Source organism: Delftia sp. (genome assembly GCF_059499305.1).
Genome location: NZ_JCABYI010000040.1, coordinates 1 through 113,971 on the forward strand (window position 1 = coordinate 1; position 113,971 = coordinate 113,971).

At 65.3% G+C, this 113,971-nt stretch carries 100 protein-coding genes; 32 read left to right on the forward strand and 68 right to left on the reverse strand.

From position 1 onward, the window contains the following. From pcaF to AC5I49_RS27795, 3 genes are all read left to right on the forward strand, one after another. The coding region (pcaF, locus tag AC5I49_RS27785; protein WP_495790182.1) for a 3-oxoadipyl-CoA thiolase at positions 1-1,055 on the forward strand (1,055 nt) is incomplete at its 5' end. A 7-nt stretch (positions 1,056-1,062) separates the two neighbouring features. Beyond that, positions 1,063-1,803 carry an SDR family NAD(P)-dependent oxidoreductase gene (locus AC5I49_RS27790; protein WP_016450985.1) on the forward strand — a complete coding sequence of 247 codons (741 nt, stop codon included), beginning with the start codon at positions 1,063-1,065 and terminating at the stop codon, positions 1,801-1,803. Positions 1,804-1,978: 175 nt separating this feature from the next. Continuing rightward, positions 1,979-2,986: a Bug family tripartite tricarboxylate transporter substrate binding protein gene (locus tag AC5I49_RS27795; RefSeq protein WP_017407531.1), complete on the forward strand. Its 1,008-nt coding sequence runs from the start codon at positions 1,979-1,981 to the stop codon at positions 2,984-2,986. 196 nt (positions 2,987-3,182) lie between these two features. Here AC5I49_RS27795 and AC5I49_RS27800 read toward each other — a convergent pair whose 3' ends face one another. The 3 genes from AC5I49_RS27800 to AC5I49_RS27810 form a co-directional block, all read right to left on the reverse strand. Continuing rightward, positions 3,183-3,980 carry a hypothetical protein gene (locus AC5I49_RS27800; protein WP_495790183.1) on the reverse strand — a complete coding sequence of 266 codons (798 nt, stop codon included), beginning with the start codon at positions 3,978-3,980 and terminating at the stop codon, positions 3,183-3,185. Between the two features lie 95 nt (positions 3,981-4,075). After that, on the reverse strand, positions 4,076-5,593 hold the full coding sequence (locus tag AC5I49_RS27805) for an alkaline phosphatase (RefSeq protein WP_016445550.1): 1,518 nt from the start codon (positions 5,591-5,593) through the stop codon (positions 4,076-4,078). 191 nt (positions 5,594-5,784) lie between these two features. Next, positions 5,785-7,200, reverse strand: coding sequence for an alkaline phosphatase (locus AC5I49_RS27810; protein ID WP_043789997.1), 1,416 nt, complete (start codon positions 7,198-7,200; stop codon positions 5,785-5,787). A 194-nt stretch (positions 7,201-7,394) separates the two neighbouring features. On the opposite strand from AC5I49_RS27810, the gene AC5I49_RS27815 reads away from it, so the two are divergent. Continuing rightward, entirely contained in the window at positions 7,395-8,507 is a 1,113-nt protein-coding gene (locus AC5I49_RS27815; RefSeq protein WP_495790184.1) for an MBL fold metallo-hydrolase, read from the forward strand. Positions 8,508-8,561: 54 nt separating this feature from the next. On the opposite strand, the gene AC5I49_RS27820 is transcribed toward AC5I49_RS27815, so the two are convergent. The 12 genes from AC5I49_RS27820 to AC5I49_RS27875 all read right to left on the reverse strand — a co-directional run bounded on the left by AC5I49_RS27820 (position 8,562) and on the right by AC5I49_RS27875 (position 21,506). After that, entirely contained in the window at positions 8,562-10,115 is a 1,554-nt protein-coding gene (locus AC5I49_RS27820) for an outer membrane protein assembly factor BamB family protein (RefSeq protein WP_080945260.1), read from the reverse strand. Positions 10,116-10,268: 153 nt separating this feature from the next. Further along, positions 10,269-11,150, reverse strand: coding sequence for a class I SAM-dependent methyltransferase (locus AC5I49_RS27825; protein ID WP_392406293.1), 882 nt, complete (start codon positions 11,148-11,150; stop codon positions 10,269-10,271). Continuing rightward, positions 11,147-11,767, reverse strand: coding sequence for a DUF1415 domain-containing protein (locus tag AC5I49_RS27830; protein WP_016445546.1), 621 nt, complete (start codon positions 11,765-11,767; stop codon positions 11,147-11,149). Before AC5I49_RS27830 ends, AC5I49_RS27825 begins: the two co-directional genes overlap by 4 nt. A 138-nt stretch (positions 11,768-11,905) precedes the next feature. Continuing rightward, the gene (locus tag AC5I49_RS27835) at positions 11,906-13,084 is read right to left on the reverse strand and encodes a deoxyguanosinetriphosphate triphosphohydrolase (protein WP_495790185.1); all 1,179 of its coding nucleotides are present in this window, start codon (positions 13,082-13,084) and stop codon (positions 11,906-11,908) included. A 64-nt stretch (positions 13,085-13,148) separates the two neighbouring features. Further along, positions 13,149-14,267 carry a 3-dehydroquinate synthase gene (gene aroB / locus AC5I49_RS27840; protein WP_495790186.1) on the reverse strand — a complete coding sequence of 373 codons (1,119 nt, stop codon included), beginning with the start codon at positions 14,265-14,267 and terminating at the stop codon, positions 13,149-13,151. A 129-nt stretch (positions 14,268-14,396) separates the two neighbouring features. Further along, positions 14,397-14,927: a shikimate kinase gene (locus AC5I49_RS27845; RefSeq protein WP_016445543.1), complete on the reverse strand. Its 531-nt coding sequence runs from the start codon at positions 14,925-14,927 to the stop codon at positions 14,397-14,399. A 63-nt stretch (positions 14,928-14,990) separates the two neighbouring features. Further along, complete coding sequence (locus AC5I49_RS27850) at positions 14,991-16,424, reverse strand: Ig domain-containing protein (RefSeq protein WP_495790187.1); 1,434 nt, start codon at positions 16,422-16,424, stop codon at positions 14,991-14,993. Between the two features lie 22 nt (positions 16,425-16,446). Then, complete coding sequence (locus AC5I49_RS27855) at positions 16,447-18,597, reverse strand: type IV pilus secretin PilQ family protein (RefSeq protein WP_209670968.1); 2,151 nt, start codon at positions 18,595-18,597, stop codon at positions 16,447-16,449. Beyond that, positions 18,594-19,142, reverse strand: coding sequence for a pilus assembly protein PilP (locus tag AC5I49_RS27860; RefSeq protein ID WP_209670970.1), 549 nt, complete (start codon positions 19,140-19,142; stop codon positions 18,594-18,596). Before AC5I49_RS27860 ends, AC5I49_RS27855 begins: the two co-directional genes overlap by 4 nt. Beyond that, complete coding sequence (locus AC5I49_RS27865) at positions 19,139-19,819, reverse strand: type IV pilus inner membrane component PilO (protein WP_209670972.1); 681 nt, start codon at positions 19,817-19,819, stop codon at positions 19,139-19,141. The genes AC5I49_RS27860 and AC5I49_RS27865 overlap by 4 nt, the downstream gene beginning before the upstream one ends. Next, positions 19,819-20,430 (reverse strand): PilN domain-containing protein, encoded by a 612-nt coding sequence (locus AC5I49_RS27870; RefSeq protein WP_043789993.1) that lies wholly within the window; start codon positions 20,428-20,430, stop codon positions 19,819-19,821. The genes AC5I49_RS27865 and AC5I49_RS27870 overlap by 1 nt, the downstream gene beginning before the upstream one ends. Further along, the gene (locus tag AC5I49_RS27875) at positions 20,427-21,506 is read right to left on the reverse strand and encodes a pilus assembly protein PilM (RefSeq protein WP_026062715.1); all 1,080 of its coding nucleotides are present in this window, start codon (positions 21,504-21,506) and stop codon (positions 20,427-20,429) included. Before AC5I49_RS27875 ends, AC5I49_RS27870 begins: the two co-directional genes overlap by 4 nt. A 371-nt stretch (positions 21,507-21,877) precedes the next feature. On the opposite strand from AC5I49_RS27875, the gene AC5I49_RS27880 reads away from it, so the two are divergent. Then, on the forward strand, positions 21,878-24,202 hold the full coding sequence (locus AC5I49_RS27880) for a penicillin-binding protein 1A (RefSeq protein ID WP_017406662.1): 2,325 nt from the start codon (positions 21,878-21,880) through the stop codon (positions 24,200-24,202). 70 nt (positions 24,203-24,272) lie between these two features. On the opposite strand, the gene cyaY is transcribed toward AC5I49_RS27880, so the two are convergent. After that, positions 24,273-24,611: an iron donor protein CyaY gene (gene cyaY / locus AC5I49_RS27885; protein WP_017406663.1), complete on the reverse strand. Its 339-nt coding sequence runs from the start codon at positions 24,609-24,611 to the stop codon at positions 24,273-24,275. Between the two features lie 12 nt (positions 24,612-24,623). Between cyaY and lptM the strand changes: the two genes are divergently transcribed. Next, positions 24,624-24,905 (forward strand): LPS translocon maturation chaperone LptM, encoded by a 282-nt coding sequence (gene lptM / locus AC5I49_RS27890; RefSeq protein ID WP_082254145.1) that lies wholly within the window; start codon positions 24,624-24,626, stop codon positions 24,903-24,905. Positions 24,906-24,996: 91 nt separating this feature from the next. Then, positions 24,997-25,824 carry an oxygen-binding di-iron domain-containing protein gene (locus AC5I49_RS27895; RefSeq protein ID WP_495790188.1) on the forward strand — a complete coding sequence of 276 codons (828 nt, stop codon included), beginning with the start codon at positions 24,997-24,999 and terminating at the stop codon, positions 25,822-25,824. Here the strand turns inward: AC5I49_RS27895 and msrQ are convergent. From msrQ to AC5I49_RS27955, 12 genes are all read right to left on the reverse strand, one after another. After that, a complete protein-coding gene (msrQ, locus tag AC5I49_RS27900) occupies positions 25,821-26,441 on the reverse strand; it encodes a protein-methionine-sulfoxide reductase heme-binding subunit MsrQ (protein ID WP_026062808.1) in 621 nt (206 codons plus the stop codon). The genes AC5I49_RS27895 and msrQ overlap by 4 nt on opposite strands. Before the next feature lie 13 nt (positions 26,442-26,454). Continuing rightward, positions 26,455-27,435 (reverse strand): protein-methionine-sulfoxide reductase catalytic subunit MsrP, encoded by a 981-nt coding sequence (gene msrP / locus AC5I49_RS27905; RefSeq protein ID WP_016445533.1) that lies wholly within the window; start codon positions 27,433-27,435, stop codon positions 26,455-26,457. Positions 27,436-27,627: 192 nt separating this feature from the next. Then, the gene (gene ccsB, locus AC5I49_RS27910; protein WP_126310923.1) at positions 27,628-28,965 is read right to left on the reverse strand and encodes a c-type cytochrome biogenesis protein CcsB; all 1,338 of its coding nucleotides are present in this window, start codon (positions 28,963-28,965) and stop codon (positions 27,628-27,630) included. Next, positions 28,962-31,145, reverse strand: a complete 2,184-nt coding sequence (locus AC5I49_RS27915) for a cytochrome c biogenesis protein ResB (RefSeq protein ID WP_074921489.1) — start codon at positions 31,143-31,145, stop codon at positions 28,962-28,964. The genes ccsB and AC5I49_RS27915 overlap by 4 nt, the downstream gene beginning before the upstream one ends. Positions 31,146-31,284: 139 nt before the next feature. Next, a complete protein-coding gene (locus AC5I49_RS27920) occupies positions 31,285-31,935 on the reverse strand; it encodes a c-type cytochrome (RefSeq protein ID WP_016445530.1) in 651 nt (216 codons plus the stop codon). Positions 31,936-32,214: 279 nt separating this feature from the next. Next, entirely contained in the window at positions 32,215-33,147 is a 933-nt protein-coding gene (locus AC5I49_RS27925) for an AraC family transcriptional regulator (protein WP_016445529.1), read from the reverse strand. 62 nt (positions 33,148-33,209) lie between these two features. Further along, positions 33,210-34,178 carry a carbohydrate kinase family protein gene (locus tag AC5I49_RS27930; RefSeq protein WP_374006811.1) on the reverse strand — a complete coding sequence of 323 codons (969 nt, stop codon included), beginning with the start codon at positions 34,176-34,178 and terminating at the stop codon, positions 33,210-33,212. A gap of 1 nt (position 34,179) precedes the next feature. Next, positions 34,180-35,619 (reverse strand): D-arabinitol 4-dehydrogenase, encoded by a 1,440-nt coding sequence (dalD, locus tag AC5I49_RS27935; RefSeq protein WP_495790189.1) that lies wholly within the window; start codon positions 35,617-35,619, stop codon positions 34,180-34,182. A 62-nt stretch (positions 35,620-35,681) separates the two neighbouring features. Further along, positions 35,682-36,734, reverse strand: a complete 1,053-nt coding sequence (locus AC5I49_RS27940; protein WP_495790190.1) for an ABC transporter ATP-binding protein — start codon at positions 36,732-36,734, stop codon at positions 35,682-35,684. Positions 36,735-36,757: 23 nt separating this feature from the next. Next, positions 36,758-37,579 (reverse strand): carbohydrate ABC transporter permease, encoded by an 822-nt coding sequence (locus AC5I49_RS27945; protein WP_047217121.1) that lies wholly within the window; start codon positions 37,577-37,579, stop codon positions 36,758-36,760. Positions 37,580-37,583: 4 nt separating this feature from the next. After that, complete coding sequence (locus tag AC5I49_RS27950; protein ID WP_016445524.1) at positions 37,584-38,441, reverse strand: carbohydrate ABC transporter permease; 858 nt, start codon at positions 38,439-38,441, stop codon at positions 37,584-37,586. A 35-nt stretch (positions 38,442-38,476) separates the two neighbouring features. Next, positions 38,477-39,787, reverse strand: a complete 1,311-nt coding sequence (locus AC5I49_RS27955) for an ABC transporter substrate-binding protein (protein ID WP_046238830.1) — start codon at positions 39,785-39,787, stop codon at positions 38,477-38,479. Between the two features lie 231 nt (positions 39,788-40,018). Between AC5I49_RS27955 and AC5I49_RS27960 the strand changes: the two genes are divergently transcribed. Further along, positions 40,019-40,921, forward strand: coding sequence for an SMP-30/gluconolactonase/LRE family protein (locus AC5I49_RS27960; RefSeq protein ID WP_495790235.1), 903 nt, complete (start codon positions 40,019-40,021; stop codon positions 40,919-40,921). 31 nt (positions 40,922-40,952) lie between these two features. Here the strand turns inward: AC5I49_RS27960 and pgi are convergent, their stop codons facing one another. Beyond that, positions 40,953-42,497 (reverse strand): glucose-6-phosphate isomerase, encoded by a 1,545-nt coding sequence (gene pgi / locus AC5I49_RS27965; protein WP_034364876.1) that lies wholly within the window; start codon positions 42,495-42,497, stop codon positions 40,953-40,955. A gap of 154 nt (positions 42,498-42,651) precedes the next feature. On the opposite strand from pgi, the gene zwf reads away from it, so the two are divergent. The 3 genes from zwf to AC5I49_RS27980 all read left to right on the forward strand — a co-directional run bounded on the left by zwf (position 42,652) and on the right by AC5I49_RS27980 (position 46,042). Next, positions 42,652-44,106: a glucose-6-phosphate dehydrogenase gene (gene zwf, locus AC5I49_RS27970; protein WP_016445520.1), complete on the forward strand. Its 1,455-nt coding sequence runs from the start codon at positions 42,652-42,654 to the stop codon at positions 44,104-44,106. 217 nt (positions 44,107-44,323) lie between these two features. Beyond that, entirely contained in the window at positions 44,324-45,085 is a 762-nt protein-coding gene (gene yihA, locus AC5I49_RS27975; protein ID WP_017403957.1) for a ribosome biogenesis GTP-binding protein YihA/YsxC, read from the forward strand. A 45-nt stretch (positions 45,086-45,130) separates the two neighbouring features. Further along, a complete protein-coding gene (locus tag AC5I49_RS27980; RefSeq protein WP_074921495.1) occupies positions 45,131-46,042 on the forward strand; it encodes an alpha/beta fold hydrolase in 912 nt (303 codons plus the stop codon). Here the strand turns inward: AC5I49_RS27980 and AC5I49_RS27985 are convergent. Both AC5I49_RS27985 and AC5I49_RS27990 read right to left on the reverse strand, forming a co-directional pair. Beyond that, positions 46,036-46,902 (reverse strand): lysophospholipid acyltransferase family protein, encoded by an 867-nt coding sequence (locus AC5I49_RS27985; RefSeq protein ID WP_017403955.1) that lies wholly within the window; start codon positions 46,900-46,902, stop codon positions 46,036-46,038. The genes AC5I49_RS27980 and AC5I49_RS27985 overlap by 7 nt on opposite strands. Next, positions 46,899-47,750, reverse strand: coding sequence for a lysophospholipid acyltransferase family protein (locus tag AC5I49_RS27990; RefSeq protein WP_495790191.1), 852 nt, complete (start codon positions 47,748-47,750; stop codon positions 46,899-46,901). Before AC5I49_RS27990 ends, AC5I49_RS27985 begins: the two co-directional genes overlap by 4 nt. 135 nt (positions 47,751-47,885) lie before the next feature. On the opposite strand from AC5I49_RS27990, the gene metK reads away from it, so the two are divergent. From metK to AC5I49_RS28005, 3 genes are all read left to right on the forward strand, one after another. Beyond that, the gene (gene metK / locus AC5I49_RS27995) at positions 47,886-49,067 is read left to right on the forward strand and encodes a methionine adenosyltransferase (protein WP_017403953.1); all 1,182 of its coding nucleotides are present in this window, start codon (positions 47,886-47,888) and stop codon (positions 49,065-49,067) included. A gap of 235 nt (positions 49,068-49,302) precedes the next feature. Next, complete coding sequence (locus tag AC5I49_RS28000) at positions 49,303-51,297, forward strand: tetratricopeptide repeat protein (RefSeq protein WP_495790192.1); 1,995 nt, start codon at positions 49,303-49,305, stop codon at positions 51,295-51,297. A gap of 66 nt (positions 51,298-51,363) precedes the next feature. Continuing rightward, positions 51,364-53,163: a glycosyltransferase gene (locus AC5I49_RS28005; RefSeq protein ID WP_392406311.1), complete on the forward strand. Its 1,800-nt coding sequence runs from the start codon at positions 51,364-51,366 to the stop codon at positions 53,161-53,163. Positions 53,164-53,166: 3 nt separating this feature from the next. On the opposite strand, the gene AC5I49_RS28010 is transcribed toward AC5I49_RS28005, so the two are convergent. From AC5I49_RS28010 to AC5I49_RS28060, 11 genes are all read right to left on the reverse strand, one after another. Beyond that, a complete protein-coding gene (locus AC5I49_RS28010; protein ID WP_047326748.1) occupies positions 53,167-54,342 on the reverse strand; it encodes a glycosyltransferase family 4 protein in 1,176 nt (391 codons plus the stop codon). Between the two features lie 87 nt (positions 54,343-54,429). Continuing rightward, the gene (locus tag AC5I49_RS28015) at positions 54,430-55,686 is read right to left on the reverse strand and encodes a glycosyltransferase (protein WP_495790193.1); all 1,257 of its coding nucleotides are present in this window, start codon (positions 55,684-55,686) and stop codon (positions 54,430-54,432) included. After that, on the reverse strand, positions 55,683-56,732 hold the full coding sequence (gene wecB / locus AC5I49_RS28020; RefSeq protein ID WP_310044579.1) for a non-hydrolyzing UDP-N-acetylglucosamine 2-epimerase: 1,050 nt from the start codon (positions 56,730-56,732) through the stop codon (positions 55,683-55,685). The genes AC5I49_RS28015 and wecB overlap by 4 nt, the downstream gene beginning before the upstream one ends. Further along, entirely contained in the window at positions 56,701-57,633 is a 933-nt protein-coding gene (locus AC5I49_RS28025; protein ID WP_495790194.1) for a methyltransferase domain-containing protein, read from the reverse strand. Before AC5I49_RS28025 ends, wecB begins: the two co-directional genes overlap by 32 nt. 38 nt (positions 57,634-57,671) lie before the next feature. Further along, the gene (locus tag AC5I49_RS28030) at positions 57,672-58,757 is read right to left on the reverse strand and encodes a glycosyltransferase family protein (RefSeq protein WP_152683531.1); all 1,086 of its coding nucleotides are present in this window, start codon (positions 58,755-58,757) and stop codon (positions 57,672-57,674) included. Further along, positions 58,744-60,225, reverse strand: coding sequence for a glycosyltransferase family 4 protein (locus AC5I49_RS28035; protein WP_495790195.1), 1,482 nt, complete (start codon positions 60,223-60,225; stop codon positions 58,744-58,746). The genes AC5I49_RS28030 and AC5I49_RS28035 overlap by 14 nt, the downstream gene beginning before the upstream one ends. Next, entirely contained in the window at positions 60,222-62,324 is a 2,103-nt protein-coding gene (locus AC5I49_RS28040; RefSeq protein WP_495790196.1) for a methyltransferase domain-containing protein, read from the reverse strand. The genes AC5I49_RS28035 and AC5I49_RS28040 overlap by 4 nt, the downstream gene beginning before the upstream one ends. Beyond that, entirely contained in the window at positions 62,305-63,714 is a 1,410-nt protein-coding gene (locus tag AC5I49_RS28045; protein WP_310044572.1) for an ABC transporter ATP-binding protein, read from the reverse strand. The genes AC5I49_RS28040 and AC5I49_RS28045 overlap by 20 nt, the downstream gene beginning before the upstream one ends. Next, the gene (locus tag AC5I49_RS28050) at positions 63,704-64,531 is read right to left on the reverse strand and encodes an ABC transporter permease (RefSeq protein ID WP_047326495.1); all 828 of its coding nucleotides are present in this window, start codon (positions 64,529-64,531) and stop codon (positions 63,704-63,706) included. Before AC5I49_RS28050 ends, AC5I49_RS28045 begins: the two co-directional genes overlap by 11 nt. A gap of 55 nt (positions 64,532-64,586) precedes the next feature. After that, a complete protein-coding gene (locus tag AC5I49_RS28055) occupies positions 64,587-66,032 on the reverse strand; it encodes a mannose-1-phosphate guanylyltransferase/mannose-6-phosphate isomerase (RefSeq protein WP_047326494.1) in 1,446 nt (481 codons plus the stop codon). Continuing rightward, entirely contained in the window at positions 66,029-66,397 is a 369-nt protein-coding gene (locus AC5I49_RS28060) for a DUF2304 domain-containing protein (protein WP_047326747.1), read from the reverse strand. Before AC5I49_RS28060 ends, AC5I49_RS28055 begins: the two co-directional genes overlap by 4 nt. Before the next feature lie 319 nt (positions 66,398-66,716). Between AC5I49_RS28060 and AC5I49_RS28065 the strand changes: the two genes are divergently transcribed. The 5 genes from AC5I49_RS28065 (at position 66,717) to AC5I49_RS28085 (ending at position 72,274) form a co-directional block, all read left to right on the forward strand. Beyond that, entirely contained in the window at positions 66,717-67,550 is an 834-nt protein-coding gene (locus AC5I49_RS28065; protein ID WP_495790197.1) for a cysteine hydrolase family protein, read from the forward strand. A gap of 55 nt (positions 67,551-67,605) precedes the next feature. Further along, the gene (pncB, locus tag AC5I49_RS28070; RefSeq protein ID WP_012207404.1) at positions 67,606-68,805 is read left to right on the forward strand and encodes a nicotinate phosphoribosyltransferase; all 1,200 of its coding nucleotides are present in this window, start codon (positions 67,606-67,608) and stop codon (positions 68,803-68,805) included. Between the two features lie 39 nt (positions 68,806-68,844). Next, positions 68,845-70,545, forward strand: coding sequence for an NAD+ synthase (locus AC5I49_RS28075; protein WP_209799752.1), 1,701 nt, complete (start codon positions 68,845-68,847; stop codon positions 70,543-70,545). A 46-nt stretch (positions 70,546-70,591) separates the two neighbouring features. After that, on the forward strand, positions 70,592-71,710 hold the full coding sequence (locus AC5I49_RS28080) for a bifunctional nicotinamide-nucleotide adenylyltransferase/Nudix hydroxylase (RefSeq protein WP_495790198.1): 1,119 nt from the start codon (positions 70,592-70,594) through the stop codon (positions 71,708-71,710). Between the two features lie 72 nt (positions 71,711-71,782). Beyond that, a complete protein-coding gene (locus tag AC5I49_RS28085) occupies positions 71,783-72,274 on the forward strand; it encodes a GNAT family N-acetyltransferase (protein ID WP_012207407.1) in 492 nt (163 codons plus the stop codon). 20 nt (positions 72,275-72,294) lie between these two features. Here AC5I49_RS28085 and AC5I49_RS28090 read toward each other — a convergent pair whose 3' ends face one another. The 7 genes from AC5I49_RS28090 to AC5I49_RS28120 form a co-directional block, all read right to left on the reverse strand. After that, entirely contained in the window at positions 72,295-73,233 is a 939-nt protein-coding gene (locus AC5I49_RS28090; RefSeq protein WP_013800726.1) for a CysB family HTH-type transcriptional regulator, read from the reverse strand. Positions 73,234-73,320: 87 nt separating this feature from the next. Beyond that, positions 73,321-73,809, reverse strand: a complete 489-nt coding sequence (locus AC5I49_RS28095; protein ID WP_012207409.1) for a VOC family protein — start codon at positions 73,807-73,809, stop codon at positions 73,321-73,323. Positions 73,810-73,920: 111 nt separating this feature from the next. Continuing rightward, the gene (locus AC5I49_RS28100) at positions 73,921-74,586 is read right to left on the reverse strand and encodes a methionine ABC transporter permease (RefSeq protein WP_013800725.1); all 666 of its coding nucleotides are present in this window, start codon (positions 74,584-74,586) and stop codon (positions 73,921-73,923) included. Continuing rightward, positions 74,564-75,730 carry a methionine ABC transporter ATP-binding protein gene (locus AC5I49_RS28105; protein ID WP_133073912.1) on the reverse strand — a complete coding sequence of 389 codons (1,167 nt, stop codon included), beginning with the start codon at positions 75,728-75,730 and terminating at the stop codon, positions 74,564-74,566. Before AC5I49_RS28105 ends, AC5I49_RS28100 begins: the two co-directional genes overlap by 23 nt. 13 nt (positions 75,731-75,743) lie before the next feature. Then, positions 75,744-76,556 carry a MetQ/NlpA family ABC transporter substrate-binding protein gene (locus tag AC5I49_RS28110; RefSeq protein ID WP_279993029.1) on the reverse strand — a complete coding sequence of 271 codons (813 nt, stop codon included), beginning with the start codon at positions 76,554-76,556 and terminating at the stop codon, positions 75,744-75,746. A gap of 19 nt (positions 76,557-76,575) precedes the next feature. Beyond that, positions 76,576-77,679, reverse strand: coding sequence for an isopenicillin N synthase family dioxygenase (locus AC5I49_RS28115; protein WP_495790199.1), 1,104 nt, complete (start codon positions 77,677-77,679; stop codon positions 76,576-76,578). 35 nt (positions 77,680-77,714) lie between these two features. Further along, positions 77,715-79,154 (reverse strand): O-acetylhomoserine aminocarboxypropyltransferase/cysteine synthase family protein, encoded by a 1,440-nt coding sequence (locus AC5I49_RS28120; RefSeq protein WP_495790200.1) that lies wholly within the window; start codon positions 79,152-79,154, stop codon positions 77,715-77,717. Between the two features lie 218 nt (positions 79,155-79,372). On the opposite strand from AC5I49_RS28120, the gene AC5I49_RS28125 reads away from it, so the two are divergent. Genes AC5I49_RS28125 through AC5I49_RS28140 form a run of 4 tightly spaced genes read left to right on the forward strand, consistent with a single transcriptional unit; the run spans position 79,373 to position 83,564 of the window. Further along, the gene (locus AC5I49_RS28125) at positions 79,373-80,479 is read left to right on the forward strand and encodes an ABC transporter substrate-binding protein (RefSeq protein ID WP_016450925.1); all 1,107 of its coding nucleotides are present in this window, start codon (positions 79,373-79,375) and stop codon (positions 80,477-80,479) included. After that, entirely contained in the window at positions 80,476-81,531 is a 1,056-nt protein-coding gene (locus AC5I49_RS28130; protein WP_495790201.1) for an ABC transporter permease, read from the forward strand. The genes AC5I49_RS28125 and AC5I49_RS28130 overlap by 4 nt, the downstream gene beginning before the upstream one ends. Further along, positions 81,525-82,361 (forward strand): ABC transporter ATP-binding protein, encoded by an 837-nt coding sequence (locus tag AC5I49_RS28135; protein WP_012207417.1) that lies wholly within the window; start codon positions 81,525-81,527, stop codon positions 82,359-82,361. Before AC5I49_RS28130 ends, AC5I49_RS28135 begins: the two co-directional genes overlap by 7 nt. 12 nt (positions 82,362-82,373) lie before the next feature. Next, a complete protein-coding gene (locus tag AC5I49_RS28140) occupies positions 82,374-83,564 on the forward strand; it encodes a c-type cytochrome (protein WP_495790202.1) in 1,191 nt (396 codons plus the stop codon). Positions 83,565-83,625: 61 nt separating this feature from the next. Here the strand turns inward: AC5I49_RS28140 and AC5I49_RS28145 are convergent, their stop codons facing one another. Then, positions 83,626-83,832 (reverse strand): hypothetical protein, encoded by a 207-nt coding sequence (locus tag AC5I49_RS28145; RefSeq protein WP_343739327.1) that lies wholly within the window; start codon positions 83,830-83,832, stop codon positions 83,626-83,628. Between the two features lie 207 nt (positions 83,833-84,039). Between AC5I49_RS28145 and AC5I49_RS28150 the strand changes: the two genes are divergently transcribed. Both AC5I49_RS28150 and AC5I49_RS28155 read left to right on the forward strand, forming a co-directional pair. Further along, positions 84,040-84,513 carry a (2Fe-2S)-binding protein gene (locus AC5I49_RS28150; protein ID WP_016450919.1) on the forward strand — a complete coding sequence of 158 codons (474 nt, stop codon included), beginning with the start codon at positions 84,040-84,042 and terminating at the stop codon, positions 84,511-84,513. Between the two features lie 14 nt (positions 84,514-84,527). Then, entirely contained in the window at positions 84,528-86,795 is a 2,268-nt protein-coding gene (locus AC5I49_RS28155) for a xanthine dehydrogenase family protein molybdopterin-binding subunit (RefSeq protein ID WP_288897159.1), read from the forward strand. Between the two features lie 48 nt (positions 86,796-86,843). On the opposite strand, the gene AC5I49_RS28160 is transcribed toward AC5I49_RS28155, so the two are convergent. The 11 genes from AC5I49_RS28160 to AC5I49_RS28210 form a co-directional block, all read right to left on the reverse strand. Then, positions 86,844-87,812 carry a LysR family transcriptional regulator gene (locus AC5I49_RS28160; RefSeq protein WP_374006785.1) on the reverse strand — a complete coding sequence of 323 codons (969 nt, stop codon included), beginning with the start codon at positions 87,810-87,812 and terminating at the stop codon, positions 86,844-86,846. Positions 87,813-87,896: 84 nt separating this feature from the next. Beyond that, positions 87,897-88,787 (reverse strand): DMT family transporter, encoded by an 891-nt coding sequence (locus AC5I49_RS28165; RefSeq protein ID WP_061287332.1) that lies wholly within the window; start codon positions 88,785-88,787, stop codon positions 87,897-87,899. After that, a complete protein-coding gene (locus tag AC5I49_RS28170) occupies positions 88,784-89,779 on the reverse strand; it encodes a LysR family transcriptional regulator (RefSeq protein ID WP_495790203.1) in 996 nt (331 codons plus the stop codon). The genes AC5I49_RS28165 and AC5I49_RS28170 overlap by 4 nt, the downstream gene beginning before the upstream one ends. Next, positions 89,776-90,756: a quinone oxidoreductase family protein gene (locus AC5I49_RS28175; protein WP_495790204.1), complete on the reverse strand. Its 981-nt coding sequence runs from the start codon at positions 90,754-90,756 to the stop codon at positions 89,776-89,778. Before AC5I49_RS28175 ends, AC5I49_RS28170 begins: the two co-directional genes overlap by 4 nt. A 131-nt stretch (positions 90,757-90,887) precedes the next feature. Beyond that, complete coding sequence (locus AC5I49_RS28180; protein WP_250438832.1) at positions 90,888-92,006, reverse strand: porin; 1,119 nt, start codon at positions 92,004-92,006, stop codon at positions 90,888-90,890. Positions 92,007-92,085: 79 nt separating this feature from the next. Further along, entirely contained in the window at positions 92,086-93,084 is a 999-nt protein-coding gene (locus AC5I49_RS28185; RefSeq protein ID WP_088163726.1) for a tripartite tricarboxylate transporter substrate binding protein, read from the reverse strand. 46 nt (positions 93,085-93,130) lie between these two features. Then, on the reverse strand, positions 93,131-94,216 hold the full coding sequence (locus AC5I49_RS28190) for a CobW family GTP-binding protein (RefSeq protein WP_495790205.1): 1,086 nt from the start codon (positions 94,214-94,216) through the stop codon (positions 93,131-93,133). Further along, a complete protein-coding gene (locus tag AC5I49_RS28195) occupies positions 94,213-94,578 on the reverse strand; it encodes a hypothetical protein (protein WP_495790206.1) in 366 nt (121 codons plus the stop codon). Before AC5I49_RS28195 ends, AC5I49_RS28190 begins: the two co-directional genes overlap by 4 nt. A gap of 8 nt (positions 94,579-94,586) precedes the next feature. After that, complete coding sequence (locus AC5I49_RS28200) at positions 94,587-96,377, reverse strand: hydantoinase B/oxoprolinase family protein (protein WP_043790064.1); 1,791 nt, start codon at positions 96,375-96,377, stop codon at positions 94,587-94,589. Continuing rightward, a complete protein-coding gene (locus AC5I49_RS28205) occupies positions 96,374-98,470 on the reverse strand; it encodes a hydantoinase/oxoprolinase family protein (protein WP_099732820.1) in 2,097 nt (698 codons plus the stop codon). The genes AC5I49_RS28200 and AC5I49_RS28205 overlap by 4 nt, the downstream gene beginning before the upstream one ends. Positions 98,471-98,484: 14 nt before the next feature. Continuing rightward, positions 98,485-99,345, reverse strand: a complete 861-nt coding sequence (locus AC5I49_RS28210; RefSeq protein ID WP_267178076.1) for a fumarylacetoacetate hydrolase family protein — start codon at positions 99,343-99,345, stop codon at positions 98,485-98,487. 155 nt (positions 99,346-99,500) lie between these two features. Here AC5I49_RS28210 and AC5I49_RS28215 point away from each other — a divergent pair, with 155 nt between their 5' ends. Continuing rightward, positions 99,501-100,445 (forward strand): LysR family transcriptional regulator, encoded by a 945-nt coding sequence (locus tag AC5I49_RS28215; RefSeq protein ID WP_013800697.1) that lies wholly within the window; start codon positions 99,501-99,503, stop codon positions 100,443-100,445. An 86-nt stretch (positions 100,446-100,531) separates the two neighbouring features. Here AC5I49_RS28215 and AC5I49_RS28220 read toward each other — a convergent pair whose 3' ends face one another. After that, complete coding sequence (locus tag AC5I49_RS28220) at positions 100,532-100,927, reverse strand: RidA family protein (protein WP_016445482.1); 396 nt, start codon at positions 100,925-100,927, stop codon at positions 100,532-100,534. A gap of 156 nt (positions 100,928-101,083) precedes the next feature. Between AC5I49_RS28220 and AC5I49_RS28225 the strand changes: the two genes are divergently transcribed. Then, positions 101,084-101,974 (forward strand): LysR substrate-binding domain-containing protein, encoded by an 891-nt coding sequence (locus tag AC5I49_RS28225; RefSeq protein WP_071956806.1) that lies wholly within the window; start codon positions 101,084-101,086, stop codon positions 101,972-101,974. Positions 101,975-101,991: 17 nt separating this feature from the next. On the opposite strand, the gene AC5I49_RS28230 is transcribed toward AC5I49_RS28225, so the two are convergent. Next, positions 101,992-102,963 (reverse strand): 2-hydroxyacid dehydrogenase, encoded by a 972-nt coding sequence (locus AC5I49_RS28230; protein ID WP_133073707.1) that lies wholly within the window; start codon positions 102,961-102,963, stop codon positions 101,992-101,994. After that, positions 102,960-103,373 (reverse strand): VOC family protein, encoded by a 414-nt coding sequence (locus tag AC5I49_RS28235; protein ID WP_012207434.1) that lies wholly within the window; start codon positions 103,371-103,373, stop codon positions 102,960-102,962. The genes AC5I49_RS28230 and AC5I49_RS28235 overlap by 4 nt, the downstream gene beginning before the upstream one ends. Before the next feature lie 131 nt (positions 103,374-103,504). Here AC5I49_RS28235 and AC5I49_RS28240 point away from each other — a divergent pair, with 131 nt between their 5' ends. Next, positions 103,505-104,359 carry a LysR substrate-binding domain-containing protein gene (locus AC5I49_RS28240; RefSeq protein ID WP_043790060.1) on the forward strand — a complete coding sequence of 285 codons (855 nt, stop codon included), beginning with the start codon at positions 103,505-103,507 and terminating at the stop codon, positions 104,357-104,359. 16 nt (positions 104,360-104,375) lie between these two features. Here AC5I49_RS28240 and AC5I49_RS28245 read toward each other — a convergent pair whose 3' ends face one another. Beyond that, entirely contained in the window at positions 104,376-105,380 is a 1,005-nt protein-coding gene (locus AC5I49_RS28245; RefSeq protein ID WP_016445478.1) for a tripartite tricarboxylate transporter substrate binding protein, read from the reverse strand. Positions 105,381-105,430: 50 nt separating this feature from the next. Next, a complete protein-coding gene (locus AC5I49_RS28250) occupies positions 105,431-106,618 on the reverse strand; it encodes a M20 family metallopeptidase (RefSeq protein WP_495790207.1) in 1,188 nt (395 codons plus the stop codon). 70 nt (positions 106,619-106,688) lie between these two features. On the opposite strand from AC5I49_RS28250, the gene AC5I49_RS28255 reads away from it, so the two are divergent. Then, on the forward strand, positions 106,689-107,453 hold the full coding sequence (locus AC5I49_RS28255) for an IclR family transcriptional regulator (RefSeq protein ID WP_495790208.1): 765 nt from the start codon (positions 106,689-106,691) through the stop codon (positions 107,451-107,453). 163 nt (positions 107,454-107,616) lie between these two features. Further along, entirely contained in the window at positions 107,617-109,035 is a 1,419-nt protein-coding gene (locus AC5I49_RS28260) for an RtcB family protein (RefSeq protein ID WP_495790209.1), read from the forward strand. 15 nt (positions 109,036-109,050) lie between these two features. On the opposite strand, the gene AC5I49_RS28265 is transcribed toward AC5I49_RS28260, so the two are convergent. Next, positions 109,051-111,021, reverse strand: coding sequence for a sigma-54-dependent Fis family transcriptional regulator (locus AC5I49_RS28265; RefSeq protein WP_244387833.1), 1,971 nt, complete (start codon positions 111,019-111,021; stop codon positions 109,051-109,053). Positions 111,022-111,343: 322 nt separating this feature from the next. Here AC5I49_RS28265 and exaC point away from each other — a divergent pair, with 322 nt between their 5' ends. Beyond that, positions 111,344-112,867, forward strand: a complete 1,524-nt coding sequence (gene exaC, locus AC5I49_RS28270; RefSeq protein WP_012207447.1) for an acetaldehyde dehydrogenase ExaC — start codon at positions 111,344-111,346, stop codon at positions 112,865-112,867. Positions 112,868-112,934: 67 nt separating this feature from the next. After that, on the forward strand, positions 112,935-113,309 hold the full coding sequence (locus AC5I49_RS28275; RefSeq protein ID WP_047326464.1) for a DUF779 domain-containing protein: 375 nt from the start codon (positions 112,935-112,937) through the stop codon (positions 113,307-113,309). Between the two features lie 18 nt (positions 113,310-113,327). On the opposite strand, the gene AC5I49_RS28280 is transcribed toward AC5I49_RS28275, so the two are convergent. Beyond that, the gene (locus AC5I49_RS28280) at positions 113,328-113,915 is read right to left on the reverse strand and encodes a peroxiredoxin (RefSeq protein ID WP_016445472.1); all 588 of its coding nucleotides are present in this window, start codon (positions 113,913-113,915) and stop codon (positions 113,328-113,330) included. Positions 113,916-113,971: the final 56 nt, after the last annotated feature.

Below are 113,971 nucleotides of genomic sequence, written 5' to 3' on the forward strand. Positions count from 1 at the left end.
CCGACGTGCTCTACGGCTGCGCCAACCAGGCCGGCGAAGACAACCGCAACGTGGCACGCATGTCCGCCCTGCTGGCCGGCCTGCCCATCGATGTGCCGGGCGCCACCATCAACCGCCTGTGCGGTTCGGGCCTGGACGCCGTGGGCACGGCCGCGCGCGCCATCAAGGCGGGTGAGGCCCGCCTGATGATCGCGGGCGGCGTGGAAAGCATGAGCCGTGCGCCCTTCGTCATGCCCAAGGCCGAAAGCGCCTTCAGCCGCAGCAACGCCGTCTATGACACCACCATCGGCTGGCGCTTCGTCAACAAGCTGATGAAGCAGCAGTACGGCGTGGACTCCATGCCCGAGACGGCCGAGAACGTGGCCGACGACTTCAAGATCGAGCGCGAAGCCCAGGACCGCATGGCCCTGGCCAGCCAGCAAAAGGCGGCCGCCGCCATCGCGGCCGGCTACCTGGCCAAGGAAATCGTGTCCGTGTCCATTGCCCAGAAAAAGGGCGACGCCATCGTGGTGAGCCAGGACGAACATCCGCGCGCCACCACCATCGAGGCGCTGGCCAAGCTCAAGGGCGTGGTGCGCCCGGATGGCACGGTGACGGCCGGCAATGCCAGCGGCGTGAACGACGGCGCCTGCGCCCTGCTGCTGGCCAACGAGGAAGCCGCCAGGCAATACAACCTGGTGCCGCGCGCCCGCGTGGTCGGCATGGCCGTGGCCGGCGTGGCACCGCGCATCATGGGCTTCGGCCCCGCGCCCGCCGTGCGCAAGGTGCTGGCCCTGACCGGCCTGACGCTGGAGCAGATGGACGTGATCGAGCTGAACGAAGCCTTCGCCGCGCAGGGCCTGGCCGTGCTGCGCGATCTGGGCATTGCCGACGACGACCGCCGCGTCAACCAATGGGGCGGCGCCATTGCGCTGGGCCATCCGCTGGGCGCCTCCGGTGCCCGCCTGGCTACCACGGCCTTGAACCAGCTGCACACGCTGGGCGGCCGCTACGCGCTGTGCACCATGTGCATCGGCGTGGGCCAGGGCATTGCCGTGATCCTGGAAAAGGTCTGAGACAGCGATGAGCACCGTGGACAACAAGACACCCGTCACCGTGGTCAGCGGCGCCAGCAACGGCATCGGCCGCGCCATCGCCGAGGCCCTGCTGGCCCAGGGCCGCGCCGTGGTCAACCTCGACTATGTGCTGCCCGACTGGAGCCATCCGCTGCTGGTGAGCTACCAGGCCGACCTGACCAGCGAGCAGGCCACCGCCGAGGCGGCGGCCCGCATTGCCGCCGCGCACAACGTGGTGGCCCTGGTCAACAACGCGGGCGCCACGCGTCCCGGCACCATCGACAACGCCAGCACCCAGCATCTGGACGATGTGGTGGGACTGCACCTGCGCGCGCCCATGCTGCTGGTGCAGGCTTTCCTGCCCACGCTGCGTGCCTGCGGCGAGGGCCGCATCGTGAACATGTCCTCGCGCGCCGCGCTGGGCAAGCCCGACCGCATCGTCTACTCGGCGACCAAGGCCGGCCTGATCGGCCTGACGCGCACCCTGGCGATGGAGCTGGGCCGCGATCGCATCACGGTCAATGCCCTGGGCCCCGGCCCCATCGCCACCGAGCTGTTCACCAAGAGCAACCCCGAAGGCGCGCCGCAGACCCAGCGCATCCTCAACAGCATTGCCGTGGGCCGCATGGGCACACCGGAAGACGTGGCGCGCGCCGCGCTGTTCTTCCTGTCGCCCGACAACGGCTTCGTCACCGGCCAGGTGCTCTACATCTGCGGCGGCACCACGCTGGGCGTGGCGCCCGTCTGACCGACCGTTTAACCGAACGCCTGACCGAACGCCTTCCCAGGCACAACCCCCTTCAAGAAGAACCACTGGAAGCGCCCGCCTGCACAGGCGGGCGCCACACAGGGCATTGCCCTGGCCCAGCCCGGCGTTGCCGGGCCCGGCCATCCACCTTATTGCCGAATCAGGAGACCTCTCGATGTTTGATCAAACCACCCGTTTCACCCGCCGCCGTGGCCTGCAGGCGCTGGCCGCCGCATCCCTGACCGCGCTCGGCGCCCTGTCCGGCACCGCCGCCCTGGCCCAGGACGGCTTCCCCAGCAAGCCCATCACCATCCTCGTGCCCTTCGCCGCTGGCGGCACCACCGACATCCTGGCGCGCATCGTCGCCCAGGCGCTGCAGCAGGAGCTGGGCCAGACCGTGATCGTGGACAACAAGCCCGGCGCGGGCGGCAACATCGGCGCCGTGGCCGCCGCACGTGCGCCGGCCGACGGCTACACGCTGTTCATGGGCACCGTGGGCACGCATGCCATCAATGCCGCGCTCTACGCCAAGCCCGGCTTCGACCCCATCAAGGACTTCTCGCCCCTGACGCGCGTGGCCAACGTGCCCAACCTGCTGGTAGCCCACCCCAGCCAGCCGTTCAAGACCGTCAAGGAAATGATCGCCTATGCGCGTGCCAACCCCGGCAAGCTGAACTACGGCTCCTCGGGCAGCGGCAGCTCCATCCACCTGTCGGGCGAGCTGTTCCGCTCCATGACGGGCCTGGACATGGTGCACGTGCCCTACAAGGGCAGCGCCCCGGCCATCACCGACCTGCTGGGCAACCAGATCGCCATCATGTTCGACAACATGCCCTCGGCCATCCAGCATGTGCGCTCGGGCAAGCTGCGTCCCATCGCCGTGACCACGGCCAAGCGCTCGCCCGAACTGCCCGATGTGCCCACCGTGGCCGAAGCTGGCGTGCCCGGCTACGAGGCCACCTCCTGGTTCGGCCTGTGGACCCAGGCCAAGACGCCCGCCGCCGTGCAGCAGCGCCTGTACACGGCCATTGCCAAGGTGCTCAAGGACCCGGCCGTGGTCAAGAAGATCAACGACCAAGGCGGTGATGTCGTGATCGACACGCCGGCCGAATTCCTCGCCTACATCAAGGCCGAATCGACGAAGTGGAGCAAGGTCGTAAAAGACTCCGGAGCACAGGTGTAACTGGCCTCCCCCTGAGCCGCTGCGCGGCTTCCCCCTGAGGGGGACGACACCCTCGGTGCGGGGCGGCGCGGCCGGCCCAGGCCCTTCCTCGGTGTCTCCCGCTTTAGGCTGCGCCGGTTTCCTGCGCCGTGCGCTTGAGCGTTGGAATGAAAAAAGAGCTGCCTTCGGGCAGCTCTTTTGCGTTGGGGGCTGGGGTTCAATCCAGCAAGTCGGAGTAGTCACCCTTGTCGTAGCCTTCGATGGCCTTCCAGGGCTGGGCCAGCGGTGCGGGCAGCTTGGTGGCGGTGACGACGATGCGCTCGGTGCCGTGGGAGTCGCTGCGCTCCACGCGGCGGGCGAACTGGTTGGCCACGTCCCAGTCGATGACAGTGGTCTGCTCGCCTGCCTTGCCGCGGTAGCGCTGCACGCCGTTGTGCGGCTTGCCCACGCGCTCCATGCCCTGCAGCGCGGTGGGAGGCACGATCCAGTACACGTTGTCGAAGGAGCCGCCGTAGCCCACGTTGCCGTGGTGGGCCAGGTCCACGCTGATGACGCGGCGCAGCTTGGCCAGGATGACTTCCACGCCCACCTTGCCGTCATCGGCGCGGCGGATGGACAGGGGTGCGGCGCGGGCTTCGTCATGGGCGTGGCCGGCGTGCGGGCCGTGGGCCTGGTCATGGCCGTGCTCCTGGCTCTGGCGCAGGGCGGCGGGCATTTCCCGCTCTATCCACAGCTGGGCCTTGCGGCGGTAGACGCGGTTGGTATAGACGCTGCTGCGCTGCACGCCGTCGCTGCCCACGCTCATGGCTTCATAGGTGATGCGCAGGTCGGCTTCAGGCGTGGCCTGCACGGCGGCCGTGGTGCGCGCCACGGAATCCGCAGGGACTGCGGCCGTGGGTGCGGATGCCGCCGCCTTGGCCGGCTCGGCGGCCCATGCTGCGGAGACGGAACAGGCCAGCAGCACGGCCGCGTAGATGTGGCGCGCCGCGCGCGGCGCCGGAAGGGAGAGCGTCATGGAATCCAGCCAATGCGAAAAAACCGGGGCCGGGCACACGCATGCGCCACGGCTCCGGCCAGGGGTTGGCAAGCAGCCAACGAAGGAGAAAACAATTACAGGCCAGCGGCTTCGCGGACCTTGGAGAACACCTTGGTGTTGTCCATCGTGCCCTTGAAGATCCTGGCGCCCGCGCCGCCGGCGAACAGCATCACGTCGCCGCCGCCATGGGTCTCGGAGCCCGGCGTGCCCAGGTTCAGGCCCACCTCCTGCAGGTAGTTGTCGTCCGTGGTGTCCACGCCGCTGAGGTCCTGGCGCTCCGCGCCGCGAGTGGGCGCGATCCAGGGCTTGTTGCCATCTTCGGCATTGACCTGGCTGGAGGCCGTGGCGTTGGGACGTCCGCCATTGCCGAAGGCCAGCGTGGTGTAGGGCTTGCCGTCCTGGGCCTTGGCCATCTGGCCGCTCTGGTAGTCCTGCACCTTGCCCAGGATGGGGTTGCCGATCCTGGAGTAGCCGTTGAACACCATGTTGTGGTCGTGATCGGCGGTGACGACGATCAGCGTGTTCTTCAGGCCCGGATCCTTCTTTTCCATGTAGGCCATGGCGGTCTCGATGGCGCGGTCGAAGGCCAGCGTGTCTTCCAGCGCGCGCTTGGCATTGGTGCCGTGCAGTGCGTGGTCGATGCGGCCGCCTTCCACCATCAGGAAGAAGCCCTTGTCATTGCGGCTGAGCACATCCAGCGCCTTGCCGGTCATGTCGGACAGGCTGGGCTCGTCCAGCCTTTGCTTGACGCGATCCAGCTCGTAGGCCATTTCGCTTTGCGTGAACAGGCCCAGCAGCTTGGGCGCCTTGGTCGCGTCCAGGGCCGCCAGCTCGCTGCCCTTGGCGACATAGGCGTAGCCCTTGGCCTTCATCATGTCCACGAGGTTGGCCGTGTCCGTGCGCTTGCTGCTGGGGTTGACCGACTTGGGCAGGTAGTTGCGCTGGCCGCCACCCATGAGCACGTCGATGCCGTCGCCCAGCCTGGCGTTGTAGTTGGCATGCCCGGGCACGGACTGCTCGGCAATGCTGTTGTAGCCATTGCGGTTGCAGATATGGGCATAGGTGGCCGCAGGCGTGGCATGGCCCACGCGCGTGGTGGAGATGGCGCCCACGGCGCGGCCCTTGGCCTTGGACAGCTCCAGCAGGGTCTGCGCGGGCTGGCCGTTGCCGGCCGGGCAGGTGGTGTCCTCGCCGTTGATGTACTGCTGGCCGTTGGCCGCGTAGGCCATGGTCTCGGCCGACATGGAGATGACTTCGTTGTTCATCTTCACGCCGGTCATGTAGGCGGCCATCGAGGGCGCGCTGTCCGTGGTCTGGCCATCGCGCGAGAAGGTCTTGATGCGGCTGGCGTAGGGCAGGGACTGCATGGTCAGCGTGGCGCGTTCGCTGCTGGCCAGGGAGCCGGCCTTTTCGGCCAGCTGCTTTTCACCCTTGTAGATGCGCGCGGCGGTCACGGTGACCGGGCCCATGCCGTCGCCGAGGAAGAAGATGACGTTCTTGGCCTCGCCAGCCGCATGGGCTGCAGGCGCCAGCAGCGCCAGCGCGCCGGCCGCCGCCAGGGCGAGGGAGGTCTTTTGGAGGATCGGATGCATGTGGAATTCCTTGAATACTTTGAATGCCTTGATTGCGGTACAAGACCCCGGTCGTACAGCGTGCTAGGACCGCATGAAACCGGCGTGGCCCAGGCGGCGGACGCCGAGCAAGGGCCGCCCCGCAGCGAGGGCGTCGTCCCCCTCCCGCGAAGCGAGAGAGGGGGAAGCGACGCAGTCGCTCAGGGGGTGTTTCATTGCAAGCCGATGCTCTTCTTGATCAGGTTGAACACGGCCGTGTTGTCGATCACGCCCGAGAACGTATCGGCACCCATGCCTTGAGCCCCCAGGAACACGTCGCCGCCGCCGTGGGTTTCGGAGGCCAGGGGCACCACGGCCTCCTGCAGGTAGTCGGGGCTCTCCAGCGTGGCCGCGTCGATGGGACCCCGCGTGGCCAGGCGCTTGGGACCGTTGCCGAAGCCCAGGATGGTGTAGGGATTGCCGTCCACATCGGTGGAGGCCTTGCCGTCCACGTAGTTCTTGACCAGGCCCAGCACGCCGGGCTTGCCGGCCTCGGTCTTGCCGGTGCGCGCGGCATAGCCGTTCAGGTGCAGCGTGTGGTCATGGTCGGCTGTGACGACGATCAGCGTGTTCTTCAGGCCCGGATCGAGCTTGGCCATCTTGTCCAGCGCGGTCTGGATGGCGTTGTCGAAGGCCACGGTATCCTGCAGCGCGCGGCGCGCGTTGGTGGCGTGCAGCGCATGGTCGATGCGGCCGCCTTCCACCATCAGGAAGAAGCCCTTCTTCTTGGCCGACAGCGCGTCGATGGCCTTGCCCGTCATCTCGGCCAGGCTCGGTTCCTTGGTCGCGTCGCGGTCCAGGTCATAGGCCATGTGGTCCTTGGTGAACAGGCCGGCGATCTTGCTGCCGTCCACGGGCAGCTTGTCGAACTCGCTCTTGTTGGCGGCGTAGCTGTACTTTTGCGTCTTGAACTCGGCGATCAGGTTGCGGCTGTCGTTGCGGCGGCCGCCGTCGGCCTTGGGCGTGAAGTAGTACGAGCCACCGCCCAGGATCACGTCCACGCCGTCGCCGAGCTTGCTGTTGTAGCCGGATCCGCCAGGCACCAGGGCCGCGGCAATGGTGTTCTCCGCATCGCGGTGGCAGACGTGCGAATAGGTGGCTGCTGGCGTGGCATGCGTGATGCGCGCGGTGGAGACCACGCCCGTGCCGTAGCCGGCGGACTTCATCTGCTCGAGCAGCGTGGGAACGGCCTGGCCGTTGCCGCTGGGGCAGGTGCTGTCGTAGTTGGTGTGATAGGCCTTGCCGCTGGCATCCGTGGCCTTGGTGTCGGGCGTCATGGAGATGACTTCGTTGTTCATCTTCACGCCGGTCATGTAGGCGGCCATCGAGGGTGCGCTGTCCGTCACCTGGGCGTCGTTCGAGAAGGTGTGGACGAAGGCCGTCTCGGGCAGCTTGTCCATGGTCAGCTCACCGTCTTCGCCCACGCTGTAGATGCGCGCGGCGGTCATGGTGGTGATGCCCATGCCGTCACCCAGGAAGAACAGCACGTTCTTGGTCGGGGTGGCAGCGGACGATCCATCGCTGCCGCCACAGGCGCTCAACAGCAGCGACGCACCGGCCAGCGCGCTGCACAACATCTTCAGTTTCATGCGGATATCCCTCTGTAGGCAGGGGACCCCGCGGCAAGGCCGCGCCCTCCCCCTGTTGATTGATTTGTGCACTGTAGGAACAGCCCGTGACGAGCCAGTGACAGTCAGCCCAGGCCGGCAGGCGTATCGTTGCAGGCAAGGCGCTGAGGGCCGGATAGCATTGCGGCCAGCCCAGCGACGGAACAAGGAACCCCATGAACCAGACAGCCCAAGACCCGATCGCCTCGCAGGCCCCGGAAGCGCCGCCCAGGCCGGTGCTCGACTACCCGTTCGAGGCGCCGCCGCAGCACGGGCAGACGCTGGAGGTGGCGCCCGGCGTGCTCTGGCTGCGCATGCCCCTGCCCTATGCGCTGGACCACATCAATCTCTGGGCCATCGATGACGGCCAGGGCTGGGCCCTCGTCGATACGGGTGCGCGCACCGACGAAGGCGTGGCCACCTGGCGCGCGCTGTTCTCCCAATCCACCGATGGCCGCTCGCTGACGCGCGTCTTCGTCACCCACATGCACCCCGACCATGTGGGCCTGGCCGGATGGCTGACGCGCAAGTTCCATGTGCCCCTGTACATGACGCGCCTGGAGTACCTCAACTGCCGCGTCGTGGTCTCGGACTGCAGCCGCGAGGCCCCGCCCGACGCCATCGCCTTCTACCGCCGCGCAGGCTGGAGCGACAGCGCACTGGAGTCCTACCGCGCCCGCTTCGGCAACTTCGGCAAGCACATCCATGCCCTGCCCGACAGCTACCGCCGCCTGCACGATGGAGAGGAACTGCGCATAGGAAAACACCTGTGGCGCGTGGTGGTCGGCAGCGGCCACTCGCCCGAGCACGCCAGCCTGTACTGCCCCGATCTCAAGCTGCTGATCTCGGGCGACCAGGTGCTGCCGCGCATCTCGTCCAACGTCTCGGTCCACCCCATGGAACCCGACGCCAACCCCATGGCCGACTGGATGGAGTCTCTGGAAAAGGTCAGGCGCGAAGTGCCCGACGATGTGCTCGTCCTGCCCGCGCACGGCGATTGCTTTCGCGGCCTGCATGCGCGCATCGATTCGCTGGTGGCAGGCCAGGAGCGTGCCAGCGACCGGCTGCTGGCCGCCCTGGCCGAGCCGCGTCGCGCCGTCGATGTCTTCGGCGCCCTCTTCTCACGCCCGATCAGCGAATCCAGCCCCGCCCTGCTGGGCATGGCCACGGGCGAAAGCCTGGCCTGCCTGAATCATTTGATGCATGCGGGGCAGGTGCAGCGCAGCATCGACGGGGAGGGAATTGCCTGGTATCAGGCAGTGAAGACTGCCGGTCAACCCGCGCAGTGACCCCAGACGAAGTGGAGCTAGCAAAGAGGGACGACGCGCCCCTCTTTGAGGATTTCATTGAAGATTGACAGCAAACAAGCCGCCGTCCGCGGGACGACCGATATACAGGATGCCCTTGTCGGACGCCATGAGATTTCCATTGACGGGGAAGCGCCAGTTGATCGCATGACTCGTACGGCTGATTGCGTAGGTTGCCGAACCACTCTGGCGATTGGATGACACGAAAACCAAGTCACCGACGACGATAACCTCATAGACCGGCTCGGCTGTTGGAAAAAATGGCGCATCTGGCAGAGGTGTTGACCACAACAGTTCGCCGGTCACAGAAGACCTGGCTTCCAAGGCTGCCGTCCCATAGTCATTCCGAGGCGCGTTGACAACATAGACCGTTGCATCAGCGAGCGCAGGAGTGCTGCGAAAGCCGGAGAGAACCGACCAGAGTTTCTTTCCCTGCGTAACCGAGAAGCTGCTCAGCGATGAACCTGCATAGTTGAAATGCGATGCCAGAACCCTTTCAGAGCCATCTGCAACAGTGGTGAATGGCCGGCTGGCTCCCTTGCTTTCCTGCGTGGCAAGGCTCACCAACTTGCTGCCGTCTACCGTACTCACAATATGCAAGTTCTCGCCATCCAAAACATGGATGCGACCCGCAGCCATGGACGGGGTGAAGAACTCGACCGATGCAATAGCAGGCGCAGCCCATTGCTGCACCCCGGTTGCCATCGCGAATTTGCGACGGCTGCCCTGGTAGATGAACGCATCGTCACTCAGCAGTTGGTCACTCAAGGGGCGCGCACCCGGCTCACCAAGGCGAGCGAGCAAATCCCCATTCTCCGCATCAAATGCACTCAACGTGCTGCCTCCGTTGCCATCCTGAACATGGGCAAACACTTTGCCTTGGCTGATTACAGGAGTATCCGCTGTGGCAGGCCCCTGCCACAGCAACGCGCCATCGTTCTCGTCCAGTACTCTGAGCTTGCTATACAGCCTGCCGCGAGCGGCAATCAGTGGCTCCTGATATTGCCCTTGCTGGCGCCAACGCAGAGAAAACTTCGCAGGATCCATCACAGAGGTGGTCGCCAAATATGCGGTGCGCTGAGCATTCGCACGCAGACCGGACCAAGCAACAGCCCCTGGGAGGTCCGCCAGCGGCTTCAAATTCGGCGTATTTGAAACAACTTCGATCTGGTAGGACAGCGCCCACGGAGACCCCGGATAAGGAGATTTGCAAGAACGGGGCTCGTCCTTGCACAGCGAGATTTTCAGCACGCCCTCATGCTTGCCCGCTGGCAACCCCCGTGACGTCTCCAGATGGAGCTGAAACTCAGCCGTGCCGCCGATTTGTGCCACCGCATCCTCAGCGAAGGCCGAGGTGGACTGCACCAAAACGTTCAGAGGATCTGCAATGATTTTGGAAGACTTGGCCTTGACCACCACCTGCGTCGACTCCCCTTCAAGCACAGCAATGTCAGGCTGCTCGAAAGAGAATGCAATCTCGCCGCTGCCCGGATCAGGAGTCGGGTCCGTGGGCGTAGTTGGAGCAGGAGAGCCCGACCCACCACCACAGGCGGAGAGCAATAGCGCGAGACAAACAGAATACTTCAGCATGTTTTCTTGAGATTGAATGGAATAACGAAACGCTGGGTCATAGGCCCAGCCTCCTCCCCCGCCATTATTCTCAAGAACAATCAACCAAACAAATCGAAAGCAGCTCGCTACCCTAAAAATTCTGACGACCAACCGCCAATAAGTTGGACAGGCTCACACGATTTCCAGCCTCGGATAGCGGTGCGCCAGCGTCTGCTCCAGCCCGAACTGCGCCAGCAGGGCACGGAGCCGCTCGACCGCACTGCGCTTTTTCTGCCCCGTGTAGCGCGCAATGATCAGTTCGTTTTTCATGCTGTGCTCCCAGCCCACCAGCTCTGTCACGGTGACCTGGTAGCCGCAGGCCTCCAGGTACAGGCAGCGCAGCACGTTGGTGAGCTGGCTGCCCATTTCGCGGGTGTGTATGGGATGGCGCCACAGTTCGGCCAGCGGCGTGCGCGTCAGGCTCAGCGCCTTGGTCTGGCGCAGGCAGGCTGCGACCTCGGCCTGGCAGCAGGGCACCAGCACCATGGCCTTGGCCTTCTTCTCCAGGCCGAAGGCGATGGCGTCGTCGGTGGCGGTGTCGCAGGCGTGCAGGGCCGTGACCACGTCGAATTGCGCAGGCATGAAGTCGGCATGCGTGGACTCGGCCACCGACATGTTCAGAAAGCCCATGCGCTCGAAGCCCAGCTCGGCAGCCAGCTTCTGCGAAGCCTCCACCAGCGGCGCGCGCGTTTCTATGCCGTAGATATGGCCGCGCCCCAGCGGCTTGAAATACAGGTCGTAGAGGATGAATCCCAGGTAGGACTTGCCGGCGCCGTGGTCGGCCAGGGTGACCGCATGGCCGTCGGCCGACAGTTCTTCGAGGATGGGCGCGATGAACTGGTAGAGGTGGTAGACCTGCTTGAGCTTGCGGCGCGAATCCTGGTTGATCTTGCCTTCGCGCGTGAGGATGTGCAGTGCCTTGAGCAGTTCAATGGACTGGCCGGGCTTGAGGCCCAGCTGCGCGGTCACATCCTGCTCGGGCTTTGCGGCAGGCTTGCCCTGGCGCGCCTTCATTCGGCAGCGCCCGGCTTGGCTGCGTGCGCCATAGGGCAGCGCGCGCCCACACCCAGGTCCAGCCAGCCTTCGATGCCGATCTTCTCCAGCGTCTCCATGTTGCGCTCGTAGATGGATTCGGCTTCGGGGAACACCTCGACCGCCTTGTCTATGCTGTCCTCGCGCAGCAGGTGCAGCGTGGGATAGGGAGAGCGGTTGGTGCAGTTGGTGACGTCGTCGGCTTCGGTGCCCTCGAACTGGAACTGCGGGTGGAACGAGGCCACCTGCAGTATGCCGCCCAGGTCCAGCTCCTCGACCATGGCGTCGGCCACTTCGAGAAAGTCGTTGAAGTCCAGGAAGTCCTGCAATGCGTGCGGCAGGATCAGCAGCGTGGTGTCGCGCTTGTCCGGGGAGGCCTCGGCCAGGGCTTCCAGCTCGCGGTGCAGGTCTGCCGCCACGCCTTCGGCGTCGGTGGCCTGGCTGACCGTGTAGTGGATCTGGCCCTTGATGTGCACGCCCTTGGCGAAGGGGCACAGGTTCAGGCCGATCACGGCCTTTTCGAGCCAGTGCACCGTATCCTCGATCACGGTGACAGGCGGAAACTCGGCCGCGCGAATCTCGTGGTTGGTATCGGTCATGGCTGTGCCCTTCAAAAATGCGAACGGGGGCACTGCGCCCCCAGACATTGCGAAACCGTCCAGGAACCCTTCCCTGCCCTGTCACGCAGGGTCCGCATTCTAGCCGCGCCGCCCCGGCGACGCCGTTGCTCGGATTTCTCAGCCCAGCAGGCGCAGGCCCGTCAGCAGCTCATGCTCACGGGCCGCGTAGCGGTCCGTCATCCCGGCGATGAAGTCGGCCACCACCCGCGCACGCGCCGATACGTCCTCGGCCAGTGTGGCCCGCTGCACGAAGCGCGGCTTCATGCGATCGGGCTCGACCATGTAGGCCGCAAACAGCTCGGCCACCACCTGCTGCGCGCCTTCCATGGTCTTCACCACCTGCTCATGGCGGTAGAGATTGCGGAACAGGAACTGCTTGAGCTGCTGCGACTGCTGCCTCATGGTATCGCTGAAGCCCACCAGAGGGCCAGGCTGGGCGCGCACCTCGTCCACCGAACAGGGCCGCGCCTGCGAAATGCGCTGCTGCGTGGCGGCGATCACGTCATAGACCTGATCGCTGAGCATGCGGCGGATGCTTTCGTACAGCAGGCGCCGCTCGGCCAAAGGCATGCCCAGCTGGGGATGCTCGGCCAGCGTTGCATCGTGATAGCGCGCGAACAAAGGAACGGCCTCGCGCAGCTGGGCCATGGTGATCAGGCCGGAGCGCACGCCATCGTCCACGTCATGGGCGTTGTAGGCAATGGCATCGGCCAGATTGCACAGCTGGGCCTCCAGCGAAGGCTGCCGGCCCAGCAGAAAACGCTGCGCCACCCCGCCGGGCTCGCGCGCCTCCAGGTGCTCGGCATTGGTGCGCGAGCAATGCTTGAGAACGCCCTCGCGCGTCTCGAAGCTCAGGTTCAGGCCGTCAAAGGCTGGATAGCGCTCTTCCAGCCGGTCCACCACGCGCAGGCTTTGCAGGTTGTGCTCGAAGCCGCCATGCGGCTGCATGCAGGCATTGAGCGCATCCTGGCCCGCATGGCCGAAGGGGGTGTGGCCCAGGTCGTGGGCCAGGCAGATGGCTTCGACCAGATCCTCGTCGAGCTGCAGGGACCGGGCGACCGAGCGGCCCAGCTGGGCCACTTCCAGCGAGTGCGTCAGGCGGGTGCGGAACAGGTCGCCCTCATGGTTGACGAAGACCTGAGTCTTGTAGACCAGGCGCCGGAAGGCCGAGGAATGGACGATGCGGTCCCGGTCGCGCTGGAAGTCGCTGCGCGTGGGCGCAGGCGCCTCCGGGAAACGCCGCCCCCGGCTGAACGCCGGGTTGCAGGCATAGGGGGCCAGGGCCTGTTTCTGCATTCGATCGCCTCATCATGCTGACGAGGCCACTCTAGCAGTTCCTGCTTGCCCCCTGCGCTGCGGATCAGGCGCAGCAGGCGTTGATGACCTCGCGCACCATTGCGTCGGGGGCCGAACGCATGATGGCCTTGCCGGGCCCGTCAATGAGAACGAAGCGGATCTCGCCCGCCTCGGACTTCTTGTCCACGCGCATCAGTTCCAGATAGCGGCCAGCGTTGTCACGCGCATCCAGCACGGCGCCGCGCACCGGCAGGCCCGCACGTTCGATCAGCACGCGCAGCCTTTGCACAAAGGCGGCATCCACCAGGCCAAGGCGCTGCGACAGCTCGGCCGCCATGACCATGCCTGCGCCCACGCCTTCGCCGTGCAGCCAGTTGCCGTAGCCCATGCCGGCTTCGATCGCATGCCCGAAGGTGTGGCCGAAATTGAGAATGGCGCGCAATCCGGCCTCTTTCTCGTCCTGCCCCACCACCCAGGCCTTGATCTCCACGCTGCGCTTGATCGCGTGCGCCAGTGCAGTGCGGTCGCGGCCAAGCAAGGCGTCCATGTTCTCCTCCAGCCAGGCCAGGAAGTCCATGTCGGCGATGGGCCCGTACTTGATGACCTCGGCCAGGCCGGCGCTCAGCTCGCGCACGGGCAGCGTGTCCAGCGAAGCCAGATCGCAAACCACCAGCTGCGGCTGGTAGAAGGCGCCGATCATGTTCTTGCCCAGCGGATGGTTGATGGCGGTCTTGCCGCCCACCGACGAGTCCACCTGCGACAACAGCGTGGTGGGCACTTGCACGAAGGGCACGCCGCGCATGTAGCTGGCGGCAGCAAAGCCCGTCATGTCGCCGATGACGCCGCCGCCCAGCGCGAACAGCACGGTCTTGCGGTCGCAACCACCGGACAGCAGGTCATCGAAGATCAGATTCAGCGTCTGCCAGTCCTTGTGGGCCTCGCCATCGGGCAGCACCACGGTCCGCACGCTGCGGTAGCGCTGCTCCAGCACGCGGCGCAGTGCGGGCTCATAGAGCGGTGCGACCACATCGTTGCTGACGATGACGGCCTGTGCCGCAGAAGGCAGCGCGGCATAGGTGGCTGCCTGGTCCAGCAGGCCGGTGCCGATGGCAATCGGATAGGAGCGCTCACCCAGGTCAATGGTCACGACCTGGGCAGCAGGCGAGGAGGAGGCGTGGGGCAAGATGATGTCGCTCCAGGGGAGAAAGAATGAAAAGGTTTCCGCGACACGGCAGCGCGCCCGGCAACTGCCGATCTTAAAGAAAAAGGCCCCGGCAAGTGCCGAGGCCTTTGGTGTTCCAGCGGGCAGCGTTCAGGCCAGTTCCGCCTGCATGCGTATGCGCTGGGCGGCCTGCGCCACAGACAGGCCGGATGTCTGGATCACGAAGTGCGCCGTCTCCAGATACAGGGGCTCGCGCTGCAGCAGCAACTCGCGCAGGCGCAACGCCGGATCCTCCACCTGCAGCAAGGGCCGCGTCACATCGTTGCGCAGCCGCGCGGCGATGTCCTCTGGCGTGCAATCCAGGTAGAAGACCTGGGTGCGCTCATGCAGATGGCGGCGGTTTTGCTCGCGCAGCACCACGCCGCCGCCCGTGGACAACAGCAGGCTGGATGTGGAGGCCGACAGCTCATCAATGACCTGCGACTCCATGTCGCGAAAAGCCTGCTCGCCCTCACGCTCGAAAAACTCCCGGATGCTGCAGCCCAGGCGCTGCTCGATCACATGGTCCGAATCCACAAAACGCATCGACCACAGGCGCGCCAACTGGCGCCCTATGGTCGATTTGCCGGAGCCGGGCAGGCCGATCAGGGCCACCCGGGTTACCAAGCCTGAAACATCCATTTGCTGTTACCGCACGGGCCATGGGAAACCGAAATTATCTCCCATGCCGCACGGCAATGGCGTCTACGGCGTCGTGGGCGTCGTTGCTGGCTTGGCGATGGTGATGGTCAAGTTCCTCGTGATTTCAGTGCTATCGGAATCTGTGACGCGCACGATCATGTTGAACGTGCCATCCGCCGTAGGCGTGCCAGACAGGATGCCGTCGCTGGACAACGACAGCCCCTCGGGAGTGCCGCCCAGGCTTGCCCACTTGTAGGGGGCCGTGCCGCCGGTTGCCGACAGCGCGTAGGCCAGCGCCACATCGCGGACGCCAGAGATGCTAGGGGCGGTGAACGCCAGCGCTGCCTTAGCTGCGATGGTCACTGTCACGGTCTTGTCGACCACGGTGCCCTGTGCGTCCTGCACACGCACCAGCATGTTGAAGGTTCCGACCACCGTCGGTGTACCGGAAAGCACGCCATCGCTGTTCAAACGCATTCCGTCAGGAACACCACCCAGTGTCGACCAACGATAAGGGGGGATACCACCTGTCGCGGCAAAGCCATACACCAGAGGCTGGTCCTTGACACCCGTGATGCTCAAGCCATCAGGCAGGGCGAGAGGCGTCTTGGCGATCTCATGGTAGACACCCACAACGGTATAGGCCCTGATGGGATCCTGAATGCCATTGCTGACATCATTGTCCCGGCGGTCCACGGTCGTTTCCAGCACGATGGCGCCGCTATCGGGGCCACTGGAAAGCGACAGCTGTGCGATGCCGTTGAGCGAATTGACTTGCAACGAAGAGCCAGCCTTGGATCCAGAGATCAGGCGCGCACCTTCATAAGCCGAGCTGGGCAAAATCCGAACCTGCACATTGGGGCTGGTACCAGTGACCGGTTGATTGCGGTCGTCGACCACCTTCACTTCCAGTGCTACGTTATTTCGCAGATTGGAGAGGTTGTCGCGGGATCCCAGATAGCCAGGCGTCTGGGTCACGGCCAGCGTGCTGGCAGGAATGCCCTGCGCAGCGCCACCGACATTAACACTGGTCACAGCACTCACCTGGCGCTTATCGCGGGGATCGGTCACCGTGCAAGTCACGCTTGCTACACCAGCCTTGTCGATTGCGTGCAAGTGGAAAGTGGCACTACCAGAGTTGGAGCCCAGCACAATGGAACGACTGGCTGAGATATTTCCTTTATCGTCTTTTTTATCCGTCCCATCCAGATAATACAGAACCGCCGAATCAAGACCTGCAGTCACGGCGCATTGAAAAATGCCATCCCCCCCAGGAATAGGCATATTTCCTTGACGAGCCTCGACATACATTGTTGTCGTATACGCCGCATCAGCACCAATATCAGGGCCGGCATTTCCAAGATTCACCGGAAGCTGCGTCTTATCTGCGCGCAGCGAAATGGTATACGGCTGATTTGTCTCACCAGCACTCCCACCACCACCACCACACCCGGCCAGACCGAGTGCCAGCATGGCACCGAACATGATTTTTTGCATGATTATCTATCTCCAACTACATTCAACGAGCACTTCTGATGTCAGCCAACATCTTCGGTGTAATAAATACCAGCATTTCCCGCTTCTGGGACTCTCTCACGCGACTTTTGAAAAGATGCCCCAGAACAGGGACATCGCCCAATAGCGGAATCTTGTTTTCCGTATTGGTCTCCTCCATCTCGAAGATACCGCCGATCACTACAGTTCCACCATTCTGGACGAGAACCTGGGTACGCACATGCTTGGTATCGATGGCAACGCCTTGCAACGTGCTCTCACCACGTGAATCCTTGTTGACATCGAGGTCCAGAATGATATCGCCTTCGGGAGTGATTTGAGGCGTCACCTCCAGTTTCAGAACAGCCTTTTTGAAAGCAATGGTCGTCGCACCGTTAGGCGCAGTCACAGAGTAGGGGTACTCAGTACCCTGCTCAATCAATGCCTTGGTTTGATCAGCCGTTACCAACCTCGGGCTGGAAATGATCTTTCCCTGGCCATCGGACTCCATGGCAGAAAGCTCAAGGGTCAGGAATCGATTTGCAGCCGCATTGAAAATAGACATGGCAAACGTCCCGGAGTTCGCCACGTTTGACAGCTTCCCAGGCAGATTGACAAAACTTCCCGAGGTATTCACAGCCTGCCCGCTTGCGCCAGCGGAAGCATTGGCATTGTCAAATCCAGTACCGATGGCCACGCGGTTATCCCCACCAATGCTGTACCCTCCATCGCCACCGCGCTGAGCCCGCAAATCCCCGCCGCCTAGACGGACGCCCAATGCACGGCCAAATGTGTCACGTGCTTCAACGATGCGAGCTTCGATCAGCACTTGGCGAACAGGTACGTCCAGTGTCGCCAGCAACACCTTCATCTCTTCCAGTTTCGTGGCTGTGTCGGTCACGAACAACTGGTTGGTTCGGGGCTCCGAAATCGCAGATCCGCGCTCGGACAGAAATCTGGTGGAGGTTCCGCCAGCCCCACCGCCCCCCCTACTTGCGCTGATCTGCTGAAGAATATCGGCCGCCTTCGCATAGTTCAGCTGAAAGCCCTGGGTACGCAGCGGCTCCAGTTTCTGGATTTCCATCGCGGCTTCATAGTCACGCTTGGTGCGCGCATCGATCTCATCCTTGGGCGCAATCCAGAGCACCGAGCCCGACTTGCGCATGCCCAGGCCCTTGGCATCCATGATGATCTGCAGCGCCTGGTCCCAGGGAACATCCTTCAGACGCAGGGTCAACGCCCCGGAAACCGTGTCCGAGGTCACGATGTTGAAGTTCGTGAAGTCGGCAATCACCTGCAGCAGGGACCGCACTTCGATGTTCTGGAAATTCAGGGACAGCTTTTCACCGCTGTAGCCGGGGCCCTGCGTGAGCTTGCTCACATCCACCTTTTTCTGGCGGACCTCGATCACAAACTGGCTGTCGCTTTGGTAGGCGCTGTGCTCCCAGTCGCCGACGGGAGCGATACGCATGCGCACCGATTCCCCCTGCTGCACCGAGGAGATTGTCTGCACCGGTGTTCCGAAATCCGCAACATCCAGCTTGCGGCGCAAGCCTTCAGGCAGGGAGGAACGCAGAAAATCGACGACCAGTTCCTTGCCTTCGCGGCGCAGGTCCACGCCGACCTGGCTATTGCTCAATCCCACGACGATGCGGCCCGAGCCATCGCTGCCGCGACGGAAATCAACATCCCGAATGGGTTGGACATCGCTACCGATGGCTGCCTTGGCTTCAAACACACCTTGCTGCGCAGAAGGCTTCACCGCAGCAGACACGGACACAGGATCCAGCAGGATCAGCAACGCCTTGCCTTGGCGTTCAGTGCGGTAGGAAGTCGCCGATTTCAAATTCAGCACCAGCCGGGAACGGCCCGAGGCTTCCACGATATTGATGGAACGCAGGTTGCCCTGGTTGAGCTCGACCATCGATTTGCCTGTCGCATTGGTTGCGCCTGGAAAATCCAGCGCGATCCTTGCAGGGGACTGGATCGCAAATCCGGTCGGGTCCGCAGCCAGCGCTTCGGAAAGCTCGATGCGCACCACCTCCGTGCCCCCCTGGATGGAACCGGAGACCGACTCTATCGCGGACTGCGCCCATGCAAAGGAGCCCAGCAACCAACCGCCCAAGGCGATTCCCCAGCGAGCTTTGTGAGACATGCTGCGATGTGTACCCATCATTTCCTTCCCTCCTGCAACTCCAGTGTGCTATTTCTTTCTATCCAGTCGCCGCTGCCATCCTGGACGATTTCCCGCAACTGGATGGAAGTCTCCGTGATCCGGGTGATCTTTCCGTAGTTCTGGCCCAGGTAATTTCCTGCACGGACCTGATACAGCAATGTTCCGACTCTGATCAAGGCCGTGGGCACACCCTTCTTGTCCAGGCTGCCCACCATGGTCATTGCATCCAGGGGTTCTGCTTCCAGCGGCTCCTTGCGGCGGTTGAGTTCTGCGGCAATCAGGCTGGTATTCGCATTGGTCTGGGCCGATTCCTTGCGCAGCACCTGCATCAGTTTCAAGGGATTGAAGGGGTCCATGCCATCAGCCCCCAGGTAGGCTTGGGGCGTAAACGCTTTGGGCTCTTCCAAAGGCTTGACCCGAGGCTTTGCATTGGCTTTCTCCTGAGCCATCCAGGTTTGCAGCTCCTCTTGATCAGAAGAAGTGCAGCCCGAGACGGCCAAACAGGCAGACAACATAAGCAAGACGCTGCAGCGCATGTGTCTCATTTCTTCTTGCCCTTCCCGGCAGCCGCGCGCTGCGCCTGCACTTCATCGGCATCCAGATAGCGGAAGGTTCGCGCCGTCGCCTCCATGCTCAGGACCTCGCTTCCGTCCTTGCCCACAGGGACAATCGACAAGTTGTTCAAGGTCACGATGCGCGACAGGTAGGCCACGTCGGAAGCGAATGAACCGATGTCATGAAAGCGTCCTGTGACCTTCAAAGCAATGGGCAGCTCGGCGTAGTACTCCTTGACCACCATCGCCCCGGGGCGGAACGTTTCAAACTGCAGGCTGCGCCCCAGTCCGGCCTGGTTGATGTCCGAGAGCAGCGCAGCCATTTCCGCCTTGCTGGGCAACTGCTTTTCCAGCTGTGTCACATATTGCTGGACCTGTTCACGCTGCTTCTTCAGGCCATCCAGGCTGACCGCCTTGGACAGCTTCTGGCTGAAGTCCTGGCGCAGCGTGACTTCGGTGTTGCGCTCCTGCTCCAGCGTGTCCTCATAGTCCTTGATCAGTACGTACCAGAGCAAGGCGGCGACGCCCAACGCAATGGCAACGCACAACAGAAAACGCGGCAGCAAGGGCCACCGCGAAGGATCATTGGGATCAAGACCACGGAATTGGCGCTGGATGTTCTCCTGCAGTGCGGAGAAGTCGATGTCGTTCTTTTTCTTCTTGGCCATCACTGGGACTTTCCTGGGTTGGCCGCCGTCGGAAGGCCTTTCTCCGCAACGCTGGCGCGCGTGAGCTGGAAGCGCAGATTGAACGCTGCAGCACGGCGCTGGTCCTTGGGCGTGACGTTGACCGTCTTGGCCACGATCTCCACCAGTTCCGGCTTGGAGATCCAGGGCGTTCCCTCGGATAGATTGCGCAGCATCTCGGACACCCGCTCATTGGACTGCGCCGTGCCCTGCATGGTCACGGCCAGACCTTCCTGCTTGATGCTGGTGATGTAGACGCCATCGGGCAGCTGGGACACCAGCTCATTGAGCATGTGCACCGGCAGATTGCGATCGGACTGCAGGTCTTCCACGGCCTTCTGACGTGCACGCAGGGCAGTGATCTCATCCTCCAGCCCGGCGATTTCCTTGATCTGGGACTCCAGCACCGTGATCTCGGCGCGCAGCATGCTGTTCTTTGCCTGCTGGGCTTCGATCATCATCTGGTACCACCAGTAGACAGCACCAATGATCAAAAGCCCTATCAGGGCCGAAAGGACCATGGTGGCCTGGAATGCTTCCTTGCGTCGCTTGCGTGTGGCTTCTCTGTGAGGAAGCAGATTGATCAGGATCACGACACAAACCTCCGCATGGCCAGACCGCAGGCGGTCAGGTAGGCGGGGGCCTCGCGCGACATGCGCTTGAGGCGCACGCCGCTGCCGACTTCCATGCCATCGAAGGGATTGGCAAGGCTGCAGGCGAATCCGGTCTGCTGCGTGATGGCCTCGGACAGGCCGGAAAGCGGTGCCGAGCCGCCAGCCAGCAGGATGTGGTCTATGCGGTTGTGGGGCGTGCTGGTGAAAAAGAACTGCAGTGCGCGCGACACTTCCTGCGTCATGCTCTGCACGAAGGGCTTGAGCACGGCGGAAGCGTAGTCCTCCGGCAGTTCGCCGTTGCGCTTCTTGGACTCGGCCTCTTCGAGGGAAAAACCATATTGGCGCGCGATCAGCTGCGTCAGCTGGGCGCCGCCAAAGGCCTGGTCACGGTCGTACAGCACCTCGTCGTCACGCAGGATCTGCATGCTGGTCGTCATGGCGCCTACCTCGAACAGCGCCACCAAAGCGTTGTTGCCCTGATTGGGCAGGCGCTCGATCAACCGTCCGGCGGCCATGCGGGAGGCATGGGGCTCGATGTCGATGACCATCGGCTTGAGGCCGGCCGCCTCGGCCAGGCCCTGGCGGTCCTGCACCTTCTCGCGGCGGGAGGCGGCAATGAGCACATCCACGTCGCCAGGCGAATTCGATGACGGGCCTATGACACAGAAGTCTAGACTCACTTCGTCGAGCGAAAAAGGAATGTACTGATTGGCCTCGGATTCGACCTGGACCTCCAGTTCCTGCTCGCTCATGCCGTCGGGCAGCGAAATCTTCTTGGTGATCACGGCCGAAGCAGGCAATGCCATGGCCACGTTCTTGGTCCGCGTGCCGCTTTTTTTGACCAGCCGCCGTACAGCCTCTGCCACTTCGTCGAACTTTTCGATGTTGCCATCCGTAATCCATCCCCGCTCCAGCGGCTCGATGGCACAGCGCTCCAGCAACAGTTCGCCCGACCTGGCACGAGACAGCTCAACGAGCTTGGCGCTCGAAGAACTGATGTCGATGCCTAGCAAAGGTGCGGGCTGGCGACTGAATAAGGATCCCATAGCAATCAACTTGCCCTCCCTCTTCTTGTGTATGTAAAGAACGCAACAAACCTTCACATATAGGTTGAATGCTATCAGCAAGACTGCGCGCAACTCACCATGCCTGCCGGAGCATGGTTGACGGTAGTGGCCAAAAACAGACATTGTTGCGGGCCATCAAATGCGACAGGAATGCACCCCTGCTTGCATGTCGGCCTGTACGCCTGGCTTAGGATGCGAGGCTTGCGGCCATGCTGGCAACCGTGTGCAGCCGCCTCCTACCGACCCCCTGGGGAACGCATTTTTATAATGCGGCACTCCTCAGCACTCCCTGCGACATGCCGTCCTCAGACTCCCGAGAACCCCAGGCTGGAAAGCCTCGCTCCGCTCCGTCCAAGCCCATGCATTGGTTTCCCAAGGCCTTGCTATGGCTGGCGGGCATCGCCGTCGCCGGCGCGCTGGCCCTGATGCTGACCGTGGCCGTGGCCCTGGCCATGGCCTACCCCAACCTGCCCGACGTGTCCGAGCTGGCCGACTACCGGCCCAAGCTGCCGCTGCGCGTGTACTCCAGCGAAGGCGCCCTGCTGGGCGAGTTCGGCGAGGAGCGGCGCACGCTGACGCCCATCCAAGACATCCCCAAAGTGATGACCGACGCGGTGCTGGCCATTGAAGACACCCGCTTTTTCGAGCACGGTGGCGTCGACTACAAGGGCATGGCCCGCGCCGCGCTGGCCAATCTGGGCCGCGTGAAAAGCCAGGGCGCATCGACCATCACCATGCAGGTGGCACGCAATGTCTATCTGTCTTCCGAGAAAACTTTTACACGCAAAATTTACGAAGTCTTACTGACTTTCAAGCTAGAGCATCTGCTGAGCAAAAACCAGATTCTCGAGATCTACATGAACCAGATTTATCTGGGAAATCGGGCCTATGGCTTTGCCGCCGCCTGTGAAGCCTATTTCGGCAAGCCACTGAAGGACATCACCGTCGCCGAAGCGGCCATGCTGGCCGGCCTGCCCAAGGCGCCCTCGGCCTACAACCCGATCAGCAACCCCAAGCGGGCCCGCTCGCGCCAGCTCTACATCATCGAGCGCATGGAGGAAAACGGCTTCATCACGGCGGCCCAGGCCACTGAAGCCAAGGCCGAGCCGCTGAAGATCCGCACAGGCTCCTTCAACACCCGGGTGCATGCCGAGTACGTGGCCGAAATGGCGCGCCAGCTGATCTTTGCCCAGTACGGCAACGAGGCCTACACGCGCGGCCTGAACGTCTACACCACCATCAATGCCGGCGAACAGGAAGCCGCCTACGCCGCGCTGCGCCGCGGCATCATGGACTACGAGCGCCGCCAGAAGTACCGCGGCCCCGAGAAGTTCGTGGCCCTGCCCGCCGACGCCGAGGACCGTGAAGACGCCATTGACGACACCCTGGCCAACCACCCCGACAACGGAGACGTGCTCGCCGCCGTGGTGCTGGATGCCAACCCGCGCAAGATCCTGGCGGCCCGTGCCGACGGCGAGCAGATCGAGATCACGGGCGAAGGCCTCAAGCCTGCCGAATCGGGCCTGAACCCCAAGGCACCGCCCAACATCAAGATACGTCCCGGCGCCGTGATCCGCGTGGTCAAGACGCCCAAGAACACCTGGGAAATCACGCAGCTGCCCGAGGTGGAAGGCGCCTTCGTGGCCCTGGTTCCCCAGACGGGCGCCTTGCGCGCCCTGATCGGCGGCTTCGACTTCCAGAAGAACAAGTTCAATCATGTGACCCAGGCTTGGCGCCAGCCCGGCTCGGCCTTCAAGCCCTTCATCTACTCCGCGGCGCTGGAAAAGGGCTTCTCGCCCTCCACCATGATCAATGACGCGCCGCTGTTCTTCAGTGCGGGCGTGACGGGGGGGCAGCCCTGGGAGCCCAAGAACTACGACAGCCGCTACGACGGGCCGATGACCATGCGCACGGGCCTGAACAAGTCCAAGAACATGATCTCCATCCGGCTGCTGCAGGCCGTGGGACCCAAGCAGGGCCAGGAGTGGGTCACGCGCTTCGGCTTTGACGCCGCCAAGCACCCGGCCTACCTGACCATGGCTTTGGGCGCAGGTGCCGTCACGCCGCTGCAGCTGGCGGCAGGCTACTCCGTGTTCGCCAACGGCGGCCACCGCGTCAATCCCTGGCTGATTTCCCGCGTCACCGATCACAAGGGCCGCATCCTGTCCGAATTCACACCGCCCCCGGTGCAGGAACTGCCCCAGGCCATCGACGCGCGCAACGCCTTCATCATGGACAGCCTGCTGCAGGACGTGGCGCGCGTGGGCACTGCAGCGCGCGCGCAGTCCACGCTCAAGCGCCCCGACCTGTATGGCAAGACCGGCACGACCAACGATTCGGTGGATGCCTGGTTTGCGGGCTTCCAGCCCACGCTGGCCGCCGTATCCTGGATCGGCTACGACACGCCGCGCAACCTGGGCAGCCGCGAGACCGGCGGCGGCCTGAGCCTGCCGATCTGGATCAGCTTCATGCAGCACGCGCTCAAGGGCGTTCCCGTGGCCGAGATGCCCGTGCCGCCCGGCGTCGTGAACATGGGCGGCGAGTGGTACTACGAGGAAAACGCGCGCAACGGCGGCGTCAGCAGCCTGGGCATGGACAGTGCATCCACGGGCAGCGCCGCAGGCGCCACGCCCCCGCCCGCCACCGAGGAGCGCAACCGCATCCTCGACCTGTTCCGCAACTGAGGCGGTCGACCACGCAAGAAAGCCCGGCCATGCCGGGCTTTTCTTTTGGAGCCAGCCGAAAGCCGGGGTCTCAGCGTGCCGAGAACTGCAGCGCCAGGCCCGATTGCTCGGTGGCGTAGCGGCTCAGGTTGGCGAAGAACTCGCCCGCGCCCTTGGTATCGAGCCAGGCGCCCTGCGAAGCGTCGTAGCGGTAGTGGAAGCCGCCGGCCTTGGCGGCCAGCCAGATCTCGTGCAGCGGCTTTTGCTGGTTGATCACGATCTGGCTGCGGTTGGCAAAGACCAGGGTCACCATGCCTCCCACGCGCTGGGCATCGAGGTCGGCATCGGTTTCATCGTTGATGCGATCGCAGTCTTGCTCCACCGCCAGCAGCAGTCGTTCGGCAAGGTCCAGAAATTCTTGGTCGGTCATTACAATTCGCTTATGTTGAAAGCCTCGCAAATTCTAGTCAGGTGCATTGCCCTTGGGGCCTGTGCGGCGTCCCTTGCGGCCTGTGGGCAGAAGGGGCCTCTGTTCCTGCCCAGCTCGCCAGCCGCCAGCCACCGCGCCACGCTGCCGCAGACCCTGGGCATCTCCAGCCCGGCCGAGCGGGCAACGCCCGCACCGGCGCCCACCACCTTGCCGACCGGCCCCTCCAATGCAGCCGTCGAGGAAAGCTCCACGCCCACGGGCGCCTCGGACTCCCGCAGGCCACAGGCCGACTGACGCGGCAGCCGCACTGCGGCTTGATGCACGTCAACCCCGTTGCATGGCATGGCGCTTAGAGTGACCGCATCTTGTCCCTCGACAACCCGCCATGCCCGTAGAGCTTTACCGAGACAAAAACCACGCCTGCCTGATGTTCACCGACCTCGTCGAGGAAGATGGACAGGCCATCCAGGCCAACCAGTTTCTCATCGTCGATGACGACACGGGCGCCATCATCGATCCGGGCGGCAATCTCGCGTTCAACGAGCTGTTCATGGGCATGTCTCGGCATTTCGCGCCGCACAAGCTTTCCTATCTGATTGCCTCCCACGCCGATCCCGACATCATTGCCTCGCTGGATCGCTGGATGACCAGCACCAAGGCCCAGTTGGTGATCTCGCGCATCTGGGAGCGCTTTGCGCCCCATTTCACCAAGGTCGGCAAGACCGAGAACCGCGTGATCGGCGTGCCGGACGCCGGCGGCCGGCTGCCGCTGGGCCGCCATGAGCTGCACCTGCTGCCCGCCCACTTCCTGCATGCCGAGGGCAACTTCCACTTCTACGACCCGGTCAGCCGCATCCTTTTTACGGGCGACCTCGGCGTGTCCCTGATGAACGGCATCGAGGCACAGGTGCCGGTGACCGATCTGGTGCCGCACATCGCGCGCATGGAAGGCTTTCACCGCCGCTACATGGTCTCCAACAAGATCCTGCGGCTGTGGGTGCAGATGGCGCGCCAGCTGCCCATCGACATGATCGTGCCCCAGCACGGCGCGCCCATCATGGGCGCCAAGGCGATTGCCGACCTGTTCAACTGGCTGGAAGGCCTGCAGTGCGGCATTGATCTGTTCGACCAGCGCAACTACCAGTTGCCCATGGCGGACATCGACCCCGTCACCCGCCAGCTGCGCCCTGCCCTGCGCGCCGTCGCCGGCTAGCTTCTGGCGCGCCGGCGGCGCAGTGCATGGGCCACACGCCAGCCCAGCAGCAGCGCAAGAATGGCGGCGTATACGCCGACCTCGGCGAAGTTGTTCTTGCCCGCGCGCATCCAGAAGAAATGCAGCAGGGCCAGCGGCGCCACCGCATAAATGCAGCGGTGCAGCCATTGCCAGCGCTTTGCGCCCATGGCCCGGAGCACACGGTGCGGCGATGTGGCGGCAAGCGCGGTCAGCAAGAGCAGGGCCGCAAAGCCCACGAGGATGAACGGGCGTTTGGGGATGTCGAGCACGATCTCGCCCCAGTCCAGCCCCATGTCGAACCACGCATAGCACAGCAGGTGCAGCACGGCGTAGAAGAACACATACAGGCCCAGCATGCGCCGAAAGCGCGCCAGCGCCGTCAGCCCCAGCGCCTGGCGCAGCGGTGTCACGGCCAGCACCACGCAAAGAAAGCGCAGCGTCCAGTCGCCCGTGGAGCGCAGCAGGGCCTCGGCCGGATTGGCGCCAAGAGTGTTCAGGATGGCTCCGGCCAGCAGCCACGCAAACGGCAACAGGCACACAAGAAACACCAGCGGCTTGGCCGCCCGGTGCAGCAAAAGGCGCTGTAACACCGTCATTGCATGGGCCGCATCAATAGAACTTCTTCAGATCCATGCCCGTGTAGAGCTGGCCGACCTGGGCTTCGTAGCCGTTGAACAGCAGCGTCTTGCGCTTCTTGGCGAACAGGCCATCCTCGCCAATGCGCCGCTCCGTGGCCTGGCTCCAGCGCGGGTGCGGCACGTCCGGATTCACATTGGAATAAAAGCCGTACTCGTTGCGCGCCGCCTTGTTCCAGGCCGTGCCCGGCTCCTTGTCGGTCAGGCGGATGGCAACGATGCTCTTGGCGCTCTTGAAGCCGTATTTCCACGGCACGACCAGCCGCACGGGCGCGCCATTCTGGTTGGGCAGCACTTCGCCATACATGCCGAAGGCCAGCAGCGTCAGCGGGTGCATGGCTTCATCAAGGCGCAGCCCCTCGGTGTAAGGCCAGTCCAGCACGCCGCTGCGCAGGCCCGGCATCTGCGCCTTGTCGGCCAGGGTCACGAATTCCACGTACTTGGCACTGCCCAGCGGCTGCACCTTGCGCAGCAGCTCGGCCAGGGAATAGCCGACCCAGGGAATCACCATGGACCAGCCTTCCACGCAGCGCAGCCGGTAGATGCGCTCTTCCAGCGGTGCGAGCTTGAGCAGCGCATCCAGGTCCAGTGTCTGCGGCTGCTGGACCAGGCCTTCGATCTTCACTGTCCACGGCCGCGTCTTGAGCGTATGGGCGTTCTTGGCAGGATCGTCCTTGTCCAGGCCGAATTCGTAGAAGTTGTTGTACTGCGACGCATCGGCATAGGCGGTGACGCGCTCCATGGAGTTCGCACCCGGCACCTGCGAAGGCACGGAAGCCAGCGCCGCCAGCTTGCCGGGGCGCTGCACGCCTGCCGCCCAGCCCGGCAAGGCGGCACCGGCCGAACCTGCGGCCAGGTACTGCAGCCAGGCCCGGCGCTGCAGGTAGCTCGCCCGGGGCGTGATTTCGCTGCCTTGCGGATGTTGGAAGCCGTTGTCGTGGGAGCGGATCAGCATGGGAATCTCCGAAAGTGCCTGCTGCGGCAGGGGCGCCGGGCGGCATGACGATTGGGAGCCTTGCAGGCCCGCGCAAGTTCCATGCTACGCCCCAGCCTCAACTGCCATGAAAAAGAGCCGGATACAAAAAGGGCTGCATGCGCGCCGGCGCATGCAGCCCTTTGTTCGGCAGCGGTCCGAATCAGCAGCGGATCACAGCTCGCCGTAGCTGTGCAGTCCCGACAGGAACATGTTCACGCCCAGGAAGGCGAAGGTGGTGATGGCCAGCCCGCCCAGCGCCCACCAGGCGGACACGGTGCCGCGCAGCCCCTTGACCAGGCGCATGTGCAGCCAGGCCGCGTAGTTGAGCCAGACGATCAGCGCCCAGGTCTCCTTGGGGTCCCAGCTCCAGTAGCCGCCCCAGGCCTCGGCCGCCCACAGCGCGCCCAGCACGGTGGCGATGGTGAAGAAGGCAAAGCCCACGGCGATGGACTTGTACATCACATCGTCCAGCAGCTCGAAGCTGGGCAGCCGCTCGGCGATGCGCTTGCGCGCCAGCAGGATGCCGGCCACGATCAGCGCCGAGACGCCGAAGTACACCATCCAGTAGCTGCCGCCGTTGTCGGTCGCACCCTTGCGGAAAACGATGGGCTCGAAGCACAGCACCACGCCCAGCATCCACAGCGGGGCGAGCTTGTACCAGCGCGTCTCCGCGGCCTGCTGCTTGATGAGGTAGGCGAAGGAGACCATGGCAGCCAGCGCGAAGGTGCCGTAGCCGATGAAGTTGGCCGGCACATGCAGCTTCATCCACCAGCTCTTGAGCGCCGGCACCAGGGGCTGGATCTCGTGCGCCTCGCGCACCAGCGTATACCACAGCAAAAAGCCCACGGCCGCGCTGACCACCAGCATCACGAAGCCACCCAGGGCGCGCGTGTCGTAGTGCTGTTCGTAGTACAGATAGAACAGCGCCGTCATCCAGCAGAACATGACGAACACTTCATAGAGGTTGCTGACCGGGATGTGCCCCACGTCAGGGCCGATCAGATAGCTCTCGTACCAGCGCACCATGGTGCCCACCAGCGCCAGCGTCACGGCCAGCCAGGCCAGGCGCGAGCCCAGCAGCGACAGCGCCGTGCCCTCGCCCCGCGCAAACATGCCGATCCAGTAGAAGACGGTGCTGATGAAGAACACCATGCTCATCCAGAGGATGGCCGACTGGCTGGACAGGAAGTACTTGAGGCCGAACACCGTGTCCGAGCGCGCCAGCTGCGCCCCCTCCGGCCCCTGGTACAGCGCAATGGCCAGCAGCGACAGCCCGGCCACCACCAGCATCAGCGCCCGCAGCGAGCGCCAGAACCAGCCCAGCCAGATGGCCGCGGGAATGGTGCCGACCAGGATGCACTTCTCGTAGACATCCATGTACTCGCCATAGCGCTGCAGCGCATAGAGCAGCCCCGCCGCCACGAGGGCCGCAAACACCCAGTCGAACCAGTTGCGGCGGGCGAAGAAGCCCTCGTTGAGCGTCAAAGTCGTCGTGGTGGCGGTGTTCATGCGGAACCTCCGGGGGGTTTCTTGTGGATGGGCTCGGCGCCTATCAGCTTGCCGGCCAGCATGGCGAATTCTCTATCACCATCGAGCGTTTTTCGATTGGTGGACAAGGCCATTTCGGCATGGCTTTGGCCATCGCGGGGCGTGAGCCAGATCCAGATGCGGCGGTCGCGCACGTACAGCATGCAGAACACGCCGATGATGAGGAACAGGCAGCCCAGATACACCACGTTCTTGCCCGGCGCACGCGCCACCTGGAACACGCTGGCCTGCACCTGCTTGAAGTCCTGCAGCATGAAGACCATGGGCACGGGGTAGAACTGCGCGTCGCTGAGCGAGAACACGGCCTGTGTCATGAAGGACTGCGTCTGCTCGCTGGGCTCCAGCGGTGCCTGGCCGGCCTGGGCCCGCACGATCTGGGCCATCTCGAACAGCACGCCATTGAGAATGCGCACCAGCACCTCGCCCGCGCGTTCACGCTCGGCCGCGGGCACATTGCTTTCCATGAAATCGGAGATGGCCTGCAGCCCGCCCAGCGGCTTGCCATCGGGACCCTTCTTGTCGGTCTGTCCCGCGAACAGCTCCAGCGCCTTGGTGGCCGACTGCGCCAGCGCACCGCTCAGTTCGGAGCGCGAGGAATCGATGGCCTTGGCCACATAGGCCCGGGCCGCCTGCTCGCGCAGTTTGGGATCCTGCAGCGCGCTGCGCAGGCGCAGGAAGGTGTCCATTTCGCTTTCGGGGTCGGCGGGAATGCGCAGATAGCGCATGGCGTCGGCCTGGTTGTCGCGCACGCCCAGCAGGAACACGCGCTGGCCGTCGCCCGTGTCCACGGGCAGCATGTAGTTCTGGAACTCGCGCGCCTGGCCCGCGGCATCGCGCAGCTTGTAGCGGATGCTGGGGCCGATGTTGCGCAGCTCCTTCTTGGTCACGGTCTTGTGGGCCGCGCCCAGGCGCTCGTCGATGGCCTGCTTCAGGTCCACCTTGCGCACATCGGTGGCGCTGCCACTGGCGCCGCCCGCACCGCCGAAGTTCTCGACGTTGATGGTGCGCAGCTCGGCAAACTCCAGCGTCAGCGCCTCGTCCTTGCCGTCGGCGAGCTTGCGCGTGAACTGGCTGGAGCCGCCAATCACGCCCTCGACATCGAAGGGCTTGGTCCCGGCCTCCAGCGGCACGGCATGCAGCTTCACCGACGAGCCGCCGTCATCAAAGCTGGACTGGTAGATCTCGATGCCGCGGTAGCTGGCCGGGTGGTTGACCTCGATGCGCTTTTCCAGCTTCTCGCCCGTGGCCTTGTCGTGGATGACGACCTCGCTGGCAAACAGCTTGGGCATGCCCGTGGAGTAGTACTCGACGATGAACTTCTTGAGCTCCACCGCAAAGGGCAGCTCCTGCAGCAGCACGCCATCGGACTGCGACAGGATGGCCGTGCCCGCCGTGCCGCCCTCGGTCACCAGCAGGTTGCCGCGGAAGGTGGGGTTGCGTTCGCTCAGCCGGTGCTGCTCGGACACCTCGGAGATCAGGCCACCGCCGGTATAAGGTGTTTTGCCTCCCAGCCACATCTGCGCACGCACGATGAGGTCACCGTCGAACAGCCCCCCCAGGCAGATCAGCACGATGGCGCCATGGGCGGCGATGTAGCCCAGCTTGTGGGCCGCGCCCGCCTTGGCCGCCAGCATCCAGCCCGTGCCGGGACCGGCCGCCGTATCGCGCTGCTGCAGCCGCACCTTCCAGCCGCCCGACACCAGCTGCTGGCCCAGGCGCCTGGCGGCTTCCTCGGTGCTGCCGGGCACCACATTCTGCGCACGGTGGCCGAAGGCCTTGAGGCTTTGCTCGCGAACGTTTTCCTTGAAATTGCGCAGATCGGCCAGGTATTTGGGCGCATGGCGTGCCACGCACAGCGAGGTGCTGATCACCAGAAAGGCCAGGATCAGCAGGAACCACCAGGCGCTGTAGACCGCATTGAGCTTGAGCGCAAGAAACAGCTGGGCCCAGAACGGTCCGAACTGGTTGACGTAGTTGCCCACCGGCTCATGCTGCTTGAGCACGGTGCCGATCACCGAGGCAATGCAGATGACCGTCAGCAGCGAGATCGCGAAGCGCATCGATGCCAGCAGCTCCAGCATCGCGCGCGCGGCCTGCGGGCGGGGGGAGGCAAGAGCGGCACCGGAAGAGTTGTCTGACATGAAGAGCGAAAAGCCAAAACCCGAATGAAAAAAGCGGGACCATCTGCATTCATGCGATGGACCCGCCTGGCTTGGGGCGTCTATAGGGCAATAGGTTCCCGGTGATTACCCTGGGAACCGCATCGGTTCCGGGAGCACATCAACGCAGGCCAGCGATGTAGTCTGCCACGGCCTTGATTTCGCGATCGTTAAGCTTGGCAGCAACCTGCGTCATCTGAATGCTATTGCCGCGCTTGCCGTCACGGAAGGCCGTGAGCTGGGTGGTGGTGTAGTCGGCGTGCTGGCCGGCCAGACGCGGGTACTGGGCCGGGATGCCGGCGCCGTTGGGGCTGTGGCAGCCTGCGCAGGCGGCGATGTTGCGCTCCTGGATGCCACCACGGTAGATGCGCTCGCCCATGGCCACCAGGTCCTTGTCCTTGGCAAAGCCGTCCTTGGGCTTTTGCGCATGCAGCCAAGCGGCGATGTTCTTCATGTCAGGCTCGCTGAGCATGCTGGCAAAGCCCTTCATCACCGGGTCCTTGCGCTTGTCGTCCTTGAACTCCAGCAACTGTTTGACCAGGTACTCGGGATGCTGGCCGGCCAGCTTGGGCTGGATGGGCACCGTCGAATTGCCGTCGGCCGCATGGCATGCCGCGCAGACGGCGGTGTAGCTGGCCTCGCCCTTCGCCAGATCGGCCTTGGCCGCCTTCGGCTGAGCCGGGGCAGCAGGTGCCTCGCCAGCGGAGAAAGCGGGAAAGGCGGGGGCTGCAGCAAGAATGGCAGCCGTCAGCAAAGAGGCAAGCAACTTCATATCGAGGGCGTGGTTCTGTTGTTGAAAGCGCAAAATTCGGCGGATTCTACAATGGGGCCCCCTGAGATTGATATCGTCAGGAACCCTGCTTTCGCCCCTGCGCGCAGAGGAAGACACATTCCTTGATCGTGGTCACAAACTGGCCACGGATCCGGTGCGGAACATGTGTTTTTCGCAACCCAGCATATCGATCTGTGCCAGCGCGGCAATAAGGGCTCTACCCATGTGGCACGCAATACCACACCCCTTCTTTCCCGGATTCCAGGTCCCTCGCCCGCCTCAGCCCGCGCCGAAGCGGCTTTCGGCCTGCCTGCGGAATTCCGAGGGCGTCATCCCCTTGATTTCAAGGAAGCGCCGGTTGAAGTTGGCCAGATTGCTGAAGCCGACCTGAAAACAGATATCGGCGATGAAGCAATCGGTCTGCATGAGCAGATGGCAGGCACTGTTGATGCGCACGCGGCTGACAAAGTCGGTGAAGCTGTTGCCTGTGGCACGGCGAAAGAAACGGCTGAAGCGGCTTTCGCTCATGCCCAGTTCGGCCGCCACGTCCGCCAGGCTCAGCGGCTCGTTCACGCGCGCCATGATGCGGTTGACCACCTCGTTGATCTGGTCCACCTGGGCCTCGGCCTGCACGCCCTGCATCTGCACGGCCGACAGCAGCCGGTAGTCCGTGCATTCGGAAAGATCGGACAGCAGATCACAAAAGGCCGCGAAGCGGCGCATGCCGCGCGCACCCCGGACCGCCTCCCAGTGCACGCGCGCTGCCTCGGCCATGCCGAAGAACTCGATGCCGTGGCGCGCGCGGTCCAGCAGCTGCAGTACCTCGCGCATCTCGGGGATCTGCTCGGCCGCACGGGCAATGGGATCGTGGTTGAACAGGATGACGAGATCGCGTTCGGGCGCGCCGGCCTCGGGCACGTCGAACGATATCCAGTTGTGCGGCAGGCGCGGCCCGCACAGCACGAGGTGGCCCGGCTCGAACGGCCCTATCCAGTCACCCACGAAGGCACGGCCCGAGGTGTGGGTGATGAGATGCAGTTCGTACTCGTCATGGAAATGCCAGCGCACCAGCGGACTCGGGAAACCATGCGCCAGGCAGCGCACCAGGCCACTGCCCTCCACGTCTTCATAGCCCAGGGCGGGCGTGCGGACAAAGTCGCGCTCCAGTTCGGGATGGCGCTGGCGCGGCGGGCGGCGGCGTGTGCTGGGCATGGCAGTCGGTCAATCAGGGACGATGGAGACGGGCACAGGGCGCACGGTAACACCGGCGGCCGCTACGCCCTGTGGTGCTGCTGCGCCTGCGCAGCATCCAGGCCCGCAAGCGCGGCATCCAGCTCCGCACGCCAGGGCGGCTGGGCGCCGGCGCGCGTGCAGTTGAGCGCGGCTGCCGTGGCCGCAAAGCGCAGCACCTCGCGCCACGCGGCATCTGGCAGGGACTTCAACTGCTGCGCCTGCTCCACGCCGCGCTCGAGCAACGCCACGGACAGTGCCGCGCCAAAGGTGTCGCCCGCGCCGATGGTGTCCGCCAGCGGCACTGCAGGCGGGCGCACCGACAGCGGAGCGCGGCCTGCGCGCAGCAAGGTGGCGCCCTCGGCCCCCTGCGTTAGCACCACGGCCCTGGGCCCGCGCGACAGCCAGCTCCCGGCAGCCTCCAGCACCGGCTGACCGGGCGCGATGAAGGCCGCATCCTCGTCGCTGAGCTTGACCAGGTCGGCCAGGGCCAGCCAGGCCAGGCAGTCGCGCCGGAAGGCCTGCGCATCGCGGATCAGCGTGGGACGCACATTGGGGTCGAAGACGATGAGGCGCCGACCGCGCTGCGCGGCCACCAGATCCAGGATGCGCGGCCCCGCCGGCGCATGCAGCAGCGCGATGGAGCCGAACTGCAGGATGCGGCATTCGTCCGGCAACTTCGGCAGCTCGGCAGGCGCCCACAGCGTGTCGGCCGTGCCCTGCATGTAGAAGGCATAGCGGTTGGTGTGTTCGCCGCGCTCCACAAAGGCCAGCGTGCTGGGCGCGCTGCAGCGCTGCACCAGGCGCATGTCCACGCCGTTGCGCTGCAGGTGCGCGAACAGGCGCTCGCCAAAGAGGTCCTCCGAGAGCTGCGAGACAAGGCCCGTGGCCTGCCCCAGCCGCGCCGCCGCGATGGCGCCATTGGCGGGCGCCCCGCCCTCATGGCCCTGGAAGGCCAGGCCACCCGTGGCGGTGAAATCGATCAGGGCCTCGCCCACGATGGCTATGCGCATGTCAGCTCCGCCTTGTGCATGTTTCGGTTCTGTCCACAAATGCCCGTACCCGCTCCGAGGCCCGGCGCACCGACTCCATCAGTTGCGGATGGCCTGCCACCTCACCCCACAGCAGCGGCTCGGCGCACAGCGAGGCCACGGGATCGGGCGCCGCGCAGATGGCATGCGCCACCGCCGGGTCCATGGCCTGGTCCTGGTACGCATAGGGCAGTGTGCCCCGGTGCCAGCGCTGCAGGAAGGCCAGGAACAGCGCTGGCAGCATGGCCGCGGCATCGATGGCGGCGTTGTCCGCCAGCCGCTCGCGCAGCGTAGGCGCGATGAAGCCGGGGATCTTGGCAAACCCATCGGCCGCCACGCGCTGGTTGGTGTCGCGCAGGGCGGCATTGCCAAAGCGCTCCAGCACCGTGTCACGGTAGGCCGGCAGGTCCAGCGGCCTGGGCCGGCCCGGTGCGCAAAGGCAGGCGATCACATCCCGGGTCACGTAGTCCCAGGCCATCTGGCGTATCGCGGGCACGGCGCAGCCTTCGTGGATATGCTCCAGGCCCGCCAGCGTCCCGGCCCAGGCGATGCAGCTGTGGCTGGCGTTGAGGATGCGGATCTTGGCCTCTTCGTAAGGCGCCACCGAGGGCACCAGCTCCACGCCCACCGTCTGCCAGGCGGGGCGCCCGGCAATGAAGCGGTCCTCGATCACCCATTGCGTGAAGCGCTCGGCCATCACCGCGGCCTCGTCGTCGCGGCCGGTGGCGGCCAGCACGCGCGCGCGCAGCTCCGGTGGCGGGCGGGGAGTGATGCGATCGACCATGGCGTTGGGGCAGCTGGTATGCCGCTGTGCCCAGTCGGCCAGCCCATGCAGCTGTGCCTGGCGCATGAAGGCCAGCAGGCCGGCGCGCAGGCGGTCGCCGTTGTGGCGCAGGTTGTCGCAGCTCAGCAGCGTGACGGGGCCGGCATCGGTGGCGCGGCGCGCCTGCAGGATGGCGCAGAGCACGCCATAGATGGTGGTCCCCGCCTCGCCCCGGCGTGCGCGCTCCAGGTCCTGCGCCAGATCGGGATGCGCGGCGTCGAGCGCTCCCTGACCATCCAGGCAGTAACCGGCCTCGGTGACCGTGAAGGAGATGATGCGGGTGGCCGGCCAGGCGCCCCGCTGCACGACGGCGGCCAGCCCGGGCGCGTACGGAATCACCTCGCTCAAGGCATCCATCCACTGGTAGTGCACCGTGCCGTTGGGTGCAATCGTCTCCAGCGTGTAGGCACCGCCTTGTCGCACCAGGGCGTCCAGCGTCTGCGCCATGTCAGGGCGCAGGTTGGCGCCCACCAGCGCCCACTGCGTGTCGCCCGCATCCATCAATCGCTGCTGGTAGGCAGCCTGGTGCGCGCGATGGAAAGAGCCCAGACCCAGGTGCAGCACCGTGGGGCGGGAAAGGGAGGGGGCAGTCGCGTTCATGGTGTCCCGGACAAAGGGATGGGAAGAGACGGAAAGAAGAAGGCAGGGCTCGGCCGCCAGGCTCAGCAGGCCGCCAGCGCACGGCCATCGCGGTCGAACAGATGGAGCATGCAGCCCGGGTCGAGGGACACCCCCACCCCATCGCCCACGGCCAGCGGCATGCGCTCGGTCTGGCGCGCCACCAGCGGCACGCCGGCCACATCCACATGGACCAGCGTGTCGGCACCCAAGGCTTCGATCAGGTCCACGCGCCCCTGGACGCCAGCCCCATCACCGGGACCTGCATCTGCCCGGGACAGGCGCAGCGCCTCGGGGCGTATGCCCAGCGTGCCGTCCCGCGGCAAGCGCCCCTGCGTGCTGGCCGACAGGCCCGGCACGGCATGGGCCGCCAGCAGGTTCATCGGCGGCATGCCGATGAACTGCGCGACAAAGCGGTTGGCCGGGCGGTCATAGAGCTCCAGAGGAGAGCCCACCTGCTCGATGGCACCGTCGCGCATCACCACCACGCGGTCGGCCAGGGTCATGGCCTCCACCTGGTCGTGCGTCACATAGATGGTGGTGGCGCCCAATGCACGGTGCAGCTTGAGGATTTCCACGCGCGTGTTGCCGCGCAGCGCCGCATCCAGATTGGACAGCGGCTCGTCGAACAGGAAGACCTTGGGCTCGCGCACGATGGCGCGTCCGATGGCCACGCGCTGGCGCTGCCCGCCCGACAGCTCGCCCGGGCGGCTCTCCAGGCAGGCCGTGAGATTGAGCGTTTCTGCCGCCCGGCCGACCTTGCGCAGTATCTCCTTGCGCGGCACGCCCGCCAGGCGCAGCGCAAAGGACATGTTGTCGTACACGCTCATGTGCGGGTACAGCGCATAGCTCTGGAACACCATGGCCAGATCGCGCCGGCCCGAGGGCGTGTGCGTGATGTCGCGCCCATCGAGCAGCAGATGTCCCGCGCTGACGGACTCCAGCCCCGCGATCAGGCGCAGCAGCGTGGATTTTCCGCAGCCCGAGGGGCCGACGAAGACGATGAACTCGCCGCGCTCGATGGCGAGGTCCACGCCACGGATGATGTGCGCCTCGCCAAAGCTCTTGCGCATGTCTTGCAGTTGCAGATAGGCCATGGTTTTCTTGGTTTGAAGAGCGGCTACTTGACGGCGCCGAAGGTCATGCCCTGCACCAGTTGCTTCTGGCTGAACCAGCCGAACACCACGATGGGCGCGATGGCCAAAAGCGAGGCGGCCGAAAGACGGGCCCAGAACAGCCCCTCGGGGCTGGAGTAGGAGGCGATCAGCGTGGCCAGCGTGCCGGCGCGCGCGCTGCTGAGGTTGAGCGACCAGAAGGCCTCGTTCCAGCTCAGCACCAGACACAGCAGGCCCGTGGAGGCAATGCCGCCCAACGCCAGCGGCAGCACCACATGGCGGAACTCGGCCCACAGGCAGGCGCCATCCATGCGCGCGGCTTCGAGGATCTCGTGCGGGATGTCCTTGAACGCGCTGTAGAGCATCCACACCATGATGGGCAGGTTGGACAGCGTGAAGACCACGGTCAGCACCGTGAGCGTGTCCAGCAGGCCGGCGCCCTGGGCCAGCACGTAGATGGGCAGCAATGCGCCCACGGCGGGCATCATCTTGGTGGACAGCATCCACATCAGCACATCGCGTGTGCGCCGCGTGCGAAAGAAGGCCATCGAGTAGGCGGCGGGCACGGCGATGGCCAGGCCCGCCAGGGTGGACCCCAGGCTGGTGACCAAGGAGTTGCGTGCGTGCAGCAGGTAGTTGCTGCGCTGCTGCACCTCGCCGAAGTTGGCCAGCGTGGGCTCGAACACGAACAGCGGCGGCACGGCAATGGCCTGCAGCTCGGTCTTGAACGCGGTCAGGAACAGCCAGCCCAGCGGAAAGAACAGCAGCAGCGCCAGCGCCCAGGCCGCGGCGGCACGCAAGGCGGTGGAAAGAGAAGGGGCCGTCATGCGCTCAGTCCAGGCTCTTGCCGACGATGCGGATCAGGAAGACGGCAACGATGTTGGCCAGCACCACGGCGAACAATGCCCCCGCAGAGGCCACGCCCACGTCGAAATGCATCAGCGACTGCTTGTAGATGAGATAGGTGAGGTTGGTGCTCTCGTTGCCCGGGCCTCCCGCCGTGGTGATGGCGATCTCCGCAAACACGCCCAGCAGGAAGATCATCTCGATCATCACCACCACCGCCATCGGTCGGGCCAGATGGGGCAGCGTGAGGTGGTGGAAACGTTGCAGGGCATTGGCGCCGTCCATGCGCGCCGCCTCCATCTGCTCGCGGTCCAGCGACTGCAGCGAGGTGATGAAGATCAGGCAGGCAAAAGGCAGCCACTGCCAGGACACCATGATGACCACGGACAGCAGCGGCACCTCGGTCAGCCAGTCCACAGGCTCCAGGCCCAGCGCCCTGCACAGGCTGGCCAGCACGCCGTAGATGGGATTCATCATCATGTGCTTCCACAGTAGCGCGTTGACGGCGGGCATCACGAAGAAGGGCGAGATCAGCAGCACGCGCACCATGCCGCGGCCCGGAAATGGCTCGTTGACCAGCAGCGCCAGCAGCACGCCCAGCACCACGGTGATCGACACCACGCTGGCCAGGAACACCAGGGTCTGGCGCACGGCGGGCATGAAGTCCGGGTCGGTGACGAAGAACTCGTAGTTGCGCAGGCCCACGAAGGGGTGGCCGCCCGGCTGCATGAGGTTGTAGTCGACGAACGAGAAATACACCGTCATCAGCAGCGGCACCAGCATCCAGCACAGCAGCACGGCCACGGCGGGAGCCATGAGCGCGCGGGGCAGCAGGCGCGTCATGGGCGCGGGGCTTGGTCGAAGCATCGAGGCAGCCATCACTTGTAGTAGCCGCTTTTCCTCATCTCGCGGTCCGCCAGGGTCTGCGAGGTCTTGAGCGCCTGCTCCACCGTGGCTTTGCCCGACAGCGCCGCACTGACTTGCTGCCCCACGGCAATGCCTATGGCCTGGAACTCGGGGATGGCCACGTACTGCACGCCGATGTAGGGTGAGCGCGGCTCGGTCGCATCGCTCAGGCTCACGCTGTCGATGGCGCTTTTCTCGGCGCCGGCAAAGTCCGCGACCTTCTGGAACTCGGCGCTCGCATAGGTGGACTGCCGCGTGCCCGTGGGAACGGCGCGCCAGCCATGCTCGCGCGCCACCAGCTGCACATACTCCTTGGAAGTGGCCCATTTGATGAAGGCCTGGGCCGCATCCACCTTCCTGGAGCTGGCGGGAATGGCAAGGTTCCAGGTCCACAGCCACGTCGCCCCCTTGGGCGTGGAGGCCACGGGAGCGGCCGCATACGCCACCTTGCCGGCCACCTTGGACTGCCGTGGATCGCCCACGAACGAGGCCGCAATGCTGGCATCGACCCAGGCCGCGCACTTGCCCTCGTTGAACAGCGCCAGGTTCTCGTTGAAGCTGTTGGCCGATGCGCCGGGCGGCCCGTAGGACTTCAGCAGCTCCACATAGAAACCCACCGCCTTCTTCCAGGCCGGTGTGTCCAGCTGCGGCTTCCATTGCATGTCGAACCACTGGCCACCGTGGGTGTTGACCATGGTGGTGACCAGGGCCATGTTGTCACCCCAGCCCGGCTTGCCGCGCAGGCAGATGCCGTAGACGCCAGCCTTGGGATCATGGGCCTTGGCGGCAAATTCCCGCACCTGCTCCCAGCTCGGCTGCGCGGGCATGGTGAAACCCGCCTTTTCGGCCAGATCACGGCGGTACATGAGCATCGATGCCTCGCCATAGAACGGCAGGGCGTGGAGCCTGCCCTCGTGCGACAGGCCCTTGCGGATGGAAGGCAGCAAGTCGTCTGCGTCATAGGCGGCATCGGTGGCAATCGGCAGCAGCCAACCATTCCTCGACCAGATCGGCACCTCGTACAGGCCCACCGTCATCACGTCGAACTGGCCGCCCTTGGTGGCGATGTCGGTGGTCACGCGCTGGCGCAGCATGCCCTCTTCCAGCGTGACCCATTTGAGCGTGATGCCGGGGTGGGCCTGCTCGAAGCGGGCAGAGAGTTTCTGCATCTCGATCATGTGGCCGTTGTTCACGGTCGCAATCACGAGTTCGGTGTCGGCCTGTGCGCCGGCGGCCGATGCGGCCACGGCCAGCGCCGCGCCCACCCTGAGCAAGCTGTGCATGTCTGTCTCCTTCGCAATGAATGCTGTGGTCTTCGCGGTCCATCCCTGCCGCTGGTGACCGATTGTGGGGACAGGCCTGCGGGTGCATTGGTACGGGCAGCCCGGCCGCTGATACTTCTATGCACATGCCTGGCTAGAGATATCCCTGATCTGCGCAACACACTATCTGCGAGCAGCGGTCTGGCGGGAGCCGCTCCTAGAATGCTGGCCATGACTTCCAGCGAGCAGACCATGGCCATGCAGATCGCCCCGGTTCCTCCCAGCGCCCTGGGCGAATCGCCCTTCTGGCACCCCGCTGATCGCCGGCTCTACTGGTGCGATATCCAGGGCCTGCGCATCCATGCCTGGGACCCGGCCAGCGGCCAGCAGCAAAGCTGGGCCACGCCCAGCGAGCCCGGCTGCTGCGCGCCCACGGACCAGGGCCGCATCGTCATCGGCCTGCGAGACGGCTTCGGCCTGCTGGATCCGGCCACCGGCCACATCACCATGCTGGCCGGCCTGGACCACGATCCACGCCAGTTCCGCCTCAACGACGGCCGCTGCGACCGAGCCGGCCGCTTCTGGGCCGGCTCCCTGTTCGCACCAAAGACCGCGCCCGAGGCGGCACTGTGGTGCCTGCGCGCGGTGGACAACGGCGGCTACGCGGTCCAGCGCATGGCAGGCGACTGCACCACGGCCAACGGGCTGGCCTTCAGCCCCGACGACGCATGGCTGTACTGGGCCGACACGCCCGCACACCGCATAGACCGCTTTGCCTTCGACCTGGACACCGGCACGCTGGGGCCCCGCGCACTGTGGAAGGCCTTCGCGCCCCGCACGCAAGGGCGCCTGTACGGCGGCCGGCCCGATGGTGCCTGCGTCGACACCCGGGGCCACTACTGGGTGGCCATGTACGAAGGCGGCTGCGTGCTGCGGCTGGACCCGCAGGGCGAAGTCGTGCAGCGCATCGAGACGCCCGTGCGCTGCCCCACCATGGTCTGCCTGGGCGGAGAAGACCTGCGCACGCTCTACATCACCTCCGCCGCGCACGGCCGCCCCGAGGAAGAACGCCGGGCCGCCGTGCCTGCCGGGGCGCTGATGCATTGCCGCGTCGAGGTGCCAGGGCTGCCGGTCAACTGTTTCCGGGAGGCGTAGAGCGGGGCCAGGCCCTCAGGCCCTCAGGCCATCAGGCCCGCAGCCGCTGCAGCAGGCCGGCGGTGGAGGCGTCCAGCCCCGCCATGTCGCCATTGCCCAGCCGCAGCTGAAGGTCACGCGCCAGCAGCTTGCCCAGCTCCACCCCCCATTGGTCGAAGCTGTTGATGCCCCACAGCGCGCCGGCCACAAACACGCGGTGCTCCTGCAGCGCAACCAGCGCACCCAGCGCCGCAGGCGTGAGCGCGTCCAGCAGCAGGAAGCTGCTGGGACGGTTGCCGGGGAAATGGCGGTGCCCGTCCTCGCTGGCGCGCCCCTGCATCAGGGCCTGGGCCTGGGCCAGCGCGTTGGCCAGCAACTGTTCCTGGTGGCCTGGCAAGGTGTGCGAAGCCTGCTTCACCGCAATGATCTCCAGCGGCACGATGTCGCTGCCCTGGTGCAGCATCTGGAAGAAGGCATGCTGCCCATCCGTGCCGGGCTCACCCCAGAGCACGGGTGCCGAGCCCAGCGCCAGCGGCCGGCCCTGCCGGTCCACGCGCTTGCCGTTGCTCTCCATCTCCAGTTGCTGCAGATAGGCCGGCAGGCGCCGCAGGCCTGCGTGGTAGGGCGCGATGCAGCGGCTGCCAAAGCCCAGCAGATTGCGGTACCAGACGTCGAGCAGGCCCAGGCGCACGGGCAGGTTGGCCTGCAGCGGCGACGTGCGGAAATGCATGTCCATGGCGTGCGCACCGGCCAGCATGGCGCGAAACGCGGCAGCGCCTACGGCAACGGCCACCGGCAGTCCGATGGACGACCACAGCGAATAGCGCCCGCCCACCCAGTCCCAGAAGCCGAAGGTGGTGGTGATGCCCATCTGCGCCGCCGCAGCGGCATGGGTGGTCAGCGCGACGAAATGGCGGGACACCTCGCTGCCGCCGTTTGCGTGGAACCAGTCGAGTGCGCTGCGCGCATTGGTCAGCGTCTCCTGCGTGTTGAACACCTTGGAGGCCACGATGAACAGCGTGCTGCGCGGCTGCAGGCCCACGAGCACGGCCTGCAGCGCGTGGCCATCCACGTTCGAGACGAAGTGCATGCGCCGGCGCGCATCGCCCAGGCCTTGCAGCGCCTGGACCGCCATCTGCGGCCCCAGACCCGATCCGCCTATGCCCATGCACACCACGTCGGTGATGTCCGCATCCGCACGCACGCGCTCGGCATAGGCCAGCATGGCATCCAGCGTCTCGTGCACCTGGGCCAGCGCCCAGGCCAGACCCGGCGGCGCATTGCCGGGCGGATGGCGCAGCAGCGTGTGCAGCGCCGCACGCCCCTCGGTGGAGTTGACGGCCTCGCCCGCGAACATGGCGTCGCGCTGGCGCTCCACCTCGCAATCGCGGGCCAGCTGCAGCAGCAGGTCTTCGGCCTGCGCGTCCCACAGATTCTTGGACAGGTCCGCAAAGCAGTGCGGAGCCTCCTGGCTGAAGCGCGCGAACCGGGCGGGGTCAGAGGCGAAGGCACCGCGCAGGTCGAAATCGGGCATCACGGCCCGGGCGTGGTTTTGCAAAAGAGGCCAGGCGAGGGCGTGATCGCAACGGATAAGCATGGGGTTCACCGACAGGGCTGCTTGCAGAGAAGTAATCAAATTACAACAATCATCATCTGAAGCTTCAATCAAATGACGTGGTGCCTCTATAATTTATTCGATTTCCTCAAAAATTGGTAACTCAGTTACCAAAATATTCACCTCGGGAGGCAACATGGGTTTCGATCTGGTCTTGTTTGGCGGCACGGGCGATCTGGCATGGCGCAAGCTCATGCCGGCGCTGTTCCAGGCGTTTCGCCACGGCACCCTGCCCGAGGGCGGCCGCATCCTGTGCGTGGCCCGCGATGACCTGAGCGACGACCAGTACCGCGCCCTCATCCAGTCGCGCTTTGACGGCGTCGAGCTGTCCAAGCGCCCCAGCCCCGAGGAATTCGCCCGCTTCGCAGACCTGCTGCACTACCTGCGCATGGACCTGTCGCAGCCCGCCGACTACGGGAAGCTGGCACAGGCGCTGGCCGCGCGCGACGCAGAAACGGTGGTGATGTACGTGGCCACCGCCCCCAGCCTGTTCACCACGGTCTGCGAGCAGATCGCCGCCGTGGGCCTGAACGGCCCGCGCACCCGCGTGGTGCTGGAAAAGCCGCTGGGCCACGACCTGGCCTCCAACCAGGCCATCAATGCCACGCTGCGCAAGGTGCTGCGCGAAGAGCAGGTGTTCCGCATAGACCACTACCTGGGCAAGCCCTCTGTGCAGAACCTTCTGGCGCTGCGCTTTGGCAATGCGCTGTTCGAGCCGCTGTGGCGGCGCGAGACCATTGCCAACATCCAGATCACCATCGCCGAGGAACTGGGCGTGGAAAGCCGGGGCGCGTTCTACGACCAGACCGGCGCGCTGCGCGACATGGTGCAAAACCATGCGCTGCAGCTGCTGTGCGCCATCGGCATGGAGCCGCCGATCAACGCATCGGCCCATGCCATCCGCGACGAAAAGCTCAAGGTGCTGCAGTCGCTCAGGCCCTGGACGCCGGAAACCCTGAGCCAGCACGTGGTGCGCGGCCAGTACCTGGCCGGCGCCAGCCAGGGCCAGCCCGTGCCGGCCTACCAGCAGGAAAAAGGCGTGGCGGCGGGCAGCCAGACCGAGACCTTCGTCGCCCTGCGCACCGAGATCTGCAACTGGCGCTGGGCCGGCGTGCCCTTCTACATCCGCACCGGCAAGCGGCTGGCAGGAAGGGACGCGCGCATCGTCGTGAACTTCCGGCCCGTGCCCCACCCGATCTTCCGCTCGCCCCTGTCCGAAGCCAATCGCCTGGTGATCAATCTGCAGCCCAAGGACGGGCTGGAGCTGCACCTGCTGGCACAGGGCGCCACCCAGCAGCAGGCCGAGCCTTCGCTGGCCCCCGTGCACCTGAACCTGGACTTCGACCAGCGCTTCGGTGCCAAGCGCGTGGGCGCCTACGAGCGCCTGCTGCTGGACGTGATCGCCGGCAGGCTGAACCTCTTTGTGCGCAGCGACGAGCAGGAGCAGGCCTGGCGCTGGGTGGAACCCATCCTTCAGCACTGGCGCAGCGACACCTCGGGGCCGCGCGGCTATGCGGCGGGCAGCTGGGGGCCCAGCGCAGCCAGCGCCATGATTGCGAGGGATGGTTTTTGCTGGAGCGAAGAGGTTTAGGCTCCCCCTGAGGCGCTGCGCGCCTTCCACCTCTCTGCCCGCTTCGCGGGGGAGGGGACGACAGCCTCGCGGCGGGGCGGCCCTTGCTCGCTGTCTCCGACTTTGGAGTGCGCCAGTTTCATGCGCCACGCTTTGTCAGCACCGTTGCCTATAGCCCGCTGGGCGCGCCGGTTCCATGGGGGAACCTACAATGAGGCCCCGAGAGACTGACCACACCATGAATCCTGCTGCGCCGGCTGGCGATGCCGCCCCCACTTCCTCCCTGATCGATCCCAAGCTGGCCATGGGCTGGATGCACACGGCGCGCTTTTTGACCACAGCTGCGCAGTTGCACCATCTTCCCAAGGTCGATGTGCCCGAGATCGCGTTCGTGGGCCGCTCCAACGCCGGCAAGTCCACCTGCATCAATACGCTGACGCAGCAAAAGCAGCTGGCCTTCGCCTCCAAGAAGCCTGGCCGCACACAGCACATCAACCTGTTTTCCCTGGGCAAGCAGGGCGTGACCGACGCCGTGCTGGCCGACCTGCCCGGCTACGGCTATGCCGCCGTCTCGCGCACGGACAAGCAGCGCTGGCAGCGCGTGATGCTGAACTATCTGGTCAGCCGCGAAAGCCTGTCGGCCATCGTGCTGCTGTGCGATCCGCGCCTGGGCCTGACGGAGCTGGACGAAGCCCTGCTCGACGCCATGCGTCCGCGCGTGCAGGAAGGCCTGAAATTCCTCGTGCTGCTGACCAAGGCCGACAAGCTCACGCGCGCCGAGCAGGCCAAGGTGCTGTCCATCACGCGGCTCAACGCCGGTGGTGGCGAAGTGCGCATGTTCTCCGCGCTCAAGAAGCAGGGCGTGGACGAGGTGGCCCAGCTGCTGTGGCACTGGAGCCATCCCGAAGGCCTGAATCCGCCGGCGGCCACGGACGGGCCCGCCGACGTCGCGAACGTCGCAACTGCGACGCCCGCCGCGACCGACAGCCCCCAAGATTAGCGCCTGGAGGCGCTCGTGTAGCCAGCGCCCCGCAAGGAGCGCAACATGGTGAACACCTGCATTCGCGAGCTGCCTCACGGCATCCATCTGCACTGCCGCGTCAGCGGCGAACCCGGCCAGCCACTGCTGCTGTTCCTGCACGGCTTTCCTGAAGGCAGCTTCATCTGGGAAGGCATGCTGGAGCAGTTCGGCACGCAATGGCGTTGCGTCGCCCCCGATCTGCGAGGCTTTGGCCGTTCCAGCCAGCCGGCCGGTGTGGAGCAGTACAAGGCCAAGCACCTGCTGCAGGATCTGGCGGCGCTGATCGCCATCGAAAGCCCTGGCGCACCCGCAGCCTGCGTGATCGCCCACGACTGGGGCGGTGCCCTGGCCTGGGGTCTGGCCAACCGCCATCCCGGGCTGATGCAGCGGCTGATGATCCTCAACGCCCCGCATCCGGGCGCCTTTCTGCGCGAACTGCTGCACAACCCCGTGCAGCAGGCCGCAAGCCAGTACATGCATTTTCTGCGCCGACCTGATGCGCCCACCCTGCTGGCCGAGAACGACTGGCAGCGCATGCTGGGCTTTTTCCGCACGCCGCAGGGCGAGTTGCCCGGATGGCTCACGCCGCAGTTGCAGCAGCGCTACCGCGAGCACTGGGACCTGGGCGTGCAAGGCTCCTGCCACTACTACGGCGCCAGTCCCCTGGTGCCGCCCCGGCCCGAAGATCCGGACTCAGCCGACGCACTGCGCAACCTGAGGCTGCCGCCCGAGATGCTGGACATCGGCGTGCCCACGCATGTGCTCTGGGGCGACAGCGACCCCGCGCTGCAGCCTGCCCTGGTCGAAGGTCTGGAGCCGTGGGTGCCGCGCCTGACGGTGCAGCACCTGGCCGGCACCTCGCACTGGGTCGTGCACGAGCAGCCCGATGCGGTGCGGCAAGCGCTGGAGCAGTTCCTGTCCCGCCCCCTTCAGTAGACCGAAGGCTCGCCTTCGGGCCGGGTCTTGAAGCGCCTGTGCACCCAGTAGTACTGGTCGGGCATGGTGCGGATGGCCGCCTCCAGCTCACGGTTCATGCGGGCCGTATCGGCCTCGACATCGTCGGTGGGGAAATCCGTCCAGGCCGGGGTGATCTCGGCCACATAGCCCGTGGGCGTCATGCGCGTGTACATGCCCAGCACCTTGGCCCGGCCCAGGCGCGCGAAGCGCGACAGCGAGGGAATGGTGGCCGCGTTCACGCCGAAGAAAGGCACGAAGACCGAGTCGTTGCGACCGAAGTCCATGTCGGGCAAAAGGTACAGCAAACCGCCCTTGCGCAGGCTGGAGATGATGGGCTTGACCCCGTCGGCGCGGTTGAGCATGCGCACGTCGCCAAAGCGCTGGCGCCCCGACATGAACCACTCATCGACCGCCGGGTCCGGATGGGTGGAGAAGATCGAGGTGAAGGGCCGCGTGGTGTGCAGCGGCAAGGCCAGCCCGCCCGCGTCCATGCTGTAGAAATGCGGCGCGAACAGGATGGTCGGGGTGTCGCCATCGAGCTCATGCACGGCACCCTGCAGCTTCACGCGCTCGGCCACCACCTCGCGCGGCGCCGCCCACAGCCAGCTGCGGTCCAGCCAGGTCTGGCAAAAGACGATGAAGTTGCGGCGCGCCAGATCCACGCGCTGCGCCTCGGTCAGCTCGGGAAAGCACATCGCCAGATTGCGCAGCGCCACCTTGCGGCGCGGCGCGGCCAGCACGAACAGCAGCCGCCCCAGAAACGCACCCAGCCCCCGCAACCACGGCAGCGGCATCCACGCCAGCGACCGCATCAGCCACACGCCGATGCGCCCGCTCATGCACCCACCTCGCCGGCAGCTGATTCACGGCGCGGCTGCTTGTAGCGCGCATAGCCCCACAGGTACTGCTGCGGGCATTGGCGGATGGTGTGTTCCATCGCCTCGTTGATCTGCTGCACCGCAGCTTCCAGATTCTCGGACAAGGGCACGGGCAACTCCTCAAGATACAGCGCATAGCCCCGCCCCCAGGACAAGCGCTCACAACGGGCCACGATCACCGCGGCCCCCGTCTGCAACGCCAGGCGCGCCGCCAGCGTCATCGTATAGGCATCACGGCCGAAGAACGGCGACCAGACGCCCTGCCCCTCGGGCGGAACCTGGTCGGGCAGCAGCCCCACGGCCATGCCCTTGCGCAACGCCTTGATCATCTGGCGCACGCCAGCCAGCGTGGTCGGCACGGCCTGCACGCCGGGGCGGTTGCGCGCCGTCTCCATGACGCGGGCCAGCCAGGGCTGGCGCGCGGGCCGGTAAAGAATGGTGATCGCGCCATGCTCGGCCGACCATTGCCGTGCCGCATGCTGCACCGACAGCTCGAAGCAGCCCAGGTGGGGCGTCAGAAAGATGATGCCGCGCCCGGCAGCGTAGGCCCGGCGCACGCATTCCTCGTTGTGCATCTGGCAGCTCGGCTGCCTGCCCATCCACATGCGCGGCAGCTCCGCCACCATGCGCCCCGCGTGCCCCACGGCCGGCGCCACGGCGCCGAAGCCGTAGCCGGCCTGGCGGGCATTGGCCAGAAAGCGGCGCCGGTACGTGCCGGAGGCCACGAAAGCCACCCAGCCGATGAGCGAGCCAAGGGGGTGCAATAGCCACAAAGGCAGTGCAGCAAACAGTCGGAACAAGGAAGGCATTAAAATGTGCGGGTCGCTGAGTTAACTGAGCAACTTGCAGAGCGACGTAAAACAAGTCTGCTAAAGCGTTCGCCAGGGCTCCTGCAGCTTGGGCAACGCCCATCAAAAAAAGCTGCAACCAAGGAGTTTATTCACATGGCGAACGATTTTCTTTTCACCTCGGAATCCGTCTCTGAAGGCCATCCGGACAAGGTGGCCGACCAGATCTCTGACGCGATCCTGGACGCCATTTTCGCCCAAGACCCGTACAGCCGCGTGGCGGCCGAGACACTGACCAACACGGGCCTGGTGGTTTTGGCAGGTGAGATCACCACGGGCGCCAACGTCGACTACATCCAGGTCGCACGCGACACCATCAAGCGCATCGGCTACGACAACACCGACTACGGCATCGATTACAAGGGCTGCGCCGTGCTCGTGGCCTACGACAAGCAGAGCCAGGACATCGCCCAGGGCGTGGACAAGGCCAGCGATGACGAGCTCAACACCGGCGCCGGCGACCAGGGCCTGATGTTCGGCTACGCCTGCGACGAGACACCCGAGCTGATGCCCGCGCCCATCTACTACGCGCACCGCCTCGTCGAGCGCCAGGCCCAGCTGCGCAAGGACGGCCGCCTGCCCTTCCTGCGTCCTGACGCCAAAAGCCAGGTGACCATGCGCTACGTGGACGGCAAGCCCCACAGCATCGACACCGTGGTGCTGTCCACCCAGCACAGCCCCGACCAGTCGGAATCGGCCACCAGGATGAAGTCCAGCTTCACCGAAGCCATCATCGAGGAAATCATCAAGCCCGTGCTGCCCTCCGAGTGGCTGCAGGACACCAAGTACCTGATCAACCCCACGGGCCGCTTCGTCGTGGGCGGCCCCCAGGGTGACTGCGGCCTGACCGGCCGCAAGATCATCGTCGACACCTACGGCGGTGCCTGCCCCCATGGCGGCGGCGCCTTCAGCGGCAAAGACCCAACCAAGGTGGACCGCAGCGCCGCCTACGCCGCGCGCTACGTGGCCAAGAACATCGTGGCCGCCGGTCTGGCGCGCCAGTGCCAGATCCAGGTGGCCTACGCCATCGGCGTGGCACGCCCGATGAACATCACGGTCTACACCGAAGGCACGGGCGTCATCCCCGACGCCGAGATCGCCAAGCTGGTGGCCGCCCACTTCGACCTGCGTCCCAAGGGCATCATCCAGATGCTGGACCTGCTGCGCCCGATCTACAGCAAGACCGCTGCCTATGGCCACTTCGGCCGTGAAGAGCCCGAGTTCACCTGGGAGCGGACGGACAAGGCAGCGGCGCTGCGTGCTGCGGCTGGCCTGTAAGCAAAATGCCAGGGGCGTTCACGCCCATCTGATGGCCTCCCGGCCCCATGCCGCGCCTGACGCAGCATGGGGCTTTTTTCATCTCAGGCCTTCTCACAACACTCACGTCAAACCGGCGCAGCAGGCTGCGGTAGCGGGTTGCTCGGCTGGTAAACTGCCTGCGCTCTTCCCAAGAGCGGCCATTTCCCGGCCCACCATTCCAAGTTCCGCCACATCCGAGACAAGACAAGAAGCAATGGCTGCCCCCTCCAAAGCGATTTACTGGTTCAGTGCCCTTCTTTTGCTGGCCATATTGGGGGTGTATCTGCCCGGCCTGAACAACGGGCTGCTGTTCGACGATATGCGTCTGACGGATGGAACGATTTTCGGCAACTATGGCAGCCTGTTGGACTTCAAGCAGCGCACGCTGTCGTATGGCAGCTTCGTCTGGATCGAACAGATTTTCGGAGACGGCTGGTGGAAGCAGCGCGCCTTCAATATCGCCTTGCATCTCGCGACCGTGGCGGCTCTCTATGTCTTGTTCAGGGCACTGCTGACACAGACGCGCTTTCCGCACGACATCGAGGAGCAACCCCACTTCCGCGCGTCGCGCGATGCAGCCCTGCAACTGGGTCTGGTCCTTTTCGCGCTCAACCCCGTCGCGGTCTACGCCGTTGGATATCTAGTGCAGCGATCCATCGTCATGGCAACCCTCTTTGCCGTGCTGGCGTGCTGGGCCTTTGTGCGCGGGCTTCAGAATGGGCGAGCCCTCTGGCATGTCGCGGCATTGATCTGCTATGTGCTCGCCATTCTGTCCAAGGAGCATGCCTTTCTGACGGTCGCCATGGTGGTGCCGCTCTATATCTTTGTGCGGCGTCCCGGCCTGAAGGCTGCCATGGTCATGGTGGGAATGGCCTTACTACTGCTGGCCATTGCCTCGGCTGCAGTCTTTCATTTCTTCGGCAGTCTGGTGGGCCAGATTTTCGATGAGCAATCCCAGGGCTATGCAAGGCAATTGGAAGCCCTTCGGCCCGGAATCACCTCACAGATCTATCCCCTGAGCATCCTCAATGAAGCGGCCCTGTTTTTTGCCTATGGCTTTCTATGGATCGTTCCCTATGTGGGCTGGATGTCCATCGATCTGCGACCGGCATTCCCTCTCGGCTTCGGATCGATCTGGCATCTGGCCGGCGCGCTGGGCTACCTGGCCCTGCTGGCCTGCTCCATCTGGGCCTTGCTCAAGCGCCCCGGTGTCATTGGCTTGGTCGCGCTCTGCCTCCTGTTTCCCCTGCTCTGGTATGCGACCGAATTCGCCACGGTCTGGCTGCAGGACCCCTTCGTTCTGTATCGCAGCTATCTGTGGGCTGTGGCCATCCCGGGATTGGCGGCCATTGCGCTGACGGGGGTCAAACCACGCACCCTCTACATCGTCGGCATCGTCATCGGCATTGTGTTTGGGGCTCTGTCTTTTGAGCGGGTGCTGTCCCTCCAGGACGCCGGTACTTCCTGGGCGGATGCCGCCGAAAAGATCGACAAGAAAGCCCCGGCCAATGCCGTGGGCCGTGGCCGCGCCTTTCTCAACCTGGGTACCGCACGCGCAGACAAAGGCCTGCTGGACCAGGCAGTACAGGATTTCGCCACGGCCAATGTCCTGGGGGACCTGGGTGGCAATGCACTATTCAACATGGGGGCCATTCTTTCCCAGCAAAGGAAGTTCACGGAAGCCTTGAATGCCTTTGATGCAGCGCAGTCCAAGGGCTTCAAGGGACAGGCTTTGCATTATCAGAAGGCCGAGGCCATGATGGCCATGGGCCAGTTGCGCCCCGCATTCGAAGCCTACTCGCTCGCGCTGAATGAGCCTTCCGAGGACAGCGACAACGCCAAGCAGATGGAGCAGGCCATGCGCCTCAAGCGCGCGGAGGCCGCCATAGGCCTTCAGCAATACGCCATCGCCGCCGATGACTTCCGCCGTCTGCTGCAGGCATCGCCGAACGCTCCCCGCCCGACCGTGGGAATGGGGCTGGCCCTTGTTGGCCAGGGCGACAGCGCGCAAGCCAAACAGTTGCTGGACGCCCTGATCTCCCACAGCCCCAGCGCGCCGGCCTACTATGGCCGGGCCATGGCCCACCGCGGTCTCGGCCATCTGCCCGAGGCGCTCAAGGATCTGGATCAGGCCATTCGCCTGGAGCCACAGAATCCGCAGTACCGACAGATCCGCAATCAACTGACCCCGGCGCCCGCAGCGAAGTAGGCAGCCCGCACGATGGCGCTCCGCATCCTCCACGTTGGCAAATTCTTTCCCCCCTACAGGGGCGGAATGGAAGTCTTTCTCGCCGACCTGGTCCATGAGCAGCGACGACAGGGCATAGATGCCCATGCTCTGGTCCATGGCGATCCACTGCCGGATGATCCCTCCTGGCTGGAACGTGTCCCCGTCCAGTTCAATCTGGTGTATGCGCCGATGGCCATCGGCTTTCGGCGCGCGCTGGGCCGCGCCATCGAACGCGTCCAACCCGACGTGCTGCACCTGCACCTGCCTAACAATTCAGCGTTGTGGGCACTCACGCTGCCGATAGCCAGGCGTGTGCCCTGGGTGATCCACTGGCACTCGGATGTGGTGGTGTCCAACATCAAATGGTCGGTGGCCCTGGCCTACATGCTGTACCGCCCTTTCGAGCAGGCCCTGCTGGAGCGGGCCCAACAGGTATTCGCCACTTCGCCACCCTATCTCAAGGCCAGCAACGCCTTGCGCGCCTGGCGCGGCAAATGTGAGATCGTCCCGCTGGGCCTGGACCTTCGAAATATTCCTCCTCCTGCGGCGCTGTCACCCAGCCAGGGCTGGCGCTCAGACACGAGACTGCGCCTGCTCTCCGTAGGCCGGCTCACTTACTACAAAGGTTTTGAAACACTGATCCGTGCCGTGTCAACCATGCCTGGCGTGGAGTTGTTGATCGCGGGAGAAGGCGAGCTGCGCACATCGCTGGAGGCACTGATCCGCCAATGCACGCCTGAAGGCAGACCCACATCCGTGCGACTGACGGGTGCCGTCTCCGACGGGGAAAAGCATGCGCTGTTCGCCAGCTGCGATATCTTTTGCCTTGCTTCACGCGAACGCACGGAAGCTTTCGGCATCGTCTTGCTGGAGGCCATGCTGCATGGCAAGCCCTGTATCGTGACCGACCTCCCAGGCTCGGGCATGCCCTGGGTGGTTGCGCACGCACACGCCGGCCTGCATGTTCCCTTCGAGGACCAGGATGCGTGGCGCAGCAGCATCGCGCGCCTGCAGCACAATACCGCTCTGCGACAGCGGCTGGGCCAGTCGGGGCACAAGGCCTTGCACCGTTTCTTCAGCATCGGCCCCTGCGAGCAAAGCGTGGCACGCCACTACCGCAGCCTGGCACCGGATACCCGCCCTACCAAGCCACGCCAGGATCTGCTGGTCGTCATCTCCACACGCAACAACGAGACCGAGATCGGGCATCTGATACGCCGTGTACATGCGCTGGTGAAGGCCTCGGTTCTAGTCGTGGACAACCGCAGCACCGATGCGACCTGCCATGAAGCAGAAGAATGCGGGGCCCGGGTGCTGCGCCCATTGCTGGCCATGACCAATTGGGGCAGTTTGCAGACCGGACTGCGCTATGCACTGACCCATGGCTTCCAGACTGTCGTCACCATCGACGCCGAAGGCAGATATGAAGTCGAGGAGCTGCCCGCCCTGTTGGCGCAACGTGAACAGGCAGACATGGTCGTTGCCTATTTTTCCGAGCGCAACAGCCTGGTACGACGCATCGCGTGGCAGTGGCTTCGCTGGCTGACCGGCTTTGGCCTGCGGGACTTCGTTTCCGGCTTCCGCCTATACAACCGACAGGCCCTGGAGACGGCAACCTCCACGCAAGCCACGATGCTGGACTACCAGGACATAGGAACCTTGCTGCTCATGCGCCGGCAAGGCCTGCGGATAGGAGAAGTGGCCCTGCCACTACATACGGCAAGAGTGAATCGTTCCAAGATCTTCAGATCATGGGGCAATGCCGTCCGCTATGCCGCAGTCTCTTCCCTGTTGAGCATTGCCCATGGCAGAGCTAGGCTAAGACCGCTTCGCCCGCCGCGCTAGCCGTCACACCAGTTGCGCGACCTGGGCATAGATGCCTACCGTACGCTCTGCGCACTTCTCCCAGGAAAACTGCGTGGATCGCGCCAGCCCCAGCGCCCTGGCCTGCTCCTGCCATCTTTCATCAGCAAGACATACCTCCAGGCCATGCGAGATCTCCTCCAGATCGAGAGGATCTACCAACCAAGCCGCGCCACCCGCGACTTCCGGCATGCAGGACACCCTGGATGTCAGCACCGGCGTGCCACTGGCCAAAGCTTCGACAATGGGCAGGCCAAAGCCCTCATAGAGCGATGGATAGGCCATCAATCGTGCCCCAGCATACAAGGCAGGGAGCCAGGATTGGTCAACGTAGGAAATATAGCGTGCCCACCCTTGCGCCTGTGCCTTCTCAATGCATGCATGAATAGAATCTGAATTCCATCCCCTGGCCCCGGCAATCACCAATGGCCAATCGCTTCTCATTCTCTTCGGCAGCATTCCATAAGCCTGAACGAGGCGCTCCACATTTTTTCTAGGCTCCACGGTCCCCACAAAAAGGCTATATTCCCCGGCCCTCAGGCCCAAGGCCGTCATGGCCGGCTCCAGCATTTTTGAGGAGTGAGGAAGAAAATCACTCCCTGCGGCCAAATGAATGGCCGTGACTTGCTCCGGCAGCATCAAACCGTGTGCCAGGACTTCCTGCCGGACTGTTTCGGATACGGTGATGACATGATTGGCCCGTCCCAGACTGTCGCCCAGGGCCATATTCATATATTCCACCCGAGCCCGTGGATGGAACTGTGGGCATATGATGTGGGAAAGATCATGAACGGTACTCACCGTCCTTCCCTTGAAGGGAGGAACGATATAGTTGGGAGAGTGATAAACAGATTTCTCGTTACCACGCAGTCGCCATTCAAAAATGGCAGGTGCCAATCTCTCATAGATACGCACGGCTATCCGGCTTCCTGCAAGCCTGTCGCGCAAAGCCGCCTTCTTCCTGTTGAGAGCGATGGACACATGGTCCGATGTCTCCATCGCCCCCAAGGGATCACTGACCCAACGCCCAGAGGAAAAATAGCGCAACCTCTCGATATCCTCATGGTGTCTCACCCGCCTTGCCAGCTCGTAGGTATACCGGCCGATACCAGTCAACGGAGGGCGGAGGGCATCAGCCGCAAATATAACGTCGAGCTTCATGCACATATCCCATTGAGCAAAGCCTCTGCCCCTGGGAGATAAAAAGTGGCATCATCGGGCTCCATTTCCATGGCATTCAGCATCTTTCTACAAAATTTTCTGCAACAGTCTTTTGCATTCAACAGCCCGACGACTCCAGGAATGGTCCTGAATGAGAGACTCCTTTCTACACTCCATCAGCTTTCCGGGGTCATTCATCCATTGCAGGCACATATGGCGCAGCACCCTTTCTATTTCCTGGTGGCTGTTCTTCACAACAACCCCCGCACCCGTGCTCTCGATCAATTCCGCACCGGGATCGGAACATTCTCCCGTCTGGATATGCAATATTGGCTTTTTTGAACCAAGATACTCATAGACCTTACCTGGGATCTGATAACTTTGCACATTACCAATATTCACAAGAACATCTGCCTGTTGCTGCAATTCAAGGCATTCAAAATGACTTCTTTGTCCCAGGAATTTCACACCGTCCACATCATGAAACAGGTCTTCAAATGCAGAATTATTGCCAGCAATAATAAAAGATATATCCAGATCTTTCATTAGTGAAAGCGCCTTTGCCAGCTCGACCGGGTTTCTAAAATCTCTGTAAAAATTACCCGTGAACACAAGAAGGAACCGGCGACCACTTGGGCGATCAATGAAATCCGTCTGCTCGGACGGAAAACCCTGCGGTAGCACGGACATTTTTTCTCCAATGCCTTCACCATGTCTCTGCTTCAGCAGATTCGAAACGCTGTCGCCTGTCACCCAAATGGAAGTGGCGCAAGAGATCACTTTTCTCTCGACTATCGAGTCCACTGCACGCCTCCAGCGCGGCGAATATGGAGTCAGCAGGGGATCACCCAAGTCCACGACCCAAGGAATATTAAAGCGACGGGCATGACATCCGACAAATATATCAACCGCCGGTTCATGGGAGCTTATCACCACATCAAAATCTTCCGTCCTCAGCAACTTCCTCATTTTTCGAAGGGCGAACGGATACCATTCAGATCTGACATCAGGGTACAAGACGGCATCCAGAACCGATCGCACCAACCGATAGGCACGAAAAGCCCATGAAGCATGAGATGACTTTATCCCAGTGACATCTTCAGGCCTTCCATGCCTTTTACTCGCAAGCCTTTGACTCAACCCAATGAATGGCCCAGGCCAAACGCGATGAATGGCTATTCGCCCATCAAGATCCATTGGAAATGCATGCTCAGCAGATATGTCCGGGCATATGACATGAACATTCACCCCTAACTTGGCCAGCTCATTGGATAGATAAAACCATCTCAGAGCCTGGGCAGCCAATATTGGCGGAAACTCATATGCAACAAGCAGAATCTTCACAAAATCTGCTCTCTTAAAACAGAAACTATTCTTGCAGCGGCCTTCCCATCACCATACGGAGAAACACCTCTCGCCATCTCCTTATAGGCCATTCCATCCTGCAGCAGTCGTTGCGTCTGTTGCACGATGTATTCAGTATCTGCCCCCACCAACTTCACGACACCTTCAGAAATTGCCTCAGGACGCTCTGTTTCCTCACGCAGCACGAGCACCGGCTTTCCCAATGCAGGCGCCTCTTCCTGGACGCCCCCGGAATCGGTCAGAATCAGATAGGATCTCTTCATTGCCGCGACAAAAGGCGCATAATCCAATGGCTCACAAAGCATGAAATTTGACTCATCCTTCAGGAACTCATGGGCTGCACCCTTAACATTGGGGTTTGGATGCACCGGGTAAAGAAACTGGACTTCTGGATTCTGGCGTGCAAGGGTTTTCAATGCCTGGCAGATGCGACGCAATGGCTCCCCAAAATTCTCCCTGCGATGTGAGGTAACCAAGACCAGACGCTTTTCCGGATCCATGGGCACGCCAATGTCCAGATCCTTTGCAGCGGCCATCAGCAAAGCATCGATGACGGTGTTGCCTGTCACAGTGATGCTGCTGTCTGCTATTCCATCCCTCAGGAGATTCTGGCGTGAACCTTGCGTAGGCGCAAAATGCCAGCGCGCAAGCTTTCCCGCAATCACACGATTTGCCTCTTCCGGAAATGGATTCTGTACATCCCATGTCCGCAGCCCTGCCTCGACGTGGCCTATTGATATTCTGCGATAGAAACAGGCAAGTGAAACTGCCATCACAGTCGTAGTATCTCCTTGCACCAGTACGACATCGGGATCTACAGACTCCAGCACCTCATCCATCTGAACGAGCAGACGTCCGGTCAATTCCGCCAATGTCTGATTTGGTCTCATGATATTCATATCGATATCTGGCTTGATATCGAAAAAATCAAGAACCTGATCCAGCATCTGGCGATGCTGGGCGGTTGCTAGCACTCGCACCTCGGCCCAAGGCTCATTTCTTAGTGCGCGGATCACCGGAGCCATCTTGATTGCCTCTGGACGAGTACCAACGACGCAGCATATTTTTTTTCGACTCGAGCGCATGCAGCAATCCCCTTTTTGGAGTAATAGTGTCTCGCGACAATGAATAAAAATCCTTGACGGAATCCCAACTGGTGTACTCTCGACCCGCGCGGAGAACGACAACAAACTCACCAAACTGGTGGCTCATCCTGGCCTCCAGAACATCGAAATCAATCAATCCCATCGCACACAGCGGGGCAAATACCTTGGCTATCACATCTTCGAACTGGAAAACATGGGAATGAACACCTGGATGCCATCCATCAAGTGCTTTCCTCAAAGAATCAATACTCAATCTCTCTTCAACAACATTTTCCGCATTGATATAACCCTTGTCGTACAACATCGCCGATTCCAAGGCATGAAATGCCTTCGCAGGAAATTCCGGCTGCAAGTGCTGAAAAATCAGATAAGCCAGACTTGTGTCACTACGGAATTTGTCGAAACTATAGCGCTTGTCCGGCAGAACAATCATGCAGTGACCACCGTGCTTTAGGAGTTTTCGCAATGTCTGGAAATAACCGATAAAACCAACTACATGTTCAGCCACATGGGCTGCGATGATCATGTCGAACTCGTCAGTGATCACATTGCAATAATTCTCATCCTTGCAGACATAGTCCACATGTATCACTGAATCCGGATTTTCTCCAATGCGGATTGCATGCTGTCTCAGCTCGTCGGTATCGTAGCAATCCAGTGTTTTCAAATCAGCCTCTGCTTTTCCGAGCGTTGGCCTGACAAATGGCCCTATTTCCAGAACGGAGATGGGATTATTCAGATAAGGGATAATAACCTCTCGCCTGAACTCCTCAAGGCTCCCATACCCCCCATCCATCCTTCCGGTGCCTTGCATGTGCATTCCATTTCCTCCTGCCAGATAAAAGTATTCAGCCTGATCTAGGCAGCCAATCGGGAGCGAAGATCGGAAGCACCGGCCAGAAACATCTCCCTCATTGCCCGCACCACTTGCTTGTTCTTTTTTTGCATCATTTCCCTGGAGACTCTATCTGGAAAAAATCCCGACTCGAACTCATTCTCTGTCACATACGCATACCCCAATTCGAGAAAATCCCCCAGCATGGGAGAGCGAACGATGGGGATCAAGCCAACCTCCATATACTCGTAGAGTTTGGTTGGGCAGGCCACCCTATTCACAGCGGAGTCATCACGGAGCACCAGACCAAAGTCATGATTCATATACTCCTGCACCAAATTTTCCTTTGGGCAAAATCTGAATTTCGGGTTCTTTGGCAGCGGCTTCTTTTTTGCGTCTTTCTCGATAGTCTTCCAATCCTGTGAAAGAAATTGAAAATCAGCCAAGCCATGAGCCACAGCAGCAAGCTCCAGCATGGCATCTACATTCTGCCAAACCTGTATACCTCCTGCATATACAACCCGGACGGGTAGTTCACTTTCGCCCTTGGGATCACCCACGTTGGCTGGAAAATGCATTTCCTCAACAATCGGCAAGACAATCACCTTTGGATTGATCAGCGGATACTTCTCCCGATAGTGCTTTTGCATTGCCCGTGTCACCATCACGCAGGCTTTTGCCTTTCGGAGAACATCCTGCTCAATGGCTTCGTATTTTTCTACCAGTTCAGGACGCCCAAGCATCGCCTCCTCTTCCGGAACGATTCCATGAAAATCAACAATGCACTTCCCGGAGTCCAACCATGGCACAATGAACTCGGCAAGGTGAATGGTATGTATATATACAGTATTCACCGACTCATAAATACTGTCCAAGACCCCCGTGTAGTCGGGACTGCCTGGTGAAATGCAGATCTCCCACGCGTTCTCTTCCACCTTGGAAAAACTGGCTTCCGGGGAATTGTTGTGCGATATATGTATATAGAGTCGTGCACGCTGCTTGATAATTTCGTCCACAGCGCCAATCCGGCTCATCCAGCCCTCTTTCACCCTCTTTCTCGATGGAAATGGAGCGACTATTGCGATCTCTATATCTTCAAACATATTCACGAGATTTTCTCATCGATTGCAGCAGGCTAATGTACTTCCCAACTGTGCTGTCGATCGAGTATTCGGCAAATTGTTCGGCAGCATTCAGGGCCTTCCCCAGATACTCAGGGTATTCATCCAATACCTTCAATGTGGCTTCAGTAAGCGAATCGACCACAGAGTCGGGCATCGCTGTCAGGAATACGTCCACATTCCTGACATCAAGCTCCTTCTGGGAAAGCGCACAGGCCTGTGCGATATGAACGTGCCCATAAGCCTCCTGCAACTCCTGCGCGGCACCTGTCGCGGACAGAATTGCGGGAAGGCCAAAGAAGGACAATTCAAGCGTGGCGATGCTAAAGCCTTCCAAGACGGAAGGAAGAATGCCAACATGGGTCGATGCCATCAGCTTGGACAGATCACGCCTGGACAATGCGCCAGCAAGCGTCACAGACCCGGAAACCCCCAATCGCTCGATGTCTTCATTCAATTTTGAGAAAATATCCGGATAACCATCCATGGATCCCGCCATCACAAGTCGTGCATCTGGATATTTTTGCTTTATCCGGGCAAACGATTTCACAATCAGCCTATGGTTCTTCTGCGGGTGAAGATTTGCAATATGCAACAACACAGGAGCACTTCTTGTCTCCAGCCTGTTTTTTCGCAGCAAATCCAAAGGCGGCCGAATCAAATCCAGATTATTCAGTCCATTGTTTATGAGCGATAACCTTGCAGCATCGATGCCCAACTCCTCCGTGGAGAATTTTGCAACAAATCCGGATACTGCAATGAAATGACAAATATCATTTCTCCGCATATCCGCAATAGACCTGTTGCCTCTTTGCCAATAATATGCATTGTGAATCACTTCAAGCACGGGAATGCCAGCTTCTCGGAATGAATCCAGAGAAAAGTAGCAATGATGGGTAATAGCTACCGCATTGACGGACTTGGCAAGGGCTGATCTCAGAGCTTCTGTGTTCTGGTGCAGTTCCATGACGTCGATGCCGTGCGATCTCGCTTCTGCAGCACTTCGCCCGCCATCCTTTGCCACCAGAATCTTGCATTGAATTCCGGCCTGACGAAAATTCAGACACAGGTCAATCACGACTCGCTCGACACCACCATCATGAAATGCATCGACAAGCATTATCACCTGCGGCGTCGAGCCGGCTGGACACGCCTTGACCGAATCAAGATTCACGAATCCAATCGATGCCTCAGACGGAGCCTTCCCCTCCGGAGGCTTGACATGTGGCTCGGGCCTACTTGCGAGGGAAATAGACAGCTTATCCCGCAAAAACCCAAATGTATGCCGAATGGCGCCCCCCAAACCCAGCTCAGACCTGACTTCAGCAAACTGGCTATAGCGCCATAGTGTATTTTTAACGACCCGCTCCAACCCTCCTTCCTTGCCCCCTTCCGCCGTTCGCAGGTTGAATACACCGGCCATCCTCTCGACCTCGAACTTCTTGCGGTCACTCAAAAGTCGATTGGAATATTCATAGTATTCATTACCCCAATTCTTGTAATGATCTGTCGCTCAAAAAAACCAGTTGATTCCCTGAAGAGCAAGTGTGGCGACAGATCTGCCTTGTCCAGCGCAGACAGGAGATATGCAGCTCGGGCTGCCTTGTCAAAAAGTTGAGACATCTCTGCCAGACCGAATGGCAAAGGCCCCAACTGTTCGCCTGTGATGTTTACCCATGATCCGGATGAGAGGCGCTGGCACTCGTCGATCGAGCGCAACAGATACTGTTTTGCAGCAGGCAGATCACGTTTTTGGAGAGCAAATCTTGCCAGACAGAACAATGCATCCAATGTCTTGTTTCCAAGTATCGGGCTGTAGGGCAATACATCTATCTTGGCGCATTCCGAATAAAAGAAAGATGCATCGCCAGTTCGACCCTGCTTTCGGGCTAACTCCCCTGCGGCGAACAACAAAGATACTTGCCAACGAATATGATGGGCCGTCGGCAGCGAAATTGAGGCATATCTGCGCACATCCTCCTCAAGAGCCTTGACCGCGGTTTCTGGCGTCTCTGGCTGCTCGATATGAAAATAGATTCGACCACACAACGCCGCACCATAATCCACCGACTCAGGATCGTAAGAGGCCAGGACACGTTCTTGCATGTCTGCAAGTCGCTCCTTGGAGCCCATGCGCATGCCGATCGTTACCATCCCCTTCAACAGCCAGGGATTCTGATAGTCACGAGCAAAGGCTGCTACATTGAAACCTGGATCTTCTGGTAATCTCCATGCTGTTTCTTCGTATGGAATGCCTTTACCCTCAAGAGGATCAGCCATCCCCAGCAAAAGCACCCACTCAGACTCTTGCTCAGGTGTTACATCGGCCGGAACATTGACCCACTTGCGGCTTCCATTTGGACATTTAAGCGCACCTCCTGCTGTTTGCAGGAACCCTTGCTCCAGCAGAAAGAGCTGCCCTACCTCAGCAACCAGGCGATCCCAGGTATAGACATGAAAATGATGCGGATTGGGGTCCTTGCCGGTTTCATCAACCCAGTTGTTTGGAGCACAGACCATGACCCTTCCTGAAGGTTTGAGCACGCGCTTCAATTCCCGAAGGTATGCCATCGGTTCTGGAACATGCTCGATCGTCTCGAAAGCAGCAATAAAGTCAATGCTATTGTCAGGAATGGAGCTCAGCGCCTGGGCATCGCCGCACCTGAACTCCACCCTCCCCTGCTGCCCATAGTTGGCTTGCGCATAGGCAATTCCGAAATCACTGAGGTCCACGCCAATGACTGATCTGGCTTTGGATACGTTATAGAGAATATGGCTCCCATAACCCAAACCACATGCCACATCAAGGACCTGGTCTCCAGGGCGGATGAAATCGCATGCCTTGTAATAGCGAATGCAGTGGGCATCGGATCTTCTTCCAGTCACCCGCAGCATGTCATTGTGAAGCATTTTTTCTTCTTCAAGCACGGAAAGATCGAACTCCACTAGTGCCTTGGCCGGTATTTTTTCCAGAATGACGAATACCTGCCACCCATCCTTATTAAGCGCTTCGTAATCGTTGACGTAATAATAAAGAGGATGCTTGCGGAATCCCGCCTCGAAACACCGATCCTCCCACCAGGCGCGCCCCTCGATTGTCAGATGCCAATGGCCATCACGGTCTGGTGTGGTTGCTATCTGCAGGAAAACATATCGCGAAGAAACACGATACATCTCACGCAGCGCTGCCGGAACATCTTCCGGAGCCAGGTGTTCAAGACAATCTGTCGAAACAACAGCATTGAAATGTTCATCAGGAAATGGAATCGACAGGACCGAACCTTCGAAGAATCGATTCTTCCATCGTGCATTTGCACGCTCCACCACCACAGATGAAATATCCATGCCTACCACATCGATATCCAGCGAAAGAAGCTCTTCAATCAGATATCCCTCTCCACAACCGATATCAATGGCAGATCCATATCCACAGGTTTCTGCAATCAATCGAGCTGTTTTTTTCAGATCACTGCTGCGCTCGCCGACTCGATCAGAACGCTGCCAATAGCCATCATAGAGAGTCTTGTAGTCAAGTTCATTCTTGTTCTGCATCATCCCACCTCGCCTTCATGCACAAATCTGTCAGTCCACCAAAAAAATACTCATTCTTACGCATCAACACCTGAAAGAAAGCAGCCTCGTCCTTCCAATGGAGAATCCGCTGCGCCCCATAGTCCGGACTCTCTTCATGAGATATCGCTGCCTGGATTTCATAAAGATTCGTCCCTAATCGGCAATCAAATTCCAGCCATACGATAAACTTTTCATCAGCGTTGAATCTTCTACTCCAAAATATCAGCTCATCCGAGCCGCTTGCCATGATCCGCATATCTTGATTCAAGGTCCCCCAAGAATATATCTTTATCCCCTCACGATTGCGAACCCTTACGGCAACATTCAGATTCGTTGCTTCAATTCTGGAAAGGCACTCCATCCGAATACGAATAAGATCTCCCGGATAGAACACGCTCCCCGGATTTCCATCGCTATCAAACAGTGTCGTTGTCAATATCTCGACGCCACCATCTCCAAACGACAGATCATCTGTTGGCCCAGACGGGGATCCATGCTCAACTCCACTTTCCGAAAGAAACGCACCAGATGATGAATCAATGGAATCCGCCCCCACCCTGGAAGTCTTCAGCTGAATATCTTTCATGGCCTGGATGAAGTAGGCAGACTCTTCCTCATGCATCAGCCTTCTGTAATCCAGCAGCACCTGGGATGAAGCGCCAGAAGAGACACATGTACCTCTTTTTAGCAGGATTGCCCGTTCCGTCAGCGTTCGCACTGCCTCCTGATCATGTGAAACAAAGAGCAAGGTAACGCCATCTGCGCGCAGTTTCTCGATACGACGAAAGCAGCGCTTTTGGAAAAGTGCGTCCCCTACAGCAAGCGCCTCATCGACAATCAGAATATCTGGCTCAAGCTGCACTTGAACGGCGAAAGCCAGGCGCACCAGCATCCCGCTGGAGTAGGTTTTGACCGGCTGATCAAGAAATCCGCCTATATCCGCAAATGCCGCAATACTATCGAACCGTACATTGACCTCGTCACGGCTCATTCCCAGCATCAGGGCATTCAAATACACATTTTCTCGGCCCGTGAACTCTGGGTTGAACCCTGATCCAAGCTCAAGCAGTGCTGCAACCCGTCCGAATGTTTCAACATTGCCCTGCGTCGGATCAAGCGTTCCTGTAATAATTTGAAGCAGCGTGCTTTTTCCACCGCCATTGCGCCCAACAATACCGAACGCCTCGCCCTTCCTGACTTCAAAATCAATGTCCCTGAGAGCCCAGAATTCGCGATAGTAATTCCTCTGCGGCATTCCTGCAATTTTCTGCAGCCTGGGGAGGACTATTTGCTTCAACCTGTCACGAGGCTGGTCATAGATTTGATAGCACTTGCTCAGCCCATCAACCTTGATCGCAATATCAGATGACATCGGCAAAACCTTTCCGCATCTTCTGAAACCAGGCAAATCCGGCCCAGGCAATCGCGGCTGCGACACACATTTGCAATGACCAATTCAACCAATCAACCCCACGACCCCAGATCATTGCACCCCGAGCCTGCTCCAAAATATCTGCAAGCGGATTCAAACGGACGATGGCCTGATATTTTTCAGGCAGCGTGGAAACCGGGTAGAAAACAGGGGACAGGAACATTATCACCGTGGTGATCACCCCCACGACATGCACGATATCACGCAGATAGACACTCAACGATGCCAGTATCCACGAAAAACCCATAATCAGAAGAATCAAAGGAAGAAGAATGATTGGCAGATACAGCATGCTCAGCGGAGGAGTTCCGAAAAATATGAGATAAAAAGCCATCCAGACAGATGCACTGATAATAAAATGAAAAAGTGCAGTACCCAGTGCAACGAGAGGCAGCACTTCAAGCGGAAAAATTATTTTCTTGACATAATTGACGTTGTTGACGACCAGCAATGGCGCACGCCCTATGCATTCGGAAAATATATTGAAAACCATCAAGCCAGAAAACAGAATCATTGCAAATTCCGTTTTCGAGTCAGTCCCCCCAGACCAGCGCGCCTTGAAAACCACGCTGAACACGAACGTATAGACGATCAACATCAGCAGCGGGTTGAAGAAAGACCACAACAAGCCCAGCGTTGCACCTCGATAGCGGCCAAATATATCCCTCTCTATCAAGCTGAATATCAAGCTGCGATTGACGGCAATAGATTTAAGTAGCTCCAGCGGCGACACCGATCGAGCAGCATGAGGATTCATCCGATATCCTTTGTATTATTCTTCATCAATCTCCGGCCATCCATTTCGATGGTCGTCAGCCCCGGCCATAGACATCATCGAAACGCACGATGTCATCCTCGCCCAGATAATCACCGGACTGCACTTCAATGATTTCCAATGGCTCCAGACCTGGATTTCTCAATCGATGGAGATGCCGTACGGGGATGTAGGTGGATTCGTTTTCACGCAGTTGAAAGCTGCGCTCGCCATGCGTGACCTCGGCCACGCCCTTGACCACGACCCAGTGCTCTGCCCGATGCTGGTGCATCTGCAGACTCAGGCTGGCGCCGGGGTTGACGACGATGCGCTTCACCTGGAATCGCTCACCACCATCGATGCGGTCGTACCAGCCCCAAGGGCGGTGCACCTTGCGATGCGATGAAGCCATCTGGCGGTTTTGCGCCTTCAATTCGGCAACGACTTTCTTGACATCCTGTGCTCGGCGTTTGTCCGCCACCAAGACGGCATCGGCCGTTTCAACCACGATGATGTTGTCCAGGCCCACCGTGGCGACAAGGCAGGTCTCCGAGAACAACAAGCTGTTTTGGGTATCAATCGCCAGGGTCTGACCGGCATGGGCATTGCCTCGGGCATCGTGAGGCAGCACCTCCCACAAGGCGTCCCAGGCGCCGAGGTCGGACCAGTCTGCATCCAGGGGCACCACATGGGCTGGGATTCCCAAGTCCAGGCGGCCCGGCAGATGCTCCATGACTGCATAGTCGATCGAGTCGGAAGGGCAATCGCTAAAAGCCTCGCTTTGAGGTCGGATGAAGTCCAGATCGCGGCTGCTGTGCTCGACGGCAGTCTGGCATGCCCGCAGCATCTGCGGCTGCAACGCGGCCATGGCCTTGAGCCATTGTCCTGCCCTGACCATGAACAACCCGCTGTTCCACAGGTAATTTCCACTTTCCAGATATGCCCGGGCCACATCCAGACCGGGCTTCTCTTCGAAGCGCCGGATGGCAAAAGCGTCGAAACCTTCCACTGCCAGGGACTTCTGGATATAGCCATACCCTGTCTCCGGTCGATCCGCCACGACACCGAAAGTCACCATAGACCCCTGCCGAGCCAGTTGCCAGGCAGTGTTCAGGGCGTGGTGCAGCCGCTCCAGGTCACGGATGACATGGTCGGCCGGCATGGCAAGCAGAACATCGTCGGCATCGGCTACCAGGGCGGCGAGTGTCAGTGCGGGCGCCGTATTGCGCCCCACGGGCTCCAGCACGACCCTGGCCCCATGGAACCCAGCCTCCTGCAATTGCTGGGCCGCCAAGAATCGATGCTCGCTATTGCACACCACGATCGGCGAGGCCCTTGGAATGTGGGGTGCCAGACCGTCGAGCCGCCTGACGGTGTCCTGCAACAGAGAAATGCCCGTCCCTTTCACTGCAAGAAACTGCTTGGGATAGGCTTCGCGCGAAAGAGGCCACAGGCGGGTACCGGAGCCGCCGCACAAGATGACGGGAAGCAGGGCGGATATCATGGGGTCGGGGGTTCGGACGGGGCCCGGAGGAGGTCCGCAGCATCCGCCTCGAGCATCGCGAGCCGCTGATTGAGCCGCCGTACATCACGCTCGATGCGGGTGTTGACCATGTCGGCATGCAAGGCCTTGATGAGCAGGACGATGCTGGCCAGCAGCAGCAGCATGGCCGGTGGATAGCTGATGCCCAGCACCGCTGCCAGGCGGTTGATCATCCCGGGCCAGACGCCCAGCACGACGGCAGCCACGGCAACGACCACCCAGAACAGGCCGTGCATGAGGTAGAGATGGTCGCGCCGGATCAGGTACAGGATCAGCGCGGCCAACCCTATGCCCATGAAAGTCGTTGTTACCTGAAGGGATGCCATATTGATAATCAAAAGCTACCGAATGAACCCATTCGGTTGATGCAGGGCACGCCTGAAAACAGCGCAATGGCGGTCTGAAACAGGCCAAGCCGCCAACGAAATACGTAAAACCTCCCATTGTAGGTTCCGCATCATGTTCCGAAGTCGCTTCCCCCTCTCGTTTCGCCCTGGCCTTGACAGGGATGTGGCGCCGTATTTCACAGCCCCTGCAGAAGCGGAAGGATCAAGCCTTGGTGACAGGCGACGCTCCTGCAGCACTACACTGAAGCATTGACCTGATGCACCGACCACGCACTGTTGCTTGCGTGCACCTTCATATATGCCATCTTCCACCACCCAGCTCCTGGTCATAGACCCCCAGAACGACTTCTGCGATCTGCCTGAGGACTGGTGTCCTGGCGGGCAACGTCCCAGCCTTCCCGTGCCGGGTGCCCATGCCGACATGCAGCGGCTGGCCGATTGGATACGGCGCGAGGGGGCGAAGGTGGACGCCATCACGGTGACGCTGGACTCGCACCAGCGCTACGACATCGCCCATCCGGCTTTCTGGCAACAGGGCAATGGCGACGACAGCGGCGATGTGGCGCCGTTCACCGCGATCACGGCGGCGCAGGTGCGGGCGGGGGTGTTCCGGCCGCGCAACGCCGAGGCGCTGCAGCGCAGCCTGGACTATCTGGATGCACTCGAAGCCAATAGCCGCTACACGCTGATGGTCTGGCCCGTGCACTGCGAGGTGGGCAGCTGGGGCCACGGTATCCATGCCGATGTGCTGGCGGCCTGCGGCGACTGGCAGCAGCAGCGCCAGCGCGCCGTGTACAACGTTTTCAAGGGGCTCAATCCCTGGACCGAGCACTACAGCGCGCTGCTGGCCGAGGTGCCGGACCCTGCCGATCCGGCGACCTTGCTGAATACGGCCTTGCTGGAGCGGCTGGCCCAGGCAGACATGCTGGTGGTCGCGGGCGAGGCGAGCAGTCACTGCGTGCGCTCCACGGTCGAGCATCTGGTCGAGCACCTTCCCCATCCTGAGCGCATCGTGCTGATGCACGACGCCATGAGCCCGGTGCCGGGCTTCGAGTCCGCGCACCATGATTTCCTTGCAGCCATGCAGGCCCGCGGATTGCGGCTGGCCTCCAGCCAAGAACTCCACCTGTAGGGGCGGACCGCCTTCACGCGCGCAGCCCCCTTTCCTGTTTCCCCAGCATCGCACCATGGCTCCCATCATCACCAGCCTGCTCGACACCGATCTCTACAAATTCACGATGTGGCAGGCCATGCTGCACCGCAATCCCCAGACCGAGGCCGAATACGAATTCGTCTGCCGCACGAAGACGGCCTTCCCGCTGGCCGAGCTGCTGCCCGAGGTGGAGCGCGAGCTGGACGCCCTGTGCGCGCTGCGCTTCACGCCCGAAGACCTGGCCTACCTGGGCGGGCTGCGCTTCATGAAGAGCGACTTCATCGACTTTCTGCGCATCTTCCAGTTCCAGCGCGCCTTCATCCGTGCCTGGGCCGATGGCGACACCCTGCACATCGAGGCCAAGGGCCCCCAGGTCCATGTGATGGGCTTCGAGATCTATGTGCTGGCCATCGTCAACGAGCTGTATTTCCGGCGCTTCGACGCCGAGGCGGCGCTGGCCGAAGGCCGCAGGCGCCTGGCCGGCAAGATCGAGCGCCTGCGCCACCTGGCCTGCGAGGCCAGGCTGCGCAATCCCTTCGAGCTGTTCGACTTCGGCGTGCGCCGGCGCTTCTCGGGCGCCTGGCAGCGCGAGGTGGTCCAGGCCTTTGCCACGCAGACGGCGCAGTGGTTCAAGGGCACGTCCAACGTGCTGCTGGCGCGCGACTTCGGCATCGTGCCCATAGGCACCATGGCCCATGAGTACCTGCAGAGCTACCAGGCCCAGGGCGTGCGCCTGCGCGACTTCCAGATCGCCGCGCTGGAGGACTGGGTGCAGGAGTACCGGGGCGACCTGGGCGTGGCCCTGACCGACACCGTGGGCATGGATGCCTTCCTGGCCGATTTCGACATGTATTTCGCCAAGCTCTTCGACGGGCTGCGGCACGACTCGGGCGACCCGTATGCCTGGGGCGAGAAGGCCATCGCCCACTACCAGAAGCTGCGCATAGACCCGCAGGCCAAGCGCCTGGTGTTCTCCGACGGGCTGGACCTGGACACGGCCCTGGCCCTGTACCAGCGCTTTGCCGACCGCATACAGCTGGGCTTCGGCATCGGCACGCGGCTGACCAACGACATGGGGCTGGAGACCATCAACATCGTGATGAAGCTCACCCATGCCAACGGCCAGCCCGTGGCCAAGATCTCGGACTCGCCGGGCAAGACGCTGTGCAACGACGAAACCTATCTGGCCTATCTGCGCCAGGTCTTCGGCCTGGCCCAGCCTGTCGCCGTCTGACACCGCCCGACACCGCCTGACACCGCCAAGGCTCCATTCATGCTGCGCATCACCATTGCCCAACTCAACCCCACCGTCGGCGACATCGCCGGCAACGTGGCCCGCATGGCCGAGGCCGCTGCCCGCGCCGCGCACGCGCAGGCCGACCTGCTGGTCTTTCCCGAGCTGTCGCTGTGCGGCTACTACCCTGGCGACCTGCTGGACGAGCCCGCCTTTCGCGAGCGCCTGGAGCAAGGCTTGCAGCAGCTGCTGCAGGCCACGCGCCAGTGGCCGCAATTGCACTGGGTCATCGGCGCGCCCACGCGCGCCAGCGGGCCGGGCAAGCCGCTGCACAACAGCCTGCTGGTGCTCAAGGACGGCGCCGTGCGCCTGCGCTACGACAAGCAGCTGCTGCCGACCTACAACATCTTCGACGAACGCCGCCACTTCGAGCCCGGCCCCGACGCGGCCAAGGTGCTGCGCATAGGCCAGGCCCAGGTGGGCTTTCTGGTGTGCGAGGACGGCTGGAACGACGCCGGTGCCGACTACGCCACCAACCCCTTCGCGCGCATGGCCGACGCCGCGCCCGACCTGGTGGTCAGCATCAACGCCAGCCCCAGCCACCTGGGCAAGCGCGAGCAGCGCCACGAGATCTTCGGCCAGGCGGCCACGCGCCACGGCCTGCCCATCCTCTACGTGAACCAGATCGGCGGCCAGGACCAGATCGTGTTCGACGGTGCCTCCTTCGCGGTGGAGCCCGGGCGCGGCGTGGTCTTCGAGGCCGATCGCTTCGTGGAGGACCTGCGCACGCTGCAGTTCGGCGACGGACGCTTCCTCGACGCGGCCGGCCAGCCCTGCACGAGCGTGCCGGCCGCAGGCCTGCCCACCATGGAGTTCTACCGCCGCCAGATCGTGCTGGGCCTGCGCGACTATGCGCGCCGCTGCGGCTTCACGCGCGCCGTGGTCGGCAGCTCGGGCGGCATCGACAGCGCGCTGACCCTGGCCCTGGCGGCCGAGGCCCTGGGCGCGGACAACGTGGTGGCCGTCACCATGCCCTCGCGCTTTTCGTCGAGCGGCTCGGTCGATGACTCGGTGATCCTGTGCCGCAACCTGGGCATCACGCTGCATGAGCACCCGATACGCGAACTGGTTGACGGCTATGCGCGCCAGTTCGAGGCCAGCTTCGGCCAGCCGCTGCGAGGCCTGCCGCTGGAGAACCTGCAGGCACGCATCCGCGGCACCACGCTGATGGAGTACTCCAACGCCTTCGGCCACCTGCTGCTGACCACGGGCAACAAGTCCGAGATCTCGGTGGGCTACTGCACGCTGTATGGCGACACCAACGGCGGCCTGGGCCTGCTGGGCGATCTGTACAAGACCGAGGTCTTCGAGCTGTCGCGCCACATCAACCACAGTGCGGGCCGAGAGCTGATTCCCCAGGCCATCATCGACAAGCCGCCCTCGGCCGAGCTGGCACCCGACCAGAAGGACGAGGACAGCCTGCCGCCCTATGCGGTGCTGGACGAAATCCTCAAATACGCCATCGAAGGCCGGCACCTGTCCACCGCCGAATACGGCACGGCCGAGCGCTTTGTGACCCAGCTGCTGGGCCAGCCCGGCGGGGCCGAGCTGGTTGACCGCGTCAAGCGCATGATCTTCCGCAGCGAGTACAAGCGCCGCCAGGCCCCGCCCATACTGCGCGTGCGCCCGCGCGCCTTCGGCACCGGCCGCCAGATGCCAATTGCCGCCCACTACGAATGAAGCCAGAGTGAAGCCACCGAGCCTGTTTATGCAAGAGACTGCCGCCATGGACGCCCCCACCGAAACCCCGGCCACCAGCGAGCGCGTGCACACCGCCGTGCTGATCGGGCGCTTCCAGCCGCTGCACAACGGCCACATGGCCCTGCTGCGCGCGGCGCTGGAGCGTGCCGAGCAGATCGTCGTCGTGCTGGGCAGCGCCTGGCAGGCGCCCAATCCCAAGAATCCCTTCAGCTGGCAGGAGCGCGCGCAGATGCTGCGCGAGGCGCTGCCGCCCGCGGACGCGGCCCGCCTGCACTGCGTGCCCGTGCGCGACTACTACAACGAGCCGCTGTGGGTACAGGCCGTGCAGCAGGCCGTGCAGTCCTGCGTGCCCGAAGGCGCCAGCGTGGCCCTGGTCGGCCATTTCAAGGACGCGACCAGCGGCTACCTGGCGCGCTTTCCGCGCTGGCAGCTGATCAGCCTGCCGCGCCTGGGCCAGTTCGACGCCACGCCGCTGCGCGACATCTACTTCGGCGAATCCGGCGTGGACTTCGAGGCCCTGGCCGCCCAGGTGCCGCCCGCCACCCTGCAGTTCCTGCGCCAATGGGCCACCACGCCCGTCCATGCGCAGATGTGCGAGGAATGGCGCATGCTGGCCCGGTACCGCAAGGCCTGGGCTGCGGCGCCCTACCCGCCCGTCTTCGTGACCGTGGATGCGCTGCTGCGCTGCCGCGTGCCGCACGAAGGCGCGCAACAGGACCACATCCTGCTGATACGCCGCGCCCATGCCCCGGGCCTGGGCCTGTGGGCGCTGCCGGGCGGCTTCCTGGAGCCGCGCGACACGCTGTGGCAGTCCTGCCTGCGCGAGCTGCGCGAGGAGACCTGCTCCACGCTCAGCGAGGCCGACCTGCAGGCGGCCCTGCAGTCCGTGCAGGTCTTCGACCACCCCGACCGCAGCCTGCGCGGGCGCACCATCACCCATGTGCATTACCTGGACCTGGGCGTGCTGCCCTCGCTGCCGCCCGTGCAGGGCGGCGACGATGCGGCACTGGCGCGCTGGGTGGCCGTCTGCGACCTGCCCGCCATGGAAAGCGCGTTCTTCGAGGACCACTTCCAGATCCTGCGCCAGTTCCTGCCCCTTCCGGTGCAACAGCCCCTGGCGGACACGGGCGTGAAAATCGGCTAAAACCGGAGATTGCGGCGCCATCTTGCGCCGCAATACCGTTTTTCCGGGCTTCCCGTGTTCCCCCGCGATTGAATGACTACCACCCTACAGATCCGACCCGCCACCCCCGATGACGCCGAGCTCATCGTCCGCTTCGTGCGCGAACTCGCCGTCTATGAAAAAGCCGAGCATGAAGTCCTGGCCACGCCAGAGCATGTGAAGCGCACCCTGTTTGCCGACAACCCCGCCGTCTTCGGCCTGATCTGCCTGCATGGCGACCAGCCCGTGGGCTTTGCGGTCTACTTCTTCAATTACTCGACCTGGCAGGGCCGCCACGGCCTGTACCTCGAAGACCTCTACGTCACGCCCGAGGCGCGCGGCCTGGGCGCGGGCACGGCGCTGCTGCGCCGCCTGGCGCAGATCGCCGTCGAGAAGGACTGCGGCCGCTTCGAGTGGAGCGTGCTCGACTGGAACCTGCCCTCCATCGAGTTCTACGACCGCCTGGGCGCCCTGCCCCAGACCGAGTGGATCCGCTACCGCGTGACCGGCGACACCCTGCTGGAGATGGCGCGCGAGCCGGGCTGAGGCCGGCCCCCTTCGTCTGCCTACTCGGGCTCCACGCCCTGGCGCACGGCCTGCTCGACCACCTCGCGCGTCAGCGTGGGCACGAAGGTCTCGATGAAGGCATAGGCATAGCCGCGCAGCCAGGCGCCCTTGCGCAGGCCCAGCCGCGTGGTGTTGACCTCGAACAGGTGGCCGGCGTCCAGCGTGCGCAGGCCCTGGTCGCGCTCGGCATCCAGCGCCACCGAGGCGACGATGCCCACGCCCATGTCCAGCTCCACATAGGTCTTGATCACGTCGGCGTCCATGGCCGTGAGCACCACGTCGGGCTCCAGGCCCTCGCGCGCAAAGGCCTCGTCGATGTGGGCGCGGCCCGTATAGCCCTGCTCGTAGGTGATGATGGGAAAGCGCGACAGCGCCTCCAGCGTCAGCGCCTGCTGCGACTGCAGCAGCGGGTGGCCGGGCGGCACGACCACGCCGTGCGTCCAGCGGTAGCAGGGCAGCGCGACCAGGCCTTCATAGCCGGCCAGCGCCTCGGTGGCCACGCCGATGTCGGCCTCGCCGCTGCGCAGCATCTGCGCCACCTGCTCGGGCGAGCCCTGGTGCAGGTGCAGGCGCACCTGCGGATAGCGCTGGCGGAAGTCGCGCACCACATGGGGCAGCGCATAGCGGGCCTGCGAGTGGGTGGCGGCAATCGACAGCCGCCCCTGCTCGCTGGCGCTGAAGTCGGCGCCCACGCGGCGCAGGTTGTCGGCCTCCAGCATCAGGCGCTCGACGATGGGCAGCAGCGCCTCGCCGGGCGGCGTCAGCCCGGTCAGCCGCTTGCCTGCGCGGATGAAGATCTCCACGCCCAGCTCTTCCTCCAGCTCGCGGATCTGACGGCTCACGCCAGGCTGGGAGGTGTGCAGCGTGTGGGCCACCTCGGTCAGGCTGTAGCCGCGGCGCACGGTTTCGCGCACATAGCGCAGTTGCTGGAAGTTCATGGGCAAGGCTCCGCCCGGGGCCAGTGCGGCCCGGGCCTGTGGAAGGCAAAAGCAGGAAGGGAAGAGAGAGGGGGACGGCGAGAGGCTTCAGGCCGAACAGGCCACGGCCGGCTCGTCCGGGGCATCGGCCGCTGCCTCGCGGGGCAGCTCCAGCAGCTCGATCAGATTGCCTGCGGGGTCTCGCGCATAGCAGCGCCGGCCCTCGCTCACGGGCGCCACCTCCAGCGCCAGGCCGCCGTGCACCAGCAACTGCTGGCGCAGCGCATCCACGTCGCTGACCGTCAGCGCCAGGTGCACCAGGTTGCCCGCCGCGCGCTCGGTGCCGCCGGACTGCCCCTTGTAGGGCACCAGATCGATGCGCTGCCCGCCGGCCAGAAAGCTCAGGCCCGGACGCCCGGCAACGGTCAGGGCAGACAGGCCCAGCACTTCGCCATAAAAGCGCTCCATGGCCGCCTGGGCGCGCGCCGGGAAGGACAGCTGGACATGGTGGACGCCACAGACGATGGCCACGCCAGGCTTCATGGCAGTGCGGCCGGCAAGAGGGGAAGGCCAGGCGGGGCGTGTGGTGTGGGTCATCGAAGCATCTCGGAAAAGAATCAGCAGCCCGAATGCTGCTGCAGGCCATTGTCGAGACAAGTCGAAAAAACCAAAAATAATAAAAATTCAGTCTGTTATTTCCAAATCATCTCAAGAGATCGAACGCCGGTGGTCGGCACGGCGCGCCAGCCATTCGCCGCCGAACTGCAGCACCGACACCAGGGCCACCAGGATGACGATGACCTCGAACATCACGCGCGTCTCATAGCGCTCGTAGCCGTAGCGGATGGCTAGGTCGCCCAGGCCGCCCGCCCCCACGGCGCCCGCCATGGCCGAGGCATTGACCATGGCGATGACGCTCACGGTCATGCCGCCGATCAGGCCCGGCAGCGCCTCGGGCAGCAGCACCTGGCGCACGATCTGCGGGCGGCGCAGGCCCATGGCGCGCGCCGCCTCCACCAGGCCGCCGTCCACCTCGCCCAGGCTGACCTGGGCGATGCGCGCAAAGAACGGAATCAGGTTGGCCGACAGCGGCACCACCGCCGCCCAGGTGCCCAGCGTGGTGCCCACGATGGCGCGCGTCACCGGCAGCAGGGCCACCAGCAGGATGATGAAGGGAATGGCCCGGCCGATGTTCACCGCCGCCGACAGCCCCCGGTACAGCCGCGGCCTGGCGTAGAGCCCGCCCGGCGCCGTGGTGTGCAGCACGATGGCCAGCGCCAGCCCGGCAACGATGGCGATCAGCGAGGACGCGCCCGCCATCAGCAGGGTTTCCAGAAAGGCCTGCAGGTATTTATCGAGCGGGGGCAGGGACATGGCCAAGCAGTTGCAGTGAATCGGCGCCCAGCGCCTGTTGAAGGGAAGACAGCGCGGCCGGCGAGAGCGGTGAAAGCGGTGAAAGCGGCGGGGGTGCCGACGGCAGATCCTGCACCGGCACGCCCACCAGCAGGCGGCCCTGCGAACGCCCGCGCATGCAGTCCAGCCCGCCCTGCAGCAAGCGGGCACGCGGGCCCAGCACCTGGAGCTGCGCCAGCGGCAGGCCCTGCTGGCTGCCGCCGTCGGCCCATCCGATGGCCAGCACGGCGACGGCCTCCGGGCCATCGGCCGCTGCCACCAGTTCCAGGTCCGCCGCCAAGGCCTGCCGCAGCGGCCGCAGCAGCGCACGCGCCGCCTCCGAGCGCGGTGCCGCAAACAGCTGCCAGACCTCGCCGATCTCCTGCAGCCGGCCCTGGTCCAGCACCAGCACGCGGTCGCAGACCTCGCGGATCACGGCCATGTCGTGCGTGATGAGCACGATGGTCAGCCGCAGCTTGCGGTTGATCTCGCGCAGCAGCTCCAGGATGGACTGCGTGGTCTCGGGGTCCAGGGCCGAGGTGGCCTCGTCGCACAGCAGGATTTCGGGCTCGTGCACCAGCGCGCGCGCAATGCCCACGCGCTGCTTTTGCCCGCCCGAGAGCTGGGCCGGATAGGCGCCGCTCTTGTCCGCCAGCCCCACCAGGGCCAGCAGCTCGTCCACCCGCGCGCGCACGAGCGCGGGCCGCCAGCCCGCGGCCTGCAGCGGCAGGGCCACGTTCTCGTACACCGTGCGCGAGGACAGGAGGTTGAAGTGCTGGAAGATCATGCCGATGCGCCGGCGCAGCGCCACCAGCGCGTCCTCGTCCAGCGTGGCGACATCGGTGCCGTCCACCAGCACGCGGCCGCTGCTGGGCCGCTCCAGCGCATTGATGGTGCGCAGCAGCGTGGATTTGCCGGCGCCGCTGCGGCCGATGATGCCGAACACCTCGGCACGCGCCACCTCGAAGCTCAGCGCCTGCAGTGCGTGCACGGGCTCGCCCGCGCTCCTTCCCGCGCCCCTGCCCGTTCCCGGGTAGTGCTTGCGCACGCCCTCGAAGACGATGTGCGGCCGCTGCAGCGCATCGATTGCATGGGGCTCGCCGGCCGCCGCCTGTTCCACCTTCATTGCCTTACACGCCTCAGAAGGCCGGCAGCACCGAGCCCTGGTACCTGCTCACGATGAACTGGCGCACGGGCTCGGACTGGTAGGCGCGCAGCAGGGCCGCGACCCAGGGTGCAGCGCGGTCGCGCTCGTGCACGGCAATGATGTTCACGTAGGGATTGCGCTCGCGCCTTTCGACGGCAATGCCATCGCGCGTGGCGATCAGCCCCGCCTGGTAGGCAAAGCTGTTGACGATGGCCGAGGCATCGAGATCGTCCAGCGAGCGCGCCAGCACCACCGAGGCCGCCTCCACCAGCTGCACCTTCTTCTGGTAGCTGGCGACGTCGGCCAGGCCCGCCGTGCCCTTGAAGGGGTCGAAGCCCTCGCGCAGCTTCAGGATGCCCTGGTCCTGCAGCACCACCAGCGCACGCGTCTGGTTGCTGGGATCGTTGGGAATGCCCAGGCGCGCGCCAGCGGGCAGGTCGGCCAGGCGTTTGTGCTTTTTCGAATAGAAGGCGATGGGCGAGATGTAGGTGTCGCCCGCCGCCACCAGCCGGTAGCCGCGCTGCTGGTTCTGGTCGCGCAGGAACGGCACATGCTGGAAGGAGTTGGCCTCGATGTCGCCGTTGTTCAGCGCCTCGTTGGGGCTGGCCGCGCCGCTGATGACCACGGGCTTGACCTGCAGACCCTGCTCGCGTGCCACGCGGGTCACCACTTCCCAGATTTCCTCGTCCACGCCGCCGCGCACGCCCACGCGCAGCGGGCCGGCCTGCGCTGCCCGGATGGCGCCTGACATCGCCGCCACCGAGGCCCCCGCCGCCAGTCCCCGCAGAAATACTCGCTTGTCCATCGCACAGTCCTTTCAAGAATCAATAGGCACCAGGGTGCAGCTCACGGCCGGCCGCGCGGGCCTGGGCCTGCAGGCGGGCGAAATGCTCGGGATAGAAGCGCTGGGCCACATCCAGGTGGGAGCGCACGCGGCCCTTGAGCGCGTTCTCGCCCACATGGCTGAACAGCGGGTTGTCCGGGTCGCTCTGCGGCCCCGTGGCCAGCACGGCCAGCTCGGGCGGCAGGGTCAGCAGCGGCACCTGGCCCAGGTCCAGGCGCGGCGCCAGGAAGTAGGCGATGGAGTAGCGCTGCACGCCCGCGCGCGGCACCAGCACGCGATGCACGTTGGCGCGCAGATAGCCGTTGGTGGCCAGCTCCAGCATCTCGCCGATGTTGATGACGAAGGCCCCGTCGCGCGGCGGCACATCGACCCAGCCGGCCGGCGTCTCCACCTGCAGCCCGCCCACCTCGTCCTGCAGCAGCAGGGTCAGCAGGCCGCCGTCCTTGTGCGCGCCCACGCCCTGGCCTGCTGCGCCCAACTCGCTGCCCGGGTAGTGGATGATCTTGATGCGGTGCGCAGGCAGGCCGCTGACCAGGGCGTCCAGCGCGCCCTCGGGCAGCTGCAGCGCGGCCACGAAGTGGCGCAGCAGCTCCAGCGCCACGCCATGCGCTGCCGCCTGCCAGGCCAGCACCTCCTCGCGGAACCCGGGCAGGGCCTGCGGCCACTGGTTGGGGCCTTGCAGCCCCTTCCAGTCCGGCACGCCGGGGCCTGCGGGAATCTCGGGCGACTCCTCGCCCAGGTCGATCTGCTCGCGCTGGTCGGGCCGCTGGCGCGTGATCTCCATGCCCACGGCCGTATAGCCCCGGAAGTGCCGCGTGTTGGCAATGGCCAGCGCCTGCTTGTCCGCCAGCGGCAGCGCAAAGAATTCGCGCGCGCGCCGCTGTATGCCCTGCCATGCCTGCCGGCCTATGCCGTGCCCTTCCAGGTAGAAGAAGCCGGTGTCGCGTGCCGTGCGCGCCAGCTGGCGCAGCGCCTGGGCCTGCGTGGCCGGGTCGCGCAGGGCCTGCAGGTCGATGACGGGCAGGGCCGGGGTTGCCGCCGTGGCGGCGGGCGCTTCGAGGGTGGATGCTGTCAAGGTGCTCATGCTGTGCTGCCAGGGAAGTGGGAAGGAAGGGGCGCTCAGGCCGCCAGGCGCTGATCGCGGTCTTGCTCGTGGTCTTGTTCGCGGTCTTGTCCGCGTTCGGCAGCCAACACCGCATGGCCCTGCGCCTGCTCCAGCGCCTGCTCCAGCGCCTGCTCCAGCGCCTGCTCCAGGTCGGCCAGCAGGTCCTGCGGGTGCTCTATGCCGATGGACAGGCGCACCAGCCCGGGCGCAATGCCCACGCGCGCCAGCTCCTCGTCGCTGAGCAGGCTGTGCGTGGTCTCGGCAGGAATGGCGGCCAGCGACTTGCTGTCGCCGATGTTGACCAGGCGCAGGAACAGGCGCAGCGCGTCATAGAAGGCGCGCGCCGCCGGCCGGCCGCCGCGCAGCTCGAAGCCCAGCAGCGCCGGCACATGCCCGCCGCGCAGCTGGCGCAGGGCCAGCGCGTGGTCGGCGTGGCCGCTCTGGCTGGCGTGGTGTATGCGCTCCACCAGCGGATGGCGCTGCAGGAAATCGATCACGGCCAGCGTGTTGCGGCTGGCGCGCTCCTGGCGCAGGCCCAGTGTCTCCAGGCCCTGCAGCAGCAGGAAGGCGCTGTGCGGCGCCAGCGCCGCGCCGCAGTTGCGCAGCAGCACGGCACGGGCCCGCGCGATGAAGGCGCGGTCGGGAAATTTCTCGGTGAAGACAAAGCCCTGGTAGGCCGGCTCGGGCGCGCTGAACTGCGGGTAGCGCCCCGCGTGCGCCACCCAGTCGAAGCGGCCGCTGTCCACAATCAGCCCGCCCAGCACATTGCCGTGTCCGCCAATGGCCTTGGTGGCCGAATGCACGACGATGTCGGCGCCCCAGTCGAAGGGCCGCAGCAGCAGCGGCGAAGCCACGGTGTTGTCCACCACCAGGGCCACGCCGGCCGCATGGCTGATATCGGCCAGCTGGCGCAGGTCGGCAATGCCGCCCGATGGATTGCCCACGGACTCCACGAACACGGCCTTGGTGCGCGGCCCTATCGCCCGGCGCAACGCCTGGAAATCATCCTTGGCCACGGCCGTGCTCTGCACGCCGCGCGAGGCCAGCACATGGGCGATGAAGTTGTGCGTGCCGCCATACAGCTGCGAGGCCACGACCACATGGTCGCCCGCACTGGCCAGCGTGGCCAGTGCCACGTCGATGGCGGCCATGCCCGAGGCCAGGGCCAGCGCGGCCACGCCGCCTTCGAGAGCCGCAATGCGCTGCTCCAGCACCGCCAGCGTGGGGTTGGCCGTGCGCGAGTACACATCGCCCTCCTCCACCAGGCCGAACAGGTTGGCGCCGTGCTGGGCGCTGTCGAACACGAAGGAGGTGCTCTGGTAGATGGGCACGGCCGCGCTGCGCTGCTGCTCTCGCCCCCGGTAGCCGGCGTGCAGGGCCTGGGTGTCCTGCTGCCACAGCGCATCGCTGGCTGCGTCGTGCGGGGCGGACTCGGTGCCGGTCGCTGAGGTCATGCATGGACTCCGTATGAGTGGTCGATGCAGCCCATTATTCGAAGCCCGCGCCCTGCGCACTACGAAGAAAAACGCGTTCGCTTATTCGGTTTGCGCATGTCGCCGGGCCGCGCCCTTCCTAGTTGCCACGCACATATGGATGCGCGTTTTGCGTCGTTGGAAACACGGCACTCAGCGGACAGCATCGGCAGTCCCGAAACTGCTTTGGAGGGAGTTCCATGACCCGCAAGACCCAGACCGAGATCGACAGGACCCAGGACAGCCGCTGCGCCCATGGCGCCGATTGCGGTGCTTTCGGGGCGCTCGATGCTCCCGAGGCGACCGAGCCCTCGCTCTCGCGCCGCGCCCTGATCCGCGCCGGCGCCGCAGCCGGCGCGCTGGGATCGGCCGCCTGGTTCAGCGGCCGCGCCGGGGCGCAGCCGCGCCAGAAGATCACCTTTGCCTGGAGCCAGGCCAGCTTCTGCCATTCGCCCATTCCCGTGGCGCTGGAGCGCGGCTTCTTCGAGCGCAACGGCCTGGACGTAGAACTGCTGAACTGGGGCGGCTCGGCCGACCAGTTGCTGGAGGCGCTGGCCACGGGCAAGGCCGATGCGGGCGCGGGCCTGATCCACCGCTGGATCAAGCCGCTGGAGGCGGGGCTGGATGTCAAGCTCATCGGCAGCGTGCACGGCGGCTGCCTGCGCCTGGTCGGCCTGAAGTCGGCCGGCGTCACGCTGGACCCCAGCACGCTCAAGGGCAAGACCATCGGCGTGGCCGATCTCAACAGCCCGGCCAAGCAGTTCTATTCCATCCACCTGGCCAAGCGCGGCCTGGATGTGGACAAGGATATCGAATGGCGCGTCTACCCGGCCGACCTGCTCGATGTGGCCGCCAAGAAGGGCGAGATCCAGGCCATTGCCGACGGCGACCCGAATCTCTACCTGATCGAAAAGCGCAACCCCGGCACCTTCCTCGAACTGGGCAACAGCGCCAAGAACGAGTACGCCGAAAGCATTTGCTGCGTGATCGGCGCAGGCGCAAAGTTCGCCCGGGCCAACAAGCCCGCAGCGGCCAGCGTGGTGCGCGCGCTGACCCAGGCCTCGGACTACATCGCAGAGAACCCTAACGAAACGGCGAAGATCTTTGCCAGGTACTCGCCCAAGGTGCCCGTCGAGGACCTGCAGCGCCTGCTGGCCGAGCTGACCTTCAAGCACCATCCGCACGGCAAGCCGCTGCGCGACGAGGTCCAGGCCTTTGCGGCCGACTTCCGCACGGCCGGCGTGCTCAAGAAGCAGACCGACCCTGGCCGCTTTGCCAGCCACATCACGCTGGACGTCCTCGCATGAGCACCGCAAGACCACGCTGGCGCCTGGGCGCCACGGATGCCGCACCCGGCCTGGAGCGGGAACAGGCGCAGGGCACGCGCAAGCCCGGCCCCTGGCGCACCGGCCTGCTGGCCGCCGCCGCCTGGGCCGGCCTGGGCATGCTGACCCTGCTGTGGCCCAACAAGGAGATCGGCTTCAGCGAATGGGCGTTCACGCAGGAATTCGGCATTGCCGCCCTGGTCGTGGCCCTGTTGCTGCTGGCATCGGCCGTGCTGCCTGTACGAGGCGCACGGCGCGTACGGCGCATCGACCGCTGGCTGCGCCCGGCCGGTGCCTGGCTGGTGGCCGCGCCGCTGCTGCTGGCGCTGTGGGAGACGCTGACGGCCAAGCTCGGCGCGCTGCCGCCGCCGTTCTTCGCACCACCGCAAAGCCTGATCGACGTGGTGCACGAGGACTGGCAGCGCCTGGGCCTGTCCACGCTGTATTCGCTGCGGCTGCTGCTCAACGGCATCGTGTTCGGCGCGGTGATCGGCTTTCTCACGGGCGTGTGGATAGGCTGGTCGCGCATCGCGGGCTACTGGGTGCATCCGCTGCTGCGCTTCCTGGGGCCGGTGCCGGCCTCGGCCCTGCTGCCGCTGGCCTTTTTCTTCGCGCCGTCGAGCTACTCGGCAGCCGTGTTCCTGGTGGCGCTGGCCACGTTCTTTCCGGTGGCCGTGCTGACCTGGTCGGGCGTGGCCTCGGTCAGCAAGAGCTACTACGACGTGGCGCGCACGCTGGGCGCATCGCCCTGGTTCCTGGTGCTGCGCGTGGCCATCCCGGCCGCCCTGCCCCAGGTCTTCGTGGGCCTGTTCATGGGGCTGGGCGCCTCGTTCTCGGTGCTGATCACGGCCGAGATGATGGGCGTGAAGGCCGGCCTGGGCTGGTATCTGCAATGGGCCCAGGGCTGGGCAGCCTACGCCAACATGTACACGGCGCTGCTGGTCATGGCCGTGCTGTGCTCGGGCCTGATCACGCTGCTGTTCACCGTGCGCGACCGCACGCTGTCTTGGCAGAAGGGAACCGTCAAATGGTGATTGCCGCAGAACACGCCGCCAACGCCGCAGCCACGCCCGCCATCGCCGGGGCGGCCCTAGCCGGGGCGGCCCTAGCCGGCGCGGCCATCGATGTGCAGGCCGTCAGCCACTGGTTCGGCCAGGGGCAGGGCGCGCTGCAGGTGCTCGACGAGGTCAGCCTGCAGGTGCGGCCTGGCGAGTTCGTCGCCCTGCTGGGCCCCAGCGGCTGCGGCAAGTCCACGCTGCTGCGCCTGGTGGCCGGGCTGGACGCGCCCACGGCCGGCGCCGTGGCGCAGGACGGCACGGCCATCACCGAGCCCGATCCCTCGCGCATCGTCGTCTTCCAGGACCCCACGCTGTTTCCCTGGCGCACGGTGCGCGGCAACGTGGCCCTGGGCCTGCAGGCACGCGGCCTGCTGGACAGCCAGGCCCACCGCATCGATGAGGCCCTGCGCCTGGTCGGGCTGGAGGATTTCGCGGACAGCCATCCCCACCAGTTGTCGGGCGGCATGGCCCAGCGCGCGGCCCTGGCGCGCGCCCTGGTCAACGACCCGCGCCTGCTGATCCTGGACGAGCCGCTGGGCAAGCTCGACTCGCTGACGCGGCTGGCCATGCAAAGCGAGATCCTCAAGATCTGGCAGCGCGCAGGCTTTTCCGTGCTGCTGGTCACCCACGATGTGGAAGAGGCCCTCTTCCTGGCCCACCGCGTGCTGGTCTTCAGCCAGCGGCCCGCCCGCATCGTGGCCGAGATCGATGTGGACCTGCCCTACCCGCGCCAGCGCGGCCACGCCCGCCTGTCCGAGCTGCGCCACGAGGCCCTGCGCCACCTGGGCCTGGACCAGACCTGGTAGCGCCCGCATCCAATGCAACGCAGCGACTCCCCCGACTGGCTCAACCCCTTGATCGGCGCCATGCAGCAGGCCCAGGTCGGCCTGCTGCAGCTACTGCACGGCCTGGGCCTGGCCGGCACGGTGGATGGGCAGCCCGCCTGGCCCTGGGCCCTGCGCCTGTCCGGCGAAAACCTGCTGATCGACCTGGGCCAGGCCCGGGGCCTGATGTGGTCGCTGGCGGCCGTGGCCACCGCCATCGTTTTGCTGGTGCTGGCCCTGGCGCTGGTCCTGGTGCTGCGCCGCATCCGCCTGCCGGCCCTGGTGCTGACCGCGCTGGCCGCGCTCGCCCTGCTGCTGGCCCCCTGGCCGCGTGCCGACCTGATCCTGGTGCCCGCGCATGCCACCAGCTTCCATGCCTCGCCCACGGGCTTCAGCGTGGAGAGCATTGCGCGCGGCGGCGCCGCCTATGCCCAGCACTGCACGGCCTGCCACGGCGCCGATGGCCGGGGCCACGGCCCGCTGGCCGCCAGCCAGCCGGTCTGGCCCCCCAACTTCACCAGCCCGCTGCTGTGGCGCCGCGCCGATGGGGAATTGCTCTGGGCCATTCTTCATGACCGCCGCCCCGTGGAGTCTGGCGACGGCGCACGGGCACACGGCCAGGCCGACCGGCTGTCCAGCGACGACGCCTGGGCCCTGATCGACTTCATGAAGGCCCGCGCCGCAGGCCAGATGCTGCAGATCGCCGGCAACTGGCCCTATCCCGTGGGCCTTCCCGACATGGCCGTGCAGTGCGCAGGCCAGCCCGCACGCCGCCTGAGCACCTGGCAAAGCCGCCAGCAGCGGCTGAGGGTGGTGGCAGGCAGCGACCCGGTGCAGGAAGACCCGCGCCTGGTCAGCCTGCAGCTATCGCCCGATGGCGGCAACCGCGCCGCCAGCGCCCTGGACTGCACCGTCAACGACCCGCGCGCCTGGCAGGCCATGGCCCTGCTCAGCGGCTCGGAGCAGCTGCAGGGCATGCAATGGCTGGGCGACCGCAGCGGCTGGCTGCGCGCGCTATCGCGTCCGGGCGCCCAGGGCTGGTCGGAGGACGACCTGGTCTGCCGCACGGACACGACGGCCAAGGCCACCTCCGGCGCTGGCGCCGTGGCCGACGGCCTGGGCGCGCTGATTGCACGCATGGACGCCGAGCCCGTGCGGTTCATCAAGGGTGGGTTTGTGCATTGAACGAGCCATCCTGGGCCCGGGGCGATACAGCCTCAGCGTCTCGGGGCGAGCTTGCTCCTTTTCATCGTTCAGACGCCTTGTTTCTCTGATCTGCGGCGACCTGCTTTCGCCTGGCAGCGAATGTGGCCTCAACTTCCTCATTTGATTGACCCAGGCCAGCGCGCATGCAAGCACGGGCGGCTTCGACCTTGAGGCGCAAGGCTAAATCAGCAACGTCTACGCACAACGCGGCTTGCGGTTCCATCGAGTGAACGGTTTCCTTGGACATGGTGCTCTCCTATGTGATCAAGCCCTTGCACCCCATTCGCAACTTGCACTTGCCAATGCATCAATCAAATCAGGACTAGTTGCAAGCAAGGCCTCTTTCTATATTCGCGCCTCGACGGCGCCCGGCTTCCATGGGCCGCAGCTGCGCACGACACTACTGCGGGGACCCCACCCCTGCCTGACTGACCCACAACAAGGAGAGACTGCGATGACCGATCTCACCATCAACGGCAAGACCGTTTCCATGGACCTGGACCCCGAGACGCCCATTCTGTGGGCCCTGCGCGACACGCTGGAGATGACCGGCACCAAGTTCGGCTGCGGCGCGGCGCTGTGCGGCGCCTGCACGGTGCACATGAATGGCCAGGCCATACGTTCCTGCGTGACGCCGATCTCGGCGGCTGCGGGCCAGAAGATCACCACCATCGAGGCCATGACCTCGGGCTCCGACCGCGTGGGCACCGCCGTGCGCGATGCCTGGGTTCGCCACGACGTGGCCCAGTGCGGCTACTGCCAGAGCGGGCAGATCATGAGCGCCACGGCCTTCCTCAAGTCGCTGCCCAAGGGCAAGAAGCCCAGCGGCGAGGAGATAGACGCGGCCATGGCCGGCAACATCTGCCGCTGTGGAACCTATGCACGCATCCGCGCGGCCGTGGCCGATGCCGCGCGCACCCTGGGCTGAACGGAGAACGCCGCATGCTGACCACCTTCAACCCCGCCGAACTGCCGCGCGCCCTGCAGCACATCCTGGACCGTGACGAGGCCGCTGCCGCCATCGCCGACGCGCCAGCCCTTGCACAGATCCCCCGCCGCAGCTTCCTCAAGATCGCCGGGGCCGGTTCGCTGGCCCTGGGCGTGTTTCCCGCCATGGCGCAGGCGCCGGGCAAGGGCGAGGCCGCCGGCCTCAAGCCCACCGAGCAGCCCGCCTCCTTCGTGGAGATCTCGCCCAGCGGCGAAGTCACCGTGGCCATCAACCGCCTGGAGTTCGGCCAGGGCGTGCACACCGCCCTGCCCCTGGTGCTGGCCGAGGAGTTGGACGCCGACTGGAGCAAGGTCCGCGCCCGCCTGGGCGGCAACGATGCGGCCTATGCCGATCCGCGCTACGGCATCCAGATGACGGGCGGCTCCACCGCCCTCAAGCACAGCTACACCCAGTACCGCGAGCTGGGCGCCCGTGCGCGCGCCATGCTGGTGGCCGCCGCCGCCGCGCAGTGGAAGGTGGACGCCGCCACGCTGCGCACGCGCGAGGGCTTCGTGCTCGGCCCCAATGGCAAGAAGCTGTCGTATGGCGAGCTGGCCCAGGCCGCCATGGCCCAGCCCGTGCCGGCCACCGTCGTGCTGAAGAATCCCAAGGACTTCCGCCTGATCGGCAAGCCCACGGGCCGCATCGACGCCCGGGCCAAGAGCAGCGGCCAGCAAAGCTTCGGCATCGACATGCACCTGCCGGGCCAGCTGACGGCGGTGATTGCACACCCGCCCGTGTTCAAGGCGCAGCTGGCCTCGCTGGACGACGCTGCGGCGCGTGCCGTGCCCGGCGTCAAGGCCGTGCTGCGCGTGCCCGTGGACGGCGGCGGCGAAGGCGTGGCCGTGATCGCCACCGGCTACTGGCCTGCGCGCAAGGGCCGCGAGGCGCTGAAGGCGCAATGGAACACCGACGCCGTGGAGAAGGTGGACAGCGAACGCCAGCTGGCCCAGTACCGCGAGCTGGCCGCGCAGCCCGGCGCGCGCCACTTCGACGCCGATATCTCGGCGCTGGACAAGGCGCCGCGCCATATCGAGGCCGAGTTCAGCTTCCCCTACCTGGCCCATGCGCCCATGGAGCCGCTCAACTGCACGGTGCAGATGGGCGAGACCGGCGAGGCGGGTGCCGACCTCTACCTGGGCACGCAGTTCGCGGGCGTGGACGGCATGGCCGCCGCGCGCGTGCTGGGCCTCAAGCCCGAGCAGGTGCGCGTGCACGTGCAGATGGCCGGCGGCGGCTTTGGCCGCCGGGGCGTGGGCACCAGCGACTATGTGGTCGAGGCCTGCCAGGTGGCGCTGGCCGCGCGCCGCGCCGGCCTGAGCGCCCCCGTGCGCATGGTCTGGAGCCGCGAGGACGACATCAAGGGCGGCTACTACCGCCCCATGCACCTGCACCGCGCCAGGATCGGCTTCGACGAACGCGGCAAGGTGCTGGCCTGGGACCACGCCATCGTGGGCCAGTCCATCACGGCGGGCACCATGTTCGAGGGCGGCATGATCAAGAACGGCATCGACGCCACGGCCGTGGAGGGCATGCGCGAGCCCTATCCGCTGCCCATGCGCCTGACCGTGCACCACCCCAAGGTCAACGTGCCCGTGCTGTGGTGGCGCAGCGTGGGATCGACCCACACGGCCTTCGTCATGGAAACGCTGATCGACGAGATCGCGCGCAGCAGCCGCCAGGACCCCGTGGCCTACCGCATGCAGATGTTCGGCGACAAGCACCCGCGCCATCGCCTGGCCCTGCAGCTGGCCGTGGACAAGAGCGGCTACGGCAAGCGCCAGCTGCGCGCGGGCCGGGCCTGGGGCGTGGCCGTGCACGAGTCCTTCGACACGGTGGTGGCCTATGTGGTGGAGGCCTCGGTCAAGGACGGCCGCCCGGTGCTGCACAAGGCCACGGCCGGCGTGCACTGCAACCTGGCCGTGAACCCGCGCACCATCGAGGCGCAGGTGCAGGGCGCGGCGCTGATGGGCCTGTCCATGTGCCTGCCCGGCGCGGCGATCACGCTCAAGGACGGCGTGGTGGAGCAGAGCAACTTCGGCGACTTCGCCGTGCCGCGCATCACCGACATGCCCGAGATCGCCGTCCACGTCGTGCCCAGCGCCGAGCCGCCGACGGGCATGGGCGAGCCCGGCCTGCCGCCGCTGGCCCCGGCCTTCGCCAACGCCGTGGCGCAGCTCACGGGCAAGCCCGTGCGCAAGCTGCCGTTCGACCTGGCGTGATCGATCTGGCGTGATCGATCTGGCCTGAGCGGCCGGACCTGATCCCGGTCAGCCCCCGGAAAGGGCGGCGGCACCTGCAGCCGCCCTTTCCAGTTCTTCCATGGTCAGCAGATAGTCCGGGCAGTCCTGCAGCCGCTGCACGGCCAGGTCGATGAAGGCACGCACGCGCCGGGGCAGCGCGTCGCGGCTGCCGTAGTAGACATGCAGGCCGATGTGCTCGCTGACATGCTCCAGCAGCACGGGCACCAGGCGCCCCGCGCGGATGTGCGCGGCCGCGCAGATGTTGGACAGCTGGCCCAGCACCTGGCCGGCCAGCACGGCATGCAGCTCCAGCTCGGCATCGTTGGTGGACAGGGCCGGCTGCAGGTAGCGGTGCGTGAGCTCGCCATCGACCGGCAGGTACCAGGGCATCACCGTGTCCGTGGCCGCATGGCGGAACATGCTGCAGCGGTGCGCGGCCAGCTCGTCCAGCGACCGGGGCACGCCATGGCGCTGCAGGTACTGCGGCGCCGCGCAGACGATGAGCTGCACGGGAAACAGCCGCCGCCCGATCACGCTTTCATCGGGCGAGGCGCCGATGCGAAACCCCGCATCGACCCGGTCCAGCACCCAGTTGCCTATGCCGTCGTCCAGCCGCACATCGGGGACGATGCCCGGGTGCAGGCGGCAGAACTCATCGAGCAGCGGCATCAGCACGGGCGCAAAGCAGGACTTGGGGCCCACGATGCGCAACGGCCCCGCAATGCCCTCGCGGCTGTCGCGTGCCAGGTTCAGTGCGCGGTCCAGCGCGGCCAGCGCCGGCTGGGTGTCCTGCAGGAAACGCTGGCCCTCCTCGGTCAGCGCCAGGCTGCGCGTGGTCCGGTGCAGCAGGCGCACGCCCAGGTGCTGCTCCAGATGGGCCACCGCCTGGCTGGCGGCCTGGGGGCTCACGCCCTGGGACAGCGCCGCCTGGCGCAGGCTGCCCAGCTCGACCGCCTTGGCAAAGGTGGCGATGGCGCGCAGTTCATTGATGGGCATGGTGCGGAAATCCGGTATTCGTGGGCTGACAGTGCCGCAGTATCCCGCCTTTGCGCATGCCCTGCCCGCGGCTTGCGGGGCAAGCTAGCGCCCCTGGCGCGCCAGCCACACGCCGGCTGCCGTCAAGGCCATGCCCGCCAGCGCCAGGCCGCCCAGCGTCTCGCCGAACATGGCCCAGGCGATCAGGGCCGTGGCCGGCGGCGTCAGGTAGAACAGGCTGGCCACGTGCACGGCGCCGCCGCGGCGTATCAGCAGGTTGAGCAGGCTGACCGCGCCCACGGACAGCACCAGCACCAGCCAGCCCAGCGCGAACAGGAATTCGCCGCTCCAGCGCACCTGCATGGTTTCGGTGGCCAGGGCCAGCGCCCCCGTCGCCACCAGGCAGGGCAGGTACTGGATGACCGAGCCCGTGCGCAGATCAAACGATGGACAGAACCGCTTCTGGTACAGCGTGCCGGCCGTGATGCCGGCCAGCGCCACCACGGCCGGCACCAGCATGGCCAGCAGGGCATGGACCGGCACCGAGGCGATCTTGCCCGCCACCACCAGGGCCACGCCCGTGAAGCCCAGCGCCAGCCCGGCCCACTGCCGGGGACGCACGGACTCGCCCAGCAAGGTGCCGGCCACCAGCGCAGTGATCAGCGGCTGCAGCCCCACCACCAGGGCCGTCACGCCCGAAGGCAGGCCATGGGCGATGGCCGTGAACACGCCGGCCAGGTACACGCCATGCACGAACAGCCCTGACACGCCAATGTGCAGCCACTGGCGTGCCGACCGTGGCCAGGGCGCGCGCAGCACCAGGACCACCGCCGCCATCAGCACCAGGACGATGGCATAGCGCAGCGTCAGAAAGGTCAGCGGCTCCACATAGGGCAGGCCGAACTTGGCGCCGATGAAGCCCGTGCTCCACAGCAGCACGAACAGCCAGGGAAGCAAGGCGGCCGCCATGGCGGGCGGCGAGGGTCTTTGGGTCATGGAGCGGATGCGGAAAAGGGCGGGGGCGGCGCCAGTGTGTCATGCCCCGTGCGCCAGGGGCTGCGCGTGGCAAACCACCGCACCAGGCAGTCGCGCAGCGCCGTCATGGCCGCGCTGCTGAACGCCGCCGAGGGCCGCACGAAGTAGATGCCCGAGGCGCCATCCAGGCGCCATTGCGGCAGCACCCGCACCAGCCGGCCTGCGGCCATGTGCTCGCTCATCAGCCAGTCGCCGCCGGCCAGAATGCCCACGCCCATGACGGCGGCCGTGAGCAGTGCCTCGCTGTCATTGCTGACCATGGGGCCGCGCACCAGCACCGTGTGCCGGGCCTGGCCCTGCGGCACATCGCCCGATGAGCCACCGTGCACCAGCTCCCATTGCGGAAACGATTGCAGCCCCGTGAAGCCCAGGCAGCGGTGCGCCGCCAGGTCCTCGGGGTGCACCGGCGTGCCGTGGGCCTGCAGGTAGGCGGGAGCGGCGCCCAGGATGCGCTGGTGCCCGCCCAGCCGCAGCGCCACGAGCCGGCTGTCCGCCAGCCGGCCTATGCGCACCGCCGCGTCGAAGCGCTCGCCCACGATGTCCACGAAGCGGTCCGCATACTCCACCTCCAGCACGATCTGCGGATGCGCCAGCGCAAACTCCGCCAGCAGCGGGCTGAGCCAGCGCCGCCCCATCGCTGCCGGCAGCGACAGCCGCAGCCGGCCCCGGGCCTGCGAGGCGCCCTGGGCGGCCTCCTTCTGGGCATCGGCAATCAGGCCGGCCGCCTGGCGCACCTTGTCCACCAGGCGCAGGCCCTCGTCGGTCAGGTGCAGATGGCGTGTGCTGCGCTCCACCAGCCGCACGCCCAGCCGGGTCTCCAGCGCGTTCAGGCGTTTGGACAGCACGGACGGATGGCGCAGCAAGGCCCGCCCCGCCGCAGCGAAGGAGCCTTGTTCATGCAGCGCCACCAGGGCCGCCAGTTCATCGGCGTGCTGGCTGTCCAGAAGGTTCATGGGGTCAGGATGATCGCACCTTGGGAGCGTCCCTGCTCCAGATCGCCATGCGCCTGCGCCACCTCCGCCAGCGCATACCGGCGCCAGACGCCGGGCACGATGATGCCGGCCGCCACGGCGGCCAGCACGTCCCGTGCGCGCTCCTGGTACTCGGCCGCCGTGGCCGTGTGCGCGGCCAGCGAGGGGCGCGTGAGGAACAGCGAGCCCTTGGCATTGAGCGTGGCCACCGAGATGGGATCGGGCAGGCCGGAGGTCGCGCCGAAGGACACCAGCAGGCCGCGCGGGCGCAGGCAGTCCAGCGAGGCGCCCAGCGTCGTGCGGCCGATGGGGTCGTAGACCACGTCGGCCTTCAGGCCCCCGGTGGCCTGCAGCACCTGGCCCGGCAGCGTGGCCACATCGAACACGAAGACCTCGTCGCAGCCGGCCGCCCGCGCGCGCTCCACGCTGGCTGCCTTGGACACCACGCCGATCACCAGGGCGCCCAGGTGCCTGGCCCAGGCGCACATCAACTGGCCCAGCGCACCGGCGGCGCCATAGATCACGATGCGGCTGCCGGGGCCCACGGCATGGGTGGTCTTGAGCAGGTACTGCGCCGTGATGCCCTTGAACAGCACGGCCGCCGCCGCGTCGTCAGGCAGCGCATCGGGCAGCTTCACCAGGCGCTCGGCCGGATACAGGCGGGCGCTGGCATAGGCGCCCAGCGGCCCCGTGGCGTAGCCCACGCGCTCGCCCACGGCCACATTCGTCACGCCCTCGCCCACGGCGGCCACCCGCCCCGCGCCCTCCAGCCCCAGGCCCGAGGGAAAGGCGATGGCGACCGCGCCCTTGCGCTGGCTCACGTCCAGCGGGTTCACGCCGATGGCCGTCTGCTCCAGCCAGACCTGGCCGGGGCCGGGCGCCTGCACCTCGACCGGCTCCAGGCGCATGGCGTCGGGGGTGCCTGCGACGTCCATGCGGACCTTGATCAATGGATTCATCTCGCTGCTCCGTGAAATGGGTGCAGCGTAGAAGAAGCGATTGACGGCAGCAATAGGCCGGCGTGCAGTTCACTGCTGCATGGGGTGCAGCAATGACCACGAACCAACGCGCACGCCGCCCACGCCGCCCGTCAGAAGTCGTGCCGGAGGCCCAGCTCGAAGGCCGTGGAAGCGCGCCCGCCAAAGTAATTGGCCGCGGCCGGATTGCCGCTGACAGCCGCACCCCCGGCAATGGCGAAGGCCGCCCCATTGCGGTTGGACATGCGGGCCGCATGCGCGTACAGTGCCGTGCGCCGCGACAGCGAGTGCACATAGCCCAGCGCCCACAGGTCGGCATCGCTGGCGCTTTGCGCCGCCGTTGCGCCCTTCTGGTCGGCCTTGACGTAGCTGAGCTTGACCACGCCGCTGCCCACGGGAACGCTCATGCCCACCAGGGTGTTGACCGTGCGGTCCACGCCATGGACCCAGCGGCGCTGGGCCAGGCTGGCCTTGAGCCAGCCGAAGTCGTAGGAGACACCGTAGCTCTGGTCCTTGAAATGGATGCCGCTCAGGGTGTTGCGCGTGGTGAACTGCGCGCCCGCCACGTTCCAGCCCGCGCCCGCCCAGCCCAGCCGAAAGCCGTTGCCGCGCGTCTGGCCTGCCGCCGTGGCGCCCTTCTCGCCCAAGGTGGCGATCAGGCTGCCGGACACGCCCTGCAGCCCGCCCAGGCCGGCCGGCAGGAAATACTCCACCGCATTGCTCACGCGCAGCGTGGGATTGGCCGCCTGCGACTCCGGCGCCGTGCCGAAGGCCTGGCCCAGCGCGCGGGAAGCCGTGAACGAGCGAAAGCCATTGGCGCTGCCGATGCCCAGCGTGGCAAACGGATCGAAGCCGCTCCACACCAGGTGCGTGGGCACCCAGTCACGCCCCAGCCGCAGCTCGCCCCATTGCCGCGAGGCCAGGCTGACCGTGGAGCGCCGGTCCCAGAACGGGCCGCTGGCGCCCATGGCGCCGGTGTCGGCCAGCAGGCTGCCGTCCAGGTAGAAGCCCGCGCTCAGGCCGTCGCCCAGGTCCTCCTGCCCCCGCAATACCAGCTTGCTGGTGGAGTTGGCGCCGCTGGCCTGCGAGGTGACCGTTCCCAGGCCCTGGTTGCGCACCTGCCTGACGCTCACATCGACGGTGCCCGAGATCGATACCGAGGACTGCGCGCCCGCATGCGCGGCGGCCAGCCCCAGCGAGGCGGCCAGGGCCTGGCGTATGAAAACCTGCATGTTGTCTCCTTGTGATTTTTTGCTTTGCTTTGCTCTTTGCTCTTTGCTCTTTCTCGGGCTTGTGCCGGGGTCTGCCCGGCTACTCGGGCTTGAAGCCCGCGCCCTTGAGCAGCGCGGCGCTCTGCGCCACATCGGCGGCGATGAAGCGCTTGAACTGCTCGGTGCTCTCCGAAACCGTGTCGATGCCCAGGCTCGCGAAGGCGCCGGACCTGGCCAGCTCGGCCACCGCCGCGTTGGAGGCCTGGTTCAGCCGCTGCACCCGGTCGGCAGGCGTGTCCCTGGGCGCCCACAGTCCGTACCAGGACGTGTAGGCAAACCGCGGCAGGCCGCTTTCCTGCATGGTGGGCACCTCGGGCGCCAGCGGACTGCGCTTGCCGGAGGTGATGGCAATCGGCCGCACCTTGCCGGCCTTGGCCAGCGGCAGCACGGAGACCATGGAGTCGAGCAGCAGGTCCACATGGCCGCCGCCCACATCCACCAGCGCGGGTTGCGTGCCCTTGTAGGGCACGTACTCGAGGCGCATGCGGCCCTGCTGGGCCAGCAGCAGCGTGGCCAGGTGGCTGGGTGCGCCCACGGCGGGAATGGCCGCCGTCCACGTGCTCTTGGCGCCTGCGGCCAGCACCTCGCCCAGCTTGCTGTGGGGCAGCTGCGGCGATATCACCAGCATCAGCGGCGCCTCGCCCACGCGCGCCACGGGGACAAAGTCGGTCTGCGGGTCATAGGGCGGATGGGCCAGCACCTGCTTGGCCAGCACATGCGTGGCGGCCGAGAACAGCAGGGTGTAGCCATCGGGGGCAGCCGCCAGCACCGCACGGCCGCCCACCACACCGCTGCCGCCCACGCGGTTCTCGACGATGACCGTCGTGCCCAGCTGCTTGCGCAACTGCTCGGCAAACAGGCGCGCGGCGCTGTCCACGCCGCCGCCCGCCACGAAGGGGACGATGACCTTGACCATCTTGCCCGGCTCGGGAAAGGCGGCGGGCGCACTGGACGAGGCCATGCTGGCGATGGGCAAGGCAGCCAGCGCACCCAGTAAGGCGCCCAGCACCGGCCCCTTCAGCCGTGTCAGAGTTTTCATGCTTTGTCTCCTGTTTCTTTTGAAAATGGGCCGGCCGTTGCGTGGCTCAGCCCGGGTCCTGATTCGGCGCGCACCGCCTGTGCCTGCGCACCAGCACGCTCAGCGTGTCGTCCAGGGCCTGGGCATCCAGCCCCCGCGTGATGAAGACGATGCGCGTGCGCCGGTCGGCACCCGGCCAGCGGGGCAGCGTCTGCGGCGGGGCGAACAGGTGCTGCACGCCATGGATGACCAGGGGCTGGTCCGGGTGCTCCTGCAGGTGCACGATGCCTTTGACGCGCAGCAGGTCATCGCCGCGCATGGCCGTGACCCAGTCCATCCATTCGCCGAACGCCTGCGCGGGCAGGGGCTCGTCGCGCTGCAGCACAAAGGACGAGATGCCGTCGCGGTGCGCGCCTGCCGGCGCAGTCACCGGAGCTGTCATCGGAGCCATGGCTCGGTAGCCGGGTGCCTGGAGCATGCCCGCAGCGGCGTCTTCCTGCCCCGTCGCGCCTTCCGACATCAGCCGCTGCAGCAGCGCCACATGGTGGGCGGGGTCCATGCCTTGCGGCGCCTCGCCGTTGATGGCCTGCACCTGGGCCAGCAGTTGTGCAGCGGGCTGTGCGCCGCCCAGCAAGTCTGTCTTGGTCAGCAGCACCAGATCAGCCACGGCCAGTTGCCGCACGGCTTCGGGATAGCCTGCCAGCGTGGCGCTGCCCAGCACGGCATCGACCGTGCAGGCCACGCCGGCCAGCGCATAGCGCGCCCGCACGGCGGGCTCGCCCAGGAAGGAGCGCAGTATCGGCCCCGGGTCCGCCAGGCCGCTGGTTTCGATCAGCACGCGGCGCGGCGCGCCCTGTCCGCGCAGGGCCAGGCGCTCCAGCGCCTCCACCAGATCGCCGCGCACGCTGCAGCACAGGCAGCCATTGGCCAGCAGCACCGTGTCCTCGCAGGCCAGGCTGGTCAGGTCCTGGTCGATGCCGACCGCACCGAACTCGTTGACGATGACGGCCGTCCCGTGCAGGTCCGGCAGCGCCAGCAGCCGGTTGAGCAGCGTGGTCTTGCCGCTGCCCAGAAAGCCCGTGAGCACGGTGACCGGAATGCGCTGGCCCGCCGCTTCGGGCAGGGCCAGCAGGCTGGAGAAATGCCCGCTCATGACGCCACCCCACCATGCACCTCGGCGAACGAGCGCAGCGTGCGCTCCAGCCGCGCCAGCGCCCACTGCGCCACGGCCTGCGGCACCTCGTCCGAGCCCAGTGCATCGAGCAGGCCGCGCAGCGGCTGCGCGCCCTGCCCGGCTGCGGGCCGGGCACGGAACCAGGCCGCCACCTCGGGCTGCTCGCAGCGCTCGCCCCCGTCCTGCAGGTAGTCCACGATGTCCAGCTCGAAGTCCTCCAGCCGCAGGCTGATGCCGCCCGCCCCGCAGGCGCAGGCACCGCCCAGGGCGACATGGCGCAGCGCCAGGGCGCACCACAGGTCCCAGAGCCGGCCGGCCTGCAGGACGTGGTCGGAGGCCATGACCGTGCTCACTGCCCGTCCCAGGCCACGGCTGAGGTTGCCGTTGCGGCCGACGGAGACCTGCCGCTGCGCAGCGCCTGCGTGCCCTCGTGGTCCACCTGTCCCTGGCTGTCCAGCGCCACGCGGTAGACCTCGCGGGCCACCTGGGCGCTCACATAGCCTTCGCGCACGTCCTCGGCCACCTTGTCCAGTTCGCGCGCCAGCGGGTCGCCAAAGCCCCCGCCGCCGCCCGACAGCATGCGGTAGGCATCGCCGCGTTCCAGGCGCACGTTGAAGATCTTGGCGTTGGCATGGTCGGTCTTCCACTCGCCCTTGTGGCGCACGGCCAGGCCGTTGCCCATGGCGTCGCCGCCGCCCTCCAGGCCCCAGGGCTTGCAGTGCACGCGGTCGATGCGCGTGGTGACGGTGAAGGGCGACAGCGCCTGCACCACCATCTCCGCGCCCAGGCCGCCCCGGTACTGGCCCGCGCCGGCCGAGTCCTGGCGGATCTCGTACTTCTCCACCAGCACCGGGTACTTGGCCTCGAGCTGCTCGGTGGGGCTGTTGTGGGTGTCGCCGTCATTGATGCAGACGGTGACGGACACGCCGTCCTCGCGGCTCTTGGCGCCCCAGCCGCCGCCCAGCGGGCCGATGCCGACGATGAACAACCGCCCGTCCTCGGGCGAGATGCCATGGATGTTGGGAAACACCAGGTCCGCATGGTGGCCCGCGATGGAGCGGTCGGGAATCGCCGGCGCCAGGGCCTTGAAGATGGTGTCGATCACCGTCATGGGGAAGGTCATCCACACGCGCATGGGATACGGCCTCTCGGCGCTGATCACCGTGCCCATGGGCATGATCACCTTGAGCGGCCGGAAGCTCCCGTCGTTGACCGGGTAGTCGGTCGGCGTGGTGAGGCATTTGTAGGCCACCTGCGCGCAGGCGATGCCCGTGGTGAAGCCGGAGTTGTAGAAGCCGCGCACCTGCTTGGAGACATCCGACAGGTCCACCGTCATCTCGTCTCCCTGCACCGTGACCTTGACGCGGATGGGAATGCGCTTGCCGATGTCCAGCCCGTCGTCGTCCATGAAGGACTCGGCCTCGTACACGCCATCGGGAATCGACAGCGTGTTCTTGCGCGCCACGGCCTCGCTGGAATCCATGATCTGCGCGATGGCGCCGTTGACCGCATCCACGCCATAGCGCTGCAGCAGTTCCACATAGCGGCGCTCGCCCGTGGTGATGGCCGTGATCTGCGCGCGCAGATCGCCCAGGGCCCGCTCGGCCAGGCGCACGTTCATCGCGATGATGTCGATCAGGTCCTGGTTGACCTCGCCCTGGCGCTGGTACTTCATGATGGGGATCTGTATCCCTTCGCTGAAGATGTCCGTGGTGACGTTGCCCAGCGTGCCGCCCACGTCCAGCCAGTGGGCCATGCAGCAGGTGAAGCCTTCGAGCCGGCCCTCATGGAACACCGGCATGGTGAACGTGAAGTGGTTCAGGTGGCTGCCGGTGGTGTAGGCATCGTTGGTGACCAGGATGTCGCCGGGCAGGATGTTCTCGTAGCCGAAATGGCGGATCTTGGCCTTGACCGTCTCCGACATGCCGCGGATGAACATGGGCAGGCCCAGGCCGATGGACACCGTGTCGCCCTCGCGCGTGAACAGGCCGACCGTGAAGTCCAGCGCCTCGTAGATGATGAGGTTGTAGGCCGTGCGCGTCAGGTTGGTCTTCATCTCCTCCGTGACGGCGTACAGGCCGTTGCGGATGATCTCGACGGTGACCGGATCGACGGGCCTGGAGTCAGTGGGGTGGTTCATGTGCGGTCGCTCCCGATGTCGATTTGCAGATTGCCCAGTTCGTCCACGCGCAGCCGGTCGCCGGGCTGCACGACGGTGGTGGATGCGTGTTCCTCGATCAGCGCGGGCCCCGCGATCTCGTTGCCCGCCAGCAGGCGCTCGCGCAGATGCACCGGCGTGTCCACCCAGCCGCTGGAGCGGAAATAGACGGGCTTGACCGTGCGCACGGAGGCACGGCTGGGCTCGGCGCTGCCGCGTTCCACGCTGTGCCTGGGCGGTTTCTTCATCGTGCCCAGCACGGTGACGCGCAGGCTCACGAGGTCGGCCGGCTCCTGCGGGGCCGAGGTGCCGTAGCGCACCTTGTGCAGCTCGTCGAACTGGCGCTTGATGGCCGAGCGGTCCCTGCCCTCGAAGAAGGCCATGGGCAGGTCCACGGTCACCGCATGCTCCTGGCCCACGTAGCGCATGTCGGCGGCGCGCTCGATCACAATGCCGTCCGGCGCGATGCCGGACTGCGCCAGCGCGGCGCGGCCCTCGTCCTCCATGCTCTGGTAGGCGGCCTCGATCTCCTCGAAGGACACCTCGCCCAGCTTGCGGAACACCGAGCGCACGTAGTCGTAGCGCAGGTCGGAGAACAGCATTCCGTAGGCCGAGAAATAGCCGGGCGCATAGGGAATCAGCACCTTGCGGATGCCGATCTCGCGCGCAATGGCCGAGGCGTGCAGCGGACCCGCGCCGCCGTAGACGACCATGGTGAAGCTGCCCGCATCCAGGCCGCGCTCGGTGGTCACGGCCTTGACGGCATGCGACATCTGCGTCACGGCGATGCGCAGGATGCCGTCGGCCGCCTCGGTGGGCTCCAGGCCCAGCGGGGTCGCCACGCGCTCGGCCATCTGGCGCTGGCAGGCGTCCATGTCCAGCTGCAGCTCGCCGCCCAGGAAATGCTCCGCGTCCAGCCGGCCCAGCACCAGGTTGGCGTCGGTCACCGTGGGCTCCAGCCCGCCACGGCCATAGGCCACGGGGCCGGGGATGGAGCCGGCGCTCTGCGGGCCCACGCGCAGCGCGTTGCCCGTCTCCACGCGGGCGATGGAGCCGCCGCCCGTGCCCACTTCGTGGATGTCCATCATCGGGATCTGTATCGGCAGGGCCTGCTCGTAGCCGCCGATCAGCGCCGAGCCCGTGGTCAGCGGCCGGCCTTCGCTGATCACGCCGGCCTTGGCCGTGGTGCCGCCCATGTCGAAGGCGATGGCATCGCCCATGCCCAGTTGCGCACAGATGGCCTGGGCGCCGATCACGCCGGCCGCCGGACCCGATTCGAGCATGCGAACGCAGCCCACCTTGGCATGCTCGACCGGGAACAGGCCGCCCGTGGACTGCACGATGTAGAAATCGCCCTCGAAGCCCTTGCCGCCCAGGTGGCTCTCCAGCTGGCCCAGGTACTGCGACACGCGCGGCCCCACATAGGCATTGGCCACGGCGGTGGACACGCGCTCGAACTCGCGGTACTCCTGCGACAGCTCGTGCGAGGCGCAGACGAAGGCGCCCGGCATCTCTTCCTGCAGGATCTGCTTGACGCGCTGCTCGTGCGCCGGATTGCGGTAGGAGTGCAGCAGCAGCACGGCCACGGCCTCCACGCCCTGCCCTGCCAGCTCGCGGGCCAGCTCGCGCACGGCCGCCTCGTCCAGCGGCTTGTGCAGGCTGCCGTCGGCGCGCAGGCGCTCGGACACCTCATGGCGCAGCGAGCGCCGCACCAGCGGCTGGTGCTTGTTGAAGAACAGGTTGTAGGCATCGGGCCGGTTCACGCGGCCGATCTCGTAGATGTCGCGAAAGCCCTCGGTGATCAGCAGCGCGGTGTGGGCGCCATTGCGCTCCAGCAGCGTGTTGATGGCAATGGTGGAGCCGTGCAGGAACAGATGGCCGTCGCGCCAGTCGATGCCCGCGCTGTCTATCGTGGCCTGGATGCCGTTGACCAGCTCGCCATGCGTGGACAGGGCCTTGCCGAACAGCAGCCGGCCGCTGGCCTCGTCGAACGCCGCCATGTCGGTGAAGGTGCCGCCGATATCGACGGCAATGCGCAGCCGGGGCCGCTGCGAAATCGCTTGTTGGTTATCCATGAATTTCTCCGGAGTCAGACGGCAGCGGTATCCGTGCCGATGCGGTTGCGCAGCACGCCTAGCCCAGTGATCTCGACCTCGACCACATCGCCATGCTTCATGTACAGAGGCGGCTCGCGGCGGTCGCCCACGCCGCCCGGCGTGCCCGTGGCGATCACATCGCCGGGCGACAGCGGCGTGAAGCGCGACACATAGGCCACGATGGTGGGGATGTCGAAGATCAGGTCGCCCAGGCTGGCCTGCTGCATCACGCTGCCGTTCAGGCGGGTCTGCAGCGCCAGGCTGCGCACGTCGGCCACCTCGTCGCGCGTGACCAGCCAGGGGCCGAAGGGCGCCGTGCCGGGAAAGTTCTTGCCGGGCGTGAACTGGTGCGTATGGCGCTGCCAGTCGCGCACGCTCACATCGTTGAAGCAGGCATAGCCCGCGATGTGGTCGAAGGCATCTTCCTTTGCAATGTGGCGCCCGCCCCGGCCGATGACGAAGGCCAGCTCGCCCTCCCAGTCGAAACGCTCCGAGAAGGCCGGGCGCAGCAGCTCGTCGCCATCGGCGGCCAGGCTGTCGTTGAAGCGCAGGAACAGCGACGGGTGCTCGCTGTCGGCGCGCCGCGTCTCGGCCACATGGGTCTTGTAGTTCAGGCCCACGCAGATGAGCTTGCCGGGGTTGGGGATGACGGGCAGCGCCTGGGTCTGCGCCGCATCGACGGACACGGCGCCGGCCTGCAGGGCCTGCTCCAGCTCGCCCAGCGCCTGTGCGCGCAGCACGGACAGCAGGTCGGGATGGCGGGCGAGAAAGTCGGCGGGCGGCAGCAGGAAGCGCTCGGCCAGAACCTGCCCGTAGCGGGGCTGTCCGGCATGGATGAAGCTGGCGAGTTTCAACGGATTTTCCTTAGGTTCGGTGTCTGGAAAACCTGCCACGGCAAGGCCGCTGGCAAGGCATGACTGCACTGTAGAAATCCCGTTGATATCTGGATAGATAGAATTTCAGGCTTTCAGAATTGCCTCATCAGGCATACCTCAACCGGGTAACCACCATGCACCTGCCCAGCGTCAAGCTCTTCCTCGAGGTCTCCGAAGCCGGCAGCATCAGCAAGGTCGCGGCACGGCGGCACACCGTGCAGTCGCACATCAGCCGGCAGATCAGCGAGTTCGAAGCGTCTCTGGGCGGCCCCTTGCTGCGGCGCACGGGCCGGGGCGTCACGCTGACGCCGCTGGGCGCGCGGGCCGCGCTGCGGCTGCGCAGCTGGCTGCAGGAAACCGAGCAATTGCAGGAAACACTGCGTGCGGACGCAGGCCAGCTATGGGGCGAGGTGCGGCTGGGCATCGTGCCCTCGGCCGCGCACCCGCTGATGACGCATGTGTTCGACTGGCTGCAGCGCGAGCACCCCGGCATACGCCTGAACATCACCGAGGCCCAGGGCACGGAGCTCGACGCGCTGCTGGACAGCGGCGCAGTGGACCTGGCCATCCTCTTTCGCTTCGCGCGCCCGGCCGGCGGCGACGAGCGGCTGCTGAGCACCGCGCACAGCTATCTGGTGTCGCGCCCTGGCGACCCCTTGACCCTGGCGCCCACCACGGAGTTCGCCGCGCTCGACGGCCTGCAACTGGTGCTGCCGCGACGCCCCAGCCATTGGCGCGACGCGCTCGATGAGGCCGCGCACAGCCACGGCTTTCGGCTCGCGGCGGCGGCCGAGGCCGACTCGCTGACCGTGCAAAAGGAGCTCGTGGCCCATGCGCCCGGCCTCTACTCGGTGATCGGCCCGTACTCCATCGATGCCGAACTGCGCCAGGGCCGGCTGCAGGCCAGCCGCCTGGTCAACCCCGGCCTGGTGCGCCATGTGACGCTGGCCCTGCCCCGGCACGGCAAGCTCACCCAGGCCTGCCGCGTGGTGGGCGATGCCATCGAGGCCTTGACTCAGGCCTGGGGGCAGCAGCTGTCGCCGGGGCCGCTGAGCACCTCGGGACTGCTCGGCGGTTGAAGGGATCAGATATCGGCCCCATCGGCTCCAGTCGTCGGCCATGCACGCCGTGGCCAGGCCATCGGAACAGAACGGCCGCAACCATGTCAGCGGGCCTGGCCATCACGCACGGCTGCAATGGCTTCGATCTCGATCATGGCCGCCGGGTCGTACAGCGCCTGGATCTGGGCAATCGTGTCGGCCGGATAGGGGGCGCCGAAGAACTCGCGGCGCAGGGCGACCACCTCGTCGAAGTGGCCCATGTCGGTGACGAAGATGGTGACCTTGATCACGTCCTTCAGGCTGGAGCCGCCCGCCTCCAGCGCGCGGCGCAGATTGGCAAACGCCTGCCGGCCCTGTGCCAGGAAGCCACCCGGCACGATGCGGCCATCGTCTCCAGCGCCGGCCTGGCCGGAGATGAACAGCAGCTCGCCAAAGCGAATGCCTTGCGACAGCAAAAACGGCTCGTAGGGGTCGGGTTGCGTGGTGACACGGTGCAGCATGGTTTCATTTCCTTCATCCATCCCCGGCAGAATCGCGCTTGGGGCATGGGTGGACGATAGGCAAGCCGGATGATTGCGACAAAGGTTCATTTGTCAGGCATAAGATGAGTTTTCCTCACCCGATTGCTCACCCGCCCCTTGCGTCCTCCAGCCCTCATGCAACGCAACCAACTGCCGCTTTCCGCACTGCGCGCCTTCGAGGCCGCCGCCCGCCTGGGCAGCTTCAAGCAGGCCGCCGACGACCTGGCCGTGACCCCCACGGCCATCAGCCACCAGATCCGCGCGCTGGAGGAACAGCTGGGCCTGGCGCTGTTCGATCGCCAGGTACGCAAGGTGGTGCTGACCGAGGCGGGCGCCCAGCTCTATCCGGTGCTGCGCGACGGTTTCGACGCCTTTGCCGCCACGCTGGAGCGCCTGCTGCAAAAGCGCCTGCGCGCCCAGGTCAGCATCTCGGCCACCAATGCGTTCACCGTGAAATGGCTGGTGCCGCGCATGGCCAGCTTCCGCGCGATGCACCCGGAGGTGGACCTGCAACTGCAGGCCTCGGACGATGTGGTGGACCTGCGCTCCCATGCCGTCGATATCGCCGTGCGCTACGGGCGCGGCCCCTATCCGGGCCTGGTGGCCGAGCCCCTGTTCAGCGACCGCTTTGCGCCCGTGGCCAATCCCCGGCTGGGCGTGCTGGGTCCGGCCGACCTGGCCCGCCTGCCGCTGATCCGCTTTGACTGGAAGACGGCGCACGCCAGCAATCCCACCTGGGAGCGCTGGTTTGACGAGGCAGGCCTGGCCTGGAATTCACCGGCGGGGCAACTGCGCTTTTCCGACGAGGGCCATGCCATCCAGGCGGCCATTGCCGGCCATGGCATTGCCCTGGTGAGCCTGGCCCTGGTGGCCGAGGACATTGCGGCCGGCCACCTGCTGCAGCCCTTCGGCCCCTCGATCACCGGCCATACCTACCATCTGGCCGTGGGCGAGCAACGGAAGCCGGGCCCCCATGTGCGCGCCGTCATGGACTGGCTCAGAAGCCAGTCCATGGCCTTGCCATAGCCGTACCGTAGCCGCCCTCAGTAGCCCCGCGCCGCGTCCACCGCCTGCGGCAGCTCGCCGCTGGCGCGCCAGCGCCGGATGTTGCCCGCCACGATGGCCGATGCCGTCGCGCGGTCCGTGGGTGCCGAGATGTGGGGCAGCACGGTCACGGCGGGATGCGCCCATTGCCAGGACGATTCTGGCAGGGGCTCCTGGTCGAACACGTCCAGCACGGCATGGGCCAGGCGGCCGCCGTCCAGGGCGGCGCGCAGCGCGGCATCGTCCACGATGGGGCCGCGCGCAAAGTTGATCAGCGAGGCATGGGCGGGCAGCGCGGCCAGCGCCTGCGCGCCGACGATGCCGCGCGTCTGCGGCGTGAGCGGCAGCAGGCATACGAGGATGTCGGTCTGCGCCAGCATGGCGGGCAGCTCGGCATCACCCGCATGGCATTGCACGCCGTCCATTTGCCTGGGCGTGCGGCTCCAGCCGCGCACCTGGAAGCCTGCCGCCAGCAGCCGCTGCGCGGCGGCCTTGCCCAGTGCGCCCAGGCCCAGCAGCGATACCGTCCTGTCCTGCGCGCGCACGCCGTCATGCGCCAGCCATTGGCGCGCGGTCTGCTGGCGGGCATAGCGCGGCATGTCGCGGTGCAGGTACAGGGTCCAGGCCAGCACGGCCTCGGCCATGGTGTCGGCCAGTTGCGGGTCCACCAGGCGGACGATGCGCAGGTCGGTATCGCCCAGTTCGGCCACCAGGCGCTCCACGCCGGCCCAGACGCTGTGCACCCATTGCAGGCGCGGCAGCGTGCGCAGGTCGGCGGGCTGGGGGTTGGCGACGATGGCGACCTCGCAGGCCGCGCGCTGGCCCGCATCCAGCGTATCGAGCGCCACCACGCGCTCCTCGGGCAGGGCCGCCTGCAGGGCCTGCAGCCAGGCCTGGGCTGCCGGATAGCCGGGTGCGCAGACAAAAGGAAGCGGGGGGAGCGAGGCGCGAGGAGACAGCGAACCGCTCATTTGGCGAAGACCTTGTCCAGGTCGGCGAAGCCCTTGACCTCGATGGGATTGCCGCTGGGGTCGCGGAAGAACATGGTGGCCTGCTCGCCGGGCTCGCCCTCAAAGCGGATGCCGGGCTGCAGCACGAAATCCACCACGCCGCCCGACAGCCGCGCGGCCAGGGCCTTCCAGTCGTCCATGGCCATCACCAGGCCCAGGTGGGGCATGGGCACCATGTGGTCGCCCACGCGGCCGGTGTTCGTGACCGGGAAGGGCTCGCCCAGGTGCAGCGAGATCTGGTGGCCGAAGAAGTCGAAGTCCACCCAGGTCTCGGTGCTGCGGCCTTCCTGGCAGCCGAGCAGCGTGCCGTAGAAGGCGCGCGCTTCGTCCAGATCGCGGACATGGTAGGCAAGGTGGAAGCTGGTGCGCATGGCTGATCCTTTGGTTGTGCTTGTGGTGCAGGCAGGTTCGCAGGCCGTGGCCTGCCGTGGGTGGCGCGAGCCTAGCAGAGGCTTTTCAAAAGTGATAGCGTTGATTTCTTTGCAATCCCCAAGGAAATCTTTTGGAGACCCGCTATCTCAAGAGCCTGATCGCCGTGGTGGACAGCGGCTCCATCGCCGATGCGGCGCGCGCCGAGCACCTGACCGCCGCCGCCGTGGGCCAGCGCGTGCAGGCGCTGGAGCGCGAGCTGGGCTTTGCCCTGCTTTCGCGCAGCGGCCATGCGGCCCGCCCCACCCAGGCCTGCGTGGCCCTGCTGCCGCGCGCGCGGCGCCTGGTGCGCGAGGCCGCGCTGCTGGGCAGCGATGCCAGCGCCGATGGCCTGGCCGGCACGCTGCGCATCGGCGCCATCTCGACCGCGCTCACGGGCATGCTGCCGGCCGCGCTGCGCAAGCTCACGCAGGCGGCGCCACAGTGCCGGCCCGTCATCGTGCCGGGCACCTCGCGCGCGCTGTTCCAGATGCTGCAGGCCGGCGAGCTCGATGCCGCCGTCATCGTGGCGCCCCCTTTTGAACTGCCCAAGGCGCTGCGCAGCGTGCAGCTGCGCCGCGAGCCGCTGGTGCTGCTGGCCCCGCCCCAGGCACGCGGCCGGCCTGCCGCGCTGCTGCGCAGCCTGCCCTACATACGCTACGACCCCGATGCCTGGGGTGGCCGCCATGCGGCCGACTGGCTGGCCGACCAGGGGCTGGAGCCTGCGGTGCTGTGCGACCTGGACGCGCTGGAGGCCATTGCCATGCTGGCCGCCGACGGCATGGGCGTGGGCCTGGTGCCGCACTGGACGGGCCTGGAGCGCTTCATGGGCGACTGCCGCATGCTGCCCATTGCGGGCGCCGCCTATGAGCGCGCCATCTTGCTGGTGACCAGCGCCGAGCCCGACCTGCCGCGCATGGCCGAGCTGCTGGAGGGTGCACTCGCGTAGGTTGCGGCCTTCGTTCTCAATCCGCCTGCACGTATCCCGTGACGCGGATCATCTCGCGGTACTTGGCGATCTCGCGCGCATAGGCGGCCGCTGCATCGTCCAGGCCCATGGGCTTGGCAACGTCACGGCCGTCGGCCTCCAGTTTGGCGATGACCTGCGGGTCCAGCAGGGCCTGGCCGATGGCCTGGTTCAGGCGCTGCTTGACGTCCTGCGGCGTGCCGCGCTTGACGAAGTAGCCCGCCAGGCTGGCGTACTCGAAATCGCGCAGCGCCGGCACTTCGGTGATGCTGGGCACGGCCGACAGCACGGCAGGCCGGTTGCGCGACAGCACGGCCAGCGCCCGGAAGCGGCCGGTGCGGATCATCTCCAGCATGGACGCCTGGAACGGCATGATGCTGAAGTCGATCTGGCCGCCGGCCAGGTCCTGGATCACGGGCGCCGTGCCCGCATAGGGCGCGTGGGTGAACGGCACCTTCACCACCTTGCCCATGTACTCGGTGATCAGGTGGTAGAGCGAGCCCACGCCCACCGAGCCGTAGGTCAGCGAATTGCTCTCGTTGCGCGAGCGCGCCAGCGCCAGGAACTCTTGCATGTTCCGGGCCGGCAGGCCCGAGCGCACCAGCAGCACCAGGTGGGTGACGGTGATGTACTGCAGGTTCTCGAACGCATCGGGCTGGTAGCGCACGGCCTTGTTGGTGAGCGGCGGCAGGATGAGTTCGTTCTGCGTGCCCTGGAAGAACATGCTGCCGTCGGCCCTGGCGCCCAGCACTTTGGATGCGGCAATCGTCCCCGTGGCGCCGCCCAGGTTTTCCACGATCACCTTGGCCGCCAGTCCCTCGCCTATGGGCTTGCTCAGGATGCGGGCGCTGACGTCGCTGGGCCCGCCTGCCGGGTAGGGCACCATCAGGCTGACCGGGCCGGGCGCCGAGGCCGCGGCAGGCTGCAGCAGCAGGGGCGCCAGCGGCAGGCCGGCGGCGATTTTCAGGAGCGAGCGGCGTGTGGGCAAGGCAAGTGGATTCATGGAAGTGCACCAGGCAGTGGCTTGAGGGGAAGGCGGGAATCAGGCGCGCCCTACCACCGTGCGTGGGGCAGGCGCGCAATGGTGTGGAGCACCGCCAGGCCGCGCGGGACAATGGTTTCCACCTCGCAGTACTCGTCGGTGGTGTGGAACTTGCCGCCCACGGGGCCGGTGCCGCACAGCGTGATGGCGCCCAGGCTGGAGGTCACGCCCGAGTCCGCGCAGCCGCCGCTGAACTCGCCCTCGGCCTTGTGGCCCAGCGCGCCCAGCTCGGCCTGGTACAGCTCGAACAGTTGCTGCGACTGCGGCGTGGGAACGAAGGGGCGGAACTCGCCGGTGATGTTCAGCGTGGAGCGCGTGCCCTGGATGAAGGACTTGTCGCAGATGCAGCGGATGCGGCCCACCAGGGACTCGCGCTGGTCCAGATCGAAAATGCGCAGGTCGATGGCCGCCTTGGCCGACGGCGCCGACGTGTTCACCGACAGCCCGCCCGACACCAGGCCCACGTTGACCGTGACGCCCTTGTCCAGGTCGGTGAGCGCGTCCAGCGCCACCACCTTGTGCGCCAGCTCCGAGATGGCGCTGATGCCCTCGGCGAAGTTGGCGCCCGAGTGCGCCGCCTTGCCCTCGATCTCCACGCCGAAGAACACGCCGCCCTTGCGGCCCGTGACCACGTTGCCCGAAGGCCGGCCGGGCTCCGCATTGAAGACAAAGCCCGCCTTGCGCGCAAAGGGCTCGATGACGGACTTGCTCAGGGGCGAGCCGATTTCCTCGTCGCAGGTGAACAGGCCCGTGACCTCGGGCGCAGGCTCCGCGCTGTGGGCCAGCGCAGCCAGCAGGAAGGCGTTCATGACGATGCCCGACTTCATGTCGGCCACGCCCGGGCCGTAGGCCCTGCCGCCTTCGATGCGGAACGGCCTGCGCGCGGCCTCGCCTTCAGGGAAGACCGTGTCGCAGTGCCCCATCAGCAGCACGGGCCTGCCCACGGTGCTGCCCGCGTTCACGGTGACCGAGATCGCGGCCTCCACGCCATCGACGAAATGCGGGCTGACCTGCAGCCCCTGGCCCAGGAAGAAGGCCTCCAGGCGCCGGAACACGCGCGCCACGCCGTGCTTGTCGAAGCTGCCCGAGTCGATGTTGACGATGTCGGCCAGCAGCGAAAGCATGTTCTCCCGCTGGCCCTTGATCCACTCCGACGCGCCGACCGCCCGGTCCGCACTGACAATGGCTTGCTGTGGCATCCGCTGCCTCCGTATTTTTCAATACTTGGTATTGTTATTTAATACTTCAGATTCACAATCAGGTAAAACGATGATCGAAAACGCGTTGTATGTGGGTTCCGTGGGCAAGGCATTCCGCGTGCTGGACTGCTTCAAGGGCGCGGCGGGCGACCTGAGCCTCACGGAAATCATGGAGCGCAGCGGCCTGGACAAGAGCGCCGCTCAGCGCTACGCCTACACCCTCAGCGCCGAGGGCTACCTGCAGCAAAACAGCCAGACCCGCCGCTACCGGCTGGGGCCGGGCGTGCTGGACCTGACCTTCCACTTCCTGCGCACCCATGCGCTGGCCGAGGCGCTCAACCCCCTGCTGCTGCAGCTGTCCAAGGACACGGAGCAGAAGATCAGCCTGTCGCTGCGCGACGGCGACTGGCTGGTGCATGTGCTGCGCCACCAGACCAGCACCGAGCACTACCATGCCTCCCTGGTCGGGCGGCGCGTGCCCCTGCAATGCACGGCAGGCGGGCGCGCCGTGATGGCCCGGCTGGACGAGGCGCAGGTGGAGCAACTGCTGGCCCCCGGCCGCCTGGTGGCCAGCACGCCCCGGACGCTGACCACGGCCAAGGCCGTCCAGGCGGAACTGAAGAAGGTGCGCGAGCGCGGCTACGCCATGGTGGTGGATGAATTCATCATGGGCGAGGTCGCGCTGGCCGCCGCCGTGGTCGATGCCGAAGGCGTGCCGCTGGGCGCCCTGCACCTGAGCGGATCGTCAAGCCAGTGGAGCGGCGCCGACTACGCGAAGAAGTTCTCGCCCCTGCTGCTCAACGCCATCGCCCAGTACGAGCGGCGCAACGCGTAGCGCCTGCCGTCCAACGCGGATCCCGCTATACTGCGCCCCTTCTTTCTTGAACGAGCTGCTGCAGGAAAGACGTTTTCCGGGCCTTTGCCGCCCGGGTGTCTTTCATCGTCCGTACACCCACCGGACGCGGCGAGCGCCAACCAGGCCTCGCGGATCTGCAGCCATGAGCACTCCTCAACGACTCCAGCGTGCCTTTGCACGCACGGGCATCTCTCTCGACTATCGCGACGGCATCTACCACGTGCGCGATGGCCAGGCCGAGGCCCACATTCTTCTTCCCGACAGCCTTCCCCTGGAGGACAAGGCCGTGCGCCAGTTGCTGGCCTTTGCGGCTGTGCGCCGGCATGACGGCCAGGGCAGCCACGGCGCCGTCTGCCGCGCCTGCGCCACGCCCGACTTCCATCCGGGCACGGTGGCGCCCGTGGGCAGCGTGGTGGCCACGCCATCGGACTTCGTCATTCCGGCCGCCATCGGCACGGACATCAACTGCAGCGTGCGCCTGCTGACCACGGGCGCAAGGCTGGACCAGCTGGCGCCGCACAAGGGCCGGCTGGTGGAACTGCTGAGCGCCAGCCTGCTGGGCAGCGGGCGCGACGTGCCCGTGACCACGGCCGCCTTCCGCGCGCTGTTCGACCACGGGCCGGCCGCCTTTGTGGACCGGCTGAGCGGCCAGGGCCTGTGGGGCCATGTCGACAGGGACCGCCTGCACCGCGAACTGGCCGCCTGCATCGGCCTGGACAGCTTCGCTGGCAGCGCCCGCCACGCGCCCCATGCCTATCTGCAGGAGCGCCATGCCGTGTTCCGCGACCCGTGCCTGGGCACGGTGGGATCGGGCAACCATTTCGTGGAACTGCAGGTGGTCGATGAGGTGCTGGACCGCCACGCGGCCTACCGCTCGGGCCTGCGCGCGGGCGACGTGGCGGTGATGATCCACAGCGGCTCGCGCGACCTGGGCTTTTACGTGGGCCAGGCCTGGATGGACCGCGCCCGGGCCGAGTGGCCGCAAGGCGTGAAGCACCCGGCCAGCGGCCTGTACGGCCTGTCGGGTCCGCTGGCCGGCGAGTACCTGCAGGCCATGGGCGTGGCGGCGCGCTATGCCTGGGCCAACCGCGTTGTGCTGGCCGAGCTGGTGCGCAAGGACCTGGAGCAGATCGTGGGCGCAGCGGATTCGCGCCTGGTGGTCGATGTGCCGCACAACGTGGTCCTGCAGCAAGGCGGCATGAACATCCACCGCAAGGGCGCCACGCCGGCCAACGAGGGCGACTTCGCGCTGATCCCGGGGTCCATGGGCGATGCCTCCTACCTGGTCACGGGCCTGGGCGCGGCCGACTGGCTCTGGTCCTGCAGCCATGGCGCGGGGCGGCGCATGCGCCGCCAGGCCGTGCGCGCGCTGCGCCCCGAGGCACGTGCAGGCCATGCGGCCGAGCAGGGCTGGCAATGCGTGACGCTGCGCGAGGAGCGCCGCATCGAGGAGGCGCCCGAAGCCTACAAGCCCATCGGCCCGGTCATCGAGTCGCAGGAGGCGGCCGGCCTGATCCATGCCGCCGTGAAGCTCAGGCCCTGGATCACCTTCAAGGCCTGAGCACCGGCAGGCGCCTCACTGCAGCCGCAAGCCGTCCGCCGCACGGTCCTGGGCCAGCTTGCGGTACAGCGTCTGGCGGCTGATGCCCAGCATGCGCGCGGCCTGGGTGACATTGCCCCGGCAGTTCTCCAGCGCCTGCCGCACGGCCGAGCGCGAGAGTTCATCCAGGCTCTGCGGCGCAGCGTCGAGCCGGGGGCCGCTGCGGGCGGTCTGCACCAGCTCGGCCTGGAAGTCGTCGGGCAGGTGCTGCCACTGCAGGCAGTCCTCATGGGGATCGAGCATGGCGCAGGCCGTTCTCAGCACGCTGGCGCACTGGCGCAGATTGCCGGGCCAGCCATGGCCGGCCAACTGCGCCAGCAGGGCCGGTGCCATGCGCAGCGGGCGCGCGGGTTCGATGTCGGCCAGCATGCGCGCGGCCAGTGCCTCGAAGTCGCCCCGCTCGCGCAGCGGCGGCAGCTCCACGGCCAGGCCGTTGATGCGGTAGTAGAGGTCGGCACGAAAGCGCCCCTGGTCGGCATCCTCGCGCAGCCTGCGGTTGGAGGCGCTGACCAGCGCGAAATCGACCGCAACGGGCGTGCCACCGCCCAGCGGCACCACCTGCCGCTCCTGCAGCACGCGCAGCAGCCGGGTCTGCAGCGACAGCGGCATGTCGCCGATCTCGTCCAGGAACAGGGTGCCGCCGTGCGCCTGGCGCAGCAGGCCCGCCTGTCCTTCGCGCCGCCCGCCCGTGAAGGCGCCCTGGCGGTAGCCGAACAGCTCGGCCTCGATCAGCGACTCGGGCATGGCCGCGCAGTTGATGGCCACGAAGGGGCCGTCGCGGCGCGGCCCGCTGTCGTGGGCCGCGCGCGCAAACCATTCCTTGCCCACGCCGGACTCGCCCTGGATGAGCAGCGCAATCGGCTTGCCCAGCACGCGCCGGGCCTTGTCGGCCGCCGCACGCCAGCGCGCATCGCCCGTGTCCAGCCGCGCCAGCGCATCGCGGGGGGCCTGCCGTGTTTCCCCCGCTTGCCGCGCTCCCAGCGCCTCCTGCACTGTCTGCGCCGCCGCCCCCGCCATGATGGTGCGCCGGTCCGGCACCAGCTGGCCGAACAGCGCCGTGCCGTCATGGCGCCGCAGCGGCTGGGCCGCATCGGGCTGGCGGTGCTGGCGTGACAGCAGCTCCTGCAGGCTGGCGTCCAGCACCTGGTCCAGCGCCACGCTGCCCAGCTGCGCGTGCGACAGGCGCAGCAAAGCCAGAGCGGCGCGGTTGGCACCCACCACCCAGCCGTCGCCCGAGATCAGCGCAATGCCTTCGCCCACCGTGCCAATGCCTTCGGGCCGCGCGTGCAGGTGCAGGCGGATGTGGCGCTGGCCGTCGCAGGCCATGAGGCGGTTTTCGATCATGCGGGCCGCCGTGCCGACCAGGCCCAGCGTGTGCGGGCTGCCCCGGCCATATTCGCTGGAGATGTCCAGGATGCCCAGCAGCTGGCCCGTGCCCGACAGGATGGGCGCGGCCGCGCAGGTGAGAAAGCCGTTGCGCTCCAGGAAATGCTCGCCGCCCTGGATTTCGATGGAGTCCATCTCGGCCAGTGCCGTGCCGATGGCATTGGTGCCGCGCTGCGCCTCATGCCAGGACGCGCCGCTGGCCAGGGCCACGCGCTCGGCCTTGCCCAGAAAGAAAGGGTCGCCGCAGGTATCCACCAGGGTGCCGCAGGGGCCGGCCAGCACCACCACGCTCTGGCTGCCGCGCACTTGCTCGGACAGGTATTCCATGACGGGCCGTGAATGCGCCAGCAGCGCATGGTGGCGGCTGCGCAGCACGCCCAGCGCATGCTGCTCCAGGTTGTCGGCGGCGCCCAGGCGCCCGGTGGGACGCAGTCCCTGCTCGATGCAGCGCTGCCACGAGCGCGCCAGGCGCTCGTCCACCAGGCCGCTGGGGCAGCGGCCCGACTCCATCAGGCTGTGACGGGCCTGGCGCAAGGCCACAAGGGAGGCTCTCGATTGCATGCTGTCTCCTGCTCGGGCGTCATTGCGCCGCGTTGCGGGCCAGTATGCGGGGCCGGCGGGCACCGGGCAAGCCAAGTGGCGGGTCAGGCGCCCGACTGTTCCATTTCTGGACAGTTGTCCTGTTGCGCGACGTCACGGCACAGGGCGAACGCGCACGGGAATACCCGCAGCAGCCACGTCCCGCGCGCCTTTGCGGGCACCTGCCCTGCGGCCTGCGGGCTGGCACGGCTTTTGAATCATGTCTGCCGTCCGGCCATGGCCGGATATCCCGATCCACACCCGATCACAACAGACCCATAAGCATCCTCAGGAGACAAGCAGCATGACCGTCTACGCAGCACCCGGCGCCGCTGGCGCCAAGATCGCCTACAAGGCCCGCTACGACAACTTCATCGGCGGCAGGTTCGTACCTCCGGTCAAGGAGCAGTACTTCGACGTGGTCACCCCCATCAGCGGCAAGGTCTACACGCGCGCCGCGCGCTCCACGGCCGAGGACATCGAACTGGCGCTGGACGCCGCCCATGCCGCCAGCGACGCCTGGGGCCGCACCAGCGCGGCCGAGCGTGCGAACGTCCTGCTGAAGATCGCCGACCGCATCGAGGCCAACCTGGAGCTGCTCGCCTATGCCGAGACCGTGGACAACGGCAAGGCCATCCGCGAGACGCTGAATGCCGACATCCCGCTGACCGTGGACCATTTCCGCTATTTCGCGGGCTGCGTGCGTGCCCAGGAAGGCGCGCTCAGCCATATCGACGAGACCACGGTGGCCTATCACATCCAGGAGCCGCTGGGCGTGGTGGGCCAGATCATTCCCTGGAACTTCCCCATCCTCATGGCGGCCTGGAAGCTGGCGCCCGCGCTGGGCGCAGGCAACTGCGTGGTGCTCAAGCCGGCCGAGTCCACGCCCATCAGCATCCTGATCCTGGCCGAGCTCATTGCCGACCTGCTGCCGCCCGGCGTGCTCAACATCGTCAACGGCTTCGGCCGCGAGGCCGGCATGCCGCTGGCCACCAGCAAGCGCATCGCCAAGATCGCCTTCACGGGCTCCACCTCCACGGGCCGCGTGATCGCCCAGGCCGCCGCCAACAACCTGATCCCTGCCACGCTGGAGCTGGGCGGCAAGTCGCCCAACATCTTCTTCGCCGACGTGATGGACAAGGACGATGCCTTCCTCGACAAGGCCGTCGAAGGGCTGGTGCTGTTCGCCTTCAACCAGGGCGAGGTCTGCACCTGCCCCAGCCGCGCGCTGATCCACGAAAGCATCTACGACCGCTTCATGGAGCGCGTGCTCCAGCGCGTGGCCGCCATCCGGCATGCCAACCCGCTGGACACCGACAGCATGATGGGCGCGCAGGCCTCCAAGGAGCAGCTCACCAAGATCCTGTCGTACCTGGACCTGGGCAAGCAGGAGGGCGCCGAGGTGCTGGCCGGCGGCGGCCAGGCCCATCTGGGCGGCGACCTGGAAGGCGGCTACTACGTGCAGCCCACGCTGTTCAAGGGCCACAACAAGATGCGCATCTTCCAGGAGGAAATCTTCGGCCCCGTGCTGGCCGTGACCACCTTCAAGGACGAGGCCGAGGCCCTGGCCATTGCCAACGACACGCTCTACGGCCTGGGCGCGGGCGTGTGGAGCCGCAACGGCAACGTGGCCTACCGCATGGGTCGGGCCATCAAGGCCGGGCGCGTGTGGACCAACTGCTACCACGCCTACCCGGCGCACGCGGCCTTTGGCGGCTACAAGGAATCGGGCATCGGCCGCGAGACCCACAAGATGATGCTGGACCACTACCAGCAGACCAAGAACCTGCTGGTCAGCTACAGCGAGAACAAGCTGGGCTTCTTCTGAAGTTCTTCCCAGGTGAATGCGGCCGGCGGCGCGCAGCGCGGCCGGCCGTCCAGGAAAGGACCACCCCATGGTTGACAAAGTGATTGCCACCGAGGCCGCGCTGGCGCTGATCGCCGACCTGCAGGCGCAGCACGGGCCGGTGTTCTTCCACCAGTCCGGCGGCTGCTGCGACAACAGCGCCGCCAACTGCTACCTGCCCGGCGAGCTGACGATAGGCGCCCAGGACGTGCTGCTGGGCCAGGTGGGCGGCGCGCCCTTCTACATCGGCAAGTCGCAGTACGAATACTGGAAGCACACCCAGCTCATCCTCGACGTGATCGAGGGCCAGGGCGGCACCTTCTCGCTGGAGGGCAGCACGGGCAAGGCCTTCCACACGCGCTCCAGGCTGTTCACGGACGAGGAATACGCCGAGATCCTGGCCGGCGAGGGCAACGGCCCCTGACAGGGGCCGCGCGGCGGGCTACTTTCCGGTCAGCCGCTTGACCGCGGCCTCGGTCTGGCGCACATGCTCGTCCGGGTCCGAGCCCATGTGCACGAAGCGGACCTTGCCGTCCTGCCCGATCACGTAGGAGATGCGGTCGGCGCGCTGGGGGTTGGCGGCGGCCGAGGCGTCGTAGGCGCGGATGGTCTGCGCCTGCGGGTCCGATGCCACGGCGAACTGGTCGCGGCAGGCCTCGGTGGAAAAGCGCTTGAGCGTATCGATGTCGTCATGCGACATGCCCACCACCGTGGCGCCCATGGCCGCGAAACGCGGCGTGGCCTCGGCAAAGGCGTGGGCTTCCATGGTGCAGCCCTGGGTGAAGGCCTTGGGGAAGAAATACAGCACCACCGGCCCCTTCCTGAGCGTGGCGGCCATGTCGAAATCGAAGGCCTTGCCCGCCACCGCGGCCGGCGTGGTGAAGCGCGGCGCGGTGTCGCCCACCTTGAGCGCTGCCTGGGCCAGCGGCGACAGCAGCAGCGCCGCCAGCACGGGTGCGGCGGCGCGCGCGCAGCGGCGGCCCCAAGAGGTGCGATGGTGGGTGGAATCGCCGCAGCGGATATCGGACATGCATGGCCTCCTGAGCCTGGAACGGGATGCGCCATTGTGGCCAATCGGCCCGGGCC

Excerpts from the sequence above, each read along its gene's own strand:
- AC5I49_RS27790 (WP_016450985.1), top strand. The coding sequence starts at position 1,063 with ATGAGCACCGTGGACAACAAGACACCCGTCACCGTGGTCAGCGGCGCC.
- AC5I49_RS27795 (WP_017407531.1), top strand. The coding sequence starts at position 1,979 with ATGTTTGATCAAACCACCCGTTTCACCCGCCGCCGTGGCCTGCAGGCG.
- AC5I49_RS27800 (WP_495790183.1), bottom strand. The coding sequence starts at position 3,980 with ATGACGCTCTCCCTTCCGGCGCCGCGCGCGGCGCGCCACATCTACGCG.
- AC5I49_RS27805 (WP_016445550.1), bottom strand. The coding sequence starts at position 5,593 with ATGCATCCGATCCTCCAAAAGACCTCCCTCGCCCTGGCGGCGGCCGGC.
- AC5I49_RS27810 (WP_043789997.1), bottom strand. The coding sequence starts at position 7,200 with ATGAAACTGAAGATGTTGTGCAGCGCGCTGGCCGGTGCGTCGCTGCTG.
- AC5I49_RS27815 (WP_495790184.1), top strand. The coding sequence starts at position 7,395 with ATGAACCAGACAGCCCAAGACCCGATCGCCTCGCAGGCCCCGGAAGCG.
- AC5I49_RS27820 (WP_080945260.1), bottom strand. The coding sequence starts at position 10,115 with ATGCTGAAGTATTCTGTTTGTCTCGCGCTATTGCTCTCCGCCTGTGGT.
- AC5I49_RS27825 (WP_392406293.1), bottom strand. The coding sequence starts at position 11,150 with ATGAAGGCGCGCCAGGGCAAGCCTGCCGCAAAGCCCGAGCAGGATGTG.
- AC5I49_RS27830 (WP_016445546.1), bottom strand. The coding sequence starts at position 11,767 with ATGACCGATACCAACCACGAGATTCGCGCGGCCGAGTTTCCGCCTGTC.
- AC5I49_RS27835 (WP_495790185.1), bottom strand. The coding sequence starts at position 13,084 with ATGCAGAAACAGGCCCTGGCCCCCTATGCCTGCAACCCGGCGTTCAGC.
- AC5I49_RS27845 (WP_016445543.1), bottom strand. The coding sequence starts at position 14,927 with ATGGATGTTTCAGGCTTGGTAACCCGGGTGGCCCTGATCGGCCTGCCC.
- AC5I49_RS27850 (WP_495790187.1), bottom strand. The coding sequence starts at position 16,424 with ATGCAAAAAATCATGTTCGGTGCCATGCTGGCACTCGGTCTGGCCGGG.
- AC5I49_RS27855 (WP_209670968.1), bottom strand. The coding sequence starts at position 18,597 with ATGATGGGTACACATCGCAGCATGTCTCACAAAGCTCGCTGGGGAATC.
- AC5I49_RS27860 (WP_209670970.1), bottom strand. The coding sequence starts at position 19,142 with ATGAGACACATGCGCTGCAGCGTCTTGCTTATGTTGTCTGCCTGTTTG.
- AC5I49_RS27865 (WP_209670972.1), bottom strand. The coding sequence starts at position 19,819 with ATGGCCAAGAAGAAAAAGAACGACATCGACTTCTCCGCACTGCAGGAG.
- AC5I49_RS27880 (WP_017406662.1), top strand. The coding sequence starts at position 21,878 with ATGCATTGGTTTCCCAAGGCCTTGCTATGGCTGGCGGGCATCGCCGTC.
- cyaY (WP_017406663.1), bottom strand. The coding sequence starts at position 24,611 with ATGACCGACCAAGAATTTCTGGACCTTGCCGAACGACTGCTGCTGGCG.
- lptM (WP_082254145.1), top strand. The coding sequence starts at position 24,624 with ATGTTGAAAGCCTCGCAAATTCTAGTCAGGTGCATTGCCCTTGGGGCC.
- AC5I49_RS27895 (WP_495790188.1), top strand. The coding sequence starts at position 24,997 with ATGCCCGTAGAGCTTTACCGAGACAAAAACCACGCCTGCCTGATGTTC.
- msrQ (WP_026062808.1), bottom strand. The coding sequence starts at position 26,441 with ATGACGGTGTTACAGCGCCTTTTGCTGCACCGGGCGGCCAAGCCGCTG.
- msrP (WP_016445533.1), bottom strand. The coding sequence starts at position 27,435 with ATGCTGATCCGCTCCCACGACAACGGCTTCCAACATCCGCAAGGCAGC.
- ccsB (WP_126310923.1), bottom strand. The coding sequence starts at position 28,965 with ATGAACACCGCCACCACGACGACTTTGACGCTCAACGAGGGCTTCTTC.
- AC5I49_RS27915 (WP_074921489.1), bottom strand. The coding sequence starts at position 31,145 with ATGTCAGACAACTCTTCCGGTGCCGCTCTTGCCTCCCCCCGCCCGCAG.
- AC5I49_RS27920 (WP_016445530.1), bottom strand. The coding sequence starts at position 31,935 with ATGAAGTTGCTTGCCTCTTTGCTGACGGCTGCCATTCTTGCTGCAGCC.
- AC5I49_RS27925 (WP_016445529.1), bottom strand. The coding sequence starts at position 33,147 with ATGCCCAGCACACGCCGCCGCCCGCCGCGCCAGCGCCATCCCGAACTG.
- AC5I49_RS27930 (WP_374006811.1), bottom strand. The coding sequence starts at position 34,178 with ATGCGCATAGCCATCGTGGGCGAGGCCCTGATCGATTTCACCGCCACG.
- dalD (WP_495790189.1), bottom strand. The coding sequence starts at position 35,619 with ATGAACGCGACTGCCCCCTCCCTTTCCCGCCCCACGGTGCTGCACCTG.
- AC5I49_RS27940 (WP_495790190.1), bottom strand. The coding sequence starts at position 36,734 with ATGGCCTATCTGCAACTGCAAGACATGCGCAAGAGCTTTGGCGAGGCG.
- AC5I49_RS27945 (WP_047217121.1), bottom strand. The coding sequence starts at position 37,579 with ATGACGGCCCCTTCTCTTTCCACCGCCTTGCGTGCCGCCGCGGCCTGG.
- AC5I49_RS27950 (WP_016445524.1), bottom strand. The coding sequence starts at position 38,441 with ATGACGCGCCTGCTGCCCCGCGCGCTCATGGCTCCCGCCGTGGCCGTG.
- AC5I49_RS27955 (WP_046238830.1), bottom strand. The coding sequence starts at position 39,787 with ATGCACAGCTTGCTCAGGGTGGGCGCGGCGCTGGCCGTGGCCGCATCG.
- AC5I49_RS27960 (WP_495790235.1), top strand. The coding sequence starts at position 40,019 with ATGGCCATGCAGATCGCCCCGGTTCCTCCCAGCGCCCTGGGCGAATCG.
- pgi (WP_034364876.1), bottom strand. The coding sequence starts at position 42,497 with ATGCTTATCCGTTGCGATCACGCCCTCGCCTGGCCTCTTTTGCAAAAC.
- zwf (WP_016445520.1), top strand. The coding sequence starts at position 42,652 with ATGGGTTTCGATCTGGTCTTGTTTGGCGGCACGGGCGATCTGGCATGG.
- yihA (WP_017403957.1), top strand. The coding sequence starts at position 44,324 with ATGAATCCTGCTGCGCCGGCTGGCGATGCCGCCCCCACTTCCTCCCTG.
- AC5I49_RS27980 (WP_074921495.1), top strand. The coding sequence starts at position 45,131 with ATGGTGAACACCTGCATTCGCGAGCTGCCTCACGGCATCCATCTGCAC.
- AC5I49_RS27985 (WP_017403955.1), bottom strand. The coding sequence starts at position 46,902 with ATGAGCGGGCGCATCGGCGTGTGGCTGATGCGGTCGCTGGCGTGGATG.
- AC5I49_RS27990 (WP_495790191.1), bottom strand. The coding sequence starts at position 47,750 with ATGCCTTCCTTGTTCCGACTGTTTGCTGCACTGCCTTTGTGGCTATTG.
- metK (WP_017403953.1), top strand. The coding sequence starts at position 47,886 with ATGGCGAACGATTTTCTTTTCACCTCGGAATCCGTCTCTGAAGGCCAT.
- AC5I49_RS28000 (WP_495790192.1), top strand. The coding sequence starts at position 49,303 with ATGGCTGCCCCCTCCAAAGCGATTTACTGGTTCAGTGCCCTTCTTTTG.
- AC5I49_RS28005 (WP_392406311.1), top strand. The coding sequence starts at position 51,364 with ATGGAAGTCTTTCTCGCCGACCTGGTCCATGAGCAGCGACGACAGGGC.
- AC5I49_RS28010 (WP_047326748.1), bottom strand. The coding sequence starts at position 54,342 with ATGAAGCTCGACGTTATATTTGCGGCTGATGCCCTCCGCCCTCCGTTG.
- wecB (WP_310044579.1), bottom strand. The coding sequence starts at position 56,732 with ATGGCTCCGGTGATCCGCGCACTAAGAAATGAGCCTTGGGCCGAGGTG.
- AC5I49_RS28025 (WP_495790194.1), bottom strand. The coding sequence starts at position 57,633 with ATGCACATGCAAGGCACCGGAAGGATGGATGGGGGGTATGGGAGCCTT.
- AC5I49_RS28040 (WP_495790196.1), bottom strand. The coding sequence starts at position 62,324 with ATGATGCAGAACAAGAATGAACTTGACTACAAGACTCTCTATGATGGC.
- AC5I49_RS28045 (WP_310044572.1), bottom strand. The coding sequence starts at position 63,714 with ATGTCATCTGATATTGCGATCAAGGTTGATGGGCTGAGCAAGTGCTAT.
- AC5I49_RS28050 (WP_047326495.1), bottom strand. The coding sequence starts at position 64,531 with ATGAATCCTCATGCTGCTCGATCGGTGTCGCCGCTGGAGCTACTTAAA.
- AC5I49_RS28055 (WP_047326494.1), bottom strand. The coding sequence starts at position 66,032 with ATGATATCCGCCCTGCTTCCCGTCATCTTGTGCGGCGGCTCCGGTACC.
- AC5I49_RS28060 (WP_047326747.1), bottom strand. The coding sequence starts at position 66,397 with ATGGCATCCCTTCAGGTAACAACGACTTTCATGGGCATAGGGTTGGCC.
- AC5I49_RS28065 (WP_495790197.1), top strand. The coding sequence starts at position 66,717 with ATGCCATCTTCCACCACCCAGCTCCTGGTCATAGACCCCCAGAACGAC.
- pncB (WP_012207404.1), top strand. The coding sequence starts at position 67,606 with ATGGCTCCCATCATCACCAGCCTGCTCGACACCGATCTCTACAAATTC.
- AC5I49_RS28075 (WP_209799752.1), top strand. The coding sequence starts at position 68,845 with ATGCTGCGCATCACCATTGCCCAACTCAACCCCACCGTCGGCGACATC.
- AC5I49_RS28080 (WP_495790198.1), top strand. The coding sequence starts at position 70,592 with ATGGACGCCCCCACCGAAACCCCGGCCACCAGCGAGCGCGTGCACACC.
- AC5I49_RS28085 (WP_012207407.1), top strand. The coding sequence starts at position 71,783 with ATGACTACCACCCTACAGATCCGACCCGCCACCCCCGATGACGCCGAG.
- AC5I49_RS28090 (WP_013800726.1), bottom strand. The coding sequence starts at position 73,233 with ATGAACTTCCAGCAACTGCGCTATGTGCGCGAAACCGTGCGCCGCGGC.
- AC5I49_RS28095 (WP_012207409.1), bottom strand. The coding sequence starts at position 73,809 with ATGACCCACACCACACGCCCCGCCTGGCCTTCCCCTCTTGCCGGCCGC.
- AC5I49_RS28100 (WP_013800725.1), bottom strand. The coding sequence starts at position 74,586 with ATGTCCCTGCCCCCGCTCGATAAATACCTGCAGGCCTTTCTGGAAACC.
- AC5I49_RS28105 (WP_133073912.1), bottom strand. The coding sequence starts at position 75,730 with ATGAAGGTGGAACAGGCGGCGGCCGGCGAGCCCCATGCAATCGATGCG.
- AC5I49_RS28110 (WP_279993029.1), bottom strand. The coding sequence starts at position 76,556 with ATGGACAAGCGAGTATTTCTGCGGGGACTGGCGGCGGGGGCCTCGGTG.
- AC5I49_RS28115 (WP_495790199.1), bottom strand. The coding sequence starts at position 77,679 with ATGAGCACCTTGACAGCATCCACCCTCGAAGCGCCCGCCGCCACGGCG.
- AC5I49_RS28120 (WP_495790200.1), bottom strand. The coding sequence starts at position 79,154 with ATGACCTCAGCGACCGGCACCGAGTCCGCCCCGCACGACGCAGCCAGC.
- AC5I49_RS28125 (WP_016450925.1), top strand. The coding sequence starts at position 79,373 with ATGACCCGCAAGACCCAGACCGAGATCGACAGGACCCAGGACAGCCGC.
- AC5I49_RS28130 (WP_495790201.1), top strand. The coding sequence starts at position 80,476 with ATGAGCACCGCAAGACCACGCTGGCGCCTGGGCGCCACGGATGCCGCA.
- AC5I49_RS28135 (WP_012207417.1), top strand. The coding sequence starts at position 81,525 with ATGGTGATTGCCGCAGAACACGCCGCCAACGCCGCAGCCACGCCCGCC.
- AC5I49_RS28140 (WP_495790202.1), top strand. The coding sequence starts at position 82,374 with ATGCAACGCAGCGACTCCCCCGACTGGCTCAACCCCTTGATCGGCGCC.
- AC5I49_RS28145 (WP_343739327.1), bottom strand. The coding sequence starts at position 83,832 with ATGTCCAAGGAAACCGTTCACTCGATGGAACCGCAAGCCGCGTTGTGC.
- AC5I49_RS28150 (WP_016450919.1), top strand. The coding sequence starts at position 84,040 with ATGACCGATCTCACCATCAACGGCAAGACCGTTTCCATGGACCTGGAC.
- AC5I49_RS28155 (WP_288897159.1), top strand. The coding sequence starts at position 84,528 with ATGCTGACCACCTTCAACCCCGCCGAACTGCCGCGCGCCCTGCAGCAC.
- AC5I49_RS28160 (WP_374006785.1), bottom strand. The coding sequence starts at position 87,812 with ATGCCCATCAATGAACTGCGCGCCATCGCCACCTTTGCCAAGGCGGTC.
- AC5I49_RS28165 (WP_061287332.1), bottom strand. The coding sequence starts at position 88,787 with ATGACCCAAAGACCCTCGCCGCCCGCCATGGCGGCCGCCTTGCTTCCC.
- AC5I49_RS28170 (WP_495790203.1), bottom strand. The coding sequence starts at position 89,779 with ATGAACCTTCTGGACAGCCAGCACGCCGATGAACTGGCGGCCCTGGTG.
- AC5I49_RS28175 (WP_495790204.1), bottom strand. The coding sequence starts at position 90,756 with ATGAATCCATTGATCAAGGTCCGCATGGACGTCGCAGGCACCCCCGAC.
- AC5I49_RS28180 (WP_250438832.1), bottom strand. The coding sequence starts at position 92,006 with ATGCAGGTTTTCATACGCCAGGCCCTGGCCGCCTCGCTGGGGCTGGCC.
- AC5I49_RS28185 (WP_088163726.1), bottom strand. The coding sequence starts at position 93,084 with ATGAAAACTCTGACACGGCTGAAGGGGCCGGTGCTGGGCGCCTTACTG.
- AC5I49_RS28190 (WP_495790205.1), bottom strand. The coding sequence starts at position 94,216 with ATGAGCGGGCATTTCTCCAGCCTGCTGGCCCTGCCCGAAGCGGCGGGC.
- AC5I49_RS28195 (WP_495790206.1), bottom strand. The coding sequence starts at position 94,578 with ATGGCCTCCGACCACGTCCTGCAGGCCGGCCGGCTCTGGGACCTGTGG.
- AC5I49_RS28200 (WP_043790064.1), bottom strand. The coding sequence starts at position 96,377 with ATGAACCACCCCACTGACTCCAGGCCCGTCGATCCGGTCACCGTCGAG.
- AC5I49_RS28205 (WP_099732820.1), bottom strand. The coding sequence starts at position 98,470 with ATGGATAACCAACAAGCGATTTCGCAGCGGCCCCGGCTGCGCATTGCC.
- AC5I49_RS28215 (WP_013800697.1), top strand. The coding sequence starts at position 99,501 with ATGCACCTGCCCAGCGTCAAGCTCTTCCTCGAGGTCTCCGAAGCCGGC.
- AC5I49_RS28220 (WP_016445482.1), bottom strand. The coding sequence starts at position 100,927 with ATGCTGCACCGTGTCACCACGCAACCCGACCCCTACGAGCCGTTTTTG.
- AC5I49_RS28225 (WP_071956806.1), top strand. The coding sequence starts at position 101,084 with ATGCAACGCAACCAACTGCCGCTTTCCGCACTGCGCGCCTTCGAGGCC.
- AC5I49_RS28230 (WP_133073707.1), bottom strand. The coding sequence starts at position 102,963 with ATGAGCGGTTCGCTGTCTCCTCGCGCCTCGCTCCCCCCGCTTCCTTTT.
- AC5I49_RS28235 (WP_012207434.1), bottom strand. The coding sequence starts at position 103,373 with ATGCGCACCAGCTTCCACCTTGCCTACCATGTCCGCGATCTGGACGAA.
- AC5I49_RS28245 (WP_016445478.1), bottom strand. The coding sequence starts at position 105,380 with ATGAATCCACTTGCCTTGCCCACACGCCGCTCGCTCCTGAAAATCGCC.
- AC5I49_RS28250 (WP_495790207.1), bottom strand. The coding sequence starts at position 106,618 with ATGCCACAGCAAGCCATTGTCAGTGCGGACCGGGCGGTCGGCGCGTCG.
- AC5I49_RS28255 (WP_495790208.1), top strand. The coding sequence starts at position 106,689 with ATGATCGAAAACGCGTTGTATGTGGGTTCCGTGGGCAAGGCATTCCGC.
- AC5I49_RS28260 (WP_495790209.1), top strand. The coding sequence starts at position 107,617 with ATGAGCACTCCTCAACGACTCCAGCGTGCCTTTGCACGCACGGGCATC.
- AC5I49_RS28265 (WP_244387833.1), bottom strand. The coding sequence starts at position 111,021 with ATGCAATCGAGAGCCTCCCTTGTGGCCTTGCGCCAGGCCCGTCACAGC.
- exaC (WP_012207447.1), top strand. The coding sequence starts at position 111,344 with ATGACCGTCTACGCAGCACCCGGCGCCGCTGGCGCCAAGATCGCCTAC.
- AC5I49_RS28275 (WP_047326464.1), top strand. The coding sequence starts at position 112,935 with ATGGTTGACAAAGTGATTGCCACCGAGGCCGCGCTGGCGCTGATCGCC.
- AC5I49_RS28280 (WP_016445472.1), bottom strand. The coding sequence starts at position 113,915 with ATGTCCGATATCCGCTGCGGCGATTCCACCCACCATCGCACCTCTTGG.